This is a genomic window from Microbulbifer maximicatervae (SeqCode) (assembly GCF_052467615.1).
This window is the reverse complement of sequence record NZ_CP174319.1, coordinates 1,889,920-2,005,262: the sequence shown is the minus strand read 5'-3', so window position 1 is coordinate 2,005,262 and position 115,343 is coordinate 1,889,920. Positions and strand designations below refer to the sequence as shown.

Genomic DNA, 115,343 nt, shown 5'->3' with positions numbered 1-115,343 from the left:
CCAGGGTAATCTCTTCCGGATCGAAGTTTCCTCTCAAATCCACATCCGCAATTGACCACTTATTGGGCAGATCAATACCGGGGTACTGTATTTTCAGCTGCTGTCGCACGGCGGACTGTATACCGTCTGCGGCAATCACCCAGTCAAAAGAGGCGCTGGTATTGTCTGAGAAATTGACGGCCGCCTTGTCTGGGGTGGTTGTGATGTTAGTGACTGAGACCCCGTACTCAACTTCGACGCCCCTCTCGGCAAGAGTGTCCCTGAGGATTCCCTCGGTCCGGTTTTGCGGCAACCCGAGAGGCACCCTATCGCGAAACTCATTTCCGCTGTTGTCGATATAAACCAGGGTTCTCTCATCGCGCAATATGTGCATTTTCCTCAGGGGCATCGCCTCTGCAAGAAAGGGATCTGCGGCGCCCAGCTCTCGAAGGGCATCAATGGTGGCTGGCATAATGCCAACAGCGCGGGAGAGTTCAGAGGGGCTGTCTTTGCGCTCAACAATACGGCACTTCAGCCCCAAGGAAGTGAGGGCGACTGCAGCAGTCAATCCGGTCGGACCGGCACCAATTACCAGGATGTCCATCGATACAACTTGTAGCCTGAAAGCTCAACCGGTCGACACAGAATGCCTCGATCGCTACAGGGAGCTTGCTGCTGCAAGCTTAGACAAATTTCTACTGCTGTAGAGGGGCGTAATGGCCACTAAATGCGTGCACAGCCCCTCTTCTCCGGTGTCGCTACTTAAGTACTTTTATCTCTGTCGGAGGAGTCGGGGATGTCACTGTAGCCCAGTGCCGTTGCGGGCTTATCCATTGAGGCACCCTGGCGATCCAGAACACCGATATCCAGCACTGGGGAAGCATCGATATGTTGAGCATCCATCATTTGGGCAACGCGCTGTAGTGAAGCAATTATCATGCTTTGCTCCCAGTCTTTTAGATCGCCAAACTGACGAGCAAACTGGTCCTGAAGCGGGATGGGGGCATCGCGCAAAGTCTCCGCGGCCTCCTCAGTAAGGTAAGCATGCACTTTGCGCTTATCAGCCTGGGAGCGCTGGCGATACACCAAGCCTCTCTTCTCCAGGCGGTCAAGAATATTGGTCACGGTTGCCTGGCTCAGGCTGACCTCGTTGGCCAGTTCGCCGATCGTCACTTCACCCTTATTGCGAATAGCTTGTAGCAACAACACCTGCGGGGCCGTTAAGCCGGTGGTTTTAGCTAGGTGTTTGGAGTGCAGGTCCGTGGCTCTTATTACCCGCCGCAGGGCCACTAGCACTTGTTCGATACTGTTCAAAGTTACCTCTCAATCATGGAGTCAGGGTGATTGCCGGAATTATATCGCCGTACCCCTCAATCACTAAGCGCTTATAACTCGACTGCGAAACATCACCCCCACAAGAGCCTCAGGCTCCATCACAAAACTGTCCATTTTATGGCCAGGCGATCTCTCAGTCGGCATGTCCAATAGAAAATTTTATCGACCTCAAAATATTATTTTTACCTGCCTATAGGCTGTATATCCCACATATCCAGGCATTTCTAGGCCAAATATTGTGACTTGATTCGCCTCAAGTATCCTGGACTTTGAATTTAATTTGTGTACGATATTTAGCGTTCAAAGCATTTTTACTAGTAATCCGGCATAAAAATGCCTCTAAGAAGCTATATTTACGCCATTTGCTCAACACTTGTGCAAGTAAATATTTAGAGGTGAAAAAATATTTAGTCGGTTGGGAAGGTTTTTTGTCTAGCTCAGAAAATATTTTGTTGCGCAGCCCATTGATTGAAGATGGGATGGCCACTTACCGATTGATCAAACGTTGCCCTCCCCTGGATACAAACTCCAGCTACTGCAACCTCCTCCACTGCAGCCATTTCGCCAACACCTCAGTCGCCGCAGAGGTTGATGGAGAGCTGCTGGGCTTTATTTCCGGGTATATCATCCCCGACCGTACAGATACCCTCTTTGTCTGGCAGGTGGCCGTAGACGAGGAGGCCCGGGGGCTTGGACTGGCCTCCCGGATGATAAGTCACATCCTCGAGCGTCCTCACTGTGGTTCGGTCAGATTTATTGAGACCACGATTACAGAACACAACTTGCCGTCTTGGGCGCTCTTCCACAGTGTCGCCGATAAATTATCGGTCGATCTTCACTCCTCACCCTGGATGGACTCTCAAGCCCACTTTGACGGGCTGCACGACTCCGAAACCCTTGTCCGCATCGGGCCTTTCGCCCTCGAAGAAACACCATAAAAGAGAAAATCATGAAGATCTTTGATGAGATTGAATCAGAAGTGCAAAGCTATGCCCGCTCCTTTCCGCGAGTTTTCAATCGCGCAAAAGGCGAGCTGATGTGGGATGAGGAGGGAAATCAGTATCTGGATTTCCTGGCGGGTGCCGGCACACTCAACTACGGGCACAACAACCCGCTGTTCAAGCAAGCACTGCAAGATTACATTGAGGCCGATGGAATTACTCACGGCCTCGATATGCACACCAGGGCCAAGGGTGAATTTCTACAGGCACTGAATGAGAAAATTCTCAAGCCGCGGAATATGGAGTACGTGGTGCAGTTTACCGGTCCGACTGGGACGAATGCGGTAGAGGCGGCGATGAAAATTGCCCGCAATGTAACCGGGCAGCAGAACATCGTCACCTTTACCAACGGCTTCCATGGCGTAAGCCTTGGCTCGCTGGCCGCCACCGGCAACTCGCATCACAGGGATGCTGCCGGTGTCAGCCTCAATGGTACGCACCGCATGCCCTTTGACGACTACCTGGGCAAAAATATCGATACCACAGAATACCTCGATAAAGTCCTCTCAGATTCCAGCAGCGGTATTAATTCTCCCGCAGCAGTGATTGTTGAGACAGTTCAAGGGGAAGGTGGTATCAATGCGGCCAGTATCGAGTGGCTAAGAAACCTTCAATCCGTCTGCAAAAAACACGGCTTACTTTTTATTGTCGATGATATCCAGGCTGGCTGCGGCCGCACGGGCAACTTTTTCAGCTTTGAAGAGGCCGGTATCGAACCCGATATCATTACGCTATCCAAATCCCTTAGTGGCTATGGGCTGCCATTTGCGCTGGTGCTAATGAAACCAGAGCTGGATCAGTGGAAGCCCGGTGAGCACAACGGCACTTTCCGTGGCAACAATCTGGCTTTTGTAACTGCGAAAGCCGCTATCGATCATTACTGGTCTGACGAAAACTTCTCACGGGAGATTAAACGCAAGGGCAAATACATTTCCGAGCGTTTGAATGAAATTGTCAGCCGATATGGTGAGGGCAACTTCACCACCAAAGGCCGGGGCATGTTTCAGGGTATCGACTGCATCAGCGGCGAACTTGCAGGAAAGATCACCAAACTCGCATTCAAGCAGGGGCTGATTATTGAAACCAGCGGAGCCGATGACCAGATCGTTAAGCTCCTTTGCCCACTGATAATCACCGATCAAAACCTTAAAAAAGGGATCGACATTATTGAATCCGCTATCCGGGAAGTCTGTGCCGGAGAGCGGGATATGCCTGAGGAAAGAGTCTTTTTTGAAGCCTGCTAGACTTTAAGGGCCTCTGAAAAGGTTCACGCAAAAGATCCAACTGTGCAGGCTGCAAACTAAGAATATTGCTGACCAGCCAGACTCGAACACACACGAAACAGCGAAATACCAATGATTGTCAGAAGTTTACAGGAAGCTAACAAATCCGGCCGCCGGGTTGTTTCACCGGATAACAACTGGGAGAGCACCCGACTCCTGCTTAAAGATGATGAAATGGGTTTTTCTTTCCATATCACCACTATTTATGCCGGTGCTGATTTCCAAATGCACTATCAAAACCACTTGGAAGCGGTTTACTGCATTTCCGGCAGAGGTGAGGTAGAAACTCTTGAGGATGACAAGAAGCATCCTATCGAACCTGGAACTATCTATATTCTCGATAAGCATGACCGGCACATTTTAAGAGCCTTTGAAGAAATGACTATGGCCTGTGTATTTAACCCCCCTTTGAACGGCAAGGAAGTACACAATGCTGAGGGAGCCTACGAACTTGAAGCTGACAAGATTGATGAATAATTAGTCAGTCATAGGGCAGTATCCATGAAGTACCTTCCAGATAGCTCAAGTGTTACCAGGGAAGATTGCTACCCCTCCCGAAAACCGGGCCTTCTGGGTGGTGCCATGGTGCGCAAAGATCCAATTGTGTATGGGGACTGCCAGCCCCCTTCCCCACTGACGCCATCTCAACTCAAGCGCTACACAGAGCAGGGCTTTGTTGTACTGGAGAATTTGTTTTCCCAGGCGGAGATTAACTTTTTTACGCAAGAGTTGGCGGAGATTAAACAACGCGGTCACACTGACAAGTCGGAAGAAATTATCACCGAGCCTGAAAGTAACGAAGTGCGCTCAGTCTTTCGTATCCACAAAAGCAGCCAAATTTTTAACCGGCTTTCCAGGGATCAGCGGCTATCAAGTATTGCGAAATGTATTTTGGGTGATGAGGTTTATATCCATCAGTCTCGCGCAAACTACAAACCTGGTTTTCGCGGGAAAGATTTTTATTGGCACTCCGATTTTGAGACATGGCATGTCGAGGACGGCATGCCCCGTATGCGGGCACTCAGCATCTCCATTACCTTAACAGAGAATCATCATTTTAACGGTCCGTTGATGCTGATTCCCAAGTCCCACCGCCATTACATTGCTTGCGATGGGGAAACACCAAAAAGGAACTACCTCAGCTCACTGAAAAGGCAAGAACTTGGTATTCCCTCAGATAGCCAATTGAGGGCTCTGGTATCCAATGGTGGCATATCTGCCATTACAGGCAAGCCCGGCAGTGTCGTTGTATTTGACTGCAATTTAATGCATGGATCCAGCAGCAATATCAGCCCCGACCCGAGATCTAATTTGTTTTTTGTTTTTAATGCCTTGAGCAACAAGGTGGAGGCTCCGTTTTGCGACTTGCCTCCCAGGCCAGAATACATCTGTGCGAGGAAATCAATTTCTATTATCTGAAGCAAATCTCAATTCAAAACACTCACCCAGTTTTTAAAAGAAAGAAGGACCATTAAGAGACGATGCATACGATAGAAAAGATTGGTGGCACCTCTATGACGGACTACGAAGCGGTCCGGGATAATATTATCAAAGGTGACTCCAAGGGGATCTACAATCGTGTTTTTGTAGTCTCTGCCTACGGCGGTATTACTGACCTGCTTCTAGAGCACAAGAAAAGTGGCCAACCAGGCATCTATGCCCTCTTCTCCAGCAGTATTGAGGACGATAGCTGGCTGGTTAAGTTTGATGAGCTTCGAGCAGCACTGCGGCAAATCAATGAGCGCCTTTTTGGGCATGGTGATCTTCTCTCGGAAGCGAACCTGTTTTTGGATGAAAGGCTGGAGAGCGCCAAAAAGTGCCTGAGAGACCTGCAAAGCCTCTGCCAGCACGGCCACTTCGCCCTCGACGCCCACTTGGGTACGGTAAGGGAGATGTTAGCCAGCCTCGGTGAGGCCCACAGCGCATGGAATACTTCGAAACTGTTGCAGCGGGATGGTGTAAATGCCTGCTTTGTCGACCTGACTGGCTGGCGCACCAACAAGCACATTCCCCTGGATGAGCGTATCCGGGATGCCTTTGCCACTATCGATTTAAGCAGACAGCTGCCTATTGTTACCGGCTATGCCCATAGCGATAAGGGTCTGCTGATCTCGTTTGATCGGGGCTATAGCGAGATGACTTTCAGTCGTCTCGCCGTACTCACAGGGGCAAAGGAGGCGGTGATTCACAAAGAGTTCCACCTGAGCAGTGCAGACCCTCGCCTGGTGGGAGAGGGAAATGCAGTACCCATTGGCCGCACCAATTACGATGTGGCCGACCAGTTGGCCAACCTGGGAATGGAAGCGATTCACCCCAAAGCCGCCAAGGGGCTGCGCCAACAAAATATCCCTCTCAGGGTGAAAAACACCTTCGAGCCCGAGCACGCCGGCACCCTGATTACTGGTGACTACATCAGCGACTCTCCACGAGTGGAAATTATTGCCGGCTGTAAAGGGGTTTACGCCCTGGAGTTGTTTGACCAGGATATGGCGGGCAGCATCCACGATTATGATCGCGAAGTGCTACTGGTGATCAAGCGCTTCAAAGCCCACATTATTTCCAAAGACACTAATGCCAATACCCTTACCCATTTCCTCTCCACCAATCTGAAAACAATTAAGCGAATTCAGGCTGCATTGGAAGAGCATTTTCCCGAAGCCGAACTGAACCAGCGCAAAGTCGCCATAGTTTCAGCCATCGGTAGCGATATGCAAATCCCCGGCGTGCTGGCCAAAGCGGTGCAGTCGATGTCCAAAAGCAATATCCGCGTGCTCGCCATGCACCAGTCCCTGCGTCATGTGGATATGCAGTTCATCGTTAATGAGCCAGACTATGATGCAGCCGTTCGGACTCTACACGAGGCACTGGTAGAGATTTACAATCACGGGACGGCGATATGCCTCGCATCCTGAGCCTTTGTGCCCTGCTCTTTTTATTTACTTCCGCAACCTCTATTTCCCAGGAAGCGGAAGAAAAGAATAAAGGTAGTGCGCAAAGCGAGGTCGACACCCTTGAGAAGCCCTTGTACACACCCTTCGTCGAGCGCTATATGCTCGACGAAATTAAGCAACTGAGAATCGATCAGGCTAATGCCAAGCAGGAATTGATTCAGCAAATTGTCGATCGTGAACACAACTCTGTCGATCGAGCCGTAGCCTACGCAACCGATACGGTTACCTACTTTTTCTACTTGATAGCCGCCGCCACTTCAATTTTGGTTTTAGTTGGTTGGCGGTCATTCCAGGATATTAAAGAGCGGGTGCACTCCCTGGCCGATGAGGAAATCTCAAAGCTGGTCCAGGAATACGAAAAGCGCTTGGAAGTTATAGAGAAGCAGCTTCAACAGAAAACACAGCATATTGAAGAAAACCGCGAGGAAATCGAGCTAACCCAGGAAGTACAGTCCCTGTGGCTACGCGCCCAACAAGAATCCTCAGTGGCAAATAAAATTGCCATTTACGACGAGATTCTGCGCCTCCGTCACGAGGATGTAGAAGCCCTTACCTATAAAGCTGATGCAGTGCTGGAGCTTAATGAACCCCAGTGGGCCGCCAATCTTTGTCACCAGGCCCTAGGTATTGACTCGGATAACAGCCATGCCTTCTACCAACTGGCATGCGCCCATACTGCCATGGGTCAATTTGATGAAGCGCTGCGTTATCTGGCTGAAGCCATCAAAAGGCGGGAAAGCTACCGCGATGAGATCCTGGTTGATAGCGCCTTACAGCCTTTAGCGGAAAGTGAAGTTTTTGAGGAACTCGACCAGGTTATTGCCAATACCCCCTCGCCGCAAAGTGGTGGCAAGGGCGGTTAGAAATATTCGGATAACCTCTGAAGACCAACCGATAAAATAATACGGGATAAAAATAATAGGATTGCCGATGATCTATTCATTTCTTGGTTTTTTACTTTTGTTCACTCTGGTCGGCCTCTCCTCTGCGATGTTCAGCCGTCAAACCAAAGCCGACTATTACCTTGCCAGCAGTGGCGTCTCCCCTTGGCTGGTAGGCTTGTCTGCCGTGGCAACGAACAATAGCGGTTATATGTTTATTGGGGTTATCGGCTATACCTACACCACTGGGTTGGCCTCCATCTGGTTGATGGTGGGGTGGATTGCCGGAGATTTTCTGGCTTCCATCTATGTACACAAACGATTAAGAACCGCTACCAGTTCAAGTGGTGAAGTCAGCTACGCAGGTGTTCTCAGTAACTGGCACGGACAGAAGTACTCAGCCCTGCAGCGCCTGATCGGCATCATTTCCCTGTTGTTTTTACTAACTTATGCCTCTGCCCAAATGGTTGCCGGCAGCAAAGCCCTGCACGTACTGCTGGATTGGCCTCTCTGGTCCGGTGCTGTAGTTGGAGCTGTGCTTGTATGCCTCTACTGTTTAGCTGGCGGCATCCGCGCGTCCATTTGGACTGATGCGGCCCAATCCATCGTTATGATGGGGGCTATGGCAGCACTTCTAGGCGTCGCCCTTGCCAACTTGGGCGGCATCACCAGTGCGGCGATACAAATGCAGGCTATTGAGGGTTTTACCCATTGGTTTCCCGAGGGGCTCGCCTTTGCGGGCTGGGGCGGGGTGATACTCTTTGTGATCAGTTGGGGGGTTGCCGGATTGTCTGTGATTGGACAACCCCACGTTATGGTTCGATTTATGACCCTGAGGGATTCCAGCGAGATGAACCGGGCAAGAGCCTGGTATTATCTGTGGTTTATCCTTTTCTATTGTATGGCCACCGGGGTCGGCCTGCTATCCAGAGTGTTTATTGCTGACACAGGGAGCTTTGATGCGGAGCTTGCTCTTCCCACCATGGCTATGGATTTGTTGCCCCCTGTTTTTGTTGGGCTGATCCTGGCTGGTATCTTTGCCGCAACCATGTCCACCGCAGACTCCCTGCTTCTCAGCTGCTCCGCAGCCATTACCCACGACATTCTTCCGCAAAAGATTGAAAGAACCTGGTTCCTCAAGCTTGTCACCGTTGCCATAACCGGCGGCGCATTGCTACTGGCGCTCGCCAATAGCCAAAGTGTGTTTAGCCTGGTTATTTTCGCTTGGTCGGGACTCGCCAGCGCATTTGGGCCCCTACTCCTGGTATTGTGTTTTGGGGGTAAGCCATCCCAGGCAACCTCTATCGCAGCAGTGATTATCGGCTTTACAGCAGCGATTACCTGGCGGCTACTGGGGTATCACGGCGTGATCTATGAGGGGTTGCCGGGTATAGCAGCTGGGTTAGCAGTGCTATATCTGGCCAGCCTGAACCGCCAAACCTCCACTTTACGTGAGGCAAAAAGTTAAATTCACTCAAAGTAATTCTGGGGAGGTAGAGCCTCCCCACCTGCCAGACCTTCACCAGCTAGAGCCTCCTCCACCAAAAGCGACAAACTCTATCTCCTGCCGCCCAAAGCCCCCACCTTTCGGGCACCTGACTTGTCCCAAGATAGCCAGGTTGAGCAAAATTCATACAGTGCTTTTTATAGAGTTCAAATGAGATTTTTGGCCCAACCCAGCCCACTTTTAACCCTTGAAAATACGGATTAACTCTGTAGTCGCTGAAAAATAAATCCTCCTACAAATCCGCCAGCTTTGTTGCATTGAGTGCTAACAATTAGAGTTCAAATTAAAAATATGTTACATTTTGTGTCATATCGCTCGATAAACGACTATCGAGACCGGGCTGGAATCTGACGATTAGGGACAAATGTCTTCGTCAGACCGGCCCTTTTTTATGATGACTGGACCTTCACGATCGGCCCATTGCGCCCTTCGAGTCCATCGCCAACGAACAACCGACTGACCCTCTGTTAAAGCAGTATGGAGAGACAGATGTCACTGGACAAACAACGGAATTTTGTAGACGGCCGCTACCTGTCGAATGAGAGCGGCGAGTGCTTTGATGTATATAACCCGGCGACCAACGAAGTCAGCTATCAGGTTGAGGTTGCCGACGAAAAGGTACTGGCAGAAACCATCGAGAGCGCCAAGCGCGGTTTTGACCAGTGGTCAGCGATGATGCCGGTAGAGCGCAGCCGCATCCTGCAGAAAGCAGTAGCACTGTTGCGCGAGCGCAACGACGAACTGGCAGCTATCGAAGTGACTGATACCGGCAAGCCCTGGCAGGAAGCCAGTGTTGTCGACGTGGTGACTGGGGCCGACTCCATCGAATTCTTTGCCGGCCTGGCTGCAGGCATTGAAGGCAATCAGCAGCAAGTCGGTGAGGACTTCTACTACACCCGCCGCGAGCCCCTGGGCATCTGCGCCGGAATCGGTGCCTGGAACTACCCCTTACAAATCGCTTGCTGGAAAGCCGCCCCGGCCCTGGCCTGCGGTAACGCCATGATCTTCAAGCCTTCCGAAGAAACCCCCAAAGGTGCTTTGAAGTTGGCTGAAATCTTTATTGAAGCGGGCATGCCCCCGGGTGTTTTCAACGTAATCCAAGGTGATGGCGCCGTGGGTGCCTGGCTGACTAACCACCCGGATATCGCCAAGGTTTCCTTTACCGGCGAAGTGGGTACCGGCAAGAAAGTGATGGCCGCAGCGGCTTCCAACCTGAAAGAAGTTACCATGGAGCTGGGTGGCAAGTCCCCGCTGGTGATCTTTGATGATGCCGACCTGGAGCAAGCCGTTTCTGCTGCCATGCTGGGCAACTTCTACACCCAGGGCGAAATCTGCACCAACGGTACCCGGGTATTTGTACACCGCAGCATCCACGATCAGTTCCTCGCTCGTCTGAAAGAGCGTGTTGAGCAAAATATTATTGCCGGTGATCCGATGAATCCGGACACCAACTTCGGCGCCCTGATTTCTGCCAAGCACCAGCAACTGGTAATGGACTACATCAGCAAGGGTAAAGAGGAAGGCGCGACCCTGCTCTGCGGCGGCCACACCCTTTCACCAGAGAATTCCCCCAACGGTTACTTCGTTGCTCCCACCGTATTCACCGACTGTCATGACGATATGACCATCTGCCGCGAAGAGATCTTCGGCCCGGTAATGTCGGTACTGGTCTTTGATGATGAAGACGAAGTGATCCGCCGCGCTAACGATACCCGTTTGGGCCTGGCAGCAGGCGTATTTACCCGTGATATCACCCGCGCCCACCGTGTGATCCACCAGATGCAAGCGGGCATCTGCTGGATTAATGCCTACGGCGCCTCCCCGGCGGAAATGCCGGTGGGCGGATACAAGTTATCCGGAATCGGACGCGAAAATGGACTTGCGACCCTGAACCACTACACCCAGCTAAAAGCGGTATATGTGGGCCTGGCACCACTGGAAAGTCCATTTTAAGCGGTACCCTGTATGAGTGAGTTTGATTACATCATTGTCGGCGCCGGCTCTGCCGGTTGCGTTCTGGCCAACCGCCTGTCTGCCCAGGAAGATAAAAAAGTCCTCCTGGTAGAGACTGGTGGCAGCGATCGCAGCATCTTTATCCAGATGCCCACCGCGCTGTCCATCCCCATGAATACCGACAAGTACGCCTGGCAGTTTATGACTGAGCCAGAGCCGTACCTGGATAACCGCAGCATGCATTGCCCCAGAGGCAAGGTGCTCGGTGGTTCATCCTCGATTAACGGGATGGTTTACGTGCGCGGGCACGCCAAAGACTTTGATGAGTGGGCACAGCACGGCGCCGAAGGCTGGGACTACGCCCACTGCCTGCCCTACTTTAAACGCTCTGAGACCTGGGCTTTCGGCGGTGACGATTACCGTGGCGACGAAGGTCCTCTGGGGGTCAACAACGGCAACGAAATGGCCAACCCCCTTTATGGAGCCTTTATCGAAGCTGGCAAAGAAGCTGGCTACGACTACACCGCAGATTACAACGGTGAGCAGCAAGAGGGCTTTGGCCCTATGCATATGACGGTAAAAGATGGAAAGCGTTGGTCTACCGCCAACGCCTATCTGAAACCGGCCATGCAGCGCCCCAATTTGACGGTATTGACCCATGCCACTGTGCATAAGGTGATTCTGGAAGATAAACGGGCAGTCGGTATCAAACTTGAACGCAAGGGAAAGATCCTGGAATTCAAGGCGCGGCAGGAAGTCATCCTCAGCGCAGGTCCCATCGGCTCCCCTCACCTTCTTCAGCTCTCCGGAATCGGAGATCCCGACACACTGGCAGAAGCCGGTATCGAACTCCAACACGAACTTCCCGGCGTCGGCCAAAACTTGCAGGACCACCTGGAGTTCTATTTCCAGTTCCGCTGCAACCAGCCGATTTCCCTGAATGGCAAACTCGACCCCTGGAACAAATTCCTGATCGGCGCTCGTTGGATACTGAAGAAGGATGGTCTCGGAGCCACCAACCATTTCGAGTCCTGCGGTTTTATTCGCTCCAAAGAAAACGTGGAGTGGCCGGACCTGCAATACCATTTCCTGCCAGCAGCCATGCGCTATGACGGCCGCGAAGCTTTCGATGGCCACGGCTTCCAGGTGCATATCGGACACAACAAGCCCAAGAGTCGCGGCAGGGTCAAAGTGGTGAGCAGTGATCCCAAGCAATCCCCTTCCATCCTGTTTAATTATTTACAGGAGAAAGAGGATATTGAGGGTTTCCGCGCTTGTGTGCGGCTGACTCGCGAGATTATCAATCAGCCGGCTTTCGACGAGTACCGGGGCGATGAAATCCAGCCTGGCACCGATATCCAGACTGATGAACAAATTGACGCTTTCGTACGGGAATCCGTCGAGAGTGCTTACCACCCGTCCTGCTCCTGCAAGATGGGCACTGATGCAATGGCAGTGGTAGACCCGGAAACCCGTGTACACGGTTTGCAGGGCTTGAGAGTTGTAGATTCCTCCATCTTTCCGACCATTCCCAACGGCAACCTGAATGCGCCCACCATTATGGTGGCGGAGCGGGCTGCTGACCTGATTTTAGGGCGCCCTGTATTGGCGCCCTCCGAGGCACCGGTAGCGACCAAAGCTACCAGCACTCAGCGACCTGGCCGCCCTGCGCGCTCAGTGAGCTGAATTTACGTCGGCGCTCTGGCAGAGATTTGACTGCCCCCTTCAAATGCGACGGGGATACTCAAATCTCGCACAGCAACGCCCTTGAGGGGCGCCGGCATACCAATAACTAGCTGGAGACTCAGCATGACAGCTTGGCTTTCTGCGGGATTATTATTTACCTTCACGGCAATAATTTTCTCGCTGATTAAATGGGGAAATGTGAAGATGGTCGGGGTGACCCCGGTTAAAACCTTCACTTTTATAGCGATCCTTTTCACCTCCGGCCTCGATGTAGGCCTTATCATGTTCCCCCTCACCGAGTTCGGTGGCTACGCAGACCTAACCGCAAACCCAGAATACGGCTTCACCAACGCACTCGCGATTGAGTTTGGTTTTTGGGCCTTCCTGATCTGGGGTTTCTACTTCCTCACCTGTTTTTACTTCTGCATTATCGAGCCCAAAGTTAAATTCTTTGAGATCGGCCTGGTAAAGCTGATCAACAACGTGGTGATTATCGGTACCTGCGCGTTTACCGCCTACCTGCTGCTTAGCAACCTGCCCTGGTATCTGCCACAGGTTGGCGATGGTGAAACCATTGTTGGCACCTTCTACCTGATCGTCTTTGCCGTGATCGCCGCTGCGGTCTACTCATCCACCAGCCTGCGCTATGTGCGCTTCCTCAGCTTGGCGACTACCTGGATGTTTATTGGCCTGATCGCGGTAATGTGGGTAGGCGCCTTTACCGGTGAGAACGGTAGCGTTGGCGACTTCGCTTCCACCTTTGCGCTGCTCGGCGGTTACTTCGGTAATATCCACCAGTTCGTGCTGCCGCTGAATGACTACCACGAGTTCTACCTGTTCTGGTGGTTTGCCTGGAGCATTATGATTGGCCAGTTTACCTCCCGCTTTGTGGGCGGCCTGCGCACTTACCAAGTGCTGGCGGCGATGCTGATCTTCCCATCCATCCCCATCGCGCTCTGGTTCACCGTGCTCTACTACTACTCCAGCCAAGGCTTAGATACCAGCGGCTTCTACAACCTGGCCATGGTCATTGTGGGCATTACCTTCGTGATCAACTCGCTGGACTCCCTGATTCGCCTGTACACCGACAACCTGGGTATGACTGTTGCGCGTCTGGGCAAGTGGAAATACTTCGTCCTGAACCTGGTTGCGATGAGCCTGCTCACCCTGTTGTTCAAGCTCAACTTCCTGCAAATCCAGTGGATCGGCGCCCTGGTAATTGGCATTTTCTTCTGCTGCCTGGGTTACATCCTGGTGAAACGCTTCAGGGCGGTAGCAGCTATCGACTCCTCGCCTAAAGAAAACAAGATCGACTTTAGCAAGATCGAACTGGCGAGCTAACTGTTGAAATCCCCCGCCTGGTTTGGCGGGGGCTACAAAATATAAATAAGTGGTAATTGAACAATGAAATCAACTTTGAAACTTTCTGCACTGACCTGTGCTTCCCTGCTGGTGCTTGCCCAACAATCCCAGGCAGAGCTGTCCTCTACTGTTAACCTGACTACTGACTACACCTTTAACGGTGTCAGCCAGACTCAAAACGACCCAGCACTGCAAGCCAGTCTGGACTACGGTTTTGATAGCGGCTGGTATATCGGCACCTGGGCTTCCAACGTAGACTTCGGTGAAGAAGACGATACCAACCTGGAGTGGGATTTTTACGCAGGTAAGTTCATGCAGCTTACCGATAAAGTAAGCCTGGACACAGGACTCGCCTATTACACCTATCACGGCGATGATGATCTCTCTAATGACTACGCCTATCCGGAAGCTTATGCCAAGCTTGGCTACAGCTCTGCTCTAGGCGAATCAGAAGTCAATGGCTGGTATAGCTGGGATTACTTTGGCACGGGCGGTGGTCATTACATTATGATGCTGGCGCATACCTTTGAGTTTGCAGAAGGTCACAACGTTCGCTTCAGTGTTGACCGCTCTACCAGCGTCAATAAAGACAAATGGACCTGGGATGGTAAAAAATCTTACAACCACTACCGAGTGGAGTATATGACTTCCCTGGAAGGTTTTGATTTCAATGTTGCCGCCGAGAATACCAATCTCGACGTGGGCACTGCTGACGAGCGAATTGTCTTCTCTGTTGCCCGCACTTTTAGCCTTTAAACTATAAGTGCAGCCGGGGCTTTAGATAGCCCCGGCATATCTTACTGGTCTGCTCTCAGGGTGTTTCTTCTTTTCCGTCCTGGCCAGTCTTCTCTGCAGATCTCAACACAACTTGTCCTGATTCAGTATTCCCACCCCAGGCACTTTCCTCAGCTACCCCCTCCAAAACAATTTCCTTCTCAAGGATAACTGGGTGCAAATTCAAGTCATGCCGTGCAACTTTAACCATTGAGATACACAGCAAGAGGGCAATTAGCAGCAAAGGGACACCGGCGATAATGCTTGCCGCCTGCAATGCTTCCAGCCCTCCAATAAGTAACAAAGCAATAGGCATTACTGCCAGCGCGAAGGCCCAGAAAATTCGATTCCACCGAAGCGGCTCGCCATGGACCTCTTTCTGCACAACTGCGGCAAGAATATGAGATATGGAGTCAAAAGTAATGACAGTAAAAACCAGCGCGATCAGCGTATACAGCAACACAACTAACTGGCTCGCCGGCAACTTATCTAAAACGGTAAAGATCACGGTATTGGCCCCCTGCTGATTCAGTATTTGCACCAAATCCAGCTCGCCCGAAAAATGCAAGTAGACGCCGTAGTTGCCTAGCACCATAAAAAACAAGAAGCAGCCAAAAGTTCCAAAAAATAGCGATCCAAGAATCATCGCCTTGATAGTCCGCCCTCCAGAGATACGCGCAATAAATAAACCAATACTCGGTGCAAAAACCAACCACCAAGCCCAATAGAAGACGGTCCAGTCTTGAGGGAAGCGAGTATTGGGGAACTGTTGAAAATGAGAGAAGGACTCAGTCCAAGTGGCCATTTGCAAGAAGTTATGCAGCGCTCTCCCCAGGGAATCCAACCCACTATTGAGCATAAATAGTGTTGGTCCCGCGATAAACACGAAGAGCAGCAAGACGAGCGAGAGAAAAATTGTAAAGTTTGATAGGACACTAAGGCCCCGCTTTACGCCGGCAAGAGCACAGTAACCAAACAATAGCGCACAAAATATCAGTGCCCCAACCTGAAATCCCACCCCAGTAGGAACCCCAAATAGCTTATGCAATCCCAATATAATCAACGGCGCCGCAATACCAAGCCGTGTAGCCGCGCCCCCTAACATGCCAAATACCAGGGAAGTATCGATAAGCTTACCAATGGGCCCTCCCACGCTACGATCACCCAATACTGGCGCGAGCGCTTGGCTTAACTTTAGAACCTTGCGTTTACGCACATAGTAGTAATAGGCAATTGGCAGTGCTGGGATCAGATAGATAGACCAGGCCAGCGGTCCCCAGTGAAAGATACCGTAGGAAACTGCCCAGCGCGCAGCTTCAGCTGAGCTTGCTTGAACCTGGAACGGTGGCTGTTGGTAATAGTAGATCCATTCAACCATCGACCAATACAAAATAGAGGCGCCAATACCGGAAGAAAACAGCATGGCAGCCCAGGATAGAGTTGAGAATTCGGGGCTCTCTTTCCCCCCTCCCAACTTTATCCTGCCGATATCACTAAAGGCGATATACAGCACAAATAACATCGCACCTAAGCCAAGCAGGAGATAAAAGACCCCCAACTTTTCTGTCACCAGATCTTTAGCTGTCAATAACCATAAAGAACCCGCCTCGGGAAAGAGGATCAAGGGCACTGTCGCCACTAGTAGCAATGCAAAAGAGCCCCAAAAGGTGGGCTTGTCTATGAGGTCCTTTGATCCCCTATTCAATAAGGGTCCCCTCTTGAAAAGATTTTCTCGAAGAAAGTGGAATTTAACTGGCTGTTTAATCGATCACAGCTTGGTGATTTTATAACCCCCAAAAACAGAACCGTTGAAAGTAAAAGCGCCAATCTTTAAGACAAGCACTACACTGCCATTGGTCAACGGTAGGCATGACGTGATTAGCACCTTTCCGATTGCTGATTTAACAGGCCGAGTGCAATTCAAGTGTGAACAGGATGTGCATACTCAAATACTATTTGAAACGGGGCTTTCCCAAAGAATTACCGAGAAGCGATATGTATAAGAAGGCCATCGCCGCCATCGCGGGCTTGGTGCTATTTGCATGCACCAAGGACCAGGCCAGGAATATCGATGTTAATGATTTTGAACCTGAAGCAAAGACAGGTATCTATGACATATCCCAAGAAGACTGTGAGCTAATGAGGCTCCGGCAGGTACTTCGGAGCAACTCCCCTATTGGCTGTGAAAGGCTGAAAAGAGTCGTCTTCAATTATGTGCCTCTCTTGGATACCCCTGCTCAGGATAATGTTGGTATCGGAGCTGATCTAGACCGCAGAGGCGCTGTTGTTGTACTTGATATCGTTGCCAAGAACGTCCTGTCTTTATTTGGCGAGATATACCGATCTCGCTTTCCAATACAGTCAGCCATTCCTGTCGAATATTTTACTCTGCAAGAGCGAATGGCAGATGATCGAAACAACACACTGGCTTTTGATTCCCGGCCTATTACTGGCGGAAGCAGATGGTCTGAGCATGCTTATGGTGTTGCTATTGATATTAACCCCCTACAAAATCCCTACCTGTATATTGATAAACACACCCGAGCCAAAGTAATCCCTAAGGATGCAACAGAAGGATATTTAAACCGGGCAAAGTTTCGCCCGGGAAAGCCAACCCGCATGGGGATGTCTGAAGATGTAACCACAATCTTTGCCAGGCATGGCTTCGTTGTCTGGGGTGGAGACTGGAATGTCCCGATTGACTATATGCACTTCCAGGTTGGTTCCCGTCAATTCATTAACCGCCTTGTAACTTTGCCAAAGGAGAGTGCAAAACAACTATTTAACCGATATACACAGCAATTGAATCTCTGTTTTGAGGAGAGCAACTCGATAAAAAGCGCTACTCACCTCAGAAAACATTGTGTCGATAAAGTGGTATCAGAATTTGATGGAGAGCAGGAGTGAAAACGGCCTCCTCCTGCTGCCCAACTATTAAAGTCGAGACGGATGGCTTCCCGGATCGCCCTCTATATGGGGTTTGTCATCGTGGGATACGCCGTGCTCCGTCTGGGCCGGAACCTCCCAATTCCCCTCTTCTGTCCACGGATCATCCTCTGGAAACTCTTCAATATAGATTTCCTTCTCTTCATAGCTCGGCTGGTAGCGCAGGTCATAGTGAGCGGCTTTCACAATCGATATGCACAGCAGCAAAGCAACAACTAAAAGCGGCACGCCACCGATCACGCTGGCAGTTTGCAGCGTATCCAGGCCGCCCAAAAACAGCAGCGTTATCGGCATCAGTGAAAGCGCAAATGCCCAGAACAGGCGGTTCCATCTAGCTGGCTCTTCATCGACCTCTTTCTGCACAACAGCGGCAAGAATGTATGAGATGGAATCGAATGTAGTTGCAGTAAAGATGAGGGCGAGCACCGTATATACCAGAATCACCAGTTTACTGCCGGGAAGTGTCTTGAGTGTGGCAAAAATTGCAGCGGTTGCGCCCTGCTCATTTAGCATCCCCACCACATCCAGCTCACCGGAAAACTGTAAGTAGACGCCGTAATTCCCCAGCACCATAAAAAACAGGAAACAGCCTAAGGTGCCATAAAAAATGGAGCCAACCACCATGGTCTTAATGGTCCTCCCCCGTGAGATACGCGCAATAAACAAGCCGACACTGGGAGCGAAAACCAACCACCACGCCCAATAGAAGATGGTCCAGTCTTGGGGAAAATGGGTATCCGGGAACTGCTCAAACTCTGCAAATGGCTCAGTCCAGGCGGCCATATGGAAGATGTTATCCAAGACACGACCCAGGGCATCCAAGCCGGTGTTCAACATAAATAAGGTGGGGCCAACCAGGAAAACAAACAGAAGCAGTACAATAGACAGCCACATATTCAGGTTGGAAAGTGCGCGGATACCCTTCTTAAGCCCAACAAAAGCGCTATAGCCGAAGATTGCCGTGCATATCATCAGCACTACAACCTGGGTTCCCAGCCCGGTGGGCACGCCCAAGAGTTCATGAGCCCCCTGAGTGATCAGCGGCGCAGCAATTCCCAAGGTCGTAGCACCGCCGCCCAACATACCAAAGATAAACAGCACGTCGATCAGCTTGCCGAGTCCGCCCTGGGCGCGCTGCTCCCCCAAAACGGGCATCAGCGCCTCACTAATTTTCAGCACGCTATGGTTTCGAACGTAGTAGAAGTAAGCGATCGGCAAAGCGGGAATCAGGTAGATGGACCACGCCAGCGGGCCCCAGTGAAAAATACCGTAGGCAACTGCCCAGCGCGCAGCTTCGGGGGTGCCTCCTTCAACCTGGAAAGGTGGGGTTTGGTAATAGTAGATCCACTCGACCATAGACCAATAGAGAATCGATGCACCGATGCCGGCACAAAACAGCATTGATGCCCAGGATATGGTGGAGAACTCAGGGTTTTCTTCAGGTGTTCCCAGCTTGATCTGGCCGATATCACTAAACACGATATAGACCATAAAGAGAATTGCCCCGACACCCAGTGCCAGATAGAAAACCCCCAGCTTGTCAGTGACGAAACCTTTAGCGGCTAAAACCCAGGCGGCACCAACTTCGGGGAACAGCACCAGTGGGATTGTCACTGCCAACAACAGCGCCAGCGAACCAAAAAACGTGGGTTTATCGATGATTTCTCTGAAATGATTGGACAACACTTGCCTCCCAAATGCCTTATGAACCGCGGCAAATAAAAGCAAGGGGGACTTTATATAAGGAACTTTATTATGCGGTGTTAGTGAGTAGGACTTATATAAGGATAGGTAGATCAACTACAGCTAAATTTGCTCTTACTTATCTTTAATAGTACCAGCTAGTCAAAGTATTTCAATTTGACAGTTGTCACATCTGTTTAGATGCGACAACCAATTGAACTGGGGCTATCAACTGACGACGACCCCAACCTGCCGCTGAACTACTGCTTACCCAAAGATTTTTCCAGTTGGGCAAACTGCCCTTGCAGCATTGCCTTCTCCTGTAGAAGGATACGATTCTCGTCTGACAAGGTCTCTATCCGGTCTTTTGTAGCACCCAGTTCAGCATCCAGCCTTTCCAAAGATACTTGCTGAAGCTGAATCTCCTTAGCTTGCCCTACACCGCTGCTCTGGAGGCGGGTAACCTCATCCTGTAATCGTGTAATTTCAGAAGATTGGAGCTCAGCGCTTGCCGCCTGCTCTTCAGCCTGCCGCTTGTAGTTTGCCGCTTCGGCTTGAGCGGCGCCTATATTTTCACGCAACTCCTGCTTTTCCCGATTGAGTTCAGTAATTAATGCCTGCCCCTGTTTATACAGGAGATCCTGCTCAGAAATCCTCTGTTCCGCCAACCCAAATTGCTCCGTCAGTGAGGTCACCTGCCCCTTAAGTTGCTCACTGGAAGATCGAAACTGATCTCGCTCGTGCTGCCGGTCTGTAGCTGTTCGTTGCTGGAAGTGCTCAAAGTGTTCGCGCACATCGCGATTCTCCTGCTTCATCTCTTCAATTGAGGCCTTCTGCTCCTCAGCTCGAACCGAGGCCTGCTCCAATTGAAACTCACTTTTTTCCAGTTCTGACTGAGTTTCACCCAGGGTAACTTTGAGGCGGCGCTTCTCACCTTCAGAAGCTGAAAGCTTCTGCTCCAGCTCGCGAATCAATGCGGTTTGCTTGCTACTGGTCTCTTGAGCTTCATTTAGTCTCTCTGTTATCTCCAGCTCTTTAGCTTCAAATTCCTGCTGAACCTGCTCCACTCTTTGGTCCGCATCGCCCTGGATACGCTGATGAAGCCCTTTCAGTGCCTCCACCAGATCTTTAGGCAAGCCGCTGACATCAGTGCTGCTGGAACTCTCGCTTTTCCACCGTTTTAGAAGCGGCGCAATTGTACTTTTACTCCCAGTCCCCAGATGAGCGCGCACCCTATCAACTGTCGGTTCCTCCCCCCGGGCCTTAATCGCCTTTGCTGCTTCAAAAATGTCCAGATAGGTGACCCCTGTGCGCGCCATTAGCCTTTCCTCAGATTATTTTGTACCAAATTACGTATTACGTAATAATACATAATATATAAAAATAAACCAATTCTTGAATTAACCCATCTAACCTTCGATAATGATTATTATCGAAGGTTATAAAAGTAAGATAGCCCCCATTTAACGTACCCTCAGTACAAATAGTGGTTTCCGGGTGACACAGAATTCATGAAAAAACAGCCCCTAGCCTCAACCAAAATCCAGACTCAATCCCCGCTCAGCAGTACATCTACCGGGGGTGGAGCACTTCTGACTGAGGATGACATTCAGAAGTACCTGCGAGCAGCGACTTCAGACAGCACTCGCAAAGCCTATCGGTCTGCCATTCGCCAGTTCGAGAAATGGGGAGGCCGACTCCCCACCGATAGCCATTCACTGGTTAGCTATCTATTGATTCGGGCCGAGCAATTGAACCCACGCACCCTGGATTTGCACCTAACCGCCATAGGCCAGTGGCACCTTTATCAAGGCATCGCCAACCCAGTTACTGAACCGCTGGTACAGAAAACCATGCGCGGTATTCGCCGCACCCACGGAAAACCCAAGCAAAAAGCCAAGGCGCTGAGCCTCGAACACATTGCAGCCCTCACCCGACAGTTGCGCTCTCAGCCTGAATCCAAGAAGAAGACCCGTGACTTGGCATTGGTGCTGGTAGGTTTCTTCGGCGCCTTCCGGCGCAGTGAGTTGGTGGCGATCCAGGTAGAAGACCTGATATGGGAGGAGGAAGGCTTGATCATTCGCCTACCCAAATCAAAAACGGATCAAAGTGGTCAGGGAATGATGCGCGCCCTTCCCTACGGCACCCCTGAAATCTGCCCCGCACGAGCACTTAAGTCCTGGCTAGACGTTAGTGGCATTAGAACTGGGCCAGTATTTCGGTCAGTGAATCGCTGGGATACGGTGCAAAGTCGACAGTTAAACCCCACAGCTATCAACGATCTACTGAAAAATCTCGGGGAGGTCTGCGGTTTTGACTTTGTTGCCGAACTCAGCAGCCACAGCTTTCGCCGAGGCCTGTCCACTTCCGCAGCGCGAGAAAAAGTTGGCTTTGAGCTAATCAAGAAGCAAGGTGGCTGGAAGAGTGACGCCACTGTCTGGGAGTATATTGAGGAGGGACAACAGTTTACCGACAACGCCTCAGCTATCTTGATGAAGAAGATGTCGGAACTACTATCTTAAGAAGCTGCTATTGACCTACTGGCAAGTCCCGCCTTTCAGGCGGGCAGTATATGTGCGGAAGTAATCAGCCTGGGGGCTTGTTACGGCACAAACTTAACAAGTGTGTGATTTTCGCCTTCAAGTTCATTTTCTATGATGCTAGAAATTACCTCCCAATCTCCACCGGCAAGCCCCGCACCTATTAGAGGATACCCAATCCTCTTCCCCGGAAAATCTTTCTTAACTTTGGTGAATACACTGCGTATAGCCTCATAATCCGCCATTACCCCCTTACCTCTCCAGTGAAACTGAGTGTAAGCATTGACGACCGTAAAGCTGGCCTCTAACTGTGATATGTAAGCACTTGAATACGTACCCAGTTTAAGTCGTGAGCCTTTTTCTGTACCCAAGTCTGCTGCGTAGGCTTCAGGGAAAAGCTTCTTGATAGTTAAGGCTATCCCCTTTCCCATTTGGCACTGGCAATTACACCCATGAACAATTACATCAAAATGGCCCTCAAGTGCCATTTTGATCAAATCACCTTCTACTACGTTCATTCGCGACCTCTGGAAATCTGAAACGCCTCAATAACCCTTGGCTCGTATTCAATGAGCTAAGGTGCAAGCTGTCTAGCGCAATTGTAAACCCTCTTGATTGATTATTGCCCTCAACTAAAGGCGGTCTCAAATCTTGGCTTATAGATAGAAGCATGCTTGTTGATAGACTTAAAGCATCGGATGTGACAGAAAAATCGTTGTATATCTAGCTTTTCCGTAGACTGATCAACATTGGCTACAAGATCTACTGCACAAGGATCAAGTCCCCCTTGATTTTCAATATGCTTCCCGCACAAAAAGCACTGATAACTTTTGTTGTCTCTCATAAATGAATAACTTTTACATTTGTAATACTAACTTACCCTACGCTCTTCGTACGATTAGATAAATCATACTTTATTAGCGCCGCTTTCAGGTGTTTTGCAGACTTAGATGTTTCATTCAAAAACCACAAGACTTCACAAACAAGAAAGAAGAATGCGATTCCAATTAAAAGATAGTCTTTCTTTACTATCCCATAGATTGCTGCCGCACAAAGCGGAAATATATAAGGCCAGTATGCAATCAAAGTTCGCTTCAGACTCGGAGCTTCAGCAATGCATTGAGCAACAACAGCTCTCTCTTCTGAGGTCAATTTCACAACTAATCTCTTGATATTCTTGTAAGACGGCGATTATTTCTATCCGTGTAGCAAGCTCGCCCCCACGAAACCTTATATGTTATTTTTCAAGCGAATCTGGCCAGACTGCGACGCATTGTCGATAATCCATTACCTTATATTCTTTAGTCAAATACACACAATTTTCACCATCAACTGATACAAACCTCTCCCCTTCAGGTAATACATATATCGGGAGCAGCTCTACAATATACCCTTGACCCGCTGAGCGGGCATTGTACACTATTTGCTCCGCAGCTTTCTTGTGACTAACTTGTTTGTAATAAAATTGGCGAGCCCTATCAACTGCCATAGCCAACTCGGGTGTTACAGTGTAATCCTTGCTCGGTATCCACTCTTGAAGTGCTTCCAGCTCTAGGGGCAAACACATCAAAGCAAAGTAAAATGCTGTACGCTTCATTTAAATACCTGGAGGCTCAAAAATACATGTAATAGATTGTTTTTCACACATTTATCACAAACCTCTTAATAGTTTTACTTTTCTATAGAGATTAAAAGCCATATAGCCAACACTTCAAACAAGCAAGGCAGGCCAGAGGGTTGAGCCACAACTCTGCAGGCAAGTGATTGATATTCGCACCACCACCGATGACCCAGCTACCTACTCTGAATTGAGCTATTTCTATAGTCATGCCAGTATCGAGTAAAATTGCTACATCAGAAACTGTAACTATAAAAGTGATAAAGTAAGCCCTATTATTTGGAAGACTAATTGTTCTTTAGAGTGACTCACTCTTGATACTTATAATGCTCCCATAACAGCCGATCTAAGCAAACTTAAAGTGCTCTACTGCAGTTAATTGGCTGGATATGCCTCCCTAAACCGCAGGCCAATTGCAGAGTACACATATTCAGGCTTGCCGCGCTCTCGCAGGTATTTCTCAACCTTTTTATAGGGGACCAGTAAAGCTATGTCATCGCGATCTATTAGAGCAGCATACCACCCGATTTCCGCCACTTTATTGCTGACACATGATAAGCCCGGGTTAACAAACTTCATGTAACGGCCACTTTGATATCCCCAGCCATGTAATAGCTGAACAATTACTACATCAGGATTAGCTTGATCACCTGACACCTCTAAAATCTTAACCACCGCCAAGTTTTTATCATTAGCAATATCTTTGTAGTTTAAGCCAGTTTCCGGATAAATATATTGAAATTCACCGTAAGGCGTTGTAGGTAGAATAATTGTTGGCGGTGGGTAATCACAAGCCAGTGTCTTCGGCACCGCCAAAATCAGTAAAGATAAAGTTAGACCATATTTCATATTTGTACCCCACAAAGCTCCTACAAGCGGCAGTCTTGCTGGGAGTGCGCTTTCGTCTATAAAGTAGCGATAGTTGATAAACTTGCTAAGTGTTCTATACACCAAGCTTAACATGCTATCACCTGCACCTAGATTATAAACACCACCCAGCATGGGCTACAGCCTCTCTGGGTGCAGCACTCTCCCTGCTTGCTTCATACGAACAAAATCAACGATACCTCAAGAGAAAGGCAAGCTAAAAAGGTTCGCCTGGGGCTGGAAACGTAAGTGTTGGCTAATTAGTAAGCGATACGAGCATCATTATTGCCTGATGATTATGGCAAATGAATATACTGGGCTATAAAACCGACAATAACACCAGCACCTTTACTGCTTGCTATGGGTCTCATTGAAGATTGATTCCCAGTCCTGATCAAAGGTCTCGGGTATTGACGAGGAAGTCCTCCGAAAGAACAGCACCCCAACATGAGCTTCGTGCCCCTTCTTACCGGTGCTGTCAGCAGTAACCTCCTCAATAAAGCCTCGCATAGTGCCACTGCCATCGAGGGTCAAATTTGTAACACTCTCATCGGACACATCAACAGCTACCACTTGAATTCTATTGCCACTCTTCATATAGGCAAAGATACCGATATCCTTAGCTATAGTGGTCTCATTCACCTTCTCTTCAACTGCAGTTAGTTGGTGCTTAACATCCGGCTTCTTCGTTACCTCAAGATAGCGACCGCCACCGCCCACCCCCGTTTGTTTGAGGACCTTAAAAGTTCGGCAAATCTGCCCCTTTTCTAAGGTAAAGGCATCTGAGCTATGCTCGTAAAAAATAAACGACTCACCTTCAATCGCACACCAGACCCCTTCCAGGGAATCTTTGGCTTCCGATTGGGCATTGGCGTGAGTAGCAACAAGAGTCAGAAGCACTGAGGGCAACAGAAGTGATAGCTGATTGATTATTTTCATGGTGACTTCCAAGATGGTAGTCAGTCAAATATAGGCGCAGCTTTACGGTTAGATAATCTTGGAGCAAGCTGAATCACGCCAATAGTAACTCGGCTACAGCTCTCAATCGGACCCTGGGTGGATAAATCAAAGTCTGATACCCACAAGATATATCAACTGAGACCGTGTCGCAGATCTATTTTGATGAAGTTCAGTCCATCCTCTTTGAAATCACGGGATTAGAACTCAGGCTATTATCTAAGTGGTGGCAAGGAGGCCCAAGATGACGACGTTAAATCAAAAGCAAATTGAAGACTGCAAGTCTAGTGCGTCGGACTTCTCCGACCTCAAGGCGCTATTCCTCAACTGCACCCTAAAACCTACGCCTGAACTCTCCCACACAGACGGTCTAATTCGCATATCCAGGGAAATCATGGAGCGCAACAAAGTCTCAGTTGAGGTTTTACGCCCTGTTGATCACGACATCGCTTTTGGTGTTTACCCGGATATGACGGAGCATGGCTGGGACACTGATGAGTGGCCACTGCTCTATCGCCGGGTTGAAGACGCAGATATCCTGGTTATAACCACGCCGATCTGGTTGGGAGAGAAATCCTCTGTCTGCACCCAAACTATTGAAAGGCTCTATGCGAACTCAGCTGACCTGAACTCTAAAGGCCAGTACGCATACTACGGCCGGGTGGGCGGCTGCCTTATCACCGGCAATGAAGATGGCGCAAAGCACTGCGCCATGAATATTCTCTACTCTCTGCAACACCTTGGCTATGTTATCCCTCCCCAGGCAGATGCGGCATGGGTGGGAGAAGCTGGCCCCGGCCCCTCGTATCTTGACCCCGGTTCCGGTGGTCCACAAAACGACTTTACCAATCGCAACACCACCTTTATGACCTGGAACCTGATGCATATGGCGCGAATGATAAAAGATGTGGGGGGTATTCCCGCCCACGGCAACCAGCGCTCTGCCTGGGATGCCGGCTGTAAGCCCGACTTTCCTAACCCGGATTATCGGTAGTAGCACACTTGACTAAAGAGTATATTTGGCCTGCGGAATTGGCCGGTAATGGGATTGCACACAAAACTCAGGCACTTGCGGGCACTTCAATTACTCCAGTTTCATATTATTCCAGCTTAACTTACAATACTGGTAGTGATCTCAAGCGACTCTTTATCAAACCGAAATAGATAACCAATAACATTTATTGATGGCTCAACTATATGTATAGATAACCTGAAGCAGGCCCCAGCCCCTAAAATAACTCCAAGTTGGTTCGCAAACTAATCGCCACAACCTCTCCAATCTAAAATATTAATTAGATTAAAAGCTTAATTTAACCTCTAGGTGCACCACGCAGCACACACTTAGCCCATGAATGGGTTCTATTTATCCTGTATTACAGCCTCGGATAGATACCAATAAAGGTATATCAGCTATTGCTCGGTGGGCGAGTACATACTTATAGCAATAGCGTACAACATAAAGGTGAGTGACTATAGAAACCAACTCACCCCTATAATTAACTAAGTGTTATTCAGAAACTCTGTTTAGTATTATAATTTGCTTAGTAGCACCTGCCACAGAAACAAACTCCGTCATACCTTGAACGGCATAATACCCGCTCGGTAATGGGGCTCCGTCACTATAGAATCGGTCCGGTTGCTTTGTAACTGCTACTTGAATATATTCATAATCATTAGGGCTATGACCATAAATAACGTAGTCATCTATGATATTAACAACCTTATAGCTTTCCGTGTAATCTTGCTCGACAAGATAGGACTTTGCTTCGCTGATTGATGAATACCCGTCACTGAGCTTATAGATAAGAGAGGTAATTCCTTGGGATACCCCTTTATACCCAAGAGATTTTGCTCTCGATTGCTCCGCTGCATAAGCTTCTTTAGCTTTTCGCTGTTGTTCCTGCTGCTTTTTCTCTTCAGCTTTGCGCTTTAGACTATTTTCTTGATCAACTTTTTCCTTCAGCGCTAGATATTTTGGTTCAAATACCTGATTACAGCTCTCAATTTCCTGTTTCTTCCACGAAGAAACTCTACTATCCAACTGTTTTGCTTCTTCTAAATCTCTTTTATAACCATTATAGTAATCGGAAATTGAATCATAATTAGCATTAAATTTTTCGGGGTCATCAATCCACTTATTTGCATGCTCGCACTTCCATAAAGCTTGATTGATTTTCTCTTGCGCCTCTCCCCCAGGCATTCCTGCGCTTTCCTCTGCCAACTTATTATCTGTTATATTAATCACTCGCTTGCAATCGGACACTACCTCAGAAAATGATTTCCCTGTAACAAAACGCTTTAAATTGAAAGTCTTACCACCCTTTGACTCAAGCTTTTCCAGGTCACGCATAATCCAGCGCTTATGGTCGTTGAACTCCTTTAACTCCCAGTCAAATCTGACTTCAGGTCTTGGAAACTCTAAAGCAGGGATCTCCTTACAATTCTTAACTATGTTATTCATCAGCTCCGTAGTATCTTTATCTGATCCCTTTAAGTTTACTGAAAAGGGGGATACGGACAGCGATAATGCAACTACCAATATTTTCACATCTACTCCTTTATGTGCAAAAAATATCGCAAGCCGACCAAAACCTTATTCAATTAAGTGTTTTAATCTTAAGCTTTTTGAAATTTAAATTGCCCTTCCAATTTATACAAACTTATTGAGTTCTAACTCAATAAGTGTTTGCCATTCTTATAAATGGTTGCCGCACTATTCTATCAAATTTCAACACCTTGCACCAAGGGAAGCGTCTAGCATCAAAACTTACTTTGTATTATGCAAAAAAACAACGCTCTTTCTGGTACATTCGAACCAAAAAACTAGGCCGCTTACATTCAATGTCAACACATTAATTGCAGGGATATTGATATTATCTTAAATACATACAAAATAGATATTCAGGAATAATTTTCATGTCAGAAGACGAGAGTATTATTTCTTACCCATAGTATATTTTTCGAAATTTACTTACTAAACATGTTTAGTAAGCTGAGCAACAAGAGGTCTAGAAATAATATTGTTAGAGATTTCCGAAGAGAAGTATAAGTCTTGCGTGGTAATCTTCAGGTTAACAGATATTAGCAGGAAGTAGTCCTAGGAACCTGCAGGGATACGGGCGACTCAGTACGAGCCCCCTATTTGCCTGGTGCTCGTTAGACTGCCGACTGCCGGATGAAAACCCAATCTTACCCCTCACCTTGCAACAAAATATATATCCTATATTTGGCGGAAAAACAACAGGCATAGCCTAATCCCTATACAGCCGCACGAAATTTGTCTGTTTTTTTCCTTGGCTATTTACAAGTTCAGAATCCGGGGATAAATTGCAACTGTTCACGATTATACCAACCCCTGCCACTCCAGCTTCGCTCATCTCTTCTATCCAGAAATGCCAATGGCAGTCAATAAGAAGGCGTGGCCAGCTGTTACCACGAGGTCCCTTTCCCGAATGAAACCAGAGTTCTTAGCGCATATCCTGGATAGCAAATTATTTATCACCATGTGCCTGATCTCAGTAGTGATGTTATTACGTGGCCTGCTCACGCTAGTAATAGCACGAAGTAGTTGGCAAAAAGCGGATAAGCGCCGCCGTATCAATACCGTACATAACCTTGGCAACTTGTTATTGGTAGTTGGCCTGATAGCAATTTGGGTAAGCGAACTCCGGGACTTTGCCCTATCCATTGCCGCTTTCTCTGTGGCAATTGTATTGGCACTGAGAGAGGGGGTGCAGTGCCTCGTTGGTGGTCTGTATCAGGCAAACATGCGCTCGTTTACTGTGGGAGACTGGATTAAAGTCGGCAATCAATTTGGTGAAGTCACCGATAGTGACTGGCTAAGCACCACCCTTTTGGAAATCGATCCGCACGGTTTGGGCAATGGCTATACAGGAACAACTCTGTACATCCCTAACAATGCCTTCTTTACCCAACCGGTAAAGAACCTGAACTTTATGCGCCGGTATATCGAGCATACCTTTTCGATTACCCGGGAAAGCAAAGGAATGAATCCATTTGAAGCCAAGAAGTTTATCTCTGAGCGACTTAAAGAACACTGCGAGTCCTTCCGTGAAGTTGCCGAACGCTACTGCAACCTGATCGAGAATCGCATGGGCGTTGAGCTGTCGGGGCCTGATGCAAAAGTCTGTATCACGACGAATGAACTCGGCCACGATGTAACCACGGTAACCGTCTTTTGCCCCCGAGAGGAAGCCACCAATATCGAACAGCTGGTGACTGAAGACTTCTATAACTTTTGGTTCGAGAAAACTAAGGACGTGGAGTCCAAAGCTTAACGCAGTTGTATTGAAGGGTATCGGCGATTGAAGCCGCTAGCAGTTCTGCCTAACTAGCGGCTCTTGTATGAATTTGCCGTTAACTTTCCCCATCGACCCGGAAGTTCGCAACCTCCCAGGCGCGCTCACGGATAACCCGCGCATTATCCTCTAGGTTGGAGGTACCTGTAGGGTCTCCATCTATTGTGATATCCGGGTTGGACCACTGCTGAATTCTGGGGCCGCCTCGATCAGACGGGCAATTGTAGGCCATCACACTCCTCCAAGTTGAAGGGGTGGTATTGCAGTAGCCGTGGCCATATTCAAACGGCTCCATATTCGAATCACTGTAGATAATATGTCGGGCTCCCATTAGGTGGCCAATTTCATGGGCAAAGCTGAAGTACCCCGTTGCGCACCCTTCCCTTGCGAAAGCAAAGGCTGTTGATTCCGATGCGTAGATCGTCTTAGCTAATCCACATGATCCGCTGTACAAATCATTGCCGGTTAAAACAATCATTACATCTGCACTATACAAGTCTCTAAGTTCGTATAGTTCTTTAGTTTCTGGATATGCGTCATTCGAAAAGTACTCGCGGTCCACATAGAAGCTACCGCTTTCTGCATAGCTGGTTCTATAAGAGTGAACAATTTCTACCGAGGTATTGACTTCACTATTGGCAAATGAAACATTGGTTTCCTCTTCCAATAAATCCATGTAGGCGGGTACATCACCGGCGTCTGCCTCAAAGGCATCGGTATAAGCAACTATAACGGTTATTTTTCCACCAGAGTCAGTAGTCGCAATTCCTGAGGTTGTGTTTAGCGCGCCAACCTTGGAAGTAAAATCCATCTCTTCGAAGTAGTTACTATCATGGTCGACAAGTGAATTGTCTGGAACCTCAGCGATTGTAACCGCGCCTTTTCCGGCAGGTCTCACTTTGTAGAGCCTACCTTCAGATTGTATTGAGCCAACAATTCTACCGTTGTTCTCGGCTAAGGTGATAAACCCTTTTCCATCCTCAGAAAATGCAGATAGTGAAGCCCTATTTTTTGTTGAGCGAATATTTTGCAAGGTAAACCGTTGCTTGCCGAGCTCACTGGGAACCTCAAGGGTACTACCGGGCTTCAAGCTAAAAATCTTATTATTTAAACTTTTTTTAGTTTTATGTGAGATTATATTTGATCTACTTTCACTCATGGAAGATTCAAAAACAACATTCACATTTTCTTCTGAATAAGCGCCAAATGTAGAAAATAGCAACACGAAAGGCGCAAGAATTTTAAAGCTTTTCACAGACATACTCCCTGTATCCGCTTCTCGGAAAATCAATTTAGAAAGATCCGCACTAAAGATAAAAATAAATCTATTAATGCAGCCTTTAAAATACTGAATAGAAATATTTATTGAAATCCACAGTGCGCGGCTACTCTATATGATTCTTAACTAAAAAAATATTCTTACGCCTACCAATAATTTAACTTCGCAAATTTTTGACAAGTTACTATCTGAAGAGCAGATAACTTTTTGGAAAATTAAATTCAAATGAAAGCTTAATCACAATCCTTTAAATGGAAACTGAAAATATTTTACTTAACCACTCAATAAATGCTCTAACCCTGGGAGATAAAAAGCGATTCTGGGTGAACACAACCGATACCGGCTCGCTGGGCGGGCGAAAATTGGGCAATATTTCAACTAAATTTCCAGCATCCAATTCTTTTTCTACATGAAACTTTGGAAATTGAGCTAATCCGAGCCCCCGCTTAACGCCATCCAAGTAACTCTCTGTCCCAGTTACCGTCAATTGCGCCGGAACTTGCAACGTCTCTACCCTATCGCCAAGACAAAAAGAGAGCGGCGTAGACTTCCCAGTCGTTATAGAGCGCAGCGCTACAACACGGTGACCATTCAGTTGTTCCAAAGAGCTTGGGTGGCCGTAGTGTTCCAGGTATTGCGGCGATGCGCATGTAAGCCGTTCCAGCATGATTAAACGCCTGGCAATCAGCTCACTATCCGCCAAGTGTCCATAGCGAATAGCACAGTCGACCCCTTCTTGGACTAAGTCCACCCATCGATCCCCCTCACTCATTACCAAAGAAATGTCAGGATACTGGGCAAAAAATTGGGGGAGTTGCGGCATAACAAAATGACGGGCAATAGTCCCTTGTACGTCTACCCGCACCTCACCGCCTGGCAATAAACCTGTAAATGCCCCTTCTGCTTCCTCTACGTCCGCAAGTATTGAAATACAGCGCTGATAATACAGTTCCCCATCCAGTGTTGCCCTTACCTTGCGAGTCGATCGCTGCAACAACCTGACTCCCAGCCGCTTCTCTAGCCGGTTGATCACCTGAGTCGATGTCGACCTCGGAATCCCAAGATCAGTAGAAGCGGCTGTAAAACTGCCCCGCTCCACAATCCGCACGTACAAGCGCATCGCATCCAGCTTATCCATATCGCCCTATTGTTTGTTTATTTGGAACAATAGGTTCTATTTTAGCCGGATTATCTACATGAATAACACGAATAGTATGGGAATACAGCCAAATCAGGGAGCTGCAAGGGCGGCTCCAGTAATCACTACGGAGATCATTATGGAGAAAGTGGCACTGGTAACAGGAGCTTCCCGTGGCATAGGCGCGGCGATCGCCTCTCGCCTGGCAAAGGATGGCTTTACCATTCTGGTGAACTTTGAAAGTAATATTTCAGCTGCCGAAAAGTTGGTAAACCGCATTGAAACAGAGGGTGGCAAGGCGGTTACTGCCCAAGCCGATATCAGTGATCAACAGGCGGTTTCACGCCTATTCAACTCGGCAGAAGTCACCTTTGGCGGAATCAATACTGTCATTAATAATGCGGGCATTATGAAACTAGCCCCTCTGGCAGAATGTGAAGAAGATGATTTCGATCGTCAGGTAGCTGTAAATCTTAAGGGCACCTTCAATGTCATGCGTGAAGCCACCGCAAGGCTTCAAGAAGGTGGCCGAATCATCAACTTATCCTCGAGTGTCGTCGACTTGTGTATGCCGAATTACAGCGTATATGCGGCGACCAAGGCAGCTGTTGAAGCTCTGACCCAGGTAGTCGCCAAGGAAATGCGGGGGAGAGATATCACTGTGAATGCCGTTGCCCCAGGGCCTACGGCTACCGAGCTCTTCCTATCCGGAAAGACTGATGAAATGGTGGGAAATCTTGCCAAAATGTCGCCACTTGAGCGATTGGGAAGGCCTGAAGATATTGCGAATACCGTTGCCTTTTTAGTCAGTGAGCAAGGTGGCTGGATCAACGGCCAAGTTATACGAGCCAACGGTGGAATTATCTAGCTTCACAGCCAATGCCCGCTTCAACTTAACAATCTCCAACTGATCGTTATACCAGTTGGAAAGAGGACTAAAAACCAATGGTCGATCAAGCCCAAGTACCGTCGGCTAAATACATCAGGGACACCCTTATCGCTGCAACTATTGCCGGTGCAGCAGCATTCACTTGCTCTATGTTAGAACTACCACCCTGGGCTATGTTTGTTGGCTGGGTTGCTTTCTTTTCACAGCCAGGCTCTGCCTTCAGCGCAATCTCCAGTGGGATTTGTGTTGCTCTGGGAATATTGATGGGGATGACAGCAGCTATAGTTAATGCCCTATTGCTACCAATGATGGGCAATATTGCCTTCGCAGTTATAGTGTTTTCCGTTGCATTTGTGGTGGTATCACTAAGAGGACTGCCACTTGTAGGTAATATCATTGCCTGGTTTTTAGGGTTAATCACTTTCTTTGCAGCCCATCCAGCCAACGTTCTATCTGGAGTGATTGGGCTGACAATAGTGACCGCTCTAGGCATCCTCGCTGGCTATTGCTGCTCCTACCTACAATCTCTTACTGGAGAAAGTAAAGCTAATTGATAGTCAGGGAGTCTCGGCATAATTCAGTAATGTCCTACAGGCCTTAAGAGGCTCCCTGATTTTAAGCTGGTAATCCCAATTTATGTTCAAAACTATATAAATTGAGCGTTAAATCGTATCCCCCCTCTCTCAATTCACACCGCAAATATCCAGTATCCTATTCATTAGATCATTATTTCTACTACTTAACATACGCGATACGGTATAGTGGTTTTTATTTTTCAAAAGTATATATTCGCACGGGCTTTTCGTTTGCTGTAGCTTCCCACAGTACCTTTTTGACTGGTCAATAAATTCCGCAGTCTCATCATCGCCTACTGCAACAATCGCTTTGGTGAAACATCTAATATCGCCAAAAATGGGACTCAAATTAGTAACGTCATCTTCTGATAAACGCAGAGATTCATTGAGATAAGATTGCCTCATCTTTGTTAAATCATAGAGCCCGCTTAACATAATAGCGCCGCTAATTGAGCTACGGACTTCAGGTGTCCACTCAAATTCTAAAATTTTAGCAACAAGAAAGGCCCCAACAGAGTGACCACAGACCACTATATTACTGGGGTTGCCATTCCAGCGATCAATATTCTTATATATCCATAAGAATGCCTTTATATTTTGCTCAATAATTTCTTTAACACTGACGGCGGGTGCCAAATCATAGTTGACCAAGGCAACTGTACACCCGGCCTCTACAAAGGGCTTGGCAATGTACCTGTATTGCTTTTTATCTAGCGCCCGGAAATACCCGCCGTGGATGAACACAAAAACCGGTGCAGTAGGAGATTTAGCAGGGAATATATCAATCTTTTCACCGGGGCTATCTCCGTAGCTGATATCCAGTGAGTTTCTCAGGGTTTGCGTGGCCAAATAGCTTTGTAGCTCATTGATTAGCAGATGCACTCTACCAAATGGGTGCCGCTTGCGCAGATTAAACTGATCATCATACTCACTCATTCTATGTTTCGACTCCGCAAGTGCTGGCATAAACTGCCTATTTTATACTAAAGGTTCTTTCTAGAGTCTAAGGAGCCTCCAAACAACTCCGTAACTCCCCTGGCTTGTGTGGCGGGCATATTTATCACAGAAAGCATCCTTCAGAGGAAGAAACCCTATAATAAACACCTGTACAGGCCTAAATATGTGTCAACTATCTCAACAACTCAGATATTGCGGATAAATGGTAGAAAGCCATCTCACTTTTGCTAGCCCAAATAGAGAAATACAATTTCTTCCAAACATTCTGATCTATATATAACGCCTATAGTTAAACTTTTAGTTTTATCCTACAAATTTTGAACTACAGATCCGCAGAGGACCAAAAGAATGTTAAAGCGTTTAACCGTGTCTATTCTAAGCCTCGTAATTCTGTGCGGCGTACCCTTCGTATTATCTCAAGAAAACCCAAAACCTTTTGTTTTCACTGCCATTCCAGACCAGGACCCGGAGCGCTTACAAAAACGCTTTGGCAAAGTTGCACAGTATTTGTCCGACACGCTTAGGGTTGAAGTTAAGTACTTATCGGTGAAGTCCTACAGCGATACGGTTGAAGCCTTTAAAAATAACAAAGTTCAATTGGCCTGGTTTGGCGGATTTACTGGAGTACAGGCCCGTGTTGCGGAGCCTGGCGCCAAAGCCATTGCCCAGGGAGAAGGAGATCAAAATTTCACCTCCTATTTTATTGCGAATAAAAGTACTGGGCTCACTCCCTCAAAAGAGTTCCCCCGTGGTATTGAGGGTATGACCTTTGCTTTTGGTTCAGAGCACTCCACTTCTGGGCGGCTAATGCCGGAGTATTTTATTAGAAAAGCACTGGGCAAGCCCCCGGCCGAGGTGTTCAGCCGTGTAGGCTTTGCCGGCGACCACTCCAATACCCTCGATCTAGTGCAGTCTGGGAAATATCAGGTGGGCGCCCTGAATCACAAAGTGTGGGAGAACGAAAAGAAAGCCGGCAAAGTGGATGAGAGCAAGGTGCAAGTAATCTGGAAAACCCCAGGATATCCAGATTACAACTGGACAATTCGTGGGGATGTCGATGAAACCTGGGGCAACGGTTTCTTAGACAAGGTCCAGCAGGCGATTTTGAATATGCGGGACCCTAAACTACTTGCCGCATTTCCCCGCAAAGGGTTTATCAAAGCCGACAACTCAATGTACCAGCCAATCGTCGAGACCGCTCACGAAATTGGCTTGTTGAATAATGAGTAAGCGAGCTGTTGGCCCTGCCGACCGACCTGGTTCTTACTTAAGAACTCTCCGGGGAAGACAGATCCTGCAAACGCTCCCTGATAATAGTTGCCAATCTCAGTGCGCCGGGGCCGATATCATCCCGGTTAGGAAAGATCAGATACATAGGGACCTCTCTTTTACCTCCTCCTTCAAGGGGCAACAGTTTTAGACTTCCCTCAATAAGCTCATTAAGAATTTTATCTTCCGGTAACCAAGAAAAACCGTACCCCTGACAGGCGGCTCTGATCAAAGAAGACATGCTGCTTAGCGTCCATCGCTTAGCGACGTCAACCGTAAGCGTTTTATTTCCGCGCTGGGGGTTAGTATCCCGAACCACCAAATGCCGGTGATTACGGAGATCTTTCATTGTCAACGGGCGATCCAACTTATGTAGGGGATGGCTGGGGTGCGCCACGGGAACAAGCCGGGCAGGAACCGGTAGTAACTCACCGTTGTAGCCCTGGGGGATTCTAGGACTGATCGCAAAATCGACCCGCCCTTCATTTAAAGCCTCCAAAGCACCACTGATCACCATTTCATGGACTTCAATACGGGTCTGGGGGCTCTCTTCACCAAATAGCGCAAGGCAGTCCAGTAGCAACCATATTGGGAATAGCACCTCCACAGAAATCGCAATCTGGGACTCCCACCCAGCAGACGCCCGGCCAGCGGCCTGCTCTATTGCAGAGGCATCCTCCAGCAATTGCTTTGCATGCCGGTAAAGCATCTCACCAGCGGCAGTCAGAATCGCCTTGCGTCCACTAATCGTGAAAACCGCTACTGCCAGTAATGATTCCAACTTCTGCACTGAATAGCTTACCGACGACTGACTCTTGTGCAGAAGCTCGGCGGCCTTTGCATACCCTCCCCCTTCAACTACCGCTATCAAGCAACGCCACTGCTCAAGAGTGATCTTTGGGTTTGCTAATTGTGTCAATTGTTGGCTCATGATCGAATTTTTAGATAGAAATAAGCAAATAATTCTAATTTTTAATCAATTTAATGAATGTTTCAATAGCTTCATACAAAGTTAGTTACGAGGAAGCAGTCATGGCAAAGGTACTCAACATTAAGTCCAGCCTCTTTCAAGAGAACGGCCAGTCATCTCAACTTACGGACAATTTCATAGCGAGCTGGAAGGCTAATAACCCGGATGATGAAATCATCCATCGTGACTTGGTATCCGAGCCTGTACCTCATCTGAGCCTGGAGCACTTTCAAGCCCACAACACGCCAGCTGATAGCCGTTCAAACAAGCAAAGTGAAATTGCAGAACTTTCGGACAAGCTGATAGAGGAGATATCATCGGCAGATCTGCTGGTGCTAGGTATCCCGATGTATAACTTCAACGTCCCGTCTAATTTGCACACCTACTTCGACTTTATTGCACGTGCCGGGGTAACATTCCGATATACCGAAAACGGCCCTGAGGGCTTATTAAGGAACAAAAAAGCCGTCGTTTTAATTTCACGAGGTGGTGTTTATGGTGATGATCATCCCCAAAGTAATTATCTTCGACAGTTCCTTGGGTTTATTGGCATTACTGATGTGGAGTTTGTCTATGCTGAAGGCTTGGCAATGGGAGATGAAGCAAAGGAGAAGGCGTTGGCCACGGCAAAAGAGCGTATTGCTGAGCTAGTGTGAAACGTGACTTGGGGGGGCAGATTCCCCCCCCTCTGCCTCAATCAGAAAAAATAGCCCGCTACGTTGTTAAAGCTGAACATAGCAAGTCAGTATCAACTTTCACCAGCTTGACTCATCAACGAAAGGCAGATCTCTTTCTTTTTTTATAGTGCCAATTCTCTCCTTCATTTCGGTATAGCTAGATATCTCTTCTAGGGCATTCTCCTCGGCGTGACCGGCTTTTTGCTCCACCGTGCCGGTTAGAACCTGGCTCCCTTCCTCAATTTTAGAAAGCTTCAAATTTTCCATAAAGCTCCAAAGGGGGGATTTGGCGAGCTTCCCAGATTTCCTGGTATGAGAGTGATACCACCCATCTAAACCGAACTGATCATCGTTGTAGGCGACGTGAAGGAAATGTTTGGTTGACAAGCAGGTATAAAGATCAATTTTTCCATAATCGTCATATCCAACTTTGTACCAAGTCCTCTCATTAATCTTGAACCCTTGAGTATTATCACCTTTCGAGTGGGGAATGAGCATACCAAGAATAAACTGCTTGAATTGGTCCCCATCAGGAAGATAGTGGATTCGAAGCATAGCTGGATCACATAACTGAATCACTCGTACATCAAAGAAAACGGTCCCAATAGTTAAAGCGCAATCCTCCCCAAACTTGACGCTGCATTGAGCCATAATCTGATGAAAATTAAACCATACGTATGAACTTTCATCCTCCCACCGAGCCTCATCACCATTAAACCTCGGGTAACTTTCATCATCTTGTATAGGCGTAGTATAAGGGGCACCACCATTGCCCGCTTGAGCTTGTAGATTCCTTTTTCCAGAAAATGAGAGATGCCAATCACCTAGGTCGTAGTGGTGCACCGGCGCTCTATCAAATGGCAGCCAATGGATATCATCAACTTGCAATATAATTGGGAGATCTAAATCTAGTAAGTCCGCACTATCCACCCCTCTTGGCCACTCTTCTTCAATCCTGGCGGTATCGTTCTGTAGAGTGCTGGCTTCTACTTGTAAACTTTCATCGGCACTAGAGAGTTCCAAACATTGCATAAAACTCCACAAGGGAAGTTTACTTACTTGCAAAGCTTTTTTACTAGGCATATGGTACGGTGGCCAGAATTGGTTAACTATATATGCAACATGAAGAAGATGCTTATCTGACAGGGGGGTGTACAAGTTAAAACAGCAATTTAAGTTTCGATTCCCATCAATAATTTCATACCAATTCCGCCCATTGATTTCGTGCTCTTGGATTTCATCCATGTTACCCGCACTAAAGCAACCTAGATGCCCCATACTCAGTAGCAGGTCTTGCTTGTCACTATGCTGCTTGAAAATATACGATTTCAACTGGCTATGATCAGAAATATCGATCGTTCCAGGCTTGGCCGGTTTTCGTATCTGGATTACTCGGATATCCAGGGCAATAGTTCCTATCGTCCAAGCTTCATTCCATTCAGGTCCTAAACTAGCAATCGCCGCAATAGGATGAAGCCTAAACCAAATATAAGGACTCTCATCATCCCATTGAGGCTCCGTATCATTGAACTTTGAATAACTTTCTTCACTGTGAATAGGAGTATAACGTGAGGTATATCTAGAGTTCTCACCAGGTTGCGCTCTCGATTCTCCATAAAATGATAAATGCCAGCCACCTAAATCATACTGATATTTCTCTGAGGAACTAAATGGACAGCAATATATGTCATCTATCTGCTCAATGATCGGGAATCTTAAGTCCAGAGAATTTACATCAAACATATTCAGTTCCAGCAAGTTCTAAATTCGCTTAACCCTGCTTACACAAGTAGAGTCTCTATCACTATCTCAAATAGATTTTTTATTATAACTTTTTATTCAGCAGAACCTATCTATCGAGAAAGCATCAATAGGCATCCAACCTCTACCTCTAAGGTATAGACTTTATCACAGGGAAGTCCTTCTTCACTTTGGACAGTTTCAGGTTATCCATAAAATCCCACAAAGGGGATTTGCTGATTCGTAAAGCTTTTTTACTTGGGGTATGGTACGGTGGCCAGAAGTGGCTCGGTTCGTAGGTAATTTGTAAGAGGTGTCTGTCTGACAACTGGGTATATAAATTAAAGCGCCAATTTAGATTTCGGCTTCCATCAACAACTTCATACCAGCTTCTCCCCTTAATCTTGTGCTCTTGTATCTCATCCAAACCCCATGCAGTAAAGGAATCGTGATAACCCTTTTCCAGCAATTTATCACAGCTTTCATTATGCATTTTGAAAATAAACTGCTTTAGTTGATTATGGTCAGAAACATTAAAAAGCCTAGATTGAGTTGACTCCCCTACCTGAATTACCCGGAAATCAAAGGAAGCAGCTCCAACAATCATAAAATCAGCCAACCCCACTTTCACACTACAGATCGTTGAGAGCGGGTATAGGCAAAACGAGATATAAGAAAACTCCCTCCCCCACTGAGACTTCATTTTATCGCGCCTGGAATAACTATGGCTCTCATCGATAAGGGTAGCAACTGGCGCATACTTGCTGTTGTCAAAGACTTTTTGCCGTCTCTGCCCGAAAAATGAAAGGCTCCAGCCTCCCAAAAAATATTGAAATGATGATGCCCTACGAAATGGAAGCCAATATATGCCTTTAACTTGTTCGATAAGGGGATAACATAAGTCTAAAGGATTCATGTCGGCCACAATTATCTCCCACCACTGTTAGTTTTATTTCTATATTCTCGACTACATGACAGTACTTGCTCGTAGAACTAAGATTTTTAATAATCCAGATCTTTCAACCCTTTACCTCTGAAATGGTCTGTTCTTCTCTCTAAGGCACCAGTAGCAATGCTTGCAAATCCTGCCGCCTCTTTACACCTTTTTGAAATAGAGTGAAACCCCAAGCGCACCACCATGATCCGTGAAATCCAGATAGCAATTTGACATAGCCTCCCTTTGAACCAGAGAAAGTAACCTATTTAAATCATAGTTATTCATCTGCATTCTTGGAGCCATAAAAGGATCGCCTTTAAGAAGGTTAAGGATATTCCCTGAAAAAGGCACAGTACTGCTCAAAAATGAAGTCAACCTTTTCAGTTTTGAAGTTTTGGTGTATGAAAAATGGGCAACGCAAACCCCACCCGATTCTAACTTATCAAGCAGAAGACGAAACAGTCTTTGCCCTTTTTTAACAGGAATATGTTGAAACACTATAAAGGAGTGTATGAAGTTGAATTTCCCTTGAGCAAGAGAAAGCTTCTCATCAGCTTTCACAAATTCAATATTCTTTAAGCCTTGCTCATGACTATTTTTTCTAGCCTCCATAAGCATCGAATCAGATATATCAACACCTGTAACATCTTCAGCAATATACGCTAAAGGGATCGCTACTCTTCCAACTCCACAGCCAAAATCAAGCGCCCTTTTGACGACAAAGCCATCATCTACATGCCGTTTCACTTTTGTCAGTATATTGTGAACATGGCTTTGTCCCGTTTTAAAGAAATCTTGCTTTGCGCTATCTGTTAAGTTTTCCTTCCTAAATTTTTCTTCGGTTAGAACACCGTAATAAGCATCTTCTTTGCCAAACTTTTCCCACTCTTTGTCAGAGTCAGCAATAAACATCGACATTCTCCCGCTACTACCTCACTCACTCCAAATCTAAGGCCATTTGAAATAAGCAATTCCATTTCACCACGAATACGAGACGATTGTATCAAGAAATGTCTTTCCAAAACGAATATTTATAGGGTACCGGTGTACCACTTCCATCCTCAAGGAACTCAAAGCATATTGACGTCTTTGGTAAGTCAGCTTCATTCAGGTTAAGTATTTCTTACAGAGACCCCAATCCTGTTTAGCTGCAACTTGATTCCACAATATATGGTTGATAGATAAGTATAAGCAACCCACCAAGGCACTGCATTTTGCCAACTGAACTATCAGAAATAATGAGCTTTTACTAAACGAATAGAGTTGCCTTCTCGATATAATTCAATGCGTTGAGCCCCTGCAACTTTAATTAGGGGCTATAAGTTTGAGACGGTTATCACATAAAAGGATATTTGTTTTTGAAATGTAGTAAAAAGGCTATTGTTAGCTATTCACCGCATCATCCATATACTTCACTGCCTCTCCTATAGAAATAGTGAACACGCCAGCATTGCCATTAATATACTCTCGTTTCCATGAATTGTAGCCGTCCTCATAATCAGGTATCTCACACTCCCCCATTAGTTCAGATATGCTTGCCCCTAGTGCCTCAATTGAAAACGGCATATGAGTAATTTCCTCAATGACCTCTCCACTATTAGGGTTATAAATTTTAATGCCTGAAATCTGAGCATGTACCACCATTGAATCGTCCTTAGACTCTTCAATTTTTAATATGATAACCCGCGAATTCTCCTCGCCCTCTCGATTATCATATTTCCACACTTGACCTTCTTTAACTTTTAAATCCATCCCGACTCTTCACTTTAAATTATCTGCTAATAACATTTATGCAATATCGGTGGCCCCATAGAAGTAATAATCTATGAACGTCCATATCAGGCTTCTATACTGCACTCTATCTAGCTTGGAAGTGAGGCTAAATCATGTATGGATAGCTACTCACCTTGCCTGGGATTAGCATTTTGACTCCAAACACTATTCGGCTTCTTGATTTAAATCATTGCTAATGCTTCATTACTTCAGCGAATAATTTAAAACGATCACATGTTGGCGGAGCTGGAACTAAAGAGGTTCACTTTGTATCTTGAGACTGGCAGTAGCACCCTATTCAGGGATCTTGTGACTTATGGGGGGCCAGAAAGTAAAAAGCCAGGCCCATTAACCTGGCCTGGCTTTATTTACTTTATAGTTAAAGCTCTGTTAAAGCGCTTCGGCCGCTTCTACTCTCTCACTTTTTTCTGACGAGATGTCTTGTTTAGCCAGCTCCACTTCCTGCTTTTGCACTCTCTTGCCAAACAACCGCTGCACCACAACAAAGAACAGTGGGATAAAGAAGATTCCCAGTAGAGTTCCAACAATCATGCCGCCGAACACACCGGTACCGATTGCCCTTTGGGCACCTGAGCCAGCTCCGGTTGCTATGGCTAAGGGCAACACCCCCAAACCAAAAGCGAGAGATGTCATTAAGATCGGGCGTAACCTGTCCCGTACAGCTCGCATCGTGGCATCCACCAACTCCATACCGTCTTCCAGGTTCTGTTTGGCAAACTCCACAATCAGGATGGCATTTTTACTGGTTAGCCCCACTGTAGTCAGCATCGCCACTTGGAAGTAAATGTCGCGCTCCATGCCCCTTAGGCTATTGGCCAGTACCGCACCCAGGATTCCCAAAGGAGCCATCAATAGTACTGCTGTCGGCACTGTCCAGCTTTCATAGAGAGCAGCCAAACACAAGAACACAATCAAAAGGGACAAGGTATACAGCAATGGGGTTTGTGCTCCAGCAGAGCGCTCTTGATATGAAAGACCACTCCACTCCATACCAATACCAGCGGGTAGCTGCGCCACTAGACGCTCAACCTCTTCCATTGCCTCACCAGAGCTGACTCCGGGTGCAGCCTGCCCATTAACCTGCATTGAGGGAACGCCGTTATAGCGCTCCAAGCGGGGGGAACCGTACTCCCAGCCAAAACTGGCAAAGGATGATAGCGGTACCATATCGCCCTTATCGTTACGCACTGACCATAACTGGAAGTCTTCCGGGACCATCCTAAAGGGAGCATCAGCCTGCATATACACTCGTTTTACCCGCCCGCGATCGATAAAGTCATCAATATATGAACCGCCCCATGCTGTACTCAAGGCGCTGTTAATATCGTCGATAGACAACCCAAGCGCAGCGGCTTTTGCATTATCAATTTTTACTCGGAATTGTGGTGTATCCTCTTGGCCATTGGGGCGAACATTAGCTAAAAGTTCACTCTGCCCGGCCATTCCCAGAAACTGGTTCCTGGCTGCAGTTAAAGCCTCATGACCCAAACTGCCATTATCCTGAAGATAGAAGTTGAAACCACCAGAAGAACCCAGCTCGGGAAGTGGCGGAGGTGCAAAAGCGAAAGCCATCGCATCTTTAATTTGCATCAAGGCACCCATCGCCCGCATGGCGACAGACCCAGCGCTCTGAGACTCTTCTTCGCGCTGGGACCAATCTTCCAAATTTACAAAAGCAATACCGGTATTTTGCCCGCTACCGGCAAAGCTGAACCCTTGTACCGAGAATACTGATTTCACGATACCCTGCTCATTGTTCAGGAACTGGTCCTCTACTTTTCGGATAGAGTTCATAGTGCGCTCCTGGGTTGCCCCCACTGGCGCCTGCACCATGGAGAACAGCACACCCTGATCCTCATCCGGCAGGAACGAGCTGGGCAACCGTAGGAATAGGAAGGCCATGACTGCGGAAAGCGCAACAAACAACAGCATAAAGCGACCGCTGCGCTTCAAAATACCTTGCACTCCACCTTGATAGCGCTTGCTACCTCGATCAAAGTTGCGATTGAACCAGCCAAAAAAGCCCTTCTCCCCATGCCCCTCCCCTTTGGATATTGGTTTCAGCAAGGTCGCACAAAGCGCTGGTGTCAGGATAATCGCCACCAACACTGACAACGCCATAGCGGCAACAATCGTGGCGGAGAACTGACGGTAGATCACGCCGGTGGCGCCATCCATAAATGCCATAGGCACAAACACTGCCGACAAAACTACGCCAATGCCAATCAGTGCCGCAGTAATCTGGTGCATCGACTTCTTAGTGGCTTCTTTAGGGGAGAGCCCTTCCTCCCGCATCACCCGCTCGACATTTTCCACCACCACAATGGCATCATCCACAAGCAGGCCAATTGCAAGCACCATGGCAAACATCGTGAGCATATTGACTGAGAATCCCAGCGAAGCAAGCACGGCAAAAGTACCCATTAGCACCACTGGTACCGCAATCGTCGGAATCAACGTGGCACGGAAGTTCTGAAGAAACAGATACATCACCAGAAACACCAGGACGATCGCTTCAATCAAGGTAGAGATAACACCCTTAATAGATGCCTCAACAAACGGTGTCGTATCGAATGGTACTACCGAAGTCAGGCCTCGGGGAAAGTAAGCCTCCAGCTCCTTCAACTTGGCTTTCACCCCATCAGCAGTTTCCAGGGCATTGGCCCCAGTCGCCAAGTTAATAGCGATGCCGGTTGCAGGCTGGCGATTGTAACGGGAAATAAACTCATAATTCTCCGCACCTAGCTCAACTCGAGCAATATCTCCCAGGCGCAAGAGCGAGCCATCGTCATTGGCTCTGACGATAATATCCCGGAACTCCTCAGGGGTTTGCAAACGTTCCTGGGAAGTAATTGCCGCATTTAGCTGTTGCCCTGGAATAGAGGGGGCAGCACCGAGGCTTCCGACCGTAACTTGTGCATTTTGGGCCCGCACTGCGTCGGTAACATCACCAGGGGTAAGTTCATAGGTAGTGAGCTTATTGGGATCGAGCCAGATCCGCATCGCGTACTTGGAACCAAATACCTGCACATTGCCCACGCCTGGTACCCGGCTGATCGGGTCAACAATGGCCGAATTGATATAGTCAGCAATATCATTGCGGTTCATACTGCCGTCTTCAGACACAAAGCCGGCAACCATTAGGAAGCCACCTCGAGACTTACTAACATTTACTCCTTGTACCTGGACCTCCTGTGGCAGCAGCGGCATCGCCAGTTGCACTTTGTTTTGCACTTGGACCTGGGCCGTATCCGGGTCAGTTCCATTCTCGAAAGTTAAAGAGATTGAAACGCCACCGTTGGATTGACTGGTGGCGGACATATAAAGGAGACCATCGAGGCCCTTCATGTTGCGTTCAAGGATTTGAGTAACCGAATCCTCAACCACCTTGGCGGAAGCGCCCGGGTAATTTGCCTCAATATTGATCGACGGTGGCGCGATATTTGGATAGCGCTCAACTGCCAGCTCGCCGATAGACAACACACCTGCCAGTATCGTGATAATTGCCAGCACCCAGGCAAAGATGGGCCGATTGATAAAAAAACTTGCCATAACCCCTACCCTTAAGACCCCTGCTGTGCGGGCGCTTTGCCAGCCTGTTGATCGCCTTCAGCCGCCGGCAGCTGCTCATTTTCGCGCTCGCTGGCCTGTACCGGGGCTCCCGGGCGAATTTTCTGCAGCCCGGCAACTACGACCCGGTCCCCGGCCTCGAGCCCATCTTCCACTAGCCAGCGATTGCCAATCGTACGACTAACCCGCACAGATCGCTGGGCAACCACATTTTCCTCATTAACAACCATGGCTGAGGTGTTGCCCTTAGGGTCCCGCGCGATTCCCTGTTGAGGTACCAAAATTGCGTCTTCACGGACACCACTACCGACAATTGCGCGCACATACATACCCGGCAACAGCATGGTATCCGGGTTTGGAACAACTACTCGCAACAACACACTGCCCGTTGAGGGGTCGACACTAGCTTCGGCAAACTCTAGCTTGCCCTGGTGTTCAAATTTGCTGCCATCTTCTAATAGGATTGTCACAGGTAGATGAGTGGCGTCGGCCAATGTGCCCGCTTGAAGCGCTCGGCGGAGGCTAACAAGTTCAGCTGCCGACTGGGTAACCTCAACATAGATCGGATCTAGTTGCTGCACAGTAGCCAAAGTTCCGGCCTGATTGGCCGTTACCAGAGCGCCTTGAGTAACTGTAGATTTGCCAATTCGGCCTGTAATCGGAGAGGTGACCCGCGCATATTCCAACTGGATTTCCGCCCTGTGCAGCTCCGCCTGAGCTGCGGCTACATCGGCTCGGGCCTCCTGAAGATCGGCTTCCGCAGCATCATTTTCCTGCGTGCTGACAGCACCATTCCCCACCAGGTTCGCGGTGCGCTCGGCTTTGAGGCGAGCAATGTTCATAGCCGCCTTTGCGCCTTGCAAACTTGCTCTGGAACTATCGACGTCAGCACGATAAAGAGCGTCATCTAGCTGGTAAAGCGGCTGATTTGCACTAACTTGGCCGCCTTCACGGAACAATTGGCGTTTTATGATGCCATTAACCTGCGGGCGAACCTCGGCCACTTTAAAGGGTGAAGTCCGGCCCGGCAGCTCCCTGGTAAGAGTGACGGATTCCGACTGAAGTGTGACTACGGTCACTTGGGGGGCCATTCCCGGTGGAGCCGAAGCTTCCTCGTTACATCCCGCCAACAATGCGGAAGCGACCAAAAGGCTGGTGAGAGCTCGGGCTTTTAACATGGTTACCTCTAAAAATGACTGCGCAGACAAAATACTGGCAGTTAGCGGAATTTTTAAGTGACAAGGAAATCTGAGTAAAGTAGCGTGGCATTTTATGAGTACGTAGGAAACAGGATCAACTGTTCATAATCGTGCAATTTTCATCTAACATGCACTTTCACCCAGTATATTCAGGGGTTTGCACATAAAATCCCTTTGCACACTTGCGGTTAAATGCTGCAAAAATGAGCCAGAGTGAAACTAATAATTGATTAAAGAAGCCGCTGTTCCCTATGACCAAACGCAGAAATGAGCAAATTTTAACCACTCGTGAGCGTATATTAAACGCCGCGCTCAATGTGTTTCATGAATATGGAGTGTGTCGCCCTTCCCTTTCCGAGGTCGCAAAGCTGGCTGGAGTTAGTTGCGGTGCTGTTACCGACCACTTTCACAGCAAAACCGGTTTGCTACTCGCTCTGACAGAACGCATGGTACTACCCGGCGAACAACTTTGTCATAACGCCGGCGAGCAACTCAACGCCAATCCCCTCGGTACACTGCGAACCCGCTGGGTGTGGCTGTTTCAGGAAATTGCTTGTAACCCAGAGTGGCAGCAAGTACTTGAGATTATCTTCCATCCCTGCGAAGAAAAGGTTACCGAGAACAATGAAGCCCACTTGCGTATGAAGCAAGGGCGCACCCGCGGGCTTGAGCGAATGGCACAACTAATTGCCCTCGCAGTATCCGAGCGCCAACTGCCCGAAGATCTTGATACAGACCTCGCGATGCAGATGTTACACGGTGGCCTGTTCGGTGTGATTGAAACTTGGCTCTTATCCTCAAGAATTGAAGATATCGGCGAACTCGGTGAACGCTATATCGACTCTCTAATCGATATGATCCGCTTCTCCCCCACCATGCGCTTAAGTTCACGGTTGGTCCACACCCTGCACTAACGCACCTTATCAATGTCGGTGGGGCATACTCCCTTACAGTGCTCGCCTCACCATAGATACCTTTTCTCTTTCACTGTTTATAGGAAAGCCCCCACTCGTTATCTTGACCCTTAAATCATTGGTTACAGCGAAGTCAAAGCGCTCTTATCTAACAAAAACACTTAACTATTACCCATTAAACCAATTTTGTTGAATCAGAAGGCAAGTACTCAACAGGAAAACAAGCATGTTCTCCCTCACCAATAGCCATAAAGAAGACCATGGCACTGTCTTTATCCAACTTCAGCAGACTCTCAAACTCTTCATCGTAAAAAGCGCCCGCTATAAATACGTCTTGCTTAAGAGAGTGTGCATAGAGAAATATATTCTCAGATAGATGGCCGGCTTCAAGGTAAGCCATCCGATAGATACGGGAATGACGATACTTGGACCAGAACCGATTAAATTTGCAGACAAAGCAAATATTAACTGCGGCACCCTCGGCATAGGGCTGACCGACCAGCAAGCGGCGGATCTTATCATGGCTAACAGGACCTCCGACTTTGGTCAATCCATGATCAATTGGATTGTAAAGGTAAATACCAGGATCAATCCCCTGTACCGAATGCACTATCAGGTAAATATCTGTAGCTTGTAAGGCGCCGCCAGCAGGGCTGCTGCGAAAATATCCAAAATAATTTATTTTGTCTGAGTGGGCCTTATAAAACTTTTCAACAAACGGAGAAGTACGAAATTTTACACAATGAAAAAGTATTTTTTCCAAAAGCTCACGTTTTAAAGTGGTACCCGGTACAAATTTTCGTGAAGAAAACCGGGTCCCAAACACAGACTCCAACTGATTGGTGGTAGGAAAGCTATTCAGTGGAATATCCACTTCTGGATAATTGTACTTGCCTTTAGCCTTTTCCGGCACCTGTTTACAGTAGTCAACATACTGTCCTACCCAAGATACCCTGGGATCTTCACTAGCCCCTTCTTTGCCCTCAGTCGAGGGCGGTAACGAAAGCTTGGTGCCATAATGGTAAAACCAGGATAGTACATCCCAACCCCATTGTTTCCGAGCTAAATCACCACTGATGAAGGCTCCATTACTTTGAAGGAAATCTGCTGCCTTAGTTTCTCCTGTCTGCACATCGGAATAAAATTTATCCAGAATATTTATGAGGGTTTCTTTATCCAAAGCCCACTGATCGTGATGAACAACATCCCACAAGATGACTTCATTTTCACTGAAATAGAGAAAGAAATTATCTAATAAAGCAGCGCCTTTCATCATCGCTTAACCATCATATTTACTAGAACTGGTAAAAAAACTAGAAAGGCAGAATCGATAAATTCTTGATTTGTCTGTATTAGCCCTGAGTGAGACGTCCCTCATTTTCAAGGGCCATCTCACTTTTTGTGAAAAACTACCTTCTATTAACAGGTAGTGTAGACTGTGACACAAACTCCCAGAGCATAGGGTGTTGCGTCTTCTATATATACCCTTTTCATGATAAATCCCTCCATTCAAACTACTTTAAATTACTCCTTCAACTGAGTACTAGTATAAAATGCACACATTTCCTAGATCGAATTGATATATGAGAGCTAATAAAATACTCAATTGCGCCTAAACTGAGTACGCTGATATGAAATTAAAAATTTACAGAAAGGTGCGGACACGTCCCTGTGTCCGCGTGACTGGGTAGCAATGAGGTTAGAAACTATATGTCAGCCCCATATAAGCTCGTCGGCCTGAATATGAGGAGCCCCAGACCCTGTTTTCCTCACCCCAATATCTATCCACCTTCTCTTCGGTAAGGTTGATTATTGAGGCGGTCAACGTCAGGTTATCCATCAAGCGATAAGATGCATTAACATCCAACTGATCGTATTCATCAGTGAAAGTGTTCATGCCATTGTGGAATCCGTCTGCATAGTCACTGCGATAATTGTAAGAAGCGCGAATGCTAAAGTCGATATTTTCATAGTAAAGGGATAGGTTGTACTGGTCCTTTGAAGTGCCGGCAATTTCTGTTTTGGTTTTGATACCTTCAGAGTCAATCTCAGCTAGCTCCGTATCTGTGAAGGTATAGTTTGCATAGACTCCAAAGCCATTATCAAAGGCATACTGAACAAACAGTTCTACACCTTGTGCGGTAGCATCAGTGCCATTGACCGGCATAGACATAGACACTGCCCGGGTAACACCATCGATATCCCTTGTCACCATAGAACTGCCGTTGATTACAAACGAAGCAATATCTTTTCTGAACAAGGTCAGTCCTGCAGCAGAGGCATCATCGAAATACCACTCCAGCCCCAAATCAAACTGATCAGCTTTATAAGGCTCCAATTCAGAGTTGCCTGCATACCCTTGACTGACTGTTGAGCCGGGCAAAGGAGCGTGGATCACTTCAGAACCACCGAGATTATCGTATTCCACTCTCGCTACGACTCTAGCGAGAGCTGCGCGCATAACCAGTTCATCGGAGATATCCCAAGCGATATTAGCACTAGGTAAAATATCAGTATTGCTGCTGTCACGAATATTGGGTTCGTCCTGTAACACCCCATCAATATTGTCGTAGGTGCTCGCATACTGCTTGGTCTGGACTGCTCGAATACCAAAGTTTCCGCGCAGGACTGCCGAGGCAAAATTCTGCTGTACATAAGCAGCCGTAATTTCCTCACCAACCCGGTAAACCTGATTTTTCTCGACGATTACCGTAGGGTCACCATAGGTTGCGTATAGAAACTCTTTTAACTTATCAAACTCCAGATAAGCGAAATTTGGCACATTCACACCGCCGATAATATTATCGAGAGGGCCGTTTGAAAGGATATCGATTGTGTCGGGCACACCATCGGGGTCAGTGTGGAATGAATCACTTGGCCACCAGGGGTAACAAGCTCCATCAACATCACCCCAGTTAATCGTTGGACAGGGAGGATTATCATCATCCCAGGATTGTTTGGTGATGCGGCGGTTTATCTCATGGTCCCGGTACTTAACCCCAACATCCAGGGAGGTAAGCCAGGCATAATCCATATCGATGGAAACGTCCAGCTGGTAGTAACTCTCCTCGTCCTCGCTGCTGGTCCAATGGGATGAGAACCAGTCATATAAAGGATAAGTGTTGGGATCTCCCAGATCTGCACTGGTATCAATTTCAGCAGTACCACTGCTGAGATCCCAGCTCCAATCGGTTGCAGTGCCATAACGGGAATTGACTGATGCAAACAATTTCTCAGAGGGGCCGCCCTCTGCACTGGTATTACCGACTACCAACCGAGCACTATATCCATCTCCCTCGTAACTGATATTGAAATCCAGCGTATCCGAAATATATTCCGCTCGAGTGTAGTCACCAGCTACCTGTGGAGACTGTAACTCTGCCTGGCCCCGATCGAGCATACCAATGCCGAGAAGAGTATCACCATCTTCATCAAACTTGAGACTGCCCGGCGCTATTGCATCCCCGTAGTTCCACTCAGGAAATACGATACGATAATTCTCTGAGTTGCCGCCCAGCTCAAAGCGGAAATAATTGACACCAAATTCCAGCTGTTCTACCGGACGCCATTGGGCACTTAGCTGCATGCCATCCCGGGTCCGTTCCTCTTCCAATACACTACCGACAACGGCTCGCGGCGCATAGAAATCCCGGTATTCATTACCGTCGATATCCACCATCGGCCCCCTGGCCTCTACGCCAGTCTGGGGGGACTCATCTCCCTGCCAACCCCAGTTTTCTACCGAGGTGCTAATTACCCGGTTCTGACGATCCTGCTTTGAGTATCCAAACAATACGCCAAAGGTTTCCTGATCATTTTTCCATGAGTAAAAACCGGTGTACTGAGGTTCGTACTCCCCAGTAACATCAGCATAAGTACTCTCAATGGATAACATGCCCTCCCCGGAATCCAGGTCCAGTGGCTTGCGGGTGTGTAAAATTACAGTACCACCTATCCCGCCTTCATCCAGTTTTGCTTCTGGACTTTTATACACATCCGCTCGGGAGATCATCGCTGAAGGTAGCAATGCGTAGGAAAATGATCGGGATGGATCATCGCCGGGAGTGGCTATATAGTTTCCGTTTAGCTGGGTAAAAGTGAGCTCAGGTGCAGTTCCTCGGATACTTACCTCGGCACCCTCGCCGCCGCTTCGAACGATGGATACTCCCGGAACCCTCTGCAAAGAGTCTGCAACATTCTTATCGGGGAATTTACCCATATTTTCAGCGGTGATTGAGTCTACCACCGCATTGGAAAAACGCTTTACATCGAGATTTTTCTCCATGCTCCGGCGAATACCCAATACCTCTACCTCCTCCAGCACCAGACTCTCTGTATCAGATTCACTGGTGCTCTGGGCATTTGCCATACCGACAACACTGCACAACACTAGAACACTTACGGACGTCCGCAATAGATCTAGCTGGCGATTTGTATTTAAGGGTATTTCTCTCATTGCTCAAATTTCTCTTTTATTATTTTTTTCTAGCTTTCCGTTCACCCTAAAAGCCCGACATATCATTTGCCGGGCCACCGGAATATGCCCTACTCTTATCGATCCAGTTCTGTCTCGATATTTTTATATGTGCGTATAGCGCTAAAGCAAAAAGCGTTTTTAGCTATCCAAGCCAAGTCGCTTGAGAACTTCAGGGGGGGCTCCAGGGAAACTCGCCATTGGTCGGTTACCCACATAGCCAATATCCGCCATACCTTCCTCGGTGGTATAGAAAGCGGTGGACACGAGAACTCGAACTTTGGCAAAGAAACGAGCACCAGCCTGGAACTCTGGCTTCGCCGTGCGAGTCCACTTGATATCCTCACAGATGGCTACTTTTTGAGGTTCATTCAGATCGACAAAGGAACCTCCAAATCTGCGCTTGGACTCACCCTCCAGCCAAACAACTCCTCCCCGAATCGTGACAAGATCTGCTTTATTATTGGAATATGGGGCGCTGACATATTCGTTGATGTAGTGATGGGCACCTACTGAAGAGGCACTCGGAGAAGTTTCATCTGCGGGAATAATGACGTCGCAAAGTGCTGCCAATACCGCTAACTCACCTATTTCAAGCTGCATCTCCCAAGGCACAACGGGATTAAGGAGATCCGGATCTGTCGGCGTGCCCCTGGCAAGAGTCTGCTTCGGGGCGTCCAGGTTCTTTACTACCGGTTCAGCCGCTGGCACCTCCTCTTTCACTACAACTTTTTGCGCTACTTTCTCAGAACAGCCAATGACTGGAACTGCAGCAGCGGTGGTAGCAATCAAACGCAGGGCGTTGCGCCGACCCAGATTGGTTTTTTCCTCGCTCATATCAGATATTCCTCTTCTTGAACTGGTCCACGATGTAGTCGCAGGTGCGCCAGGCCAGCGCCATAATGGTCAGGGTTGGATTCTTATCAGCATTGGAGACAAAGGGTGCGCCGTCAGTAAGGAAGAGATTCGGTACTTCCCAGGACTGGCAGTAAGGATTGAGCACGGAATCTTTCGGATTTGAGCCCATGCGCGCGGTGCCGACTTCGTGAATAATCGCACCGCCGTTGATAATTGCCTTGGCACCGTCGGTTTGCACGGTAGAGGTGACCTTACCACCCATACCCTCAATGATTTCAGCAAAGGTTTTGTGCATGTGAGCGGCCTGGTTCAATTCCTGGTCACTCCATTTCCAATGGAACTTCAACACCGGGATGCCCCACTGATCTACCTGGTCCTTATCAATTTCACAGTAGCTGTCCTCGTTGGGAATCATTTCCCCGCGACCGTCAAACCACACAAAGGAGCCGTAGTAACGCCGGCAGGCTTCTTTCAAGTCTTTGCCATAAGCACCATTGGTAAAATCACCCATACCGCCGAAGGCACCTGCGCCCGGCATACTGCGACCACCGCCGAATTCAATGTGGTAGCCACGGGCGAAATCCAGGTCACCACGCAATTGTTCCTTGTACAACCACCAGGGCATATACATGTGCATCGCCGATGCGCCGTCCTCGTTGTGGGCAGGCATACTTTCCAAAGCGGGAATCTGCCCGCCGATACCAGCTCCCACTGTATCCATCAGGTATTTCCCTACGGCACCGCTGCCATTGGCGATACCATCGGGGAATAAAGTGCTTTTGGAATTAAGGAGAATGCGCGAAGTTTCAGCCGCACTGGCTGCAACAACCACAGCGCGGGCACTGGCAAATCTTTCCTGACGGGTATCTTTATCAATATAAATAACCCCGTTTGCCTTACCTTTCTTATCAACGGTAACTTCACGCACCATGGCATCAGTAATGATATCCAGGTTGCCCGTCGCTAATGCCGGTGGCAGCAGTACAGTCGTGGACTGGAAATTCGCCTTGATAGAGCAACCGCGACCACAGGGCGTGGCCCAAAAACAGGCTGCACGAGATTTCATCGATTCCCGGGTAACGTCCTGGGCAAGTTTATTTTCCGGGAATAGTTTCTGCGGAATATTTTCGTGATCTAGGCGCTCACTGAGAATAGCCAGGTGAGAGGGAATTACAGGGATCCCCAGTCTATCGCACGCTTTTTTGGCCAGGAGTTCATAGGCACGGGGCTTCGGGGGTGGCAGCAGCACTCCTTCGGAGGAGTCAGGAGTGTTTTCTAATCCCTCGTTAGTGCCATAGACACCAATGAGCATCTCGGTTTTATCGTAGTAGGGAGCGAGATCGTTGTAACTGATCGGCCAATCAAAACCGAGCCCATCCCTTGAGTAGGGTTTAAAATCATACTCACCCATTCGCAGGGAAATCCGTCCCCAATGGTTCGTACGGCCACCCAGCATACGAGCACGCCACCAGTCAAAACGGCGGCCTCTTTCTCTGGAGCCCTGAGTGTAGGGTTCGCCGGGTACCTGCCAACCTCCGTCAACCGTTGCATCATAGAAACCGAACGGCTTTTCCGGTGTGCTCCCCCCACGCAAAGGCGCATCTTTTGGGAGGTTAAACATTGGGGTTTCCTTAACCGGGTCATAGGATCTCCCCGCCTCCAGCAGTAGAACCTTTAGCCCTGCACTGGCTAGTACATAGGCAGCCATACCGCCGCCAGCACCAGACCCAACAATCAGCGCGTCATACTCTTTCTTCTCGAAGTCATCATTCGGCATCGCCTCTCTCCTACTTCATCAATTATTTTTGTTTTACTCGTTTAATTTTAAATAACCTACAAGATAAATCTGTAACCGGTTACATTTTTTGCCAAAATTTTTTACTTATCCGTTACATCTAATGTCTAACTTATGTTTTTTAACCAAAAAGATTAATTTTTATAAACATTTTTAACGAACCTAGAAATCCCTAAGTATTTTGATCAAAAAACACAAGTAACCGGTTACATTTTAACCAAATAATTATTACTTACTCACTATGTAGTTCACCCTGTCGCGACAAGCGCAGCAAAAGCTCTTTCGTTGCATTGATTCCCCAGTCTTCACCGCCGGCGCCTTCATACTCAATCCCAATATGCCCCTTGTAACCCGCCTTTTGAATTATCCGCAGCATCCGGGCAAAATCCGTATTGGTCTCATTTCCCCGCTTATCAAATGAAAAACTCTTTGCGCTGATTCCGCGGGCAAAGGGCATCAACTGCTCTACTCCCAAGTAGCGGTCGTAGTCACCAAAGTTTCCAAAGTCTGGCAAACTTCCACAGTTCGGCATATCCACTGACTGTAATAACTGGGATAACCAAAGTCCGTTTGAGGAATAGCCACCGTGGTTTTCCACCACAATATTGATGTCGAAATCCAAGGCAAACTCTGAGAGAGCCCGCAGCCCATCTCTACAAGCGGAACTAACCTCCCTGCTACTACCCTGTCCGCCAGCATTCACCCTGATAGAGTGGCAACCCAAATATTTGGCCGCTTCAACCCACTGGAAATGATTCTCTACCGCTAGTTGTCTTTCGCTAGCATTTGGGTTGCCAAGATCACCTTCTGCATCAACCATAATCAAAAGGCTTTTAACCCCGTGATCTATTGCACGCACTCTCAACGCTGAAAGAAAATTCTGATCCCTGGCCTTATCGGCAAAAAACTGATTGACATACTCTACCGCGTCAATTGCAAATTCCTTTCTTGCCTTAATAGGGAAATCCAATACCTTGAGAGCGCCACTTCGCAATTGCCGATGCAGGGACCATTGGGCCAGGGAAATTTTCACAGGGCCACCCGGGGTATTGGTAATGATTCGCCCACTATTACCAAACAAGGGGGCGGTAAAAGCAGCTGCAGCAAAGCCGGCACCAACCTGTAGCAAAGTTCTACGCTTCATTCCCGCTCCCCAGCTTGGAGTAGATTGCCAGACAAGTTACCTGGGGAACCTTCTCTAGTGTCATCCTTATCGCTTTGATGCAATGAGCGGCGGAAACCACTAATCGCTCCTCCAAGGTCTTCTCCCAGACGGCGGATCTTGCCACTACCAAATAGTAGAACCGCTAACACAAGAACAATAAGTACCTGCCAAATACCCACACCTGAAATACCCATGATTTACAGCTCCCGAATTCTGATATTGCGGTACCACACTTTGTCGCCGTGGTCTTGTAAAGCAATAAAGCCGCTCTCACTACGGGCAAAATCGGGGTAAGAGGAAAACTTACTGTTGGCAAGACGTGTATCCCAATCTTCAGACCAGAGTTCATAGCTGACAATCATGCTTCCATTCAGCCAATGTTCAACCCGACCATTCTCCACTCGAATACGCGTTTTATTGAATTCTCCTGCCGGCTTTACCTCATCCTCGCTGGGTGCATACAAGTCGAAGACTGATCCCGCGCTGTGGCTCAGTTTTTCCAGTTCGGGAAAAGCACTGTTATCCAGTACCTGGTATTCCATACCTGACATCCAGACTGGTGCATTGCCACCAGCTACCCGATAAATAATGCCGCTGTTTCCGCCTTCAGATATCTTCCACTCCAGTTCCAGCTCAAAATCAGAAAACTTATCTGCAGTGACGATATCCCCCGCTCCACCAGCAGTGAGCACCAGGTTGCCATCAACGACCTGCCAGGCCTCTCCTACATGGGAGCCATTGGCACCGGTCCAACCCTGCAACGTTTTACCGTCGAATAAATGCCTCCAGTCCTTATCCGCTTGTATACCGGACTTTTCCGGCATCCGTTCACAACCCCCCAATGTGACTAGCAGTGCTGCAGAAGCCAGTAAAGACGTGCAAAATTTTGTCTCAGTGAATTTTTTCATCATTGTTATCTCCACATGAATTGGTGTTTATCTAATCAGTTTGCCGCGATGGTTTTACATCCGCACTTTATTAATCCTGATGGCGGGCCGTACTTCCCCTTGCCACTAAATCAAAGGGCAAAATAGTTCGGCTCGCTTTTAACGGTTTTCCATCAATAATGCGGCGCAAGGTTTCCATCGCATATCTGCCCAGCTTCTCTGCGGGCTGGTCAATTGTTGTCAGGGGCGGGTCCGTAAATTGCGAAAACTCAATATTATCGAAGCCCGCCACCGACACATCCGCAGGCACTTGCAAACCCATTTCCTTCGCTTGATGAACAGCACCAATAGCCATTTCATCATTCATACAAAAAATGGCGGTAGGCGCACTGGCTAAAGAGAGCAGTTTTTTTGCACCCTCCGCACCAGACGGCATAGTGAATTCTCCGTTTACAACCAGGTCAGAATTCAATTCGAGACCGTGCCGTTGCATCTCCTCCTCAAAGCCGGCCAGGCGATCACGCACAATCGGACTATTAAGCGGGCCGGTCACTATGCCGATCCGGCGGTGACCCAGCTCGATCAAATGGCGAGCCATGGCTTGCGCCGCGCCGGAATTATCCAGTTCAACAACCGGATAGCGGTCGTCTTCAGCAATGCGCTCACACGCATTTACCATTGGAATCGACGCTGCTAAAGCTGCATCTTTCTCTGCAAATGGATAGCGGCTATCCAGTTGAATAAGCCCATCTGCCTGATTCGTCAGCGCCATTCCCGCATAGAACTGCTCGTGAGCTGGTTCGCCCTTGGTATCTCCCAGCAATACGGAATAACCCTGGTCTTGAGCTGCCTTTTCTATCCCTCGGATAACTTTGGAAAAAAATGGGTTGGCGATATTTGGGACCAGAACCATCACCGCAAATGACTTGCCGGAACTAAAGTTTCTCGCCAACATATTGGGCCGATAGCCGGCCTCTTCCACCGCTTTCAGCACCCGCTCCCTGGTCCGCGGAGAAACCATTTGCGGGTCTTTCAGGGCTCTGGACACGGTCGCGACGGAAACACCGGAGCGACGTGCAACTTCGCGAATGTTTGACATACTTTTCCGTTACTTTGTTGTTAGTAGTCGACTATTTTCGCACAAATGGAAAACGCCTACTGGTTGCCTACTACAGTGACACCTTGCACTTTGCTCGCTGCCTGCCTGCGATCCCAAAACCAGATAAACGCAAAAATCGGCAGCAAGATAAGGGGAACCACGGCCAGTGACTGGAATGATTCGATAGAGGCAGTCGCCAACACAGTGTCCAGCTCATCGCCCGTTAACTTTTCAAAGGCTTCCAAACCACCGGCAGCCTCAATCTTGGCGTTGTCGAAAATTTCTCCAAGTTTCGGCAGTACGAACTGAATAGACATTCCCCCAGCAAACCCCAGCAGCCCCAAAAACAGTGCGCCGCCGCGTACAAAACGCTCGGATACCGTAGCGAGCATGGTAGGCCACATATAGCAGACGCCGATGCCCCAAACTGTTGCCGCTAAGAATGCAGTTACCGGGGTTCTCGCCATTCCTAAGCAATAGAGGCCAACAGCTGCAAGTAAACTACTCAGCCACAAGAGTCCAATGGGAGAGAGTTTTTTGGCCAGCCGTCCGGCAAAGTGGCGCATTACAAACATCAACATGCTGACATAAACCAGAATGAGAATGCCCTTCATACCGACTACTCGAGAGAGCGTCAGGTCAACCCACTGCCCTGGAGCCAGCTCTGTTGCAGCGGTTAGCCACATACAGATCCATAGCACGATAAATATCGGCTGCCTGAAAACTTCTTTAAACATCTCGCCGTAACTGATGCCAGAGGAAACCCGTTCAGTTACCGGGAATTCTGCTCTGGACACAAGCCACGCCATGACCACAGCCGGTAGGGCCAAAACAATCAGGTTCAACTGCCAGGGAAGTTCAAGCGCAGAAATGGCTAACCCAAGTAATCCGCCCACCACAATCCCGGCAGGCCACCAGGCATGTAGTACATTTAGGCGCTGAGTTTTATTTTCAGGATCAACCGCGGCAACCATTGGGTTACTGGCGGCCTCCACGGCCCCCCAGCCCAAACCGGTAAGTAAAAGCCCCGCAAGAACCAGATTCTCAACGCCCTCCCCGGGGGTTACTAATGATGCTGCAATAATAAGCAGACTGCCCAACACGTAGCCTATTGATGAGAGCATTAGCATCCGTTTGATACCGACCAAGTCCACCAATGCGCTGCCAAATAGCAGGGTTAGGGCAAACCCTGAAAAGGTAAATCCAAGCGCTTCTCCAACCATTGCGGTGGAGTTGGCAAGATCAATATGATCATAAATGTCCGACTGTAAATTGCCGGCGATCGAAGCCCTCACAGCAAACCCAAGACCAATCATAAAGATTGACAGATTTCCTACCAGGAAGACATTCCTGTGCAAAGCCTTTATCTGTGTACTCATCTATCCAGTCTCCGCATGATTTATTGTTATTCGTTGTTCACTGGGATTGGCAAAAATTAGTCCAGCCCTAAAATCCTACGATTTCGAGCGCGATCTGTTTCAGCACCGGCAAAATCATCAAAAGCTTTGTCAGCCACGGTTATCAGGTGCTCTCGAATAAATGGCGCACCCTCGCTGGCCCCCTGCTGTTGATCCTTAATGCAACACTCCCATTCCAATACCGCCCAGCGATCGTAACCGTACTGGGTCAGTCGGCTAAAAATCCCACGAAAATCTACCTGACCATCCCCCAGGGAGCGAAAGCGACCGGGCCGGTCAATCCAGGGGGCATAACCGCCGTATACGCCAGCCCTTCCACTCGGGTGAAATTCCGCATCTTTCACATGGAAAGCCTTGATTCGCTCGTGATAGATATCGATAAAGGCTAGGTAATCCATTTGCTGTAAAAGCAAATGGCTTGGGTCATACAAGATGTTGGCTCTAGGGTGATCTTCCACCTCGTAAAGAAACCGCTCGAAGGTCAAGCCATCATGCAGGTCTTCACCGGGGTGCAGCTCATAGCAGACATCGACCCCCGCGCTGTCAAACGCATCCAATATCGGACGCCACAAACGGGCCAGTTCGCGAAAACCTTCTTCAACCAACATCGCTGGGCGCTGGGGCCATGGATAAAAAGTGTGCCAGAGTAAAGCGCCGGAGAAAGTTGCATGGGATTTGAGCTTCAGGTTGGCACTGGCCCGAGCAGCAAGAACTAATTGATTGCTCGCCCACTCTGCTCGGGCTTGCAAGTTTCCGCGTACTGCCTCTGGAGAAAAAATATCCAGCATTTCCTTATAGGCTGGGTGAGCTGCGACCAACTGCCCCTGCAAATGCGTAGACAATTCAGAAATCTGTACCCCAGCCTCCTCACAGATTCCCAGTACATCATCACAGTAAGCTTGGCTTTTACTGGCCAGCTCAAGGTCGAAAATCCGCTTGTCCCAAGTGGGAACCTGGATGCCTTTGTACCCCAGGTCTGATGCCCAACGAGCCATAGATTCAAGCGAAGCTGGCTGTTCGCTCGATGGGAGAAACTGGGCGAGAAAAATTCCGGGCCCCTGAATTCTGGGTGCCTTCATTTATTGTTATCCTTTTTACTGCTGTACTTATTAATTCTGCAACCAACCCTTTCCAAGCGATTGGTTTGCACCTTTTGAGAAAACTCTTCAAAAGGTAACTGGCCGCAGGCCGACACCGGCACCTCCCTGTGCCGTACTAGCTGCCGGACGCCCACCCTGCCAGAGATACCTAAATTCTGTGAGGTTGGACCTAGCCGCTCACTTCCAAAAAGGCGCCAGGGAAACCCATGAGGATTTTGCGCGACTGCTCTCCAGCACACCGCGCACAAATGCCATCGCGCGAACACCTGCATCAATGTTGCCAACGGCAGGACTGTTCTTTGAAATTACCCCCTCGCGGCGGCCTCGGACTTGACCAGCAAAATCGCGATAGATATTGGCGAAGGCCTCTATATAGCCCTCCGGGTGTCCTTGAGGTGTCCGGCAGAAAGACCTGACGTCTCCATCCAGATACTCACAATCCGCACCGGCTTTCCAAATCGCCACAGGCTGCCCCCTGCGCTTTACTTGCAATTGGTTTGGGGCTTCCTGCTCCCAAAACAGCGAACCGTCTTCACAGTAAACGCTGATATTCAGGTTGTTCCCTTCTCCTCCACAGACTTGACTGGCTGTAAGTGTTCCTCGGGCGCCCTGATCTAATTTAAATAGCGCTGCACCGTCATCATCCAACGCTCTTTCATCAACTACCGCTTGCACGTCTGCGCAGACTTCAGAGATATGCTGGCCAGTAAAAAACTCCACCAGATGATGAGCATGGGTGCCTATATCCGCAAAGCAGCCACTTTCTCCCGAACGTGCAGGATCTGTTCGCCAACTCGCCTGCTTACTTCCCGTGGAATCACCGGCTAGTGCCAGCCACCCCTGCGGATAGGCAACGGTAACTCGTCGAATAGACCCCAACTCTCTCCTGCCCAGGATTGCTCTCGCTTGCATAACCAGAGGGTAAGCAGCATAAGTGTGGGTCAAACCATAAAGATGCCCGCTTTGCTCCACTGCCTTTTTAAGCTCAAGTGTTTCTTCCAAAGTGGAGGCGGCTGGCTTGTCGGAGAGGACATGGAATCCCGCCCGCAACGCAGCAATAGAAACGGGTAAATGGAGATGGTTGGGAGTTACTACAGATACAAATTCAACTCGATCATCAGCGCTGCGACGGGATTCCTCTTGGAACATCTGTTGATAGCTTTGGTAAATCCTGTCCGGGTGTAGCCCCAGCTTTTCACCAGCTTTACGACTGCGTTCGGAATCGCTACTAAAGCAGCCGGCGACTAGCTCTATCTCACCGTCGAGAGCTGCAGCCATTCGATGGATTGCACCAATAAAAGCACCCTCTCCACCACCAACCATGCCCATTCTTATTTTTTTAACCAAACCCCATCCCCTCGGGCCACTCAAAGAACCAGCTGAATAAACAGCCTACTTATTTTTTTTCCGTGTTTTGTAAGCGGACGCGCTGTTTCCAGACTGCGGTTTTCGTAGCACTCCACTGCCTGAAACAGAATGTAACCGGTTACATTTCAATTTAAGATACAGAAAAAAAATGTCTTTGCAAGCGAAATACGTTGTTAATATCGCCTTATTGGACTCATAGACTGATGGCTCAACGCTGAAATACTAAGCAAATCACCTGATTGGCAGGCCCATTTTCTGGACAAACTCAGCCCAAGAGTGCCACTTCAATTCATCGCTTTGCCATTTATTACAAATAGTTTGATGATCAACTGACTGCGACAGCAAGCTACCTATCGCTTCAGATTGAGGATGCCGAGGCTTAGCTTTTGAGCGAACCCATTTCCCGGCCTCCTTTGCAGCTTCCACGGCGAGACCCCAGTGATTCGGCCAAACCGCCAAGAAATTGGCTATATCAAAGCTGTGGATGTGGTATGGACGCGGATAGTTTAACTGCACAAGAGCATCCCCATCCGGCCCTGGAGCGTCAGTTTTCCAACCTGCGTAAACACCCCAATGACAGCCGGCTGCCCAATCCTCAAACCCGGTCATACAATTTGCCAATCTATCCAGGGTATCCCGGATTAACGCCCTCTCTATGGGCGGGGCCACCCTCATATCAACCACACCAGAGCGAAACCTGGGGTGCTCTGGATTGAGGGTGAGTATCCAAAGTCCCTCTCCACTTTCCAGCGGGTGATATGCCACTACCATGTCCATCAGGAAGGCTGAGATTGGAGGGGTATTAGCACCCTTAGCCAGCAACATATGTAGGGGCCGAACAACTTGGCTATCCCGCACTCCTTGAGCTGGCACTCCAAGACTTTCGAGTATTGCTGCATTGCCCGCCCCGCATGCTGAGAGAACCAACTGGGGTTGTATTTGGTGGGAGCTACCATTGATATCGGCAGAGACCTCAGTCACGCCACCACTATCTTTGTCGAACCTTCGGATACTCCCTTTCACCAGCTTCTCGCTAACAGGAGCACTAAAACGTCGATAGGCTTCAGCGCCGTCAAACATAAGGTCATCAGCAAATCGAAAGCACTGATGCGACGGCAAGCTAGTTGTTACCAGTGGAGCTGGAATCGGCACCTCTTCCACTGGAATACCCGCCGCAATCCAGTTGGGCTCGACAGTATCTAAAAATTCTCGGGGAAGCGCGGAATAGAAATCTGTTATGTGGCTATCAACACCATCGCTCTCCAGTTGTGTGCACCAAAACTGTGCGGCCTTTAAGTAAGCCTTTGCCGCACTTGGGTGTGCCGCATTCCAACCTGAGGAGAAATAGCCATGAAAGTGTAACGACTCGGCATCGTCTAACCCCTGGTCTATTGCCAGCACAGAAAAATCTGTTGATAGCTCTCGCAACAATGAAATCGCTTGAATTCCGCCCCCTAATACCAGGACGTCTACGTCTACCGTTTTAGCCATGGTCAGCCTCAAACAAATCCTATCTATCACCACTTAGCAAAGGCTGGCCTTCTGTCAACCTCTAAGACCTCAGCTCATTTACCTAGGTGACACTTTTTTGAAATTCAGATTAAACACAGAACTTGGTTAATCCGTTCCAGTTACATCCCCGTAAAGAGATTGTCGCTCAGCTATGAAGCTGGCGGCCTAAAAAACTGCGAACACAAGGAGCAAGGAAATGAAGAGCTTATTGAGAGGTATAGGAATTGTACTGTTTGTACTCAGTACCCAGGCCGTTATGGCAGATGATGAACTGGAAACGGTTCCCTATGTCGATGTGAATCAGTATCTCGGCAAGTGGTATGAGATTGCCCGGCTACCGCAAATTTTCCAGCCGGCTTGTACTGCGGTAACAGCGGACTACGGCCTCAATGATGATGGATCTATCAGCGTTTTCAATTTTTGTCGAATCTTACACCCAAAATATGGGTTCCCGATCAGTGTTCAGGGCACTGGAGTCCCCATTGATGAGACGAACAGTAAACTCGCTATCACCTTCTTTGAGGGTAAAGCTGCCGGCGACTACTGGATACTAGAGCTAGATCCCGGCTATCAGTGGTCACTCGTTGGTGATCCAGACCGCTCCAGCCTCTACTTGTTAAGCCGCACTCCCCAGCTGGATGAAGCTATTACAGACTATCTACTAGACCTGGCAGTTACAAAGCATGGTTACAACATTGACCACATCATCATGACCCGCCAGCTTACTGAGTAAACAAGAAAGCGGGTGTCACACTTCTGGCACCCGCCACTTAACAAACCACATTAACTTTTTATTAATTCTTTATAATCAATAGGTTAACTATCTACATTAAAGTATTTTCTTATATTTTTGTGTGCTTTATGTTCGCCAAAGCATCCCTGTCAGCTAGCAACCTATGTCAGATATAGTTACCACTCCATTTAATAGAGCACCCCATACTTGGCTGCTGCTTTTCCGGCCCTGCCCCAGTCTCTGCGATCAACTTCATTGCATTGACCAGCTCCCTGGTTCGGCCTGCCGGGTTTCCCATTCCCGCATCATCGATTCGGCCTCGATATTGGAGCTCTCCATCCTTATTCAGCCCGAAGAAGTCTGGTGTACATACCGCCTGGTAAGCTCTCCCTACGGACTGATCTTCATCAACCAAATAGGGGAAAGTAAACCCATGGTCTCGGGCAAACTTCGCCATATAAGGAGGACTGTCAATCTGGTAATCGCGATAATCGTTTGACATAACGGCCAGAACATTAATGCCCAGCCCTTGTAGTTCTCGCACATCCTCAGCTAAACGATTTGCAATCGCCTGAACATAGGGGCAGTGATTGCAGATAAATGCAATCAACAGCCCCTTGCTTCCCAGATGGTCCGACATTCGAAAGCTCTTGCCGTCAGGGTCTTTCAAGGTAAAGTCTGGGGCTTTCCATCCGAAATCACATACTGGTGTATCTAGTAACATTGCCCGATCCTCTCCTGGGTTCTAAGTTAGCTTTCGATCTCAAGTACGCTCTTGGCAAAGGGAGCGTAAATTTTTGCGACCTCTTGAGCCATCTCATTTGGATAAACAAAAAAATCACCCGTTGTTAGTGCCTTCATAATGCCATCGAATACGATGCTCTCTGGAGGGGCTCCCTCTCCCATGCCTGCGGAGTCGGCCATATCCGTCTTGATTGGACCAGCAATAACACTGATAACTTGAGTCCCCTGCTCGACCCAGGCCTCCCTCAAACTCTGAGTTACTGCATAGGCAGCCGCCTTTGAGCCGGAGTAACCAGTAAATGGGAGAAAATTTTTGATGGATGCCAGTGAGTTCATTTGGACAAAGACACCCCCACCATTAGGGAGCCTCTGAATAACTCCGTGATGCCTCTGGCATGCAGAGCGGTTCACAATCAAGGCGCGGCTTCGCAGGAATGTCTAGACCTTTCAAGAAGTCGCAACGCGGAGTGTGAATCGCTCTGTAAGCCCCGAAGGGCGGGCCTTGAAGGCCACAGCTGCTGTGTTGCAGCTCTTGCAAAGGACTAGGCCATTCGCGGCTAGCTGCGCCTAACATCTGCAGCCTTCAAGACCCGCAGAGGCATTACGGAGTTATTCAGAGGCTCCTTAGATTTCAAAACAGGGCCAAACGCTTTGGCCAGGTTTATCAGTGGGTAAACATTGCCCTCCATTTGATACTTGAAGCTCTCCACAGCATCATCGTCCAAGGGTGTCGATAGCTTCACTACGCCCGCATTAGAGACAACCAGATTGACATCACCGGCAACCTTTACAGCGTTTTGAATGGTTTCTTCACGTGAAAGATCAAATTCAATGGGGACGACCCTTTCACCATACTTTTGAGCGAGCTGCCTCACCGAGGCTAGGTCGCGAACAGCGGTATACACTTTAACCGCGCCCGCATCCAATAGCCCCTTTGTAATGGCCTTGCCGATACCTCGATTTGCCCCTGTGATTAATGCAGTGATATTGCTAGCTTGAAGAGTCATTTCGTATACCTCAGTCACTTCAGCCGAATAAATTCAAATTTCGATTCGCAACACAGTTGCGGGCTCCGCTACGAATTGTTGATGGCCACCCCATGTCTCCTCAGTGAGGGCTGGATGGCCAATCAAGCCCAGGCCAGAAATCAGGCCACTGTGTCTCCTTCGGGAGTCCACTCATTAACTGCAAAGGCACTATCCAGGGCGGTCTCGGCAATGTGGTTTGTATAATTCGACATAACTTTTAAAGCGGTACCTAGAACCACTTCCAGTACGCTCTGCTCCGTGTAGCCAGCAGCAAGGAAAGCGCTAACTTGTTCCTCTGTCGGCCAGCCACGGCTTTCATTCACTACCGCAGCAAATGTACGTAATGCCTCAAGCTTTTCATCTGCAATCGGTGTGTTACTACGCAATGCTTCAATTATTTCCGCTTCAACACCGGCCATTTGGGAAATGGATGTGTGAGCAGCCATACAGTAACGACACCCGTTCAGGCGGTTGTTTGTCATTAAGATGATTTGGCGCCCTGTCTCGGAAAGATTGGTTTTATCGAAAATTCCCGCCAAGGTCGTATAACCCTCAAGTAATGCGGGGGCCTCTGACATAGTTGCGAATAGATTGGGCACAAAGCCCATCGATTTCTTAGCGCCTGCAAGAAGAGGCTGAGCAGCAACAGGAGCGGATTCAATCGTGTGAGTCTTGAAAGTAGCCATCATATTTCCTAACTAGATAGTTTCACTTGTTTGTAGCGATCGGTCCAAACCTGGTTAAAAAATAAGGGGAGACACCCCTGTAAACTGTATGTACCGATTGCTACAAACAATGCTAATGAGTTTGTACCGATCGGTAAAGATGATTTATATAACTATTTGCTATGCATTAATGCCTGCTGAGAATGAACAGAAAAAATATGAAGCCCTATCCAATGCAAAGTTGACAGGAAGGATCAATGGAGGTCAGGAGAGGGAAATCACAGTGCAACCCTGGCAACCGAGAGGACGGCGCCAAGGCCCTACGAAGAGCTTTCAACGCCAGAAGAAAGATCAGGTCAACGCAGCAAGTCTAATGCCTGTACCTTAATTCTGGAGAGGCTTTCCTTATTAAAAACTCCACGTGCCAACACTCGCAAGCCGACTAACAGAGTCAGTAAACTATTGGCGCAGACTTCCGGGTCTACTCGATCAGATATCACACCTTTCTCTATCCCCAGGCGAACCTGCCTTGCAAAAAATGACTCAGTATCCCGCAAGCCCTTTTTTACAGCATCCCCAATATCGCTATCCAGGTTAGGCATATCGAGTGCGGTATTAACCAAAAAGCAGCCCTTCTTTTCCGGATCTGCAAGGCTTTGTTCAATTAGGGAGTCGAAAAGCTGACTGATAGCGCCGATAGGATCTTCCAACGACTCAAGCCGGGCCATTACGTCGCGCCGCTGCTCTCTCTCATACTTGAGTAAACTCAGGGTAAAAAGCTGCTTCTTACTGCCAAAGGCATTATAAAAGCTCCCTTTAGTCAGCCCAGTAGCTTTGAGCAGGTCGGCCAGAGAAGTCGCTTCAAAGCCTTTCTTCCAAAAGGCTTCCGTCGCTTTATCGACTGCGCTATCGACATCGAAACTTTTCTCCCAAGGCATAAGCACCTCACCTCAAACAAATCTACTGGCCATGTTACCACTGTTTGGACCAAGTGGTAAAAACACGATTCGCAGATACTGGCACTCGCCCGATATTCGCCTATTGCTCCGAAATCAAAACACCATTTTTGCGGTCACAGTGATTATTGGAGCAACACTTCTAGCCGAGGAGCGCTCACTCGAATTAATAAAGTGGTAACTGGTGCAACTTCATGACCTTAAAAGCCTTCAAAGTCATCAAAGTGGTTCTGACCTATTAGTCAAAGTGCTTATTTTTAACGCTTTTTTACAGTTGCAGTTACACAATAGTTATGATGACCATACATACTCAAGCCTCCAAAACGAGAAAAAATGCCTCAATTTCACACTCAATAGGAAAGTTATTTTGCTAAATACAGTGTTAAAGAAAAAGATCCATCTCTGATTAGAGGTATTTCATGCCCTTTGGAGCTTTCAGCCTTTATACTTGTCCTAAGCTATAGGTCGCCGAGCCATAAGGGCCGGACGCCTATGAAGTAGGACGTATAAAGAGACTCCCTATGCTTACCAATCGGATCGCCGCTTACTTTTCCGGCTTCTTGGTCATTGGCCTTCTTTCCACAAGTGTTCTGGCAGAGCCAGAGCGAATAGCCCCCGAAGAGGGTCAAGGTGGTACTGCACAAGAGATAGTCAGCAAACTTGAAATGCTGCACTACAACAAAATCAAAATCGGCGACGAAATGTCCGAGAACTTGTGGAACGAGTATATCGATGCACTCGACCCCACTAAAAGTTACTTCCTCGCCTCTGATATCGACGAATTCCGCGCGTGGGAAGCGGAGATGGATGACCAGCTTCGCGCTGGTGATGTCACCGCTGGGTTTAGTATCTATAACCGTTTCCGCCTGCGTATGGGCGACCGGCTAGATAACATCCTGTCCCAACTAGAGAAAGGCCTGCCCGCCTATGACTTTTCTCGGGAAGAGACCCTTGAGCTGGATCGGGAGGAAAGCCAATGGCCCAACTCGATCAGCGCTGCAGATGAGCTTTGGCGCAAGCGCTTAAAGAGCAGCATCCTGAATCTGCGCCTTACCGGTAAAACCGATGAGGAAATCCAAGACCTTCTCGTACGCCGTTACAAAGGTCAAAAGAAGCGCCTCGAACAACAGAAGAGCGACGACGTATTTGAGCTCTATATGAACTCACTGACTCGTCTCTACGATCCACACAGCAACTACCTGTCACCGCGCTCATTGGAAAACTTTAATATGAGCATGTCCCTCTCCTTGGAGGGTATCGGTGCTGTGCTGCAGGCAGACGAGGAATACACCAAAGTTGCTCGCCTGGTACACGGTGGTCCAGCCGATCGCACTGGCAAGATCAAGCCCAACGATAAAATCGTGGGTGTTGGCCAGGATAAAGAAGGCGAAATGGTCGATGTAGTGGGCTGGCGCCTGGATGATGTTGTCGACTTGATTCGCGGCAAGGCCGGTACCTATGTTCGCCTGGAGACCATCCCCACTGGTGGCGACGGTACTCACAAGACTATCTTGATCAAGCGCAGCAAAGTTAAGCTTGAAGATCAGGCGGCCAAGAAGGCAGTGTTTGAATTCTCTGATGGCAGCAAGAGTTACAAGATCGGTGTGATTAACCTGCCGACCTTCTATATCGACTTCGATGCCTATCGCCGCCGCGACCCCAACTATAAGAGCACCACACGAGACGTTGCCCGTCTTCTGAGTGAACTTAAAGAGGAGAAGGTTGACGGTATTATCCTGGATCTTCGCAACAATGGCGGTGGTTCACTGCAAGAAGCCACCATGCTCACAGACCTGTTTATTGATCAGGGCCCTGTCGTGCAGATCCGCCACGCCAATGAGCAGATTTCCCGCCATAACCGCTCGCGCTCCCGCGCCATGTACCGCGGGCCGCTGATGGTATTGATTAATCGCTTATCCGCCTCTGCATCCGAGATTTTTGCCGGTGCAATCCAGGATTACAACCGCGGCCTGGTAGTGGGCAACCAATCCTTTGGTAAGGGTACTGTGCAAACTATGGCTCCCCTGAAGGAAGGCCAGTTGAAAATTACCCAGTCCAAGTTCTACCGGGTTTCCGGAGACAGCACACAGCATGCGGGTGTGAAGCCGGACATCGATATGCCACAGTTGATTGATGCCGAAAATGTGGGTGAGAGTGCTTACGATACTGCCCTGCCCTGGGACCGTATCCACGCTGTGCCTCATGCGAAGTATTTCAACTTGAAGATGCTGATCCCGAACTTGATTACCAAGCACAACAAGCGCACCGAAACAGATCCAGATTTTGTTTTCCTGCGCGATCAGTTCAAGTTCGACGCCGAGCGGGCTGACAAGAAGTATGTCTCTCTCAACGAATCAACCAGAGAGAATGAGCGCAAGTCCGTTAATCAGCGATTGCTGGATATGGAAAACCGTCGCCGCAAAGCTAAAGGCCTTGAACCCTACGAGAACTTTGAGGCATACGAAGAAAGCGAATCTGAAGAGGTGGCTAACATTGGTGGTCCTGTAGAGATCAAGTTGGAAAAAGATCCAATTTTGAATGAAGCGGGCTATATAATGGCGGACTTTATCGGCCTGGCCGATAAGGCCAGCAAGGCCCCGCCCCAAGTTGCCAACTTCTAAATACTGATAGGCACTGGGCGCGGCGTGCGCCCGGTCCGCGAACTAACTCTTAGGTCGGGCTAGCCCGACCTTTTTTATTTTGGGGGAAGAGATGAAGGTTGTTTCCTTTAACGTCAATAGTATTCGCACTCGCCTGCACCAGATGCAGGCCTTGGTAGACAACCATCAGCCCGATATCATCGGCCTACAGGAAACCAAAGTCACCGACGAAGACTTTCCAGTAGATGCGATAAAAGACCTGGGCTATGAGCTGATTTATTTTGGCCAAAAAACACACTACGGCGTTGCCCTGCTCTCACGCCTACCTTTTATTGATCGCGAATACGGTTTCCCAACTGATGCCAGCGACGCCCAGCGCCGTATGGTTGCCGGCAAGTTTGATATCGGCGGTCCTGAGCCCCTCACGGTTATTAATGGCTATTTCCCGCAAGGTGAAAATCGCGAGCACCCGGTTAAATTTCCGGCAAAGCAAAAGTATTACGCCGACCTGGATACCTACCTGCAAACCACGTGTAAGCCGGAAGCGCCTGTATTGGTTATCGGCGATATGAATATTTCACCCAGCGACCAGGATATTGGTATTGGTGAACCCAATCGTAAGCGCTGGCTGCGCGATGGCAAATGCAGCTTCCTTCCAGAAGAGCGCGAGTGGCTTCAAAAAATTGAAGGCTGGGGGCTCACCGACACTTTCCGCGCACAAAACCCAGAAACAGACGATGTATTCAGCTGGTTCGACTACCGCAGTCGTGGGTTCGATCGCGAGCCCAGACGCGGCCTGCGTATCGACTTGATCCTAGCCACCAACCCTCTTCTGGAAAAATGTGTCGGGACTGGCGTGGACTACGATATTCGGGCTATGGAACGCCCATCAGACCACGCGCCTGTATGGGCCGAGTTTAAGCTATAAGCACAGGTTACAGCCCGCTGGTTCAGTGGGCTATTTTTAAGGCTATGAATATATGGTTTTCCATATATAATTGTTAAAAAGCCAAATGGAGCCCTCCAATGAAAAGGCGTGTTCTGTTTGTTTGCGCCGGGGACTCTGCCCGCTCACTGATGGCTGAGGCACTGTTGCGGCATTTTGGAGGCAATTCATACGAAGCCGTTGGCGCCGGCACCAATGTCCACACAGTGGACCCACGCGCTCTGCAAGCGCTGGAGCGACTGGGGGTTTCAACAGAGGGACTCATTCCCAAAGTTGTAGAAGATGTAGCCGACCAACCTTTTGACCTGGTCATCACACTTTGCGACAAAAGCCGGGAAGAATACGTACCCTCCCCAAAAGTTGACAAGATGATTGCCTGGAATTTTAAGGAACCGACAAAGCGACACTGCTTCTGCCCTTTTTACACCACGGCACGTGAATTGAGCACTCGCATCAAACTACTGGTCTTGGCCCAAGCCGAGGCGGATTTACGAAAAAGAGCGGCATGAACCCAGTACAGTTTTACAAATGCCTGGCCGATGATACGCGGCTCCGCACATTGCTCCTTATTGCTCACGAGGAAGAGCTTTGCGTATGCGAGCTAACGGCAGCCCTCGAATTGAGCCAGCCAAAAATTTCCAGGCACCTCGCCTTGCTGAGAAGTTCAGACCTGCTCCAAGACCGCCGCCAGGGGCAGTGGGTGTTTTACCGAATCAATCCGGACTTAAATGCCTGGGCAAAGTCTGTACTGTTCGATACCTTGCAGGCGAACCAGCACTTTATTACCGAAGACCTCAACAACCTGATTCAAATGGGAGACCGGCCAGAGCGCACAAGTCTGTGCTGCTGATACCGCCTTCCGACCTAAGATTTAAACTATCCAGATATATATGATTTTTCATATGTGCCTGGCAGAAATGGAGCGAAATTAACAATGACCATCAAAATTGGGATCAATGGATTTGGCCGAATTGGCCGGCTGGTACTGCGCGCTGCCTGGGATTGGCCTGAAGTTGAGTTTATCCAGGTTAATGACCCTGCCGGTGATGCAGTCACTCTCGCCCACCTTCTCAACTTTGACTCTGTACACGGACGCTGGCACAGAGAGGCGAAAGCCATTGATGACACAATTCAGGTTGATGGCAAAACAATAACCTGTAGCCGCAATACCGCTATTGCAGATACCAATTGGAAAAACTGTGACCTGGTTGTAGAGGCCTCCGGTAAAATGAAAACTACCGAACTTCTTCAACCCTACCTGGATCAAGGGGTAAAGAAGGTGTTGGTCTCTGCACCAGTTAAAGAGGCTGGAGTTCCGAACATTGTCCTTGGAGTGAATCAACATATTTACCAGCCGGACAAACACCAGATTATTACCGCCGCTTCCTGTACGACTAATTGTCTTGCTCCAGTAGTAAAAGTTATTCACGAAAACCTGGGCATTCGTCACGGTTCAATCACCACTATTCACGATATCACCAATACCCAGACTATCCTCGACGCACCCCATGGAGATCTGCGCAGAGCCCGCGCTTGTGGTGCCAGCCTGATTCCCACAACAACAGGTTCAGCTACAGCTATTGCCACCATCTTTCCAGAGTTGTCCGGCCGCCTAAACGGCCACGCAGTTCGTGTTCCCCTCGCCAACGCATCCATTACCGATTGTGTTTTCGAAGTGGAAACCGCCACTACCCCAGAGGCAGTAAACCAGTTATTTAAGGACGCTGCAGAGGGTGAACTAAAAGATATCCTCGGCTATGAGGAAAGGCCCCTCGTCTCCGTGGATTACAAAACCGACCCCAGATCGAGCATTATCGATGCTCTATCGACCATGGTCGTTAACGGCACCCAGGTAAAAGTTTACGCCTGGTATGACAATGAATGGGGTTACGCCAACCGCACGGCGGAATTGGCTCGAATGATTGGCACCATGGGCTAAACAGCCAAAGTACAACGGGGCCGGAAGGAAAGAACACACTGCACCTGAGGGGTACGCCTCTCCATGAGCTCGTATTTTTTCCTCCTGCTTTTAGTAAGTAGCAGTACACAGAACAAGATCATGCAGTTTCTTCACAATTTATCGTCGCCAGTGCGCCAATACTTGCTGGTAACAGGCAATTACTGGGCATTTACTTTGACTGACGGCGCTCTGCGCATGCTGGTGCTGCTGCACTTTCACGAACTCGGCTACAGCCCTTTGCAAATAGCCTTGCTTTTCCTTTTCTACGAATTCTTTGGCGTAGTCACTAATCTTGTCGGCGGTTGGCTCGGTGCCCGGATTGGACTCAACCGGACCATGAATTTGGGACTGGCCTTACAGGTTGTTGCTCTTTCCATGCTGCTGGCACCCAGTCAGTATCTCTCGGTCCCCTTGGTTATGGCTGCCCAAGCCCTCTCCGGTATCGCCAAAGACCTGAATAAAATGAGTGCGAAGAGCTCAATCAAGTTACTGGTGCCCGATCAGGCCAGTGGCACCTTATATCGATGGGTCGCCCTTCTTACCGGTTCGAAAAACGCGCTAAAAGGCTTGGGCTTCTTTCTCGGCGGTGCCCTACTCGCCTCACTTGGCTTTCAAGGCGCGATTGCATCGATGGCCCTAGCTCTTGGAATAGTTTGGATATTGAGTCTCAAATTTCTTAAGCGGGACTTAGGGAAAGCCAAAGCAAAAAGCCGATTCAGAGATATCTTTTCCAAGAGTCCCGCAGTCAACATATTGTCGGCCGCGCGCTTACTCTTGTTTGCTTCCCGGGATGTTTGGTTTGTTATAGCTCTACCGATTTTCCTGGCCAGCCAGTTCGGTTGGAGCCACTGGCAGGTGGGTACCTTCCTGGCATCCTGGGTGATCGGATACGGCATAGTGCAAACCCAGGCCCCAAAGGTCACGACGGCACGTTCAGCCCAGGCTCCGGATGGTCGAACCGCACTATTCTGGGCAATAGCGCTCACTGCAGTGCCCGCATTAATCGCAATCGCATTACACAAAGGAGTGGATCCACAGCTCGCCGTACTGGGTGGACTTTTGATGTTTGCTGTACTCTTCGCCGTAAACTCATCTTTACACAGCTACTTGATAGTTGCCTATGCTCGGGAAGATGGCGTCTCTATGGATGTGGGCTTCTACTATATGGCAAATGCCGCTGGGCGATTACTCGGGACACTGCTCTCGGGGTGGGTATTCCAAACCCAGGGGTTGGTGGCTTGCCTACTTATTTCCAGTGCTTTTCTTCTGCTAACCGCACTGGTTTCACTGGGTTTGCCCAGGCACAAAACCGGGGCTCAGGAGGTTGGCAGTTTAAGTAGGAGCTGATCAGATAGCAGCATAAGTGCTACTTGCCAGCGAAGGCTGGCAAGTAGGCTGAGGGACCATTTCGACCTGCACGATTCGATACAGTTTGGACTCAGGTATGCACCCCATTTGAAATAGAATCAAAGCAAGGACCAAATACCTCATATAACACCCACCTCAAGTCCAAGTGCACAGCTCCACAGGAGCTGCAAAAACTCGAGATTAAAATGTCTGGATTTGGCACTCAATGCCTATTTGCCACTACTTTCTGCCAAAACCATCGCAAGAACTATGGCTTTTTAGTCACGGTCATTCTTAGCAAAGTCCGATCCTTTTTGATGTAGTGGTGATATAGAGCGGCCATTACATGCCCCAGGATTAAGATCCAGACCACCCACTCTCCCAGGATCTCTTTATGGATAAAATCGACCGGCTTCTCAAACTGTTCGAATGTCATCCCCATCCGATCCTGAACTATCGCCACAAAGGCTTGGGTGCTCTCAAACTTAGGAATTTCAAACAGGAAAAAGTAATCCGTATCCACACCTGTTCCGATATACCCTGTTAGCGGAGCGACGACCATAATCAAGTAGAGAAGAACATGACCGGTATGAGCGGCAAAGTGTTCCAGGGAGCTACCTGGTTCTAATGGCGGTGGCGGATTAGTGAGACGCCATACGATTCTTAAGATGACGATCACCCCAATGGTGACGCCAATAGATAGATGTAACTGCAAGGCAGTCCAATTCGCCGGTGTTTCCTCTTGGGTAAACCACTGGCGGTAGTAGACTGAAATATAGGAACCCAAAAACAATAAGGCCGTTAACCAATGTAGCCACTTGGCTACTGAACCGTAACTGTCAGGTTGATTTCTCAGGCTCATTCCTATCTCTTTCCCACTTCCGAAAACTATATTCTATCGGCAATTCGCCTACTATTTCTCCGAGTAGAATCTACGTAAACCCAAAATAAAGAGTACAACACCAAACGCTTGGACAAAATGATAGATAATATTATGATCAAGGTCCCAAATGATACTGACTGATAAACTTCCATCTAACTGGACAGCCATTGCAACAATACTAACTATCGAGCCAAGTGCCATAAACCAACTGCCACGCGGTGAGCTTTGTCTCCTTAAGGCTAATATAGAATACCCTATAAAAGCCACTGCACTGATTAAAAACTGATAAACAGCAAAGGCAAAAATTTTATCTTTAAGTGAAAACGAGAAAACAAAAACTATCAGAAAAATAAATAATACTGGAAAAATAGCTCTTTTGGAAAAATCTTCATTCACCAAATCTACACTAACCGCAAGAACAAAAGAAGAAATCAGCAAACCAAGTAAAACAAGCACTCCATACCATAAACAAACTCGAAAATATGGAGGGATTTCAAACCCGTGATAGATAGCTGCCACTAATGAGGCTATGAACATGATAGTGAAAAAAATAAGCCAAATACTTCTTTTCCACTGCTTCCTCCTTACAAACACCAACAAATAAAGGGCGCCAATAAATGCGACCAGAGCCAGCCCGACATTAGTAATTGCAGTTAATAGGTCTATTTCGCCATGTACTAGAGTCATTCTATTTCGAATATAGTCGACACATTTTCATATACATTCTCTATCCAACCCAGATCGTAACCCTTTATAGCAATATATCAGACTTTCTGAAGATCAATTGAACATAGGTGTGTCATCTACGAAAACTCAATAATATCAATTTCCCTAGTGCAACCTCAATAATGGGGTAGATGCAAAGTTTAAAAAACACAGAGACAGACAAGAGCCAGCGCGCCATTATATCTCAAGGCGGCACTGACACTTTGATCGTTTCAACTCTTATTAACTGGCTATAACTGATACAATCACCTTGCCTTTAGCGCGTCCTGAAGCGAGATATGAAAAAGCTTCTTTGCCTTGCTCTAAAGAATAGATCTTGTCTATTACTGGAGAAAGAATCTTCTGCTGGTACAGATCCCCCAACTCATTCAGCTGTCCTCCATTGGCTTCCATAATAACCATTCGATAGAGCGCAGATTTGTCCTTCGCTGCCTTCATTAGCTTTCGCGACTTAAGCGCCACTAGCTTGCGGAGCAACCAACCTAGCCCAAGCTCTTCAGCTGTCTGCGGATCTAAAGCCCCTTTAACAGAGACAACACGCCCACCAGTTTTCAGGACCTGAAATGCATCCAAAGCATACTGACCACCCAAAGTATCGAACACGACATCCATATCAGATAGTAATTGCCGGTAGTCATCTTTTTTATAATCAATAACAAGGTCGGCACCAAGTGCTTTCACCCACTCCACATTCGCGCTACTTGTTGTAGTCACCACATAGGCGCCTACAGACTTCGCCAATTGGATTGCCATAGAGCCAACACCACCTGAGCCTGCATGTATCAGCACTTTCTCGCCAGACTTCAAACCCGCAACTTTGATCAAAGACTGATAGGAGGTCAGCCCAACGAGCGGAATACCCGCTGCTTCACTGTGTGACAAGTTTTCGGGCTTTGCAGCCAAGTGGGAAACATTAACGGTGAGATATTCTGCAATAGTGCCCACATGATCCTCCCCCACCCTGGAAAACACCAGGTCCCCTACACTGTATCCAGCAACATTATTCCCCACTACTACAACTTCACCGCTGACATCCCGGCCAATACCAACCGGAAATACTTCCTTTCGTACCGATTTAAGCTCCCCCCGCACCATCATGTTATCAACTGGATTTACGCTAGCCGCATGCACCCGAAGCAAAACTTCACCAGCCTTGGGGGTGGGAACCTCAGCTGACTGAAACTCCAGGCTGCTATCAATATCCCCATAGCGAGTCATTTTCAAAGCTTTCATTGGTCATCCTAACAATCGGTTCAACAAACATTGAAAGCGATAGTGCCCATACTGCGACCATAAAAACAGGTGGTAATAGGTATAAGTCTTTTGTCATTTTGGCAATAATGGGGAATATTTTGAGCCGATGACAAACAGTTAGAAGTTGATTATGGACAAAATCAGAGCATTGCGTTACTTCAAGCGGGTGGTAGAACTGAATAGCTTTACTGCAGTTGCTGAGGAATTTGAGGTTCCCGCTTCATCAATCTCCCGCCGCGTAAAAGATCTGGAGCAGTCCTTAGGAGTGGAGTTACTGCAACGCAGTACCCGCCAAGTCAAGGTTACTGAGCTCGGCAAGCTCTACTATTCGATGATAAGTAAAGCAATTCGCCAGCTTGAACAGGCTGATGAACTGGTTAGCCAGACATTTGAAGCGCCCAACGGTCTGATACGTATCAGCTGCCTCCCAACTTATGGAGAGCAGCATTTAACCCCCCTTCTTGAGAAGTTTGCCCAACGTTACCCCAATATCGTATTCGACTTAACCTATAACGATGACCTGTCCCAGTTAGGGAAAGATCCCGTTGATATTGCGATTCGCGGAGGGTTTGCACCGGATGAGCATGTTATTGCCAAACGCCTATCGGATAATGAGTTCACCCTCGTGGCTACACCGCAGTTTATCGACAAGTTGGAGTATAGCTTGCCCTTAAACAAGTCGGCGATTGAGTCAATTGCTACCTTGCAATACCGGGGGCCTCGTGGCGTCATTGAGTGGTACATACTCAATGACGAGCACTGGGAGCCCCTGAAGTTGACTCCAAAAGTTATCAGCAATAACGGTAAAGCATTAACAGCAGCCGCCCTCAATCACCGCGGTATGTTCTGTGTACCTTCGTGGAGTATTTGTAACTATCTAGATACAGGGGAGCTTGTACAGGTACCTTGCGAGGGTAAAGTCTCAGTCAGCCCCGGTGGCGACCTGGGAGTATTTCTTTTGTATGAGCGTACTAAATACCAAATTCCCAAAATAAAGCTTTGCGTAGACTTTATCTATGAAAATTTGAATGAACGATAGAAGAATATCAAAATTTTTCGCATTGCTACTTAAATTATATGGGCCAATAATACTAGCTTGAACAAATCTGCCGTTTAAAAAAGCACTCCACCCTCTTTATTGTTCGAAAAAATTTATATTCGGCTACAAGCTTATATCCCGCACCCTGTGGACATATAAAGACCTCATAAAACTAAAAATTGATCTGCTTCAAGCATCCCTTAGATTTATTTGGAGGCATATTGATAGGCATGCTAGTTTGAAAAGTAGAAATCATGCCAAAAGTACCTTTAACTATGAATAACTAAATGGAGGAGTTAGCACTGATAAAACCAAGTCAAACCGCTTATATCAGAACAGCCGGCGACATAAGGATTGAGCCATGCCAAGTTATGAAGACTTCATCAGCCTATTAGAAAAAGACATTGAATCAGCCTTCAAAACCTATGAACTTGATTTTAATACGGAGGCCTTCGACAACAAAGCAGGAGCCTACGAAACTGAGTTTGATTTTGAATTTGTAAAACCCAATAAAATCATGATGGTAAAAAGCGGAGATTCTGGCAAGAAAGCAACATATCTCACCTGGGCGCGACAAAAAGCTGTGCCTGTAACTCTAGATAGTAAAAGCCCCCCTTACTTTTTCACCTCCCATCTCAGTAATTGTCGAATGACCTTCAAGTACCATGACGACCAAAGTAAAAGTGTAACGGTTATCCATGTTGCAGGTGATGTTTCCCAGGGGGGGACCATCAAGGGGAGCGAACAAAGAGATGAGTTGGAGAAGATGGTGAAAACTCCCGATGCAACCAAGGAGAGGAGACTCTCAATAGGTGGCCCCAAAGGGGGTAGAAAAGGAGCAAGCTTCAAGAAAAAGCAAGCAAAACTTGGTACCTCATACTACGATACTTGTGCACGGGTATTCGGGGTGAGAGATGGAAACGACCAGTGGGCATTTTATACGCAAAATATCGGTCGTAAGGATGAGCTGCTGGGCTTTTTCGAAATCACATAATTCTTGCAACAAACAATCTAAGCTCAGCCCCAAAATCTACTCGAATAGAGCCGCACGAAAAAATCGTCGCGGCTGCCGCCATTCCCCCCATAATGGAAACTGCATTACCGGTATTAGAATAATTTAGCGAAACTCCCTCTTGGTAGTAGATCCCCTATCAATTTCTATACTATTGAATAAATTCCCCTAAATGCCATCAACAATGAGATGGGTGACCTAGATATCAAATAATGACTACTCCCCCTTTAGACTTGTGAGCACCCTCATCAGTATAATGAGGGTGTCGATCAATACATTGAAAGAGAATGCAGAATTAAGGAGCCTCTGAATAACTCCGTGATACCTCTGGCATGCAGAGCGGTTCACAATCAAGGCGCGGCTTCGCAGGAATGTCTAGACTTTTCAAGAAGTCGCAACGCGGAGTGTGAATCGCTCCGCAAGCCCCGAAGGGCGGGCCTTGAAGGCCACAGCTGCTGCGTTGCAGCTCTTGCAAAGGGCTACGGCCATTCGCGGCGAGCTGCGCCTAACATCTGCAGCCTTCAAGTCCCGCAGAGGCATTACGGAGTTATTCAGAGGCTCCTTAACATAACTCTTATATCAGGTGTCTAACTCTGATAAAAAATGCACTATAAATATCTAGTTAGCTAAATAACTGTTTTCGAGCAACGACCACTCTCTAAGAACTGCAGTAAGGTTTCACCAAGTTCTTCATCGGCATCAAAAAATGGAAGATGATGGCTATCTTTAAGTATAGTAAGGCACTTTGGCCCACGATATCGCGCAAAATCATCTTTAACTTGAGAAGGAGTGGTTATTGTATCCTTTTCACCAACAATGAATAATGCTGGAATCTCCAAGCTATCGACCTCAGCATTAACATTTAAGGCCTGAAGCTCCCTCTCCATTTTATCCGCCAAGTTTCCCCGCTGCTGTTGCCACCCAGGAAACTGCTCATTTATCTTTTGATTTGCTATAAAGCCATGAATATCTACCCCGTTTGCGATACCATCATTCGCCCTACTTGCCCACTTTCCGAGTAAAAGATGGTTCTCTTCTGGGTTCTCTTGATATTGCTTCAATTCGTGCATTGCATGTTCATTATTTTCCTGCATTGCCCATTTTAGGGTTGCATCAAGGCTCGTTTTAGACTGAACCTTTCCATTTTGGAATGAGGAGATAAATACTATGCCATCTAATTCTTCTGGATATTTCCCTGCATAAAGAGCAGCTAAAGCACCACCCCATGAATGGCCAATCAGAGTAAGCTTGTCTTTTTTATAATGGGTCCGGAGAAAATTAACTACATTGCGCACATCCTCAATATTATTATCAATCGTTAAGGTACCTTCCTTAACTTCAGGGGATTTCCCCGCCCCTCTTTGATGCATATAGGCAACTAAATAATCATCTTCCAGAGTTTTCCCAATTTTTACCTGAAATGGAACCAACCCCAACTCCACATCCCCAGGCCCCCCATGTAGAAATAGCAATAAAGGCTTGCCTTCATCTTGCCCTGCAACTTCCACATACAAATTTGTGTCATTACTTTTAATACTCTGGATATCATTTACTTGCTCTCCAACCGCCATATTGGAAAGCAAGGCAACAAATAGAAGAACTAACCGGGTATGCTTAAACATCGATGTAATCACCATATCAACTATATCCTTAAGCAAATGAGCTGAAGTACCATTCGATGGCACACTATCTTTTGTGAAGAGTCTCACAGTTATATCTCAAAGATATAGGAAAAAGAGTCGAGTTGAATTACTTCAAAGATAAATAGTAACTTCAAGCCTCATAACATCAAAGGGCAACCTACCAGAACACCTCTGAAACCCTACTCATAAAATAGATTAGCATCCAACGATAATTGATTAAATGCACATAACTAACCCATTACTGGAATAAGTAAAAGCGAAAAAAGACATTCCTAGTGAATATATAGATCAACCATTCTATCCATTGCTAATCAAAATAGCGTAAAGCAGAATACCAAAGCAAGCTTGTCAATCACTAGAAAGTTGGCTTCTACCGGCACAGCTATGCCATCCGGGTCATGTTTTTCCTACTGCCTAAGAAGCTATTATTGGGTGCTATTGAAACAACAATACAGCCCTATTCTCCAGTATAAGGCTTGATAATACTATCCAATCAAGCTTTTAAGTAACTTGATTTGAAAGAGGTACACAAGTCCATGTGGCAGGTATTGCCAGCCATCGTCAACTACAAATAAAGGACGCTTGATAGCTGGCATGTATTGGAATTACTCAAAATTATGGTTCAAGGCATCCTCAAATGAAACAGACTTAATCACGCTCCTAGCTGTAAAACGATTCATCCTTGCGGTATACGTTGACTTACATCGCTGTGAAGTCCCCAGATCCCTAGCCTTAATCTCATTGGCTATAGCCCAGTGCCATTGAGAATGATATTTAAAAGTTTTATCGGCCAGCTTTGTGCAAAGCTCCCAATCACCAAATCGCTTAACTCTAGTGTCCGGCTCTCCAAGAAAAACTGTACAACCAGTGAACAGAATCGAGCCCGATATGACCAAAATCTTTAGAATTCTCATACTCAATAAACCCAAATGATACTTCAAGGATGAGCTTTTCGATATCCTGAACCAGGTCACAGGATCGTACGACATCGCCAGCCCTTATCCATCTCAATTACTACCAGATGCTCGTAGGCTACCTATAAGCATTCTAGGAATTCATGAAAATATTAACATATTGTTGATATTTGGTCATTTTATTATGCCTAATATGCCTGAGGTATTTACATACCCAATTTAAGTGTTACTTGGGTGGTTTATTTTAGATACCTACTGAGTCTAGTAAGCGGCCCTTATTAGCTATCCTATCACGCTACTGAATCGCATGCTGCTCAATACTTAAGCCAAAGAAGGTGACTCTAAGGGTGACCATTAAAATATCGGCATTTAGCCCGCTATTTATCGGTTACTTGGTTAAGCGCGGATAAGTAATATATGAGCTCCTTTTATACTAATTCATTAATCTAGTTAAACTCTAGAGAATCGGGCCGCCTTAATTCGCAAAGTTACCATAATTAGTTACAAACAATATAATCAGCTTATTGTTTTCAAAATAGTTATCAGCAGGAAGTCAAAGGTCTATCAGATTCCAGCGAGCATTATTTTGGCAATCTATAATCTGTTGATCAATAGCGGCTATTCGACCCCGAATACGCTCCCAATTACTTTTTTTCATTTTCAGCTCATCAGTAATACTTGCACTGTAATCAATAGCTTGATTATCAGCTAAACTTGCTGTCCGAGAGTCATGGTGTTCTTGCCGTATAGTAATCCAAATATTAGGGTCCAGCTCCGATGTATATGTGATGGCCTGACGGAGCTTCGTGGGTACAGATTCTACTCTGACGTTTCCATTTCGATCCGTAAAGTTAAGTACTTTTTGTTTGTCCACATTGACAATATAGAAAAATTTACGATTTTGATTTAAGACCCAGTTCGCAATACCCTCAAAGGGGATCATCGCAGTATTGAGGCCATGACTGCCAATGATCGTATTGTAATTAGAGTAACGGCGTTCATGTAAAATACCCGCGCTTACTCCAATTAGGTGAAGTCTCTCCCAGCTGCGCCCCAGTCCAGAATCTCGATTCCCAATTATTTCTCCCAAACCACCGCTAATTAGCCCCATAGCAGAGCGAGCCATATCTCCTGGCAATGGACCTATAACTCCTGTTTGGTTATGCAGTGACCTATGCACAATCCCTTGCGGAGGATTGAATGGCTTAGAGCTCGCAAACCATTCAATATCGCCTGAAATATTATACCCCGCAGAACTAACTCTAAAGTACATTATGTCGCCCCTATAATTGAGGAAATTCCGTTAGCAACTAGTTGTCAACTCATAAACTTGGAAAGCGAGGGAAATTATCCGCCTGAAATCAGATAAGCAAATAGTCAAATTGGGGGGAACTAACAATCCCTCCCATGCCCTGAATATACTATCAGCAATCCTGAGCACACAATCACCTGTGTACTGCGCCGTAAGAAATGACTCAAATTTTGTCCAGAGAAAACCAATATAAACACCACCGACACATCATTGGGTACCTATTTAGTTTGACCCAATAACTGCAATAGAGACATTATACGCCGACGTTTTCTGTTGAAATTAAAGTTCGCCCATCGACTTTAGCAATGACATTCTCACTACTGATTTGGCATGCTGATCATTATCGGCCACAACAAGCATCGTGACCGAATTTCATAGGGTTTAAAATTCAGAGGAGTATCCAAAGTGCGGCTATTAGATTCAGTGACATCATTATAAAGTCAGTGATAAAGATAAAACGCATCACGCCTTTAACTTGCCACGGCCCTTCACCTTTTCGGTTTTGTAGGGCTACCGGGACATTGTAAATAAACTGTGTTCCGTGAGTGACAGCAAACACCAGCAGCAACGTAGCGCGTTGCACCTCCGTAGCAAATACTGAGGGGCTGATTAGCAGTAGTATATTGAGTAGCGCCAACGACAGGTTAAAACCACCCAGAAATTTTCCCGATTCTGCCAAGATATTAAATACGGGGGTATCCCTTTGTTCCCTGGGTACCAGTAACTTCGCAAATATATGGTTCCTCAAAGAGAAAACGTTAAATCCCATCAGAAACCAAATCGTGTTTAACACCAAAACAACTTCATAGATCATCAATATCTCCAAGACTTGTTGTTTGCCCGCCACTAAGGTCAGTACGTTTATTAAACAAATTTGTACTAACCCCGTAGCAAGGGTTGAATCCTCAGGAATTACTCATTACCGGCCAGAGATCCACTATCTCGCCTTTGCTATAGACCGCAATATCACCAAACTGCAGGAACACGGACTCACTCTGTGTGGGCCGGAGAAAGACCCAGTCGTCTTCATTCAGCAGTACCTTTTTTGAGCCATTCAGCATTTCTTGGTTGCTGGAGCGGCCATAGATGGGGTTGATCGATAGACCTTTTGGTGATTCTGGCTCCGCCTTCCAATAGCCGCCAGATATAAAGAAGCTTTGCTCCCGATTTGGGTTCAACCAACTAAAGGGTCCGGTGAGCCCTTCTATGCCGGGTATCTGTGTCTGTGACAATTTCTTCAATACCGGACTTGCGATATACGCCGCTGGTAAATGATCAGACAGAGTGGGAATATCAAAGCCCACCGGTTTAACCAGGCACGAGCCAGCGGCAATCTCGTTACAGGGAGCCCGGTCTGCTCGGGATTTGTACAGTTGGTAGGTTGGGCTACCGGCAGCGTTCAAAGTGGCCGCCTTCGGGAATGCACTTCCAAGCTGGATCTTAGCTTGCTCCACCCTGCTTTGGTAAATATCCAACCCCCGAGTGATTGCCTTTTCAGGTCCACCGAGAACACCTGGCATTTTTGCGGCGTGGGCGTCGTAACCCATAAAACCGGAAAATTCCAAATAGGGTTCCCGCTGAATGATACCAAGCATCGTGGAGAGATCTTCCGCACTGGCAATGCCACCCCGGTGTAGGCCTACATCAATCTCGATATTAATTCGCAAGGATTGTTTGAGCGATCGCGCCAGATCGGCGTATTGACTAAGTCTGCGGGGGCTGTCAACCAGCCACTGTAACTGCCGCGTAGGATCAAAATGCTCCGCCCTAGTGCCAAAATAAAAGGCCTTTGCCGCAGCAATCGGCAGAGGTTTACCCAGTAAAATATCACTCGCTGGATGAGATTTAACCAGCTGCTGTAGAAATGGCAGCTGGAATACCATGATGCGATTGGTATTTGTTCGCTGAGTAATAGCATCCAGCAGGTTTAGCGAGGGCAAGGATTTAGCCACTACCCGGTAGTCATAGTGACCTCTGAGGTGGCCGGCTAATATATCGGCGTTCTTTTGCAGATTTTCCAGGTCTACGACTAAGGTGGGACCAGAAAAGCCGGCATGATCCAGAGCTTTAGAAACACTGGAGAAGTATTCGTTGTGCCCTCCCTGCCCTTGCGCTTTAGGGCGAAGAACGGCGACACCTGCCACCGCTCCTAACGCGACCCCACCTAGTATTAGCTTTCGTCGCTTGATATCCATTGTGCTTTCCTCTTTGAGGGTTCACTGCTGAGCAGCGTTGCTCAGGTAAAAAGCGTTTTCAGATAGGGGTTTAAGAACTTACCACTGGGGTCCAGCTCTCGGCGAACCTCAAGAAAATCCTGCCACTGAGGGTAGAGCTCGGCAAAGTCCGAGCCTTGTAGCTTGTTTAACTTGCCCCAGTGCGGGCGGCCCCCATATTTGCGCATAATGGGCTCAATGGCCTGAAATAGCGGTAGGTGGTCCTCTTCAAAGTAGCGGTGTATGGCGATGGACACGGAATCTTGCTTATAAAACGGACTCAGCCAGATATCGTCAGCTTTAACGAAACGCACCTCGATAGGGAAGAAAACATCCAGGTTATTTTCCTCAATAGTTCGACGTATTTCCGCGAAGGCTTTCAAACCGTCCTCGCGGGGCAAGTGGTACTCCATTTCATTGAAACGTACGTTTCGCTCACTGGCGTAATTCCGCCAGGAGGACTCGACAACGACTTCCCTCTCGATATCTTCCATCGCATTTTGCAGCGCAAACTGGCGCAACTTCGGTGACCAACCCAGCCAGTCCCGCACGGATTTCAGGGTCATCACCGCTTCATTAGTATCTTCCCGCTCCGTAGAGAAGATTTCCTCTGTGGTCGGCTGGTGGGAATCAGCCATGCACATCCCAGAAAATGGGATATAGTAAAATTCAAAGTTCCGATTGGCCTCTGCCAATTCTGGAGCCTGATCCAACACCTCTTCCAGGGGCGCTACCCAAGATTCACGACGCAAACGGTAGCTGGGCTGGTTCTGCATACGCACCTTGGTCACCATACCCAGGCTGCCAAGGGATACTTGCGCTGCCGCGAACACCTCGGGGTTTTCCTCACCATCACACCAGAGCGTATCCCCCCCAGCGGTCACCAGTTCCATACCCGTTGCATAGCTGGACATACAACCCAAGCCTGCACCGGTTCCATGGGTCGCGGTTGCCAGGCAACCACCTAAAGTCTGCTCATCGATATCTGGTTGGTTAATCAGCGCTTGACCGATGTCCTCTAAGGGTTGGCCAATGTCTGCTACACGGGTGCCAGCGTAGATTGTCGCCTGGACCTTGTCGGAATCGTGATCGGCAACGCCGGTAATGCGGCCCAATGAAATAATTGTATCGTCAGTGGGTACCAGTGCAGTGAAGGAGTGGCCCGCACCTACCGCCCTGACCGTACCTTGCGCTTTCGCAATTATCGTTTGCAGTGCGGGAATATCTTTGGGAGCCAGACGATGGGCCGGCAGACACTCTTGTGAACCAGACCAATTCCTCCACCGAACACCCGCTTTTTTTGTCGGTGGAGCTGCAGCTTGCAATAAGGTACGTGCAACTGATGAGATGGGCGCGGCCGCTAATGATGCGGAGCCGATCGCGATAGAGTTAATAAACTGGCGACGATTGAACCCCATATCCTTTACTCCGCTGTAGCCATAAAGACAATCAACTGTTCAAACTGCTCGGGGGAGCACTCAAAACAAAGGCCTAGTGGCGGCATACCCTGGAACCCATTGATAGCATTTTCCACCAACACATCCATCCCCTTCTCCATACGGGGCTTCCAGTTGGCCAAATCTCCGGTAAGGGGTGCGGCGCTGGCGCCAGTGCTGTGACAGCTGCGGCAAGTGCGAGTATATATTTCAGCGATTTCCGGATCAGCAGGCGCAAGAGACAGCGCTCTTTGGGTCAACATTGCCCGGCTTTTTTCACTATTCTGTGGAGGCTCAGAACATCCTTGAATGACATTTAGTACCAAAAAAAGAGACAAGAGCTTAAAGCTCTGGCGCAAGACTTCCAGTTCCATATGCGTACACCTACTACATTATTGTTGTTTATTTCTTTTTGGCTATTGCCAAAGCTATCGTGTACATATCGCTGGCACTATTGTTAATCATGATGACTGCTAAAACAACTACTTGAGTTGCCTGTTCTCAATTATTTCTATCGTAATTTATTTGCGTACCACTTAGAGAACTAAAGCCTATGTACATCTCGAAGTTAAAATCAGCATTTATTACAGAGATAAAATGACTCTTGTTAACAGTAGACAGGCTTTGCAAACATCAAAAAGAGCTATTTATATTTACGAATATATAGCCATAAATAAAAACCGCCAACCAAAGTGCCCAGCGGAACATTTAGTACACTCACTGTTGAAAATATTAAAGCTAATTCTGGGGCATACCTTTTATCCAAAAGGACAGCAATACCAGCAAAGACCCCCAAAATATTCAAAGACGCAAACAGTATTATCATCAACCCCAAAAGACTGAATATATTGAATGGCATACTCAAAATTGAATTCCCAAAAACTGCGTATAGGAATAACAATGTTGCGCTGGATATCAATAACATCAAAATTGAGTAAGTAATTATCAACCAGCCGGAAACTTTTTCCTCGGTACTAACCATGCGGCGCTCCTGTGAAGGTGAGAGCCCAAGCCTCTTTCGTGATCCCGAGAACATCAGGGCATTGAGAAATGACTCTAAAGTTGCTCCGGATTCAGTTGTCAGCTAGCTCAACGATCAACATGACTCAATGACATTTATGACACCGATGGCGACTTTGGGCTGCCTACCCTTCTACTTTAGGCGTTGAGTATCAACAGGAACAGGAATACCCTAATGCTTTTCGATCAGGTAGGTATTCAGTGGTTAATAGAGTGCTAGCTTCTCCAAAAGGACCAGAACTGTCAGAGTTGGTCCAAGGCTACTGGCGTGTGAGTGATTGGAATTTAAGCCCTCAGGAGCGCCTGACATTCCTAAAGCAACATATAGATAAAGGGGTTACCACCGTAGATCATGCTGATATTTACGGAGATTACTCCTGCGAACAGTTATTCGGCGAGGCCCTTAAGCTGGATAGATCTGTTCGCAATCACATCGAGATTGTCACCAAATGCAATATCAAATTGCTTTCTGAAAAATATCCAAACAGAAAAGTTAAGCACTATGACTCCAGCGCTGAACATATTCAGCACTCGGTTAATAACTCCTTAGGCCACCTCGGTGTAGAGCACATCGACATCCTGCTTCTTCACCGACCTGATGTTTTGATGGATGCAGATGAAATTGCCAGCACATTCGCCGAACTGCAGAAGTCCGGTAAGGTATTACATTTCGGCGTTTCCAACTTTACCTCCCAGCAATTTGATTTGTTGCAGTCCCGCCTGAGTTCACCACTGGTGACAAATCAAGTCGAGATTAATCCTATCAATTTTAGCGCTGCGGAGGATGGAACTCTGGATCAACTGCAGCAATATAGAATTCATCCTATGGCTTGGTCCTGCTTAGCTGGAGGGGAAATTTTTAGTGGATCAAGCACCCAGGCAACACGGTTACGAATCACCCTGGAAGATATCAAGCAGGAAATCGGGGCAGCCAGTATCGACCAGGTAATCTATGCGTGGGTACGACGTTTTCCCTCCAAGCCCCTAGCAATTATGGGGTCGGGAAAAATTGAGCGTGTTCAGTCGGCGATAGAAAGCCTGAAACTCAATTTGAGTAGAGAGCAGTGGTATAGAATATGGACCGCCTCTAAGGGGATTGAAGTTCCCTAGATCCAGCTTTCAGCCTAACAAATTATTGATTACTTGGCTTACGCAAAAAATAATTTATTAAGACTAACCTCTTGCTTAACAATTGGGCGGTGTAACTTTAATTCGGTTACACCACCCATCAACCAGATAAGTCTATTTGCTCTACGGCCCCATCTGGCTTGACCACTGCATCAAGCGCCCCTGGGACATATTTTTATTTTTCTCATCCCCATTATTCATAAAAGATGCCAGTTCGGTTACCAGATTTGCCTTTCGCCACTCATAAAGAAAGCTTGCAAGCACATGGAAGGCAGCATCTGAACAGTTGGAAATGACTTGCAGCTGACCATTATTATTCCCTTCCAGGGAACTCAAACGCTCCATCCACTTCCCTGGGGCAAATGCATAATGGTATGAGACTCCGATATTATTGAGGTGGGGCCCGAAACCCTGGGTACCCAAAAGATCTTGCTGCAAAAAATCTCTGAAATTACCATGCTGTGTCTGGCTAACTTGCAGGCCATAATACTGAGCTGTTGGGTCTGCATTCATCCCTGTGTCATCACGCCAACGACCAGCAATAGGCCTCATACTATTGTGACGCCCGCCCACTGAGCCTTTAAATGCATCCCAAGAACTGTTGGGGTCCCAACCTACAATAGTATCGATAACACCATTGTGACCTGATATTAATGCCGTGTGCCCATTCCATGTTCTCCCCAGAGAACTTTCCACCCCACCATTATTCCACCACTGCGCGTAAAACCTGGAAAAAAGAGAACCGTATGACCTCAAACTGGATACAAAACAAATACCTGCAAAGTATCCTCCACACGCCCTAGGATTAAAACCTCTTCCGCTCATCGCCCACATCCTCCATAACGACTATGAAATTTTTTGCCAAAATTGTTATTTAATATTTTGACAATTCAAGAACTCTTTCAATTCATCGCTAAAGCCACTGAATTATTATTTTTATTACTCAGGACCTAATGAAAATTGACAGATTCTCTATACAACTCGAGATTATTTGATACCAAATCTGGTACTACCGTGTCAACACGGGAAATATTTCAAGCTGAAGAGAAGGGATAACTGATAGGCAAAGTAAAATAGGAGTTATGTATCCTCTAAAATTTATCAGAGAATCGCAAACAACCCAATGGGTCCATAATAAAACTCAAACTATGAAAGGATACAAAGCAGTTATTGGATATTATTTGCTTATCGCCAAGTATAGTTGAATCATGAAAATTATTAGGAAATTACAAAACAACAACTATAAGAGAACTCACATACTAAAAACTCCCGCATAAAGGATTCCTTTTATAGGCATACCTGTACAAGGAAGACTCAAAAGGCTGAGGGGAAGCTACTCTAAAGATCCTTTCTCTCATCCACAATCGCCTTTAACTTTCCCTCTCCAACCTGCTCAATCGCATTACTCACGAGCTACTTGAGCTAAAGATTTCACTCTTGAGCAAACATTTAAATGGGGATAATGATTGCAAATTTCAGCCATCTTTCGAAATAGATAACTTTACATATCTACAGTTCTAGGCAATTACCGACTGCTTATCGGACAAATTGATGACATTCCAATTAATTAACCAATAGACATCAAGAGAACAAAGATAAAAGAGGACAATTCGACTGATTTTGAAACTTCACTTTTGGCTCACCACATCAATGGCGTAGAGTGAAGCGAGCCCCAAGAAAGAATTTACTTATTAGCCACATCGATCGCAGGGTTACCAAGTGCACTGTTTAGAAGATGGGCCAGGCGAACTCCTCCCTGCTGCAAACGCTTTTCAAGGGAGTCCTGACAGCGCAGAAAGTACTTTTCCCCAAGTTGTATTTCGCTGGTATAGGCGAGACCATGGGCTAAGTGATGAGACTCCCGGGCCCAAACTTCGGCCGAGGTAGACTGCCAGATCTGCCTCTCAGCCGCACTAATTTTATCCGTTTGCTCCTGAGCATAATCTTGCCAGTCTAAAAACAAACGGGCGACCATATGGATATCCCAGAGCGCATGTAAATTTGTTTCAGTTCCATAGAACTGGACCTGAACATCATTGCCCCCCTTGTCCGAATACAATCCGGTATGTAGTGGTTGGTGGAGATCTCCAACGAAATGGGCAACAAACATCAATGCTTCTGCGCGCTCCATCTTAGTGCGTGAGCGATCAGCCAATACTTCCCGATATCTTTGAATGGCCTTCAATATACAACCCGCAGGTGGGCAGTCCCTCGCCTCATCATAAGTACTCCAGTCTCGAGACAAGTTTATATAGTGAAGCGGCGCAGCCCAGTTATAAGTCTCATCAGACCTAATTCGATCAGCCCAAGTTGTGGATTCAGCTAGGTGCGGCTCACCGACTTCATCAAGGAGCAACTCTATTTCGGCGGATACCTCCGGGTCCAGGTAATGCCATGCAATTTCTCCAACGACCCTGTGACCATCATCTCCCCAAGCGTGTGCTTGTGTCATAGCTGTGAGTCCGAATAGTGCAACTGCTATACGGGCAATTATCAATCGTATGCTCATTGGGCATGTCCGCCAGAGTGAATTTGCTGCGTACTTTAACGCCAGTATGTGACAAGTTCACGGCTGTAATAATTTATTTATATGTGCACTACATAATCGCTTCAGCACTTAGACAGTACCCAATAAAAATCACATAACAGTCTCCATTGGAACTTGGAACCTAAGTTGCAAGAGCAAAACTCGATAATTACTTGGGCCACTTGAGTTGGCAATTCTTTAGACCAGGAAAACGCTATGAAACCTTCTCTGTTCCCGCGCGTAATACTATCTGCGGCGATTATTTCTGTAGCCAGTATGGCGCAGGTATCTCAGGCACAGGAAACTGCAGCCGGCATTCGCGGCTCTATTTCCGGAAGCAACGGTCAAGCAATTACCAATGCGACTGTAACAGTGGTTCACACCCCCTCCAATAGCCGCCGTGAAGTAGAAGTCAGCGACGCGGGGCAATTTAACCTGAGTGGCCTGCGAGTGGGTGGCCCCTACACCGTCACCATCGATTCCGAGGAAGGCCAGCGAGTTATTGAAGATATCTACCTCTCCGTTGGTGATATCCTCCCTCTGAGCCTAACCCTCGGCACTAGCAATCTGGAAGAAGTAACCGTATTGGGACAAGCGCTCAGTACCTCCCGTTTAGCTGTAGGCCCATCTTCGCACTTTAACAGTGACGACCTTGCCAGTGCCCCTTCCATTAATCGCGATATCAAGGATGTGCTACGTCTCGATCCGCGAGTTTATGTGGATGAAGCCAATGTTGATGCTATCCAGTGCGCCGGCGCCAACCCTCGCTTCAATAGCCTTACGGTTGATGGCGTACGCATGAATGACAACTTCGGCCTGAATAGCAATGGCTACCCCACTGAACGTATGCCGTTCTCGTATGATGCTATCGATCATGTCGCCGTCGAACTGGCACCGTTCGATGTTCAGTATGGCGGTTTCAGCGCTTGTAATATCAACGCAGTGACCAAGTCCGGCACCAATGAGTGGCACGGTTCATTTTTCTACGACTACACCGATGATGGTTTCCGTGGTGATTCCCTGGAAGGTGACGATATCGATGTAGCCAGTTTTGATGAGAAGCGTTACAACGCAACTCTGGGTGGAGCCATTATCGAAGATAAACTCTTTTTCTTTGCTGCCTATGAAAAGCTGGAAGGCGTTGCCACTTTTGACCGGGGTCCTGCAGGCAGCAGCTCTGCCACCGAAGTACAAGGGGTTTCCCAAGAGCAGCTCAATGAGATTATTCGTATTTCCAATGAAGTCTATGGCTACAATCCGGGCGGCCTACCCACCAGCATGCCAGAAGAAGACGAAAAGCTGTTGGTGAAACTTGATTGGAATATCTCTGACGATCACCGAGCTGCGTTTACTTACAACTACAACGACGGCTTTTCCATAGCCGAGGCCGACAATGACCCCGATGAGCTGGAACTATCCAACCACTATTACGAGCGCGGAGCCGAATTAAACTCCTATGTTGCACAGCTTTTCTCCGATTGGAGTGACATATTCTCTACAGAGGTGAAGATTGGCTATTCCGATTTGGACAATCGCCAAAACTCCCTGGGTGGAACTGACTTCGGTGAAGTACAAATCACCACTTATAATGACCACGATAACGATGGCAGCGATTCCCGTGCAACGGTTTACTTGGGAGCAGATGACTCACGTCATGCGAACAAGTTGAGTTATGAAAACCTTACTTTTAAGCTCGCAGGTAAACTGCTGCTGGGTGAACACAATTTAACTGCAGGCTACGAGCACGAAAATTTCGATGTTTACAACCTGTTTATCCAGGAAGCTGCCGGCGAATACCGTTTCGATAGCATCGAAGATTTTGAAGCCGGGATTGCCAACCGGGTAACTTATGAGAACGCAGCTGGCACCAACCATATATTGGATGCCGCCGCTGAGTTTAGTTACAGCATCGACACTTTATACGCTCAGGACGAATACACTTTTGCAAATCTCGACCTGACCGTTGTTGCCGGCCTGCGCTACGATCGCTATAGCAGCGATGATAAGCCAGTGGCAAATTCCGATATCTTATCCACATATGGTTTCTCCAACCAGCACAATATGGATGGCCTGGACCTGCTACAACCTCGCCTAGGCCTGAGCTGGAACCTTGACGATAACCTGGAACTACATGGCGGTATCGGCCTTTACTCCGGTGGGAACCCCAATGTATGGATTTCTAATAACTACTCAAATAATGGTGTTCTGCAAATCGAAGCCCAAGATAGAAGCGGTACCCCCCTATTTGATATGGACTGGACCAATAACGGCGATCCGATCTATGAAATCCCACAAGATCTCTATGATATGGTCGCAAATAGTGAAGGTTCTGTAGGTGGGGTCAACCTGATGGATCCGGATTTTGAACTGCCATCCATCTGGAAGTATGCAATCGGCGGTAGCTACGAATTTGAATCCGGTTATTTAGCATCTATAGACTATTTGTACAGCGATTATCAAGATGCCGCAATTATTCAAGATATCTCTCTTGAGCAAGTTGACTCGACTGCTGATGGGCGCCCGATTTACGGCAGTGCCAATGGTCGCAGCGAAGACTTCATGCTGACCAATGTGGATGGCGACTCCGGTTATTCCAGCGTACTTTCTCTCGGCCTCAGCAAGTCTTTTGATTTTGGCCTGAGTATTGCCCTTGGCTATGCCTTCACCGAAGCTGAAGATGTTAACCCCATGACCAGCTCGGTGGCTTACTCCAATTACACCAAAATCGCTACCGCTGATGCACAGAATCCAGGCACTGCAACATCAAACTATGTGGTTCCCCATCGCTTCACATTGAAGCTGGACTACACCCAAGAGTTTTTCTCAGGTTACGAAACACGCTTCACCCTGTTTGGTTCTGCCAATGAAGGCATTCCTTACAGCTACACGTTTGGTGATCAGATCTTTGGTGATGCGGGCTGGGGTCGCGGCCTGCTCTACGTACCCACAGGCGCCGATGATGCCAATGTTGTATTTGCAGATGACTTCGATACTGAGGCCTTCTTCGCCTGGGTTGACTCTGAAGACCTGGATAGCGGGACTATGGAACGCAATTCACTTAACAGTGATTGGTGGACCAAGTTCGACTTGCGTATCGACCAACAACTACCGGGATGGCGTGCGGAAGACCGGGTTAACGCGTACTTTGTTATTGAAAACCTGGGCAACCTGCTGAATGACGAATGGGGCGTTATGTATGAGGGCGGATTCCCTCGTTACCAGTCAGCGGTAACGGCCAGCATCGACGACCAAGGGCGTTACGTATTTGAGGAGTTCCTGGATCCAGCGGGGCAAACCCGGGTGACCGATGCCTCTCTATGGAGTGCTCGTATGGGGATTCGCTACGAGTTCTAACCCACACTTTGTCGAATGCCGTAGCATTTGCTGCGGCCATTCCTATTTCCCTAACCAAAAACCATTTCTCGGTGCCGATCATTTCAATAGCGACTGATAATCAGTCTTTGGAATAGCACTTTTCTCAACTTCCAAAGCCACAAGACGCCCACCTTGAGTAAATGGGAAATAAAAAAACCGCACTGAAGTGCGGTTTTTTATTCTGAATATCAAAGCAAGCTCTGCAAGCTAAGCACTACCCAGCCAACGCGCTAATGTTTCCCGAAGAAGATCTTTACTCAGAGGCTTAGTCAGAAAATCATCCATTCCTGCTGCCAGGCAACGGCCCTCAAATTGCTCTTCAGTAGTACTGGTTACGGCAACAATAGGCAGGCGATCATCCGGGCGATGCTCGGACTCCCAGCGACGCAGTATCTCGATAATCTGCGCACTGTGATCCGTATTTTGCTGGCAATCCACTAGCACCAAATCATAATGACCTTCAGACAAGCGAACTAAAGCATCATCAGCATCTACCGCTATATCTACCTGGTAACCCAGGGCCTGAAGCATTTCCTCAGTCACCCATTGATGAGGCCTAGACTCCTCCACCAACAACAAAGAGTAGTGACGCGGCTGATCCGCCCCACCGGTAACCACTCTTCGACAACTTCTTTTCGCACCGCCAAACAGTAATCCCACTAACGCATCGTGCAGTTCTTTACGGGTCACCGGTCGACTCAGATACTGTGCCGATGGTAAGAGTTGCTGCAGGTGAGCAAACTCACTCTTCTGTCCAAAGCCACCCAAGCAAACCAAGCGACCCTCTTTTTCCCCTGCCTCTTGGAATTCGTTAAAGAAAGGCGTAATGGAGTCGAAAAGAGTCGAGTCCCCCATTGCCGGCGCCATCATCACCAATTGGTTGCGCTCTACCGCTTGGCGTAGCAGCTGCCGGACTTCGCACTCACAACCCTCACACCAGCGGATGGACTTTACATCCATCCCAAAAGAACGCAGTACCTGCGCGAGACCAGAAATAAACAGGCCTTTCTGATGAATTAACAGGACTTCAATATCCTGTAACTTTCTGTCCGGTGTGAGGTAGGTTCGCTGGTTTGGCTCGGTGGAATACTTGATCACCACCTGATAGCGGTTGCCATCCGGTGTTGAATGCAACTGCAGATACCCCCCCATGGCTTCGGCTAAACCTTTAGCAATCGACAGCCCAAGACCAGTTGTAACCTGGGTGGTATCCATACGGGAGAAGGCGCCGAATAGCTCGCTCTCATCCGGCAAAATTTCACCACGCCCATCATCCATTAAGGTAATCGAGAGTTGCCCCTCTACCGTGGTGATTGGGTTATAAGATACCTCTCCCCAAAGCTCGCCTTTTTGGGCAATGCCTGTAGCGGAGTCAACCAGATTGCGAATAAGCTGGGCCGTTTTGCGGTTATCCCCTGTCACCATCACCGGGAGGTTGTCATCAATCTGGAAGTTGAACTCCAAATCCTGGCCATGGGCCGCCCTCGCTGCAAACTTGAATGATTTTTCTACAGTCTTAACTAGGTTAAACGGGCCCTGGCGCAACCGAATATCTTTGCGAGCCACCCGGGTAAACAAGCCCACATTATCAACCAGTTTGAGTTGCTGGCTACTGGCAACCTTGGCCAGCTCTACCCATTCGCGCTGACGGTCACTCAATGGCTCAGCTTCGAGCAGCGCTAAGGCACCAAGGGAATCAGACAGCTGGCTGCGGAATTCCTGTCCGATATTAACTATGAACTCATTGGTCAGTTCAACTGCAGCTTCAGAGTGTTTGCGGGCTGCAGCCAGGCTACTCGCTCTCTGTTGCAGCTCCTGCATCGCAGACAGACGCTCCCAATAGTTCTCCGATTCGCGACGGCCCTGGTGGGCAGTCAGCCAAATAAAAGCGAGGGTGAGAGTCCCGTAGATGGTCCCCAGGATCATGCCTGAGAACAGTGCCATTAGCGCTGCTGGCAGTAATGAGGTTGCGGTGAACCAAGTCAGGAAACGATGGTAGGGAGAAAATACGGTGGTGACACTGGAACAAAAGATTACCGAATAGATCCACAGAAAGTGGGTCTCAGGCGCAAACCCCATTAAATAAACGAAGTAAAATAAGGTAATGCCCCACCAGGCTGAGCCGATAATCGAGAACAGAAAGTAACGATTACGCCAACGATTTGGTCCAGAGCCATACAGGTGGTCGAAGCGAAAAACGTAGTAGCCCCTGATCAGGGTTAGTACTACCAGGCCGATTCCCATTGTTAATAACAGGCGCGGAGCTTCTAGGCGCATGTCGCCAATAGAGGCTGCGATCAGAAATGCAAAAAGGGAGAGCACCATGCCGCGCCGGGTATATTTGGCGATACGCATATCAGTTGCGCGGCAAATACGTCTGTCTTTTTGAACCTTGAGTTCAGGGCGATCAAATATAGACATTGCGACCTTCCCTGAGAGACTGGGTATCCGGTGCCATTGAAGCTCCCTAGCCTATCCCGAGTACTTCAACCAAAACGGTCTTTATTAGAAACCCCAGCAATCCAAGCCCCAGAGCGAGGAACAGAATAAATGTTCCAAATCTACCAGCCTTGGAGTCTTTTGCCAGGTTCCAAACAATAAACACCATAAATAGAATTAGTGCACCGATTCCCAACCACAGGGAATACTCTTCAAACTGCTCAAATGTCATGCGTGCATTCGCTTAAAAAATTGGCGCGCATTGTACAGTGCTTGAGGGCAACTGGTAAGTCATTGGCAAAATCTAGTCGACCACCGTACCATTTGGTAAAACTATAAATTCAAGCACCCTGATAGTAGTCGCCATCCTCTGAAGCGTGAGTGCCGCAACGAAGCCTGCGAACCTCTTTATCCCGGTAGCGGCTATCATGCCAGCATCTAGGAAGTGGCTCACCAGAGAGGAAGCATAAGTCAGTTTTATCGAAGACTTCTGGGTCTTGAATCTCTTCACCCCACAGATAACGGCCCACCACAGTCAGCTCGTAGGGATTCGAAAGTGTGACAATATCAGCCACTTCTACCAAATGCTTGGTGGATATGTCTTTAAAAAGCATAGTGGCACCTTTTTCCTCATTACTAATCCAGTATAGGGCTAAAGATGGCATTTCCGCCTAAAACCGCCCTACTTCTGTGGGAGGCTGCACGAATGGGAGTGTCGATGACGGAGTGCGGTTAAGAGGTGATAGGCAGGCCCGAGTTCTATATTCGAGCCTGTCAGTAGGAAGGTTACTAGCCTTCGATCGTCAATCGAGCGGAGACCATACCTTCATCGGCAAGGGCATCCAGATTAATCGTGCGAACAGCCATTTTCTCCTGCATTAGGCGATTCAACCAGGGTTGCAAATCCTGATAACGGACTTCTTCAATCCACAATCGGATGCGGTTTTCACCCTCAGGCTCAAAGCGCTTAATCACAATCTGGTTTTGTTTTGCCGCACCAGTAACGCGCTGCAGAAGAGTTCCAGAAGCACTACCAGCACCACCGCCTGCGGGCTTTATTCGCTCCAGCGTCGGGCGCTGGCCCTCCATCCAGTTAACCAGCTCACGATTTTCTTCCGCTCGCAAGCGAGACTCATCAAAGAAGCCCTTTGCCGGGGAATACAGGCCATAAACTATAAAAATTACGGCTCCGAATATACTCAGCAAACCCAAGGCTCTCTGGTCATTGGGCGGAAGTGCCTGCCATTTCTGGCGCCACTGTTCGATCTGTTCTTTCATTATATTGCTACCACCAATCTCTTCTTACGCCTGGCTGCTTTATATAAACCGCTGGCTCTAACGTAAGCGAATACGGCCTGAAACGCCTTTTTTCAACTCGTTCGCACCTAACAGGTCCGCCTTGATCCCGCCGCCAGATAGCTTGCTGACAAATGCATCGAGATCAGACAGGTTTTCTGCCTGAAGCTGCAACACCATTTCTCCACGCTGGCCATCAAAACGAAGGGACTGTAATTTTAATGCTCCCCCTTTGTGAGCAATCCAGACTTTGCTCAACTGTTGCATCTGGGTAGAGAAAGCACCACCCTGATTACCCGCGCCTTTCAGGAAACCTTCAAGCTGTCGGCGCATCTGGGCAGACGGTCGAGTATTCGGGAACAATTCCGTAAACATCGCCCGGGCCTGCTCTTCAGACTGGTTGCCCTTCCACTGATAAAAAGCACCGGCACCAACGAAAAACAGTAGCTGGATAACAAAACAAGCGGCAGCAACTTTAGCCGGGCGTATCCACCAAGCCGCAGCGCTCTTATTACTCGATAACTGATAATCTCCAGTTAGCAAGTTTGTTAGCAGCCCCAGCTTGAACCGTTCAATAAAGACTTCTTCCGCTGAGCGCTGGTTCAGCTGTAAGCCATCGCCAAACTGGGATTCCAACTCAGCAATCAGCAGCCCATCCTGCTCGCCAGCCCCCAGCAGTACTACCTGTTTGTTATCGATCGGCTCGCCGCTTTCAGAATCGTCTTCGCTTTCAGGTTCATCACCTTCATCAACTAATAGCGAACCGAGAAGAGGTTGTAAAAAATCGCGATTAACAGTTAGGCCCTGCCCGGCACCTTTCCAGATATGCGCTTGGCCACCATCCAGCCACAGGCGAATGTCACCTTCGATCAAGCTAAGTAATTCATACTCCGGCACTACAGCAGCCAGCGGCCACTGGAGCCGCTCCAACTGGGAGTGAAGCGCTTCTATTTTTTCAACATCAATGGCGTATACGCTGCAGAGATCACCGGTGCGGGGTCTGCAGGCAAAGTGTAAGTCCTCGACATCCTGGGCTAAATGCTCCTCAACCATGTAACCAATGGCACTTGCCTGGCGACGAGCTGCCTTAGGTATAGTTTCGAGGCCGCTCCATACCCAGTTACCAGGCACCATCAGTAGCGCTTTGGCTCCCTCAGGGAGGTTGAGCTGAGGGAATTCAGGCTGCTCTTCGACAGCTTCAAATTCGGGATTAAATGCCTGAGCAAATTCTGAGTCCAGGGCTACTTGTTGCCAATTACCCTCTTGCCACTGATGCAAGCGCAGAGTCAGGTCAGCAGTTTCGCTCAGCCGCAGCAGAACCATAGACGACTGAGGAGGCGCTGGAGGGGCTTTAATCTCGTTAATACTCTTCTTCTTAAACATACAATTTCTAACTATTCACTCTCTTCAGTACTTTCGTAGTCGAGTAGCTCCTGCAACATTTGACCAGAAAAGGTCCGGCGCTGGCGCTGGCGCACCCGAACCGTGCCATCTGTGTTGTTCCGAACCAGGGCGGACTCCCAATACTGCCGGTAATCTCCATCGTCCCCGAGTTGGACAGCAATACGCGCCAGAAAGTGCTGGCTTTGAAAGGTAAAAGGCGCCGAGTTAGCAATGCCATAATCCGCATATTCACTCGAATCACTGATATAGCCGCCCGACTCGCGGAGTTGCACCAACTTGGAAACACTTGCGGAAGGCTCAATCGCCTCGATCAGCTCCTCAGAAGCAGTGTTGATATTTACCAGGGTTCCTGTCTCCGGGAGGGCACAAATGAAAGGTTCCAGTTTCTGCCAGTCCTCCAGCTCCATATCCACTACCGATGACAATTCAGAAGTATCACTGATCATTATGTCCGGTGTTCTGTGGGCGAGTTCCATACCCAAATAGCCGTCATCCTCTGTCCCCGACGTTCGTGGGGTATCGCCATCGTCCACCCAATCTGCAATTGACTTAGCGAGATCTGACTTCCCTGTAGTGTTATTCACCAGGCGCTGAAAGATCTCAAACTGATCGTTATTACTGCTATCGGACAAATTATTCACATTAAAACATGAATGTAAGTCCTTGATATTCATCCGAATTTTTCCGTTATCGGGATTGAATTGTAGAACGGGAAACGCCCAGGGTTCCAAACTGTGATCTACATTTTCGTTAGCATCCTGATCTTCTTCAAAGTCCTCTAACAGAGATACACGCGTCCAGGCTTCTGCGGCTTCGACAAACTCAGCAAGCTGAGTATTGGCAAGCAACGCACCACTACGGGAGATCGAAATTTGATCGCGCATTATAGAGTGAGTTACCGCCGAAATAGCGATCACCATTACCAGCAGCACAACAATCAAAGCAACTCCTGTTTGGCGTGCTATCGGTACCGGTATTACTCTACTCGTCATTGTCTAAGTACCTGGGAGAGCCACTAGGGCGGGTTACTGGTAGAGCCATTAGTCTTCGGCAGGCAAGAGTTGGAATACGCGGCGAACCTCTCCGTACTGCCGGGTGATAATCACAAATTCAATCGCTTTGGGAAGACGTATATCAGCACTGGTCGTGGAGTTGGTATTGCTAACCGGCGGCCACTGGGCAACCCAGGCATCACTCTCTGGGTCCAGGTATTGAAGAGTCAAGCTTTCAACCCCCATGAGAAGGGGTTCGGCAATAGACTCAGAATCTGGGGATCGATCCAGAACCTGCCAACGGCTGCGTAGTAGCAATCCGCCGATATCCTCATCCTCCCCTTCAACACCGATTGTCAAGGAGTCGCTTTCAAGGTCCTCGGAGTAACCAAGGCTATAACTCAAACGCAATAGCTCTCCACGAGGTTCGCCGGTGAGATTAGCTGCACCAAGGCGTGTAAATTCCAATTCATCCTCGTCACCACGCAGAGCGTGCTCATAGCCGCTATAGGCATTCTTAACTGCACGAGCTGTGATCTGCCGAAAATCATTGTCAATGCGATACATCGCCATGGAGAAACGGCGCAGTTGTTCCGCTCTCTGATCTACCACCTCTTCAGTGTCAAAGAAGAGTCCCAATAGTGAGAAGCAACCGACACTGATAATGGCAACGAGAACTAAAACGACAAGGACTTCAACGAGGGTAAAGCCCGACTGACTGGGAAGGCGTACAGGCATACTCGCTATTCCTCCGCCGCCCAGGCATCCAGGGTCAAGGTTGGGTTTTCTGCGTCCAGGTGGCCAACCTCAATAATAATATGGCGTAAGCGCTCATTAGTGGTGGCTTCCACACGGGCCCTCACTTCCCACTCCCTTTGCCCAAGTGTCACCTGATCTGTTTGTTCGCCTATAGGGGGCCAAGGAGTTTGAACACGAACTTGGGAAAGTACCTGCTGGGCGACCCAGTTTGCCGCTAGGCGATCTTCCATCATCCGCTGCTTATGAACACTACCCTGCATTGCCCCCAAAACAGCGATAGCAATGATGCCGAACATAAATAGAGCAACCAATGTCTCAATCAAGGTAAAGCCGCGTTGAGCACCCTTAAAATTCATCGGCCTGCCACTCTAGCTGCAATCCGTTCAGGCTGGTGTAAGAAATAGTCGCACCTCGAACGTCGTCGCCATTCTCAACAAGGTACATGGCAACTTCCACGGGAAGTACCTCTCCACTGGAGAGAGCAACAAATTGCGGAACGACCCGATCTTCATTGGTCTCTTCTGCAAATTCCGTGGATTCTGTCGACGGCAGCTCCGCCTCAGTTATCACTTCAAGGCGAACAATTTCCGGCAATTCATGGGTCGCAAAACGTGCAGCACGCCTCCCCGACGCAACCGAATCTATCGGCAACCAGGTCATTGTTTCTTGCTCAAAATGCACCACGCTATAAGTGCCCTGCTCAAAAACAACGCCGTAATGCATTTTGTCAATCAGGGCTCGATCCGCAACCAACTGCAAAAGGGCCGACAAGCGCTGGGCTTCTTTTTGCCACACGCGCCCGCCGGAATTGCCCATCGATAGAGTCGCCATGCCCGCCAGAGAGGCGATGATGACAATCACTACCAACAGTTCGATCAGCGTAAAGCCACGGCTTCGACCGATGCTATACATCAAGTGCAAATTTCAGGTGTTACAGGTCAGTAACGTAGATATCAGCAGCTTCGCCCTCACCGCCCGCTTTGCCATCGGCACCGAGGGTGAATAGGTCGTAGGCACCGGCACTGCCTGGGCTGATGTACTGATATTCATAGCCCCAGGGATCTTTTGGCGCTTTCTTCAGGTAGGGCTCAGTCCAGTTCTTCGCTTCGGGGAAGCCGGATGGGCGGGATACCAGTGCCATCAGGCCCTGATCAGAGCTGGGGTAGACAAAATTATCCATGCGGTAAAGGTCTAGTGCAGTCTCGATAGCTTTAAGGTCAACCCTGGCCGCTTTCATTCGAGCTTCGCCGGTCTTGCCAAGAACATTAGGTACAACCAGTGCACCAAGCACCCCGAGAATTACGATCACCACCATAATTTCAATCAGGGTAAAGCCACCACTTTTACGTAGGGTTTTCATTTTTCTCTCCTAGTTCACTCTAACTCTGGGAACCCCAAGGGTCACGATACCCTTCGTGACCCCAATTATTTAAAAGTCACCAAATCAGTAAATTACACGATTCCCCAGCCTAAAGCAGCAACATGCCCAGCAAAACTGCCGCTCCCAGCCCAACAAGAATCTTCGACGCCTCTAGCAGTGTAAAGCCGGCGCTGTTGCGCAAGGATTTCATACCAACCTCCTGAAGCAGCTACGCAATTTCTCTTTGACCTACACCTAATTTGAGCATTAAACAACCAATTCGTTCATGCTCAGAATTGGCATCATAATAGCCATAACGATGAACAACACGATGGCAGCCATTATCAGCAGCATCAGAGGTTCAAAGATGCTCACAAAGGCAGTTACCGCACCCTGCAAATCCTGCTCTTGCGAATCCGCCGCACGCTGAAGCATTTCATCGAGAGTGCCCGAAGATTCACCACTTGCGATCATATAGATCATCATCGGCGGGAAATAGCCTACATCTTCCAGGGCTTTACGAAGGCTCCCGCCCTCGCGCACGCTCTTTTGAGCCGCATCGAGTCGGTCTTTAAGGAAGGTGTTGGTCATTACTCCACCGGCGATACCCATGGCTTGAACCAGCGGCACACTGCTGCCCGTAAGAATCGCCAGGGTTCCTACATAGCGAGCACTCTGTGTCCCTCGCATCATCCAGCCAATAATTGGCAGCTCCAGCAAACGGTGGTGGAAACGATATCGAATTGCCGGGCGCCGCAGCATCATCACAGCGCCAAAAATGAGCGCCCCAAGTGCCGGCGGCACCAGCCAGCCCCAGGCAGAAATAAAATCGCTCATGGAGACCAGGATGCGGGTAGCCAGCGGCAAAACCTGCCCGGTGCCGGTAAATACCTCGATAACATCAGGTACCACGTACACCATCAAACCGGTTACAACCAATACACAGATAAATACCAAAACAACCGGGTAGATCAGAGCCAGCTGCACCTTCTGCCGAAATTGCTGCTGCCCTTCCGTGTAGTCACCGAGGCGATCCAGCACCGCATCCAAATGACCAGAGTGCTCCCCTGCTTCAACCGTAGCGCGATAGAGTTTGGGGAATGCCCGTGGAAAACTGCTCAGGGCCAAGGCGAAACTGTGCCCTTCAAGAATTTTGCCCCGAACAGCCAATACCACGCGTTTGATTTTTTGGTTGCGAGTCTGGTTGGCAATGGCCCCAAGGGTTTCTTCCAGAGGAATACCCGCTCGAAGCAAGGTGGACATCTGCCGAGTTAGCAGGGCCAGGTTTTTAACACTCAACCCAGGGCTACCAGATAGAAAGCTGGCGCCGCCCTTCTCTTCTTTCTCGGTAGCTGCACTGACTTCCAGGGGCACCATGCCTTTCGCGCGCAGTTGCTGCCGCGCAGCGCGCGCGCTATCCGCCTCGAGCGTACCGCGACTCTTGCGGCCGGATGCTGCCAGCGCTGTATACTCAAAAGCTGCCACAATCAGGACTCCTGCGTAACTCGTAGCACTTCCTCAAGGGAGGTCCTACCCGCTAGTACTTTCTCTACGCCATCGTCACGGATGCTGGGGCCAAGCTTGCGTGCTTCAGCAACCAACTTGCTCTCTGAAGCGCGATCGTGGATCAATTGGCGCATCACTTCGTTGAGCGGCACCAATTCATAGATACCGATACGACCGACATAGCCACTGTGATTACACTCTTCACAGCCATTAGGTCGATGGATGATGGCTTCCTCATCAGGCCCGACGCCCAAAACCTCACGCTCGCTGCTGTCAGCCACATGAGGTTGCTTGCATTCAGGACACAGAACTCGCACCAGGCGCTGGGCAAGAACACCAATCACGCTGGACGACAGCAGGAAGGGTTCAATTCCCATGTCCACCAGACGGGTTACCGAACCCAAAGCGGTGTTGGTGTGCAGGGTTGAAAGTACCAAGTGTCCGGTCAAACTCGCCTGGATTGCAATCTGCATAGTCTCCAGGTCTCGAATCTCACCAACCATCACTACATCCGGGTCCTGACGCAGGATCGCGCGAAGCCCTCGGGCGAAAGTCATATCAGCTTTGGTATTAACCTGAGTCTGTCCAACCCCTTCCAGGTTGTATTCCACCGGGTCCTCGACCGTCAGAATATTCTTCTCACGGTTATTGATACTACCGAGGCCAGCATACAAGGTGGTGGTTTTACCGGAGCCCGTTGGTCCGGTCACCAGGATAATGCCGTGGGGATGTCCCAACAGGTCTGTCATCACGCGCAAGTCGCGATCTGCCATCCCCAGCTTACTCAGGTCCATTTTGCCCGCTTGCTTATCCAGCAAACGCATTACCACCCGCTCACCCGCCGATGACGGCATGGTAGAGACACGTACATCTACCTCTCGGCCAGCCATCAAAAGGGAGATCCGGCCATCTTGAGGCACGCGTTTCTCGGCGATATCCAGTTTTGCCATTACTTTAATACGGGATACCAGCAATGGAGCCAGAGCGCGCCGGGGTTGCAGTACTTCACGAAGTACACCATCGACCCGGAAGCGCACGACGAGGCGCTTCTCAAAGGTTTCAATATGAATATCCGAGGCGCCCTGCTTGAGCGATTCGGCAAAAATTGCGTTGATCAATTTGACGATAGGTGCATCGTCTTCCTGTTCCAACAAGTCCTCAGTCTCAGGCAGCGAATCGGCGACCGCTGCAAGATCCAGGTCTTCACCCAGGCCTTCGACTTCGGAGAGGTTGCCACCCTCCCTGTTTTCATACAGGCGCTGCAAAGCACCCTGGAAAACATCTTCCTCTACAGCCTCCAAAGATACAGCCGCACCACTGATGCGCTGTACTTCGGCAACCGCTGATGGGCTCAGCGGCGCCACATATTGGCAGAGGGGTTTGCCTTCCTGCTCGGTTAACAGAACCTTGTGACGCTTTGCGAAAGCGTAAGGAAGGCGGCGAATTGTTGGAGTCCCTGTTCCTGTTTCAGCCGTCATTTAGCTTCTTCTACCTCCAACACCTCAACCTCAACATCCACGTCTTCTTCGACTGATTCAATGGCAGCACCATCTATAGAACCATCTACTGGCGCAGGGCTCTCGTTGTAGGTGCCTGTTGGCGGCATCAGGTCAGGTAGTACATCACCGCGGTGCCAATCCCAGATCAGGCTGGTGCGGTCTTTCAGGAATATTTGCTTCTGCTGCATATCCATGTAGCGCTTGCGCGTTTCCTCATAGCCAGCAACTTGACTACTGAGGATTCTGGGACGCAAGAACACCATCAGATTAGTTTTGCTAACACTCTTCTCAGTGTTTCTGAACAAGCGACCAATGCCGGGAATATCACCGAGGAGAGGCACTTTGGACACGGTTTCATTCACCTGATCTTCCATCAAACCACCCAGTACTAGGATCGCGCCATCATCGATCAATACTTTTGTGCGGATCTCACGCTTGCTGGTAACGATATCGGACGCACCTTCCGCTGCAGCCGTAGCAGAAGACAAAACGTTTTCAACCTTTTGCTCGATCTCGAGAGTTACCGAGTTGTTGTTATTCACACGGGGAATCACTTTAAGAGTGGTACCCACATCCTCACGCTGGATGGTGGTAAACGGATCATCGTTACTACCAGACAGCAACTGTTCACCGGTAATAAAAGGTACGTTCTGGCCCACCAAAATCTCAGCTTCTTCATTATCCAAAGCCATAATTGTTGGTGTAGAAAGGATATTGGTATTGCTCTCTGACGCTACGGCATTAATCGCAGCGCGGATATCACCGCCACTGAGGTAGCCCAGGTGCAATGCGCCAGCTCCCACCAAATCAGTCACAGGAAGTGAAAATGGGTTGGGTTCCCCATCGGAATCCGTACCTAACTGGTTATTCCAACCGGCAACAGCATTACTGCCAGAACCAGCAATCCAACTAATACCCAGTTCGCTACCTGTACCTTCAACTACCTCTACAATAATTGCCTCAATCAAAACCTGCGCTCTGCGCACGTCCAACCTGGCAATAACACCTTTCATAGTTTCAAGGAGAGCGGGAGGAGCAGTTAACACCAGTGCGTTGAGCGACTCGTTAACTTGAATGCTGACTTCGATATTCGCCGCTTGCTGGTCTTTCTCTGTGTTCTGGATGCTACCACTCATACCCTCGAGGATAGGCTTCAGATCTGCTGCATTGGCATACTGGATATAAACAACTGCGGTGTTGCCTTCGCCATCCAGCGGTGCATCGAGACGGCCTATTACCGTCTTAATCTGCTGGCGGGTAACAGGGTCTCCGGTCAGGAGAATACTATTGGAGCGTTCATCAACAGAAATACGCAGCGGTTGCACTTCCTTGCCCGCTTTGCCTCCACTTGACTGAAGCAGATCGGTAAGAACTTGCTTTACTTCCTTCGCAGAAGCAAACATCAACGGCACCACTTCAATATCAATAGCGCCGGCGCGGTCAAGTTGCTTCACCAGGCGAATAATCTGATCAATATTTGCAGCGCGGTCAGCAATAATCAGAGTGTTGGTATCAGCATAAGCAGCCAAGTGCCCAGTTTGCGGAATCAGCGGGCGCAACATAGCAATCAGCTGTGAAGCGGAAATGTTCTCAACCCTTACAGTGCGGACAACCAGGGATTCCGCGGGAGCTCGAGTGGTCTCATCTGCGACAGGTATCGCCTGCTGCTTGGCCAGCGCATCGGGAACCACTTTCCAGGTTCCGCCCTGTTCCACCAAACTAAAGCCATTGACTTGAAGCACCGACATAAATACATCAAAGGCTTCATTGTGAGTCATTGGGTCACCGGCAACTACGGTGACCTTACCCTTAACATTCGGGTGGACAATAATATTTTTGCCAGTGAAATCAGCAGCCCAATTGATCAGATCACGAATGTCTGCATTGTCGAGAGAAAGGGTAACCCGCTCCGGGCCCTGAGCCAGCGTTGCAGTACAAACAAAAAAACTCAATCCGACCGCAAGCAGCCGTCGATAAAACATCTTCATCATTATTTATCTGGCTCTAGTAAATGTTCAAAAAATCAAAACAATCTAGGTAGATAGTTTTTATTTAGGCTCACGCTGAGCACGACGCTCGCGGGCCAATTCACGCAGCTGCTCCATTCTCTCCCGAATGTTCTGCTGGTTCTCATCTCTTTGAGCAGTTCTTCTGGAGGAGCTGGAACTTGACGTTCTCTGTCTGGAACTGCTGACGCCTCTCAATGGTACGTTTGGCCTTCCGTCTACTTCTGGGTATGTCAGTTTTTCCATCCTGCCATTACGACGAAGAACCACATGGTCAACCTCAACAGAATAAAGTTCGGCGCCACCTGGAAGCCGATCACCGACATACAAACGCTTGGAGGGTTTACCTTTCTCCGACACCAGAGCACTGGCTTTGGTTTTATTGGAGCTGTCAAAAACACCGGATAAAACAATATTCAGCTGGGTCAGAGGAATATTTTCGAGGTCGACTTCAGGGACTTCTGTAGCCTTTTTAGGTTCAGCACGTCCAAAGAACGGCGTGCTGGGAAGACTGGCAGCGCTGGGGGGAGGAGCACCTCTCGGGCTTTTGCGCTCCGCGAGCAGGGATTCCTGAGGGTCGCTTGGGACCAATAGGGAGCCATAGGCAAACAAATTGCCAGACAACCACAACAGGCCAATAGCTGACGCCGCCATAGTGCCACGGGAGAGACCTTTGCTCGACTCGCCCTGGGCAAACTTATTGCCAATTGAGCCAACGGCTCGCGCTAGAGGGGACATGAACATACCCACATACAAGTTCAACTTTCTGAGGTTATTGGTTTTTGACGCCTATTTTCTTGCCTCAGCCCGGGAAAGGCAACGCTCTTTCAAGTTAAACGCCGCAAACCCTCATTTCGTCCCTTAAATTGCACACTAGTTCCGCAGGTTGTCACCAAAAAACGAAAAAAGGCGGCATGACGCCGCCTTTTTCAATGCCTGCTAGTATAGCAATCGGACATTAAAGCTTTGTTTCAAGCTCTGGTACAGCTTCAAACAGGTCAGCTACCAGACCGTAGTCAGCAACGGAGAAGATCGGTGCTTCTTCGTCTTTATTGATGGCTACGATAACTTTGGAGTCTTTCATACCTGCCAAATGCTGGATCGCGCCGGAGATACCAACGGCAATATACAGGTCAGGAGCAACGATCTTACCGGTTTGACCAACCTGCATATCGTTAGGTACGAAACCTGCATCCACAGCAGCACGGGAGGCACCAACTGCAGCACCCAGTTTGTCGGCCAGTTTGTACAGCATTTCGAAGTTTTCGCCATTCTGCATGCCGCGGCCACCAGAAATGACTACGCTCGCAGCGGTCAGCTCAGGACGGTCGGATACAGCCAGCTCTTCGCCGACAAAAGAGGAAACACCAGCGTCATCCGCGATATCTACAGACTCAACCGCTGCACTTCCACCTTCAGCCGCCACGGCGTCAAAGGCAGTGGTACGCACAGAGATTACCTTGATGGCATCGGAGCTCTGTACAGTGGCAATGACGTTACCCGCATAAATCGGGCGCTTGAAAGTATCTGCACTTTCAACAGCGACGATGTCGGAAATCGGCTGAACATCCAGCAGCGCAGCAGCGCGTGGCAGCATGTTCTTACCGGTAGTAGTGGCTGGAGCCAGGATATGACCGTAGTCTTTACCCAAGTCCGCTACCAGCTTGGCAACGTTCTCAGCCAACTGGTGCTCGTAAGCGGCATTATCTGCCAGCAGTACCTTGGAAACGCCTTCAGCTTTAGCAGCAGCTTCCGCTACAGGGCCGCAGCCAGATCCGGCAACCAATACAGCAACATCTCCACCAATAACCTTGGCAGCAGCGATGGTGTTGAGCGTAGCGCCCTTCAGTTCGGCGTTGTCGTGTTCAGCAATAACCAGAATGCTCATCAGATTACCTTCGCCTCGTTTTTCAGTTTCTCTACCAGTTCAGCAACGTCAGCAACCTTAATGCCTGCTTGACGCTCAGCCGGCGGCTCAACTTTCAGGGTTTTGGTGCGGGGAGTAATATCAACGCCCAGCTCATCCGGGGTCGTGGTATCGAGAGGCTTACGCTTTGCCTTCATGATGTTAGGCAGGGAGGCGTAACGCGGCTCATTCAGGCGCAGGTCAGTAGTAACAATGGCAGGCAGTTTCAGTTCAACAGTCTGCAGGCCGCCGTCAATTTCACGAGTTACCTTAACAGCGTCGCCTTCTACGGCAACTTCAGAGGCGAAGGTACCCTGCCCCATGCCAGTCAAAGCACCCAGCATCTGGCCGGTCTGGTTGTTATCGCCATCGATGGACTGCTTGCCCAGAATTACCATTTGAGGCTCTTCTTTCTCAACAATCGCTTTCAGGCATTTGGCTACTGCCAGAGGCTGCAGCTCAGCATCGGTCTCAACCAGGATACCGCGGTCGGCACCCAGGGCCAGTGCAGTGCGGATTTGCTCTTGGCATTGCTTGGAGCCCATGGAAACGGCGACTATCTCGCTGACAACGCCTTTTTCCTTCAAGCGCACCGCCTCTTCTACTGCGATTTCGCAGAAGGGGTTGATAGACATTTTGACGTTGGCTGTATCAACGTCAGAGCCGTCCGCCTTGGGGCGAACCTTGACGTTGTAGTCAACAACGCGTTTCACAGCTACAAGAACTTTCATGGAAATCCCGTCTCAAATATGCTTTTTAACAGCCGCGACTGATAATTCACGTCGCGAACGGATACGGTGTTCTGGTCAAACAAGTGTTTGAACGGCGTGTATGGTGGCGGTTCTATAGCGCAAAATCAATAGTCAAATGGAAGTCCCTCCTGCCATTCACAAAATCTATTTCCGGGAATAAGAACCACCTATCCACCCCCAGTAAGCCGTTGAAATACAGCGCATTTGCCATAGCAAATGAATAGTCATGCAATTGGTAGGGTTGATTAAACGCCTATATAATCCGCCAGCAATATAAATGATAAGGCCGGATTGGCCGCAAAAAAGTTGAATACAACTGCTGAGGAGAGTGCCGTGGAACGCGAATCAATGGAATACGATGTAGTGATCGTGGGTGCCGGCCCCGCTGGATTGGCCGCGGCCTGTCGTATTCGTCAGCTCAATGAAGACGTCTCTGTGTGTGTCGTGGAGAAAGGCTCAGAAGTAGGAGCTCACATCCTATCCGGTGCTGTATTTGAGCCCACCGCCCTGAATGAACTCTTCCCCGACTGGAAAGAACGTGGAGCCCCCCTCAATACTGAGGTAAAAGGCGACGACATCTACGTCCTGCGCAGCGAAGAGAACTCTATAAAAGTCCCCAACATGTTTGTGCCCAGCACCATGCACAACGAGGGCAACTACATTATCAGTCTCGGCAACCTGTGCCGTTGGCTGGCAGAACAAGCCGAAAGCCTGGGAGTGGAAATCTTCCCTGGCTTCGCCGCTGCCGAAATTTTGTACAATGAAGATGGCTCTGTAAAAGGTATCGCTACTGGCGATATGGGCATCGGCATGAACGGAGAGCAGAAAGACTCTTACATGCCGGGCATGGAGCTGCATGCCAAATACACTCTCTTCGCTGAAGGTTGTCGCGGTCACCTGGGCAAGCAGCTGATCGAACGCTTTAAGCTAGACGAAGATGCCGACCCACAACACTACGGCATCGGTATTAAAGAGATTTGGAAAGTCCCTGCGGACAAACACCAGCAAGGCCTGGTTGTTCACACTGCTGGCTGGCCGCTGGAACAAAGCTCCACCCACGGTGGCGGCTTCCTTTACCACCTCGAAGACAACCAGGTTGTTGTCGGCTTGATTACTGACCTCGCCTATAGCAACCCCCATGTGAGTCCATTTGACGAGTTCCAGCGCTACAAGCACCATCCGGTAATCAAGCAGTACCTGGAAGGTGGCGAGCGCGTCGCCTACGGTGCCCGCGCCATAGTAAAAGGTGGCCTTCAATCTCAACCGAAAATGACCTTCCCTGGCGGCCTGTTGATCGGTGATAACGCCGGCACCCTGAACTTTGCCAAGATCAAGGGCAATCACACCGCGATGAAATCCGGCATGATCGCGGCTGAGTCTGTAGTTGAAGCCCTCGCTGCTGAGCGCAACAGCGAAGAGCTGACCGACTACACCACCAAGTATCGCGATAGCTGGGCCTGGAAAGAGCTGCACATGCAGCGCAACTTCGGCCCTGCCCAGCACAAATGGGGCAACATTCTGGGATCTGCCTATGCATTTGTGGATATCAATATCTTTAAAGGCAAGCTTCCCTGGACCCTGCGCGACACCAAGGCTGACCACGCCCAGCTCAAGCCTGCTGCTGACTGCGCAAAGATTGACTATCCGAAGCCCGACGGCGTACTCAGTTTTGACAAGCTATCTTCCGTGTTTATTTCCAATACTAACCACGAAGAAGACCAGCCTTGCCACCTGACCCTGAAGGACCCAGAAGTTCCGCTGAGTCACAACCTGCCGATTTACGATGAACCCGCGCAGCGCTACTGCCCTGCCGGTGTTTATGAGGTTATTGAAGACACCAACGGTAAGCGCTTCCAGATCAACGCTCAAAACTGCGTACACTGTAAGACCTGTGACATTAAGGACCCAACCCAAAATATTGTTTGGGTAACCCCTGAAGGTGCCGGCGGCCCCAATTATCCAAATATGTAATTGGGTCTACACATAAAAAATGGCGCCGATGGCGCCATTTTTTATTGCTTGAGAACGCATATTTTCGTGCACTTAATCCAAGGCAAAGCCAGCTGACCTCCCTAAAATTTGTACTGCGCGCTCAATGCGAAAGTCTGCCCAACCTCCTCTTCAAAAACGGTGACACCCTGCCTCTCAATTTCAATGGCTTCCCCCAAAAGGTTCTGCACTTTCGCCTTCACCGTCACCTCATCAGTTGGATACCAGAAGTAAGTCAAATCCAGAGAGTGGAATGGCTGCTCAAATGAATCGGGATGAGGATCTCGCCCCGCTTTGTAAAGGCGCTCACCAAATACGTTGTAAACCAAGCTGGCAGAATGGTTCCCGTCCGGGCTATCAAATCCGAGCAGCATATTAACCACATAATCAGAAGCCCCTGTCATTTCGCGAACTGCATTAGTCGGTGCATCAGCCTCATCACCGGCAACAATTTCAGAGTCTTGAAGTGTAATATTGCCCTGCAGGAAGAAGCTATCCATTGGGTCAGAGATAAAGCCAAGGCTTTTCATACCCTCTATTTCTATACCGGTAATCTCACCAGACTCAGCATTTATAATCTCTCGCGCAATATTGTCATCACTTGAGGCAGCTTCAAAAAACTCAATAGGATTAACAATATCCTTATAGAAAGCCGAAATAGTCAGGCTATCGCCGCTATCAAAAAACCACTCTGCGCGAATATCGTAGTTGTCGATCTCCGACGGCCGAACACTCGAATTCCCCCTGATCTGATCATCAGTGTGCGGATCTATATAAATAGCGTCGGTAATTTCACGCAAGTCGGGCCGAACAGCGGTCTTGGATGCACCGAATCTCAACTGGAATGTCTCCGCCCAAAATGACCCCATATAGGTCAAGGATAATGAAGGATAAATATCATCATCCGTATATACCGCTTCAGCCAACTCCTCGGGGTCATTCGTAATCTGTGGTTCACTTTGCGAGAAACTATAGGGGTTCCACTCTAAAGCAGCTTGACTATAGTCCTCCCATCGGGCCCCAACTGAAATACGCCAGGTTTCCTCAAGAGTCCAATCGAATTTACCGTAGATCGCATCTGTCGAAGTAGCGGCCAAATAACTTTGCTTGTTACTACCAGACTTGGCAAAAACAAAATTATTGTCATCATCGGTAATATTGGTATCACTGAACACATCACCCAGAGGGTCATCAAGAATTTCGCTATCAGCAACACTGAAGATATCCAATCCGAACTCAGTTTGCTTATAGGAGCGACCTTTCTCAATCCGAGCAAATCCTCCACTCAACTCCAGCGTGGACGAGGAAAATTCAACAGGCAATGTTGCAGACCAACCGTAGTTTCGAACCTCATCCTCCAGCTCAGTAAATCGGAAGCTAGCGCTCCGCGAAGCAATATCCACTGTTGAACTGAGAACTTCACCTGTTTCCGGATCGGTTTCGGTACTCGCAATAACCTCAACCTGATTGGGAATGTCAGTCATCGCTGTCGCATCGGAATAAAACCAGTCAACCACCAATTCCTCAGGAATCCAGCTTAACAAACCAATAGGCAGCAGCCCCTTAGTTTCCGGGCCAAGGGAATGGCTCCCTTTTAGCTGGTGAAGCTCCAACTCCCGCTCTTCATATTTCAGTTCGTAGTTTCTGAATCCAGTGCCGTCAGATAACAAGCGATTTGAATTAAAATAGTCGCGGATAGAGGTTTCATCATCCGTATTCCTTAAGAACAGGCTGGTACTTTCAACCGCATGTTCATCCGAAAAACGCAAGCCCAGGTTTAAGTTTCCACTGATATCCACGGAATAAGTAGACTCATCTCGATGATCAATCTGCTCTTGCGGATTACCGTAATCACGAATAACTCGCTCACTCTCCCTCCACTTACTTTTGTAAGAGCCTCCAGCCAGAAAACCAAGCTCCCAATCATCCCCAAAGTAGAAGCGGTTCCCCACGCTAGCCTTATAATCTTGATCGGGATCAGTAGACGCCTTTGTGATTGAAATATCACGGTTCAAGCCCAGGGCCAATTCCCTGTTTATTGCTTGCGCTGCTTCATATGCCTCTTGATTGCTGGAATACTCATTGCCTTCTGCAATCAGGGCGTCACGAATACCTGCAACCGTGAGATCTCCTTTAAAGCGTTGCAGGGCTGCAGAAATTTCCCCAGACATAGCCCGGGTTCCATCATCGGTGCCCCAAATATCATCATCTCCACCGCTATAGCTGAGCGCATCCCCACTAACTTCACTGTTGCTACCTGTACCAATTTCGACAGAGTAAGTCAGATCATCAGGTATCCCCTTAGTTCGGATGTCAACATTGCCACCACCAAACGAGGCAGACTTATCTACCGAGTAGCTCTTCTGTACCGCCAGCGATTCCACGATAGAGGTTGGAAATAGATCTAGTGGGATAACATTTCTGGTCAGATCCGGGGATGGCACCGTCGAACCATTGAGAGTTGTACTTGAATATCGCTCACCCAAGCCCCTTACGTAAACGAACTTGTCACTTATCAGGGATAATCCAGATACTCGTCGCAGCGCTGCGGCAACGGTAGAGTCCCCCACCCTGCTGATCATCTCAGCCCCGAGGATATCCGTAACTACCTCTTCCTCCAGGCGCTCGCTAATTAGGACTTCAGCTGAGTCTCTAAGGCGTCCATGGACAATAACCTCTTCAACTTCAGGTGTAGAGTTTTCAACCAGCTCTGCATCTTGTGCAGTCGCAACGGAAGCAAATGTCGAG

The 115,343-nt window shown here is 48.3% G+C and carries 99 protein-coding genes (2 of these 99 only partly in view); 32 read left to right on the top strand and 67 right to left on the bottom strand.

Annotation, left to right across the window (positions count from 1 at the left end; all coding sequences use genetic code 11):
• Together ACJJIM_RS09035 and ACJJIM_RS09030 are read right to left on the bottom strand one after the other, a co-directional pair.
• On the bottom strand, positions 1-583 hold the 5' portion of the coding sequence (locus tag ACJJIM_RS09035) for an FAD-dependent oxidoreductase (protein WP_444913051.1). The gene continues 482 nt to the left of window position 1, outside the view; only the first 583 of its 1,065 coding nucleotides appear in the window; it begins with the start codon at positions 581-583; its stop codon lies beyond the left edge, outside the window.
• Between the two features lie 158 nt (positions 584-741).
• The gene (locus tag ACJJIM_RS09030) at positions 742-1,293 is read right to left on the bottom strand and encodes a MarR family winged helix-turn-helix transcriptional regulator (RefSeq protein ID WP_282932789.1); all 552 of its coding nucleotides are present in this window, start codon (positions 1,291-1,293) and stop codon (positions 742-744) included.
• A 449-nt stretch (positions 1,294-1,742) separates the two neighbouring features.
• Here ACJJIM_RS09030 and ectA point away from each other — a divergent pair, with 449 nt between their 5' ends.
• From ectA to ACJJIM_RS08975, 11 genes are all read left to right on the top strand, one after another.
• Entirely contained in the window at positions 1,743-2,252 is a 510-nt protein-coding gene (gene ectA, locus ACJJIM_RS09025) for a diaminobutyrate acetyltransferase (RefSeq protein ID WP_444913050.1), read from the top strand.
• A gap of 11 nt (positions 2,253-2,263) precedes the next feature.
• Positions 2,264-3,559 (top strand): diaminobutyrate--2-oxoglutarate transaminase, encoded by a 1,296-nt coding sequence (gene ectB, locus ACJJIM_RS09020; RefSeq protein WP_413665775.1) that lies wholly within the window; start codon positions 2,264-2,266, stop codon positions 3,557-3,559.
• Between the two features lie 111 nt (positions 3,560-3,670).
• The gene (locus ACJJIM_RS09015; protein WP_444913049.1) at positions 3,671-4,075 is read left to right on the top strand and encodes an ectoine synthase; all 405 of its coding nucleotides are present in this window, start codon (positions 3,671-3,673) and stop codon (positions 4,073-4,075) included.
• Positions 4,076-4,099: 24 nt separating this feature from the next.
• Complete coding sequence (gene thpD / locus ACJJIM_RS09010; protein ID WP_444913048.1) at positions 4,100-5,017, top strand: ectoine hydroxylase; 918 nt, start codon at positions 4,100-4,102, stop codon at positions 5,015-5,017.
• A gap of 62 nt (positions 5,018-5,079) precedes the next feature.
• Positions 5,080-6,510, top strand: coding sequence for an aspartate kinase (locus ACJJIM_RS09005; RefSeq protein WP_444913047.1), 1,431 nt, complete (start codon positions 5,080-5,082; stop codon positions 6,508-6,510).
• The gene (locus tag ACJJIM_RS09000) at positions 6,495-7,412 is read left to right on the top strand and encodes a TPR end-of-group domain-containing protein (protein WP_444913046.1); all 918 of its coding nucleotides are present in this window, start codon (positions 6,495-6,497) and stop codon (positions 7,410-7,412) included. Before ACJJIM_RS09005 ends, ACJJIM_RS09000 begins: the two co-directional genes overlap by 16 nt.
• Positions 7,413-7,479: 67 nt before the next feature.
• On the top strand, positions 7,480-8,898 hold the full coding sequence (locus ACJJIM_RS08995; RefSeq protein ID WP_444913045.1) for a sodium/proline symporter: 1,419 nt from the start codon (positions 7,480-7,482) through the stop codon (positions 8,896-8,898).
• Positions 8,899-9,426: 528 nt separating this feature from the next.
• Entirely contained in the window at positions 9,427-10,890 is a 1,464-nt protein-coding gene (betB, locus tag ACJJIM_RS08990) for a betaine-aldehyde dehydrogenase (protein ID WP_444913044.1), read from the top strand.
• A 12-nt stretch (positions 10,891-10,902) separates the two neighbouring features.
• The gene (betA, locus tag ACJJIM_RS08985; protein WP_444913043.1) at positions 10,903-12,576 is read left to right on the top strand and encodes a choline dehydrogenase; all 1,674 of its coding nucleotides are present in this window, start codon (positions 10,903-10,905) and stop codon (positions 12,574-12,576) included.
• 123 nt (positions 12,577-12,699) lie between these two features.
• Entirely contained in the window at positions 12,700-13,917 is a 1,218-nt protein-coding gene (locus tag ACJJIM_RS08980; protein ID WP_444913042.1) for a BCCT family transporter, read from the top strand.
• A 63-nt stretch (positions 13,918-13,980) separates the two neighbouring features.
• Positions 13,981-14,694 (top strand): TorF family putative porin, encoded by a 714-nt coding sequence (locus ACJJIM_RS08975; protein ID WP_444913041.1) that lies wholly within the window; start codon positions 13,981-13,983, stop codon positions 14,692-14,694.
• Between the two features lie 55 nt (positions 14,695-14,749).
• On the opposite strand, the gene ACJJIM_RS08970 is transcribed toward ACJJIM_RS08975, so the two are convergent.
• Positions 14,750-16,417, bottom strand: coding sequence for a BCCT family transporter (locus tag ACJJIM_RS08970; protein ID WP_444913040.1), 1,668 nt, complete (start codon positions 16,415-16,417; stop codon positions 14,750-14,752).
• A 290-nt stretch (positions 16,418-16,707) separates the two neighbouring features.
• Here ACJJIM_RS08970 and ACJJIM_RS08965 point away from each other — a divergent pair, with 290 nt between their 5' ends.
• Positions 16,708-17,619 carry a M15 family metallopeptidase gene (locus ACJJIM_RS08965; RefSeq protein ID WP_444913039.1) on the top strand — a complete coding sequence of 304 codons (912 nt, stop codon included), beginning with the start codon at positions 16,708-16,710 and terminating at the stop codon, positions 17,617-17,619.
• Positions 17,620-17,646: 27 nt separating this feature from the next.
• Here the strand turns inward: ACJJIM_RS08965 and ACJJIM_RS08960 are convergent, their stop codons facing one another.
• The gene (locus ACJJIM_RS08960) at positions 17,647-19,344 is read right to left on the bottom strand and encodes a BCCT family transporter (protein ID WP_413665764.1); all 1,698 of its coding nucleotides are present in this window, start codon (positions 19,342-19,344) and stop codon (positions 17,647-17,649) included.
• Between the two features lie 257 nt (positions 19,345-19,601).
• The gene (locus ACJJIM_RS08955) at positions 19,602-20,660 is read right to left on the bottom strand and encodes a DNA-binding protein (protein ID WP_444913038.1); all 1,059 of its coding nucleotides are present in this window, start codon (positions 20,658-20,660) and stop codon (positions 19,602-19,604) included.
• A 192-nt stretch (positions 20,661-20,852) separates the two neighbouring features.
• Between ACJJIM_RS08955 and ACJJIM_RS08950 the strand changes: the two genes are divergently transcribed.
• On the top strand, positions 20,853-21,863 hold the full coding sequence (locus ACJJIM_RS08950) for a tyrosine-type recombinase/integrase (RefSeq protein ID WP_444913037.1): 1,011 nt from the start codon (positions 20,853-20,855) through the stop codon (positions 21,861-21,863).
• A gap of 80 nt (positions 21,864-21,943) precedes the next feature.
• Here ACJJIM_RS08950 and ACJJIM_RS08945 read toward each other — a convergent pair whose 3' ends face one another.
• From ACJJIM_RS08945 to ACJJIM_RS08925, 5 genes are all read right to left on the bottom strand, one after another.
• Positions 21,944-22,399, bottom strand: coding sequence for a macro domain-containing protein (locus tag ACJJIM_RS08945; protein ID WP_282932772.1), 456 nt, complete (start codon positions 22,397-22,399; stop codon positions 21,944-21,946).
• Positions 22,400-22,757: 358 nt separating this feature from the next.
• Positions 22,758-23,039 carry a hypothetical protein gene (locus ACJJIM_RS08940; RefSeq protein ID WP_444913036.1) on the bottom strand — a complete coding sequence of 94 codons (282 nt, stop codon included), beginning with the start codon at positions 23,037-23,039 and terminating at the stop codon, positions 22,758-22,760.
• 79 nt (positions 23,040-23,118) lie between these two features.
• On the bottom strand, positions 23,119-23,478 hold the full coding sequence (locus ACJJIM_RS08935) for a hypothetical protein (protein ID WP_444913035.1): 360 nt from the start codon (positions 23,476-23,478) through the stop codon (positions 23,119-23,121).
• 396 nt (positions 23,479-23,874) lie between these two features.
• Complete coding sequence (locus tag ACJJIM_RS08930) at positions 23,875-24,501, bottom strand: hypothetical protein (RefSeq protein WP_444913034.1); 627 nt, start codon at positions 24,499-24,501, stop codon at positions 23,875-23,877.
• 213 nt (positions 24,502-24,714) lie between these two features.
• On the bottom strand, positions 24,715-25,305 hold the full coding sequence (locus ACJJIM_RS08925) for a hypothetical protein (protein ID WP_444913033.1): 591 nt from the start codon (positions 25,303-25,305) through the stop codon (positions 24,715-24,717).
• A 262-nt stretch (positions 25,306-25,567) separates the two neighbouring features.
• Between ACJJIM_RS08925 and ACJJIM_RS08920 the strand changes: the two genes are divergently transcribed.
• The gene (locus ACJJIM_RS08920) at positions 25,568-26,317 is read left to right on the top strand and encodes a flavodoxin family protein (RefSeq protein ID WP_444913032.1); all 750 of its coding nucleotides are present in this window, start codon (positions 25,568-25,570) and stop codon (positions 26,315-26,317) included.
• A gap of 513 nt (positions 26,318-26,830) precedes the next feature.
• Here ACJJIM_RS08920 and ACJJIM_RS08915 read toward each other — a convergent pair.
• Positions 26,831-27,871, bottom strand: coding sequence for a cell envelope integrity protein TolA (locus ACJJIM_RS08915; RefSeq protein ID WP_413665756.1), 1,041 nt, complete (start codon positions 27,869-27,871; stop codon positions 26,831-26,833).
• Positions 27,872-28,775: 904 nt separating this feature from the next.
• Between ACJJIM_RS08915 and ACJJIM_RS08910 the strand changes: the two genes are divergently transcribed.
• Complete coding sequence (locus ACJJIM_RS08910; RefSeq protein WP_413665755.1) at positions 28,776-29,621, top strand: mechanosensitive ion channel family protein; 846 nt, start codon at positions 28,776-28,778, stop codon at positions 29,619-29,621.
• A gap of 79 nt (positions 29,622-29,700) precedes the next feature.
• Here the strand turns inward: ACJJIM_RS08910 and ACJJIM_RS08905 are convergent, their stop codons facing one another.
• Positions 29,701-30,897 (bottom strand): M12 family metallo-peptidase, encoded by a 1,197-nt coding sequence (locus ACJJIM_RS08905; protein WP_444913031.1) that lies wholly within the window; start codon positions 30,895-30,897, stop codon positions 29,701-29,703.
• Positions 30,898-31,168: 271 nt separating this feature from the next.
• Positions 31,169-32,059, bottom strand: a complete 891-nt coding sequence (locus ACJJIM_RS08900) for a LysR family transcriptional regulator (RefSeq protein WP_444913030.1) — start codon at positions 32,057-32,059, stop codon at positions 31,169-31,171.
• A 58-nt stretch (positions 32,060-32,117) separates the two neighbouring features.
• On the opposite strand from ACJJIM_RS08900, the gene ACJJIM_RS08895 reads away from it, so the two are divergent.
• Both ACJJIM_RS08895 and ACJJIM_RS08890 read left to right on the top strand, forming a co-directional pair.
• Complete coding sequence (locus ACJJIM_RS08895) at positions 32,118-32,927, top strand: SDR family oxidoreductase (protein ID WP_444913029.1); 810 nt, start codon at positions 32,118-32,120, stop codon at positions 32,925-32,927.
• Positions 32,928-33,004: 77 nt separating this feature from the next.
• Positions 33,005-33,502: a DUF1097 domain-containing protein gene (locus tag ACJJIM_RS08890; RefSeq protein WP_444913028.1), complete on the top strand. Its 498-nt coding sequence runs from the start codon at positions 33,005-33,007 to the stop codon at positions 33,500-33,502.
• A gap of 129 nt (positions 33,503-33,631) precedes the next feature.
• On the opposite strand, the gene ACJJIM_RS08885 is transcribed toward ACJJIM_RS08890, so the two are convergent.
• The gene (locus tag ACJJIM_RS08885) at positions 33,632-34,459 is read right to left on the bottom strand and encodes an alpha/beta hydrolase (RefSeq protein WP_444913027.1); all 828 of its coding nucleotides are present in this window, start codon (positions 34,457-34,459) and stop codon (positions 33,632-33,634) included.
• A 369-nt stretch (positions 34,460-34,828) separates the two neighbouring features.
• On the opposite strand from ACJJIM_RS08885, the gene ACJJIM_RS08880 reads away from it, so the two are divergent.
• The gene (locus ACJJIM_RS08880; RefSeq protein ID WP_444913026.1) at positions 34,829-35,710 is read left to right on the top strand and encodes a putative selenate ABC transporter substrate-binding protein; all 882 of its coding nucleotides are present in this window, start codon (positions 34,829-34,831) and stop codon (positions 35,708-35,710) included.
• A 37-nt stretch (positions 35,711-35,747) separates the two neighbouring features.
• On the opposite strand, the gene ACJJIM_RS08875 is transcribed toward ACJJIM_RS08880, so the two are convergent.
• Positions 35,748-36,668 carry a LysR family transcriptional regulator gene (locus ACJJIM_RS08875; RefSeq protein ID WP_444913025.1) on the bottom strand — a complete coding sequence of 307 codons (921 nt, stop codon included), beginning with the start codon at positions 36,666-36,668 and terminating at the stop codon, positions 35,748-35,750.
• Between the two features lie 113 nt (positions 36,669-36,781).
• Here ACJJIM_RS08875 and ACJJIM_RS08870 point away from each other — a divergent pair, with 113 nt between their 5' ends.
• Positions 36,782-37,375, top strand: a complete 594-nt coding sequence (locus ACJJIM_RS08870) for an FMN-dependent NADH-azoreductase (protein WP_413665747.1) — start codon at positions 36,782-36,784, stop codon at positions 37,373-37,375.
• A 99-nt stretch (positions 37,376-37,474) separates the two neighbouring features.
• Here ACJJIM_RS08870 and ACJJIM_RS08865 read toward each other — a convergent pair whose 3' ends face one another.
• From ACJJIM_RS08865 to ACJJIM_RS08840, 6 genes are all read right to left on the bottom strand, one after another.
• On the bottom strand, positions 37,475-39,139 hold the full coding sequence (locus tag ACJJIM_RS08865) for a hypothetical protein (RefSeq protein WP_413665746.1): 1,665 nt from the start codon (positions 39,137-39,139) through the stop codon (positions 37,475-37,477).
• Between the two features lie 148 nt (positions 39,140-39,287).
• On the bottom strand, positions 39,288-40,061 hold the full coding sequence (locus ACJJIM_RS08860; RefSeq protein WP_444913024.1) for a hypothetical protein: 774 nt from the start codon (positions 40,059-40,061) through the stop codon (positions 39,288-39,290).
• Positions 40,062-40,232: 171 nt separating this feature from the next.
• Entirely contained in the window at positions 40,233-40,985 is a 753-nt protein-coding gene (locus ACJJIM_RS08855; protein ID WP_413665744.1) for a class I SAM-dependent methyltransferase, read from the bottom strand.
• 471 nt (positions 40,986-41,456) lie between these two features.
• Complete coding sequence (locus ACJJIM_RS08850; RefSeq protein ID WP_413665743.1) at positions 41,457-41,825, bottom strand: hypothetical protein; 369 nt, start codon at positions 41,823-41,825, stop codon at positions 41,457-41,459.
• A gap of 411 nt (positions 41,826-42,236) precedes the next feature.
• The gene (locus ACJJIM_RS08845; RefSeq protein WP_444913023.1) at positions 42,237-45,419 is read right to left on the bottom strand and encodes an efflux RND transporter permease subunit; all 3,183 of its coding nucleotides are present in this window, start codon (positions 45,417-45,419) and stop codon (positions 42,237-42,239) included.
• Between the two features lie 11 nt (positions 45,420-45,430).
• Complete coding sequence (locus tag ACJJIM_RS08840) at positions 45,431-46,615, bottom strand: efflux RND transporter periplasmic adaptor subunit (protein ID WP_444913022.1); 1,185 nt, start codon at positions 46,613-46,615, stop codon at positions 45,431-45,433.
• Positions 46,616-46,887: 272 nt separating this feature from the next.
• Between ACJJIM_RS08840 and ACJJIM_RS08835 the strand changes: the two genes are divergently transcribed.
• The gene (locus ACJJIM_RS08835) at positions 46,888-47,550 is read left to right on the top strand and encodes a TetR family transcriptional regulator (protein WP_413665740.1); all 663 of its coding nucleotides are present in this window, start codon (positions 46,888-46,890) and stop codon (positions 47,548-47,550) included.
• 175 nt (positions 47,551-47,725) lie between these two features.
• Here the strand turns inward: ACJJIM_RS08835 and ACJJIM_RS08830 are convergent, their stop codons facing one another.
• The 12 genes from ACJJIM_RS08830 to ACJJIM_RS08775 all read right to left on the bottom strand — a co-directional run bounded on the left by ACJJIM_RS08830 (position 47,726) and on the right by ACJJIM_RS08775 (position 63,205).
• Positions 47,726-48,826: a SagB/ThcOx family dehydrogenase gene (locus tag ACJJIM_RS08830; protein ID WP_444913021.1), complete on the bottom strand. Its 1,101-nt coding sequence runs from the start codon at positions 48,824-48,826 to the stop codon at positions 47,726-47,728.
• A gap of 423 nt (positions 48,827-49,249) precedes the next feature.
• Positions 49,250-52,006, bottom strand: coding sequence for a TonB-dependent receptor (locus tag ACJJIM_RS08825; RefSeq protein ID WP_444913020.1), 2,757 nt, complete (start codon positions 52,004-52,006; stop codon positions 49,250-49,252).
• Positions 52,007-52,165: 159 nt separating this feature from the next.
• On the bottom strand, positions 52,166-52,861 hold the full coding sequence (locus ACJJIM_RS08820) for a gluconate 2-dehydrogenase subunit 3 family protein (protein WP_444913019.1): 696 nt from the start codon (positions 52,859-52,861) through the stop codon (positions 52,166-52,168).
• Between the two features lies 1 nt (position 52,862).
• The gene (locus tag ACJJIM_RS08815) at positions 52,863-54,659 is read right to left on the bottom strand and encodes a GMC oxidoreductase (protein ID WP_444913018.1); all 1,797 of its coding nucleotides are present in this window, start codon (positions 54,657-54,659) and stop codon (positions 52,863-52,865) included.
• Positions 54,660-54,909: 250 nt separating this feature from the next.
• The gene (locus ACJJIM_RS08810) at positions 54,910-55,821 is read right to left on the bottom strand and encodes a sugar phosphate isomerase/epimerase family protein (protein ID WP_444913017.1); all 912 of its coding nucleotides are present in this window, start codon (positions 55,819-55,821) and stop codon (positions 54,910-54,912) included.
• Positions 55,818-56,036, bottom strand: coding sequence for a twin-arginine translocase TatA/TatE family subunit (locus tag ACJJIM_RS08805; RefSeq protein WP_444913016.1), 219 nt, complete (start codon positions 56,034-56,036; stop codon positions 55,818-55,820). Before ACJJIM_RS08805 ends, ACJJIM_RS08810 begins: the two co-directional genes overlap by 4 nt.
• 3 nt (positions 56,037-56,039) lie before the next feature.
• Positions 56,040-56,753: a 3-keto-disaccharide hydrolase gene (locus tag ACJJIM_RS08800; RefSeq protein WP_413665734.1), complete on the bottom strand. Its 714-nt coding sequence runs from the start codon at positions 56,751-56,753 to the stop codon at positions 56,040-56,042.
• 67 nt (positions 56,754-56,820) lie between these two features.
• Positions 56,821-57,828, bottom strand: coding sequence for a LacI family DNA-binding transcriptional regulator (locus tag ACJJIM_RS08795; protein ID WP_444913015.1), 1,008 nt, complete (start codon positions 57,826-57,828; stop codon positions 56,821-56,823).
• A gap of 56 nt (positions 57,829-57,884) precedes the next feature.
• Positions 57,885-59,207, bottom strand: coding sequence for an MFS transporter (locus ACJJIM_RS08790; RefSeq protein WP_444913014.1), 1,323 nt, complete (start codon positions 59,205-59,207; stop codon positions 57,885-57,887).
• A gap of 56 nt (positions 59,208-59,263) precedes the next feature.
• Positions 59,264-60,325, bottom strand: a complete 1,062-nt coding sequence (locus ACJJIM_RS08785; RefSeq protein ID WP_444913013.1) for a sugar phosphate isomerase/epimerase family protein — start codon at positions 60,323-60,325, stop codon at positions 59,264-59,266.
• Positions 60,326-60,523: 198 nt separating this feature from the next.
• On the bottom strand, positions 60,524-61,693 hold the full coding sequence (locus ACJJIM_RS08780; RefSeq protein ID WP_444913012.1) for a Gfo/Idh/MocA family protein: 1,170 nt from the start codon (positions 61,691-61,693) through the stop codon (positions 60,524-60,526).
• Between the two features lie 252 nt (positions 61,694-61,945).
• Positions 61,946-63,205, bottom strand: coding sequence for a hypothetical protein (locus ACJJIM_RS08775; protein ID WP_444913011.1), 1,260 nt, complete (start codon positions 63,203-63,205; stop codon positions 61,946-61,948).
• Between the two features lie 217 nt (positions 63,206-63,422).
• Between ACJJIM_RS08775 and ACJJIM_RS08770 the strand changes: the two genes are divergently transcribed.
• A complete protein-coding gene (locus ACJJIM_RS08770) occupies positions 63,423-63,959 on the top strand; it encodes a lipocalin family protein (protein WP_444913010.1) in 537 nt (178 codons plus the stop codon).
• Between the two features lie 166 nt (positions 63,960-64,125).
• On the opposite strand, the gene ACJJIM_RS08765 is transcribed toward ACJJIM_RS08770, so the two are convergent.
• From ACJJIM_RS08765 to ACJJIM_RS08745, 5 genes are all read right to left on the bottom strand, one after another.
• Positions 64,126-64,683, bottom strand: a complete 558-nt coding sequence (locus tag ACJJIM_RS08765; RefSeq protein ID WP_444913009.1) for a thioredoxin family protein — start codon at positions 64,681-64,683, stop codon at positions 64,126-64,128.
• A gap of 26 nt (positions 64,684-64,709) precedes the next feature.
• Positions 64,710-65,114, bottom strand: a complete 405-nt coding sequence (locus ACJJIM_RS08760) for an SDR family NAD(P)-dependent oxidoreductase (RefSeq protein WP_444913008.1) — start codon at positions 65,112-65,114, stop codon at positions 64,710-64,712.
• Between the two features lie 146 nt (positions 65,115-65,260).
• The gene (locus ACJJIM_RS08755) at positions 65,261-65,710 is read right to left on the bottom strand and encodes an SDR family NAD(P)-dependent oxidoreductase (protein ID WP_444913007.1); all 450 of its coding nucleotides are present in this window, start codon (positions 65,708-65,710) and stop codon (positions 65,261-65,263) included.
• A gap of 140 nt (positions 65,711-65,850) precedes the next feature.
• On the bottom strand, positions 65,851-66,417 hold the full coding sequence (locus tag ACJJIM_RS08750) for a carboxymuconolactone decarboxylase family protein (protein ID WP_444913006.1): 567 nt from the start codon (positions 66,415-66,417) through the stop codon (positions 65,851-65,853).
• 335 nt (positions 66,418-66,752) lie between these two features.
• On the bottom strand, positions 66,753-67,334 hold the full coding sequence (locus tag ACJJIM_RS08745) for a TetR/AcrR family transcriptional regulator (RefSeq protein ID WP_413665724.1): 582 nt from the start codon (positions 67,332-67,334) through the stop codon (positions 66,753-66,755).
• Positions 67,335-67,873: 539 nt separating this feature from the next.
• On the opposite strand from ACJJIM_RS08745, the gene ACJJIM_RS08740 reads away from it, so the two are divergent.
• From ACJJIM_RS08740 to arsJ, 6 genes are all read left to right on the top strand, one after another.
• Positions 67,874-69,973 carry a carboxy terminal-processing peptidase gene (locus ACJJIM_RS08740; protein ID WP_282932735.1) on the top strand — a complete coding sequence of 700 codons (2,100 nt, stop codon included), beginning with the start codon at positions 67,874-67,876 and terminating at the stop codon, positions 69,971-69,973.
• 91 nt (positions 69,974-70,064) lie between these two features.
• On the top strand, positions 70,065-70,880 hold the full coding sequence (gene xthA, locus ACJJIM_RS08735; RefSeq protein WP_413665722.1) for an exodeoxyribonuclease III: 816 nt from the start codon (positions 70,065-70,067) through the stop codon (positions 70,878-70,880).
• 98 nt (positions 70,881-70,978) lie between these two features.
• Positions 70,979-71,407, top strand: a complete 429-nt coding sequence (locus ACJJIM_RS08730; protein ID WP_444908373.1) for an arsenate reductase ArsC — start codon at positions 70,979-70,981, stop codon at positions 71,405-71,407.
• Complete coding sequence (locus tag ACJJIM_RS08725; RefSeq protein ID WP_282932732.1) at positions 71,404-71,748, top strand: metalloregulator ArsR/SmtB family transcription factor; 345 nt, start codon at positions 71,404-71,406, stop codon at positions 71,746-71,748. The genes ACJJIM_RS08730 and ACJJIM_RS08725 overlap by 4 nt, the downstream gene beginning before the upstream one ends.
• 84 nt (positions 71,749-71,832) lie before the next feature.
• Complete coding sequence (locus ACJJIM_RS08720; RefSeq protein WP_444913005.1) at positions 71,833-72,837, top strand: ArsJ-associated glyceraldehyde-3-phosphate dehydrogenase; 1,005 nt, start codon at positions 71,833-71,835, stop codon at positions 72,835-72,837.
• Positions 72,838-72,957: 120 nt separating this feature from the next.
• Positions 72,958-74,205: an organoarsenical effux MFS transporter ArsJ gene (gene arsJ, locus ACJJIM_RS08715; RefSeq protein WP_413665719.1), complete on the top strand. Its 1,248-nt coding sequence runs from the start codon at positions 72,958-72,960 to the stop codon at positions 74,203-74,205.
• A gap of 268 nt (positions 74,206-74,473) precedes the next feature.
• On the opposite strand, the gene ACJJIM_RS08710 is transcribed toward arsJ, so the two are convergent.
• The 3 genes from ACJJIM_RS08710 to ACJJIM_RS08700 form a co-directional block, all read right to left on the bottom strand.
• Positions 74,474-75,067 carry a cytochrome b gene (locus ACJJIM_RS08710; RefSeq protein WP_413665718.1) on the bottom strand — a complete coding sequence of 198 codons (594 nt, stop codon included), beginning with the start codon at positions 75,065-75,067 and terminating at the stop codon, positions 74,474-74,476.
• A gap of 51 nt (positions 75,068-75,118) precedes the next feature.
• Positions 75,119-75,775 carry a DUF6962 family protein gene (locus ACJJIM_RS08705; RefSeq protein WP_413665717.1) on the bottom strand — a complete coding sequence of 219 codons (657 nt, stop codon included), beginning with the start codon at positions 75,773-75,775 and terminating at the stop codon, positions 75,119-75,121.
• Between the two features lie 261 nt (positions 75,776-76,036).
• Entirely contained in the window at positions 76,037-77,047 is a 1,011-nt protein-coding gene (locus ACJJIM_RS08700; protein WP_413665716.1) for an NADP-dependent oxidoreductase, read from the bottom strand.
• 151 nt (positions 77,048-77,198) lie between these two features.
• Between ACJJIM_RS08700 and ACJJIM_RS08695 the strand changes: the two genes are divergently transcribed.
• Together ACJJIM_RS08695 and ACJJIM_RS08690 are read left to right on the top strand one after the other, a co-directional pair.
• Positions 77,199-78,107, top strand: coding sequence for a LysR family transcriptional regulator (locus tag ACJJIM_RS08695; protein WP_444913004.1), 909 nt, complete (start codon positions 77,199-77,201; stop codon positions 78,105-78,107).
• A 361-nt stretch (positions 78,108-78,468) separates the two neighbouring features.
• Positions 78,469-79,101 (top strand): hypothetical protein, encoded by a 633-nt coding sequence (locus tag ACJJIM_RS08690; RefSeq protein WP_444908381.1) that lies wholly within the window; start codon positions 78,469-78,471, stop codon positions 79,099-79,101.
• Between the two features lie 644 nt (positions 79,102-79,745).
• Here the strand turns inward: ACJJIM_RS08690 and ACJJIM_RS08685 are convergent.
• The 7 genes from ACJJIM_RS08685 to ACJJIM_RS08655 all read right to left on the bottom strand — a co-directional run bounded on the left by ACJJIM_RS08685 (position 79,746) and on the right by ACJJIM_RS08655 (position 87,619).
• The gene (locus ACJJIM_RS08685) at positions 79,746-80,741 is read right to left on the bottom strand and encodes an alpha/beta fold hydrolase (protein WP_444913003.1); all 996 of its coding nucleotides are present in this window, start codon (positions 80,739-80,741) and stop codon (positions 79,746-79,748) included.
• Between the two features lie 1,488 nt (positions 80,742-82,229).
• Positions 82,230-82,949 carry a hypothetical protein gene (locus ACJJIM_RS08680; RefSeq protein WP_444913002.1) on the bottom strand — a complete coding sequence of 240 codons (720 nt, stop codon included), beginning with the start codon at positions 82,947-82,949 and terminating at the stop codon, positions 82,230-82,232.
• 427 nt (positions 82,950-83,376) lie between these two features.
• A complete protein-coding gene (locus tag ACJJIM_RS08675; protein WP_413665710.1) occupies positions 83,377-83,802 on the bottom strand; it encodes a hypothetical protein in 426 nt (141 codons plus the stop codon).
• Positions 83,803-83,893: 91 nt separating this feature from the next.
• Positions 83,894-85,183 carry a DSD1 family PLP-dependent enzyme gene (locus ACJJIM_RS08670; protein WP_444913001.1) on the bottom strand — a complete coding sequence of 430 codons (1,290 nt, stop codon included), beginning with the start codon at positions 85,181-85,183 and terminating at the stop codon, positions 83,894-83,896.
• Positions 85,184-85,224: 41 nt separating this feature from the next.
• Positions 85,225-86,619 (bottom strand): D-arabinono-1,4-lactone oxidase, encoded by a 1,395-nt coding sequence (locus ACJJIM_RS08665; protein WP_444913000.1) that lies wholly within the window; start codon positions 86,617-86,619, stop codon positions 85,225-85,227.
• A 5-nt stretch (positions 86,620-86,624) separates the two neighbouring features.
• Positions 86,625-87,011: a c-type cytochrome gene (locus ACJJIM_RS08660; protein ID WP_444912999.1), complete on the bottom strand. Its 387-nt coding sequence runs from the start codon at positions 87,009-87,011 to the stop codon at positions 86,625-86,627.
• A gap of 269 nt (positions 87,012-87,280) precedes the next feature.
• Positions 87,281-87,619, bottom strand: coding sequence for a hypothetical protein (locus ACJJIM_RS08655; protein ID WP_444912998.1), 339 nt, complete (start codon positions 87,617-87,619; stop codon positions 87,281-87,283).
• 239 nt (positions 87,620-87,858) lie between these two features.
• Between ACJJIM_RS08655 and ACJJIM_RS08650 the strand changes: the two genes are divergently transcribed.
• A complete protein-coding gene (locus ACJJIM_RS08650; RefSeq protein ID WP_444912997.1) occupies positions 87,859-88,767 on the top strand; it encodes an aldo/keto reductase in 909 nt (302 codons plus the stop codon).
• 141 nt (positions 88,768-88,908) lie between these two features.
• Here the strand turns inward: ACJJIM_RS08650 and ACJJIM_RS08645 are convergent, their stop codons facing one another.
• Together ACJJIM_RS08645 and ACJJIM_RS08640 are read right to left on the bottom strand one after the other, a co-directional pair.
• Positions 88,909-89,481: a hypothetical protein gene (locus ACJJIM_RS08645; RefSeq protein ID WP_413665704.1), complete on the bottom strand. Its 573-nt coding sequence runs from the start codon at positions 89,479-89,481 to the stop codon at positions 88,909-88,911.
• A 988-nt stretch (positions 89,482-90,469) separates the two neighbouring features.
• Positions 90,470-91,294 carry a S1/P1 nuclease gene (locus ACJJIM_RS08640; RefSeq protein ID WP_444912996.1) on the bottom strand — a complete coding sequence of 275 codons (825 nt, stop codon included), beginning with the start codon at positions 91,292-91,294 and terminating at the stop codon, positions 90,470-90,472.
• A 234-nt stretch (positions 91,295-91,528) separates the two neighbouring features.
• On the opposite strand from ACJJIM_RS08640, the gene ACJJIM_RS08635 reads away from it, so the two are divergent.
• Complete coding sequence (locus ACJJIM_RS08635; RefSeq protein WP_444912995.1) at positions 91,529-94,666, top strand: TonB-dependent receptor; 3,138 nt, start codon at positions 91,529-91,531, stop codon at positions 94,664-94,666.
• 228 nt (positions 94,667-94,894) lie between these two features.
• On the opposite strand, the gene ACJJIM_RS08630 is transcribed toward ACJJIM_RS08635, so the two are convergent.
• From ACJJIM_RS08630 to ACJJIM_RS08555, 16 genes are all read right to left on the bottom strand, one after another.
• The gene (locus ACJJIM_RS08630; protein WP_444912994.1) at positions 94,895-97,108 is read right to left on the bottom strand and encodes a response regulator; all 2,214 of its coding nucleotides are present in this window, start codon (positions 97,106-97,108) and stop codon (positions 94,895-94,897) included.
• 46 nt (positions 97,109-97,154) lie between these two features.
• Positions 97,155-97,358 (bottom strand): DUF2788 domain-containing protein, encoded by a 204-nt coding sequence (locus ACJJIM_RS08625; protein ID WP_282932717.1) that lies wholly within the window; start codon positions 97,356-97,358, stop codon positions 97,155-97,157.
• 109 nt (positions 97,359-97,467) lie between these two features.
• Complete coding sequence (locus ACJJIM_RS08620) at positions 97,468-97,740, bottom strand: acetyltransferase (RefSeq protein WP_282932716.1); 273 nt, start codon at positions 97,738-97,740, stop codon at positions 97,468-97,470.
• 175 nt (positions 97,741-97,915) lie between these two features.
• Positions 97,916-98,404: a type II secretion system protein GspM gene (gspM, locus tag ACJJIM_RS08615; protein ID WP_444897209.1), complete on the bottom strand. Its 489-nt coding sequence runs from the start codon at positions 98,402-98,404 to the stop codon at positions 97,916-97,918.
• A 57-nt stretch (positions 98,405-98,461) separates the two neighbouring features.
• A complete protein-coding gene (gene gspL, locus ACJJIM_RS08610; RefSeq protein ID WP_444912993.1) occupies positions 98,462-99,805 on the bottom strand; it encodes a type II secretion system protein GspL in 1,344 nt (447 codons plus the stop codon).
• An 11-nt stretch (positions 99,806-99,816) separates the two neighbouring features.
• Complete coding sequence (gene gspK / locus ACJJIM_RS08605; RefSeq protein WP_444912992.1) at positions 99,817-100,818, bottom strand: type II secretion system minor pseudopilin GspK; 1,002 nt, start codon at positions 100,816-100,818, stop codon at positions 99,817-99,819.
• 48 nt (positions 100,819-100,866) lie between these two features.
• Entirely contained in the window at positions 100,867-101,556 is a 690-nt protein-coding gene (gene gspJ / locus ACJJIM_RS08600; protein WP_444912991.1) for a type II secretion system minor pseudopilin GspJ, read from the bottom strand.
• A 5-nt stretch (positions 101,557-101,561) separates the two neighbouring features.
• Positions 101,562-101,933 carry a type II secretion system minor pseudopilin GspI gene (gspI, locus tag ACJJIM_RS08595; protein ID WP_413665696.1) on the bottom strand — a complete coding sequence of 124 codons (372 nt, stop codon included), beginning with the start codon at positions 101,931-101,933 and terminating at the stop codon, positions 101,562-101,564.
• A complete protein-coding gene (gene gspH, locus ACJJIM_RS08590) occupies positions 101,923-102,489 on the bottom strand; it encodes a type II secretion system minor pseudopilin GspH (protein ID WP_413665863.1) in 567 nt (188 codons plus the stop codon). The genes gspI and gspH overlap by 11 nt, the downstream gene beginning before the upstream one ends.
• Positions 102,490-102,508: 19 nt before the next feature.
• Positions 102,509-102,937, bottom strand: coding sequence for a type II secretion system major pseudopilin GspG (gene gspG, locus ACJJIM_RS08585; RefSeq protein ID WP_282932708.1), 429 nt, complete (start codon positions 102,935-102,937; stop codon positions 102,509-102,511).
• A gap of 267 nt (positions 102,938-103,204) precedes the next feature.
• Positions 103,205-104,422 (bottom strand): type II secretion system inner membrane protein GspF, encoded by a 1,218-nt coding sequence (gspF, locus tag ACJJIM_RS08580; protein WP_413665695.1) that lies wholly within the window; start codon positions 104,420-104,422, stop codon positions 103,205-103,207.
• Positions 104,423-104,424: 2 nt separating this feature from the next.
• Positions 104,425-105,921: a type II secretion system ATPase GspE gene (gene gspE / locus ACJJIM_RS08575; protein WP_444912989.1), complete on the bottom strand. Its 1,497-nt coding sequence runs from the start codon at positions 105,919-105,921 to the stop codon at positions 104,425-104,427.
• On the bottom strand, positions 105,918-107,933 hold the full coding sequence (gene gspD, locus ACJJIM_RS08570) for a type II secretion system secretin GspD (protein WP_413665693.1): 2,016 nt from the start codon (positions 107,931-107,933) through the stop codon (positions 105,918-105,920). The genes gspE and gspD overlap by 4 nt, the downstream gene beginning before the upstream one ends.
• Before the next feature lie 57 nt (positions 107,934-107,990).
• On the bottom strand, positions 107,991-108,686 hold the full coding sequence (locus ACJJIM_RS08565; RefSeq protein ID WP_413665692.1) for a type II secretion system protein N: 696 nt from the start codon (positions 108,684-108,686) through the stop codon (positions 107,991-107,993).
• A 220-nt stretch (positions 108,687-108,906) separates the two neighbouring features.
• Positions 108,907-109,836, bottom strand: coding sequence for an electron transfer flavoprotein subunit alpha/FixB family protein (locus ACJJIM_RS08560; RefSeq protein ID WP_444912988.1), 930 nt, complete (start codon positions 109,834-109,836; stop codon positions 108,907-108,909).
• The gene (locus tag ACJJIM_RS08555; RefSeq protein WP_282932702.1) at positions 109,836-110,585 is read right to left on the bottom strand and encodes an electron transfer flavoprotein subunit beta/FixA family protein; all 750 of its coding nucleotides are present in this window, start codon (positions 110,583-110,585) and stop codon (positions 109,836-109,838) included. Before ACJJIM_RS08555 ends, ACJJIM_RS08560 begins: the two co-directional genes overlap by 1 nt.
• A 354-nt stretch (positions 110,586-110,939) precedes the next feature.
• Here ACJJIM_RS08555 and ACJJIM_RS08550 point away from each other — a divergent pair, with 354 nt between their 5' ends.
• The gene (locus ACJJIM_RS08550) at positions 110,940-112,577 is read left to right on the top strand and encodes an electron transfer flavoprotein-ubiquinone oxidoreductase (protein ID WP_413665690.1); all 1,638 of its coding nucleotides are present in this window, start codon (positions 110,940-110,942) and stop codon (positions 112,575-112,577) included.
• Between the two features lie 101 nt (positions 112,578-112,678).
• Here the strand turns inward: ACJJIM_RS08550 and ACJJIM_RS08545 are convergent, their stop codons facing one another.
• On the bottom strand, positions 112,679-115,343 hold the 3' portion of the coding sequence (locus ACJJIM_RS08545) for a TonB-dependent receptor domain-containing protein (protein ID WP_444912987.1). The gene runs 56 nt beyond the window's last position; only the last 2,665 of its 2,721 coding nucleotides appear in the window; its start codon lies beyond the right edge, outside the window; it ends in the stop codon at positions 112,679-112,681.

Bases quoted from the DNA above. Each gene is read 5' to 3' on its own strand.
- gspK (WP_444912992.1), bottom strand. From the start codon at position 100,818: ATGACGAGTAGAGTAATACCGGTACCGATAGCACGCCAAACAGGAGTT.
- ACJJIM_RS08895 (WP_444913029.1), top strand. From the start codon at position 32,118: ATGAATAACACGAATAGTATGGGAATACAGCCAAATCAGGGAGCTGCA.
- ACJJIM_RS08695 (WP_444913004.1), top strand. From the start codon at position 77,199: ATGGACAAAATCAGAGCATTGCGTTACTTCAAGCGGGTGGTAGAACTG.
- ACJJIM_RS08975 (WP_444913041.1), top strand. From the start codon at position 13,981: ATGAAATCAACTTTGAAACTTTCTGCACTGACCTGTGCTTCCCTGCTG.
- ACJJIM_RS08775 (WP_444913011.1), bottom strand. From the start codon at position 63,205: ATGGCTAAAACGGTAGACGTAGACGTCCTGGTATTAGGGGGCGGAATT.
- ACJJIM_RS08810 (WP_444913017.1), bottom strand. From the start codon at position 55,821: ATGAAGCGTAGAACTTTGCTACAGGTTGGTGCCGGCTTTGCTGCAGCT.
- gspH (WP_413665863.1), bottom strand. From the start codon at position 102,489: ATGTATAGCATCGGTCGAAGCCGTGGCTTTACGCTGATCGAACTGTTG.
- ACJJIM_RS08795 (WP_444913015.1), bottom strand. From the start codon at position 57,828: ATGTCAAACATTCGCGAAGTTGCACGTCGCTCCGGTGTTTCCGTCGCG.
- ACJJIM_RS08710 (WP_413665718.1), bottom strand. From the start codon at position 75,067: ATGAGCCTGAGAAATCAACCTGACAGTTACGGTTCAGTAGCCAAGTGG.
- ACJJIM_RS08620 (WP_282932716.1), bottom strand. From the start codon at position 97,740: ATGCTTTTTAAAGACATATCCACCAAGCATTTGGTAGAAGTGGCTGAT.
- ACJJIM_RS08900 (WP_444913030.1), bottom strand. From the start codon at position 32,059: ATGGATAAGCTGGATGCGATGCGCTTGTACGTGCGGATTGTGGAGCGG.
- gspG (WP_282932708.1), bottom strand. From the start codon at position 102,937: ATGAAAACCCTACGTAAAAGTGGTGGCTTTACCCTGATTGAAATTATG.
- ACJJIM_RS08980 (WP_444913042.1), top strand. From the start codon at position 12,700: ATGACAGCTTGGCTTTCTGCGGGATTATTATTTACCTTCACGGCAATA.
- ACJJIM_RS08765 (WP_444913009.1), bottom strand. From the start codon at position 64,683: ATGTTACTAGATACACCAGTATGTGATTTCGGATGGAAAGCCCCAGAC.
- ACJJIM_RS08880 (WP_444913026.1), top strand. From the start codon at position 34,829: ATGTTAAAGCGTTTAACCGTGTCTATTCTAAGCCTCGTAATTCTGTGC.
- ACJJIM_RS08825 (WP_444913020.1), bottom strand. From the start codon at position 52,006: ATGAGAGAAATACCCTTAAATACAAATCGCCAGCTAGATCTATTGCGG.
- ACJJIM_RS08785 (WP_444913013.1), bottom strand. From the start codon at position 60,325: ATGAAGGCACCCAGAATTCAGGGGCCCGGAATTTTTCTCGCCCAGTTT.
- gspI (WP_413665696.1), bottom strand. From the start codon at position 101,933: ATGAATTTTAAGGGTGCTCAACGCGGCTTTACCTTGATTGAGACATTG.
- ACJJIM_RS08640 (WP_444912996.1), bottom strand. From the start codon at position 91,294: ATGAGCATACGATTGATAATTGCCCGTATAGCAGTTGCACTATTCGGA.
- ACJJIM_RS08685 (WP_444913003.1), bottom strand. From the start codon at position 80,741: ATGTTTAAGCATACCCGGTTAGTTCTTCTATTTGTTGCCTTGCTTTCC.
- betB (WP_444913044.1), top strand. From the start codon at position 9,427: ATGTCACTGGACAAACAACGGAATTTTGTAGACGGCCGCTACCTGTCG.
- ACJJIM_RS08945 (WP_282932772.1), bottom strand. From the start codon at position 22,399: ATGAACGTAGTAGAAGGTGATTTGATCAAAATGGCACTTGAGGGCCAT.
- ACJJIM_RS08820 (WP_444913019.1), bottom strand. From the start codon at position 52,861: ATGAGCGAGGAAAAAACCAATCTGGGTCGGCGCAACGCCCTGCGTTTG.
- ACJJIM_RS08725 (WP_282932732.1), top strand. From the start codon at position 71,404: ATGAACCCAGTACAGTTTTACAAATGCCTGGCCGATGATACGCGGCTC.
- ACJJIM_RS08670 (WP_444913001.1), bottom strand. From the start codon at position 85,183: ATGGATATCAAGCGACGAAAGCTAATACTAGGTGGGGTCGCGTTAGGA.
- ACJJIM_RS08625 (WP_282932717.1), bottom strand. From the start codon at position 97,358: ATGACATTTGAGCAGTTTGAAGAGTATTCCCTGTGGTTGGGAATCGGT.
- ACJJIM_RS08965 (WP_444913039.1), top strand. From the start codon at position 16,708: ATGTATAAGAAGGCCATCGCCGCCATCGCGGGCTTGGTGCTATTTGCA.
- ACJJIM_RS08925 (WP_444913033.1), bottom strand. From the start codon at position 25,305: ATGAAAATAATCAATCAGCTATCACTTCTGTTGCCCTCAGTGCTTCTG.
- ACJJIM_RS08935 (WP_444913035.1), bottom strand. From the start codon at position 23,478: ATGAAGCGTACAGCATTTTACTTTGCTTTGATGTGTTTGCCCCTAGAG.
- ACJJIM_RS08835 (WP_413665740.1), top strand. From the start codon at position 46,888: ATGACCAAACGCAGAAATGAGCAAATTTTAACCACTCGTGAGCGTATA.
- ACJJIM_RS08870 (WP_413665747.1), top strand. From the start codon at position 36,782: ATGGCAAAGGTACTCAACATTAAGTCCAGCCTCTTTCAAGAGAACGGC.
- ACJJIM_RS08845 (WP_444913023.1), bottom strand. From the start codon at position 45,419: ATGGCAAGTTTTTTTATCAATCGGCCCATCTTTGCCTGGGTGCTGGCA.
- ACJJIM_RS08745 (WP_413665724.1), bottom strand. From the start codon at position 67,334: ATGCCTTGGGAGAAAAGTTTCGATGTCGATAGCGCAGTCGATAAAGCG.
- ACJJIM_RS08705 (WP_413665717.1), bottom strand. From the start codon at position 75,775: ATGACTCTAGTACATGGCGAAATAGACCTATTAACTGCAATTACTAAT.
- ACJJIM_RS08560 (WP_444912988.1), bottom strand. From the start codon at position 109,836: ATGAGCATTCTGGTTATTGCTGAACACGACAACGCCGAACTGAAGGGC.
- ACJJIM_RS08850 (WP_413665743.1), bottom strand. From the start codon at position 41,825: ATGGATTTAAAAGTTAAAGAAGGTCAAGTGTGGAAATATGATAATCGA.
- ACJJIM_RS08730 (WP_444908373.1), top strand. From the start codon at position 70,979: ATGAAAAGGCGTGTTCTGTTTGTTTGCGCCGGGGACTCTGCCCGCTCA.
- ACJJIM_RS08755 (WP_444913007.1), bottom strand. From the start codon at position 65,710: ATGACTCTTCAAGCTAGCAATATCACTGCATTAATCACAGGGGCAAAT.
- ACJJIM_RS08830 (WP_444913021.1), bottom strand. From the start codon at position 48,826: ATGATGAAAGGCGCTGCTTTATTAGATAATTTCTTTCTCTATTTCAGT.
- gspM (WP_444897209.1), bottom strand. From the start codon at position 98,404: ATGAAAGAACAGATCGAACAGTGGCGCCAGAAATGGCAGGCACTTCCG.
- ectB (WP_413665775.1), top strand. From the start codon at position 2,264: ATGAAGATCTTTGATGAGATTGAATCAGAAGTGCAAAGCTATGCCCGC.
- ACJJIM_RS08805 (WP_444913016.1), bottom strand. From the start codon at position 56,036: ATGGGTATTTCAGGTGTGGGTATTTGGCAGGTACTTATTGTTCTTGTG.
- ACJJIM_RS08885 (WP_444913027.1), bottom strand. From the start codon at position 34,459: ATGAGTGAGTATGATGATCAGTTTAATCTGCGCAAGCGGCACCCATTT.
- ACJJIM_RS08565 (WP_413665692.1), bottom strand. From the start codon at position 108,686: ATGTCCCCTCTAGCGCGAGCCGTTGGCTCAATTGGCAATAAGTTTGCC.
- ACJJIM_RS08930 (WP_444913034.1), bottom strand. From the start codon at position 24,501: ATGCTGGGTGGTGTTTATAATCTAGGTGCAGGTGATAGCATGTTAAGC.
- ACJJIM_RS08635 (WP_444912995.1), top strand. From the start codon at position 91,529: ATGAAACCTTCTCTGTTCCCGCGCGTAATACTATCTGCGGCGATTATT.
- ACJJIM_RS08910 (WP_413665755.1), top strand. From the start codon at position 28,776: ATGAAACCAGAGTTCTTAGCGCATATCCTGGATAGCAAATTATTTATC.
- ACJJIM_RS08750 (WP_444913006.1), bottom strand. From the start codon at position 66,417: ATGGCTACTTTCAAGACTCACACGATTGAATCCGCTCCTGTTGCTGCT.
- ACJJIM_RS08660 (WP_444912999.1), bottom strand. From the start codon at position 87,011: ATGGAACTGGAAGTCTTGCGCCAGAGCTTTAAGCTCTTGTCTCTTTTT.
- ACJJIM_RS08950 (WP_444913037.1), top strand. From the start codon at position 20,853: ATGAAAAAACAGCCCCTAGCCTCAACCAAAATCCAGACTCAATCCCCG.
- ACJJIM_RS09005 (WP_444913047.1), top strand. From the start codon at position 5,080: ATGCATACGATAGAAAAGATTGGTGGCACCTCTATGACGGACTACGAA.
- thpD (WP_444913048.1), top strand. From the start codon at position 4,100: ATGAAGTACCTTCCAGATAGCTCAAGTGTTACCAGGGAAGATTGCTAC.
- ACJJIM_RS09000 (WP_444913046.1), top strand. From the start codon at position 6,495: ATGCCTCGCATCCTGAGCCTTTGTGCCCTGCTCTTTTTATTTACTTCC.
- ACJJIM_RS08700 (WP_413665716.1), bottom strand. From the start codon at position 77,047: ATGAAAGCTTTGAAAATGACTCGCTATGGGGATATTGATAGCAGCCTG.
- ACJJIM_RS08555 (WP_282932702.1), bottom strand. From the start codon at position 110,585: ATGAAAGTTCTTGTAGCTGTGAAACGCGTTGTTGACTACAACGTCAAG.
- ACJJIM_RS08690 (WP_444908381.1), top strand. From the start codon at position 78,469: ATGCCAAGTTATGAAGACTTCATCAGCCTATTAGAAAAAGACATTGAA.
- gspL (WP_444912993.1), bottom strand. From the start codon at position 99,805: ATGTTTAAGAAGAAGAGTATTAACGAGATTAAAGCCCCTCCAGCGCCT.
- ACJJIM_RS08790 (WP_444913014.1), bottom strand. From the start codon at position 59,207: ATGAGTACACAGATAAAGGCTTTGCACAGGAATGTCTTCCTGGTAGGA.
- ACJJIM_RS08855 (WP_413665744.1), bottom strand. From the start codon at position 40,985: ATGTTTATTGCTGACTCTGACAAAGAGTGGGAAAAGTTTGGCAAAGAA.
- ACJJIM_RS08630 (WP_444912994.1), bottom strand. From the start codon at position 97,108: ATGTCTATATTTGATCGCCCTGAACTCAAGGTTCAAAAAGACAGACGT.
- ACJJIM_RS08675 (WP_413665710.1), bottom strand. From the start codon at position 83,802: ATGATCTATGAAGTTGTTTTGGTGTTAAACACGATTTGGTTTCTGATG.
- arsJ (WP_413665719.1), top strand. From the start codon at position 72,958: ATGCAGTTTCTTCACAATTTATCGTCGCCAGTGCGCCAATACTTGCTG.
- ACJJIM_RS08920 (WP_444913032.1), top strand. From the start codon at position 25,568: ATGACGACGTTAAATCAAAAGCAAATTGAAGACTGCAAGTCTAGTGCG.
- ACJJIM_RS08865 (WP_413665746.1), bottom strand. From the start codon at position 39,139: ATGTTTGATGTAAATTCTCTGGACTTAAGATTCCCGATCATTGAGCAG.
- ACJJIM_RS08815 (WP_444913018.1), bottom strand. From the start codon at position 54,659: ATGCCGAATGATGACTTCGAGAAGAAAGAGTATGACGCGCTGATTGTT.
- ACJJIM_RS08890 (WP_444913028.1), top strand. From the start codon at position 33,005: ATGGTCGATCAAGCCCAAGTACCGTCGGCTAAATACATCAGGGACACC.
- ACJJIM_RS08840 (WP_444913022.1), bottom strand. From the start codon at position 46,615: ATGTTAAAAGCCCGAGCTCTCACCAGCCTTTTGGTCGCTTCCGCATTG.
- betA (WP_444913043.1), top strand. From the start codon at position 10,903: ATGAGTGAGTTTGATTACATCATTGTCGGCGCCGGCTCTGCCGGTTGC.
- gspE (WP_444912989.1), bottom strand. From the start codon at position 105,921: ATGACGGCTGAAACAGGAACAGGGACTCCAACAATTCGCCGCCTTCCT.
- ACJJIM_RS08770 (WP_444913010.1), top strand. From the start codon at position 63,423: ATGAAGAGCTTATTGAGAGGTATAGGAATTGTACTGTTTGTACTCAGT.
- ACJJIM_RS08665 (WP_444913000.1), bottom strand. From the start codon at position 86,619: ATGGGGTTCAATCGTCGCCAGTTTATTAACTCTATCGCGATCGGCTCC.
- gspJ (WP_444912991.1), bottom strand. From the start codon at position 101,556: ATGCCTGTACGCCTTCCCAGTCAGTCGGGCTTTACCCTCGTTGAAGTC.
- ACJJIM_RS08800 (WP_413665734.1), bottom strand. From the start codon at position 56,753: ATGATGAAAAAATTCACTGAGACAAAATTTTGCACGTCTTTACTGGCT.
- ACJJIM_RS08720 (WP_444913005.1), top strand. From the start codon at position 71,833: ATGACCATCAAAATTGGGATCAATGGATTTGGCCGAATTGGCCGGCTG.
- ACJJIM_RS08995 (WP_444913045.1), top strand. From the start codon at position 7,480: ATGATCTATTCATTTCTTGGTTTTTTACTTTTGTTCACTCTGGTCGGC.
- xthA (WP_413665722.1), top strand. From the start codon at position 70,065: ATGAAGGTTGTTTCCTTTAACGTCAATAGTATTCGCACTCGCCTGCAC.
- gspD (WP_413665693.1), bottom strand. From the start codon at position 107,933: ATGATGAAGATGTTTTATCGACGGCTGCTTGCGGTCGGATTGAGTTTT.
- ACJJIM_RS09015 (WP_444913049.1), top strand. From the start codon at position 3,671: ATGATTGTCAGAAGTTTACAGGAAGCTAACAAATCCGGCCGCCGGGTT.
- ACJJIM_RS08680 (WP_444913002.1), bottom strand. From the start codon at position 82,949: ATGTACTTTAGAGTTAGTTCTGCGGGGTATAATATTTCAGGCGATATT.
- ACJJIM_RS08955 (WP_444913038.1), bottom strand. From the start codon at position 20,660: ATGGCGCGCACAGGGGTCACCTATCTGGACATTTTTGAAGCAGCAAAG.
- ACJJIM_RS08655 (WP_444912998.1), bottom strand. From the start codon at position 87,619: ATGGTTAGTACCGAGGAAAAAGTTTCCGGCTGGTTGATAATTACTTAC.
- ACJJIM_RS08740 (WP_282932735.1), top strand. From the start codon at position 67,874: ATGCTTACCAATCGGATCGCCGCTTACTTTTCCGGCTTCTTGGTCATT.